101 protein-coding genes, 1 tRNA gene, 1 pseudogene and 1 riboswitch are annotated in these 112,692 nt (G+C 71.0%); of the genes and pseudogenes, 50 read left to right on the top strand and 53 right to left on the bottom strand.

Going from position 1 to position 112,692, the window contains the following annotated elements:
• Window positions 1-416 precede the first annotated feature (416 nt).
• Window positions 417-490 (top strand) — tRNA-Met (locus ACIHAR_RS34700).
• A 141-nt stretch (window positions 491-631) separates the two neighbouring features.
• Here ACIHAR_RS34700 and ACIHAR_RS34695 read toward each other — a convergent pair.
• On the bottom strand, window positions 632-1,048 hold the full coding sequence (locus tag ACIHAR_RS34695; RefSeq protein ID WP_365466151.1) for a Fur family transcriptional regulator: 417 nt from the start codon (window positions 1,046-1,048) through the stop codon (window positions 632-634).
• 248 nt (window positions 1,049-1,296) lie between these two features.
• Between ACIHAR_RS34695 and katG the strand changes: the two genes are divergently transcribed.
• Window positions 1,297-3,522, top strand: a complete 2,226-nt coding sequence (gene katG, locus ACIHAR_RS34690; protein ID WP_365466153.1) for a catalase/peroxidase HPI — start codon at window positions 1,297-1,299, stop codon at window positions 3,520-3,522.
• 87 nt (window positions 3,523-3,609) lie between these two features.
• Here katG and ACIHAR_RS34685 read toward each other — a convergent pair whose 3' ends face one another.
• Together ACIHAR_RS34685 and hisN are read right to left on the bottom strand one after the other, a co-directional pair.
• Window positions 3,610-4,002, bottom strand: a complete 393-nt coding sequence (locus ACIHAR_RS34685; RefSeq protein ID WP_400023199.1) for a cyclic nucleotide-binding/CBS domain-containing protein — start codon at window positions 4,000-4,002, stop codon at window positions 3,610-3,612.
• Between the two features lie 159 nt (window positions 4,003-4,161).
• Window positions 4,162-4,962, bottom strand: coding sequence for a histidinol-phosphatase (hisN, locus tag ACIHAR_RS34680; protein ID WP_400023197.1), 801 nt, complete (start codon window positions 4,960-4,962; stop codon window positions 4,162-4,164).
• A gap of 230 nt (window positions 4,963-5,192) precedes the next feature.
• Between hisN and ACIHAR_RS34675 the strand changes: the two genes are divergently transcribed.
• Window positions 5,193-5,801 (top strand): TetR/AcrR family transcriptional regulator, encoded by a 609-nt coding sequence (locus ACIHAR_RS34675; RefSeq protein WP_400023195.1) that lies wholly within the window; start codon window positions 5,193-5,195, stop codon window positions 5,799-5,801.
• Between the two features lie 82 nt (window positions 5,802-5,883).
• Here ACIHAR_RS34675 and ACIHAR_RS34670 read toward each other — a convergent pair whose 3' ends face one another.
• The 4 genes from ACIHAR_RS34670 to ACIHAR_RS34655 form a co-directional block, all read right to left on the bottom strand.
• Window positions 5,884-6,207, bottom strand: a complete 324-nt coding sequence (locus ACIHAR_RS34670) for a multidrug efflux SMR transporter (protein WP_365466161.1) — start codon at window positions 6,205-6,207, stop codon at window positions 5,884-5,886.
• A gap of 189 nt (window positions 6,208-6,396) precedes the next feature.
• Entirely contained in the window at window positions 6,397-7,407 is a 1,011-nt protein-coding gene (gene rsgA / locus ACIHAR_RS34665) for a ribosome small subunit-dependent GTPase A (RefSeq protein WP_365466163.1), read from the bottom strand.
• A 10-nt stretch (window positions 7,408-7,417) separates the two neighbouring features.
• Window positions 7,418-8,758, bottom strand: coding sequence for a 3-phosphoshikimate 1-carboxyvinyltransferase (gene aroA, locus ACIHAR_RS34660; RefSeq protein WP_365466165.1), 1,341 nt, complete (start codon window positions 8,756-8,758; stop codon window positions 7,418-7,420).
• Between the two features lie 127 nt (window positions 8,759-8,885).
• Entirely contained in the window at window positions 8,886-9,608 is a 723-nt protein-coding gene (locus tag ACIHAR_RS34655) for a M50 family metallopeptidase (protein ID WP_365466167.1), read from the bottom strand.
• A gap of 106 nt (window positions 9,609-9,714) precedes the next feature.
• Here ACIHAR_RS34655 and ACIHAR_RS34650 point away from each other — a divergent pair, with 106 nt between their 5' ends.
• The 10 genes from ACIHAR_RS34650 to ACIHAR_RS34605 all read left to right on the top strand — a co-directional run bounded on the left by ACIHAR_RS34650 (window position 9,715) and on the right by ACIHAR_RS34605 (window position 19,823).
• A complete protein-coding gene (locus ACIHAR_RS34650; protein WP_400023193.1) occupies window positions 9,715-10,530 on the top strand; it encodes an SOS response-associated peptidase in 816 nt (271 codons plus the stop codon).
• A gap of 1 nt (window position 10,531) precedes the next feature.
• The gene (locus ACIHAR_RS34645; RefSeq protein WP_400023191.1) at window positions 10,532-11,188 is read left to right on the top strand and encodes an alpha/beta family hydrolase; all 657 of its coding nucleotides are present in this window, start codon (window positions 10,532-10,534) and stop codon (window positions 11,186-11,188) included.
• A gap of 257 nt (window positions 11,189-11,445) precedes the next feature.
• Window positions 11,446-12,141, top strand: a complete 696-nt coding sequence (gene sigR / locus ACIHAR_RS34640) for an RNA polymerase sigma factor SigR (RefSeq protein WP_365466171.1) — start codon at window positions 11,446-11,448, stop codon at window positions 12,139-12,141.
• Window positions 12,138-12,452 carry a mycothiol system anti-sigma-R factor gene (gene rsrA, locus ACIHAR_RS34635; RefSeq protein WP_365466173.1) on the top strand — a complete coding sequence of 105 codons (315 nt, stop codon included), beginning with the start codon at window positions 12,138-12,140 and terminating at the stop codon, window positions 12,450-12,452. The genes sigR and rsrA overlap by 4 nt, the downstream gene beginning before the upstream one ends.
• Before the next feature lie 123 nt (window positions 12,453-12,575).
• Window positions 12,576-13,883, top strand: coding sequence for an HD-GYP domain-containing protein (locus ACIHAR_RS34630; protein ID WP_365466174.1), 1,308 nt, complete (start codon window positions 12,576-12,578; stop codon window positions 13,881-13,883).
• Complete coding sequence (locus ACIHAR_RS34625; protein ID WP_400023188.1) at window positions 13,880-15,142, top strand: HD-GYP domain-containing protein; 1,263 nt, start codon at window positions 13,880-13,882, stop codon at window positions 15,140-15,142. The genes ACIHAR_RS34630 and ACIHAR_RS34625 overlap by 4 nt, the downstream gene beginning before the upstream one ends.
• Window positions 15,143-15,313: 171 nt before the next feature.
• Window positions 15,314-16,294, top strand: a complete 981-nt coding sequence (locus ACIHAR_RS34620; RefSeq protein ID WP_365466178.1) for a hypothetical protein — start codon at window positions 15,314-15,316, stop codon at window positions 16,292-16,294.
• Window positions 16,295-16,423: 129 nt separating this feature from the next.
• Complete coding sequence (gene def / locus ACIHAR_RS34615; protein ID WP_365466180.1) at window positions 16,424-17,074, top strand: peptide deformylase; 651 nt, start codon at window positions 16,424-16,426, stop codon at window positions 17,072-17,074.
• A gap of 329 nt (window positions 17,075-17,403) precedes the next feature.
• Window positions 17,404-18,456 (top strand): epi-isozizaene synthase, encoded by a 1,053-nt coding sequence (cyc1, locus tag ACIHAR_RS34610; protein WP_400023186.1) that lies wholly within the window; start codon window positions 17,404-17,406, stop codon window positions 18,454-18,456.
• Window positions 18,453-19,823 carry a cytochrome P450 gene (locus tag ACIHAR_RS34605; protein ID WP_400023185.1) on the top strand — a complete coding sequence of 457 codons (1,371 nt, stop codon included), beginning with the start codon at window positions 18,453-18,455 and terminating at the stop codon, window positions 19,821-19,823. Before cyc1 ends, ACIHAR_RS34605 begins: the two co-directional genes overlap by 4 nt.
• A 22-nt stretch (window positions 19,824-19,845) precedes the next feature.
• Here ACIHAR_RS34605 and ACIHAR_RS34600 read toward each other — a convergent pair whose 3' ends face one another.
• From ACIHAR_RS34600 to ACIHAR_RS34570, 7 genes are all read right to left on the bottom strand, one after another.
• Entirely contained in the window at window positions 19,846-20,811 is a 966-nt protein-coding gene (locus ACIHAR_RS34600) for a helix-turn-helix domain-containing protein (RefSeq protein WP_365466186.1), read from the bottom strand.
• A 244-nt stretch (window positions 20,812-21,055) separates the two neighbouring features.
• Window positions 21,056-22,069 carry a ribonucleotide-diphosphate reductase subunit beta gene (locus ACIHAR_RS34595; protein WP_365466188.1) on the bottom strand — a complete coding sequence of 338 codons (1,014 nt, stop codon included), beginning with the start codon at window positions 22,067-22,069 and terminating at the stop codon, window positions 21,056-21,058.
• Complete coding sequence (locus ACIHAR_RS34590) at window positions 22,069-24,429, bottom strand: ribonucleoside-diphosphate reductase subunit alpha (RefSeq protein WP_400023182.1); 2,361 nt, start codon at window positions 24,427-24,429, stop codon at window positions 22,069-22,071. The genes ACIHAR_RS34595 and ACIHAR_RS34590 overlap by 1 nt, the downstream gene beginning before the upstream one ends.
• A gap of 124 nt (window positions 24,430-24,553) precedes the next feature.
• Window positions 24,554-24,686: riboswitch (cobalamin riboswitch) on the bottom strand.
• A gap of 45 nt (window positions 24,687-24,731) precedes the next feature.
• Complete coding sequence (locus ACIHAR_RS34585; protein ID WP_365466192.1) at window positions 24,732-25,238, bottom strand: GNAT family N-acetyltransferase; 507 nt, start codon at window positions 25,236-25,238, stop codon at window positions 24,732-24,734.
• 74 nt (window positions 25,239-25,312) lie between these two features.
• Window positions 25,313-26,941 (bottom strand): monocarboxylate uptake permease MctP, encoded by a 1,629-nt coding sequence (gene mctP, locus ACIHAR_RS34580; protein WP_365466194.1) that lies wholly within the window; start codon window positions 26,939-26,941, stop codon window positions 25,313-25,315.
• The gene (locus ACIHAR_RS34575; protein WP_365466196.1) at window positions 26,938-27,204 is read right to left on the bottom strand and encodes a DUF3311 domain-containing protein; all 267 of its coding nucleotides are present in this window, start codon (window positions 27,202-27,204) and stop codon (window positions 26,938-26,940) included. Before ACIHAR_RS34575 ends, mctP begins: the two co-directional genes overlap by 4 nt.
• Window positions 27,205-27,398: 194 nt before the next feature.
• Complete coding sequence (locus tag ACIHAR_RS34570; protein WP_365466198.1) at window positions 27,399-28,163, bottom strand: GntR family transcriptional regulator; 765 nt, start codon at window positions 28,161-28,163, stop codon at window positions 27,399-27,401.
• A gap of 421 nt (window positions 28,164-28,584) precedes the next feature.
• On the opposite strand from ACIHAR_RS34570, the gene ACIHAR_RS34565 reads away from it, so the two are divergent.
• The 4 genes from ACIHAR_RS34565 (at window position 28,585) to ACIHAR_RS34550 (ending at window position 33,311) form a co-directional block, all read left to right on the top strand.
• Complete coding sequence (locus tag ACIHAR_RS34565) at window positions 28,585-29,865, top strand: extracellular solute-binding protein (RefSeq protein WP_400023179.1); 1,281 nt, start codon at window positions 28,585-28,587, stop codon at window positions 29,863-29,865.
• A gap of 97 nt (window positions 29,866-29,962) precedes the next feature.
• Window positions 29,963-30,949: a sugar ABC transporter permease gene (locus tag ACIHAR_RS34560; RefSeq protein ID WP_365466202.1), complete on the top strand. Its 987-nt coding sequence runs from the start codon at window positions 29,963-29,965 to the stop codon at window positions 30,947-30,949.
• Window positions 30,946-31,812, top strand: coding sequence for a carbohydrate ABC transporter permease (locus tag ACIHAR_RS34555; RefSeq protein ID WP_365466204.1), 867 nt, complete (start codon window positions 30,946-30,948; stop codon window positions 31,810-31,812). Before ACIHAR_RS34560 ends, ACIHAR_RS34555 begins: the two co-directional genes overlap by 4 nt.
• An 8-nt stretch (window positions 31,813-31,820) precedes the next feature.
• Window positions 31,821-33,311: a glycoside hydrolase family 3 protein gene (locus tag ACIHAR_RS34550; RefSeq protein ID WP_365466206.1), complete on the top strand. Its 1,491-nt coding sequence runs from the start codon at window positions 31,821-31,823 to the stop codon at window positions 33,309-33,311.
• Between the two features lie 579 nt (window positions 33,312-33,890).
• Here the strand turns inward: ACIHAR_RS34550 and nagB are convergent.
• Complete coding sequence (nagB, locus tag ACIHAR_RS34545) at window positions 33,891-34,676, bottom strand: glucosamine-6-phosphate deaminase (RefSeq protein ID WP_365466207.1); 786 nt, start codon at window positions 34,674-34,676, stop codon at window positions 33,891-33,893.
• A 495-nt stretch (window positions 34,677-35,171) separates the two neighbouring features.
• Between nagB and ACIHAR_RS34540 the strand changes: the two genes are divergently transcribed.
• Window positions 35,172-36,638 carry a sensor histidine kinase gene (locus tag ACIHAR_RS34540; RefSeq protein WP_400023203.1) on the top strand — a complete coding sequence of 489 codons (1,467 nt, stop codon included), beginning with the start codon at window positions 35,172-35,174 and terminating at the stop codon, window positions 36,636-36,638.
• A 226-nt stretch (window positions 36,639-36,864) separates the two neighbouring features.
• Here the strand turns inward: ACIHAR_RS34540 and ACIHAR_RS34535 are convergent, their stop codons facing one another.
• Together ACIHAR_RS34535 and ACIHAR_RS34530 are read right to left on the bottom strand one after the other, a co-directional pair.
• Window positions 36,865-37,122 carry a WhiB family transcriptional regulator gene (locus tag ACIHAR_RS34535; protein ID WP_003992873.1) on the bottom strand — a complete coding sequence of 86 codons (258 nt, stop codon included), beginning with the start codon at window positions 37,120-37,122 and terminating at the stop codon, window positions 36,865-36,867.
• Between the two features lie 319 nt (window positions 37,123-37,441).
• Window positions 37,442-38,410 (bottom strand): diacylglycerol kinase family protein, encoded by a 969-nt coding sequence (locus ACIHAR_RS34530; protein ID WP_365466209.1) that lies wholly within the window; start codon window positions 38,408-38,410, stop codon window positions 37,442-37,444.
• 158 nt (window positions 38,411-38,568) lie between these two features.
• Here ACIHAR_RS34530 and ACIHAR_RS34525 point away from each other — a divergent pair, with 158 nt between their 5' ends.
• Window positions 38,569-39,021, top strand: coding sequence for a hypothetical protein (locus ACIHAR_RS34525; RefSeq protein WP_400023176.1), 453 nt, complete (start codon window positions 38,569-38,571; stop codon window positions 39,019-39,021).
• 43 nt (window positions 39,022-39,064) lie between these two features.
• Here ACIHAR_RS34525 and ACIHAR_RS34520 read toward each other — a convergent pair whose 3' ends face one another.
• The 3 genes from ACIHAR_RS34520 to ACIHAR_RS34510 all read right to left on the bottom strand — a co-directional run bounded on the left by ACIHAR_RS34520 (window position 39,065) and on the right by ACIHAR_RS34510 (window position 41,160).
• Window positions 39,065-40,198, bottom strand: coding sequence for an RNA polymerase sigma factor SigF (locus ACIHAR_RS34520; protein WP_400023175.1), 1,134 nt, complete (start codon window positions 40,196-40,198; stop codon window positions 39,065-39,067).
• Between the two features lie 17 nt (window positions 40,199-40,215).
• A complete protein-coding gene (locus ACIHAR_RS34515) occupies window positions 40,216-40,629 on the bottom strand; it encodes an anti-sigma regulatory factor (protein WP_004925829.1) in 414 nt (137 codons plus the stop codon).
• Window positions 40,630-40,899: 270 nt separating this feature from the next.
• The gene (locus ACIHAR_RS34510; protein WP_365466215.1) at window positions 40,900-41,160 is read right to left on the bottom strand and encodes a UBP-type zinc finger domain-containing protein; all 261 of its coding nucleotides are present in this window, start codon (window positions 41,158-41,160) and stop codon (window positions 40,900-40,902) included.
• 63 nt (window positions 41,161-41,223) lie between these two features.
• Between ACIHAR_RS34510 and ACIHAR_RS34505 the strand changes: the two genes are divergently transcribed.
• Complete coding sequence (locus ACIHAR_RS34505) at window positions 41,224-42,822, top strand: Na+/H+ antiporter (RefSeq protein WP_365466217.1); 1,599 nt, start codon at window positions 41,224-41,226, stop codon at window positions 42,820-42,822.
• A gap of 56 nt (window positions 42,823-42,878) precedes the next feature.
• Here ACIHAR_RS34505 and ACIHAR_RS34500 read toward each other — a convergent pair whose 3' ends face one another.
• Complete coding sequence (locus ACIHAR_RS34500; protein WP_400023172.1) at window positions 42,879-43,775, bottom strand: 1-aminocyclopropane-1-carboxylate deaminase/D-cysteine desulfhydrase; 897 nt, start codon at window positions 43,773-43,775, stop codon at window positions 42,879-42,881.
• Window positions 43,776-43,949: 174 nt separating this feature from the next.
• Here ACIHAR_RS34500 and ACIHAR_RS34495 point away from each other — a divergent pair, with 174 nt between their 5' ends.
• From ACIHAR_RS34495 to ACIHAR_RS34480, 4 genes are all read left to right on the top strand, one after another.
• A complete protein-coding gene (locus ACIHAR_RS34495) occupies window positions 43,950-45,356 on the top strand; it encodes a family 2B encapsulin nanocompartment shell protein (RefSeq protein WP_365466221.1) in 1,407 nt (468 codons plus the stop codon).
• A 112-nt stretch (window positions 45,357-45,468) separates the two neighbouring features.
• A complete protein-coding gene (locus ACIHAR_RS34490) occupies window positions 45,469-46,590 on the top strand; it encodes a family 2 encapsulin nanocompartment cargo protein polyprenyl transferase (protein ID WP_400023170.1) in 1,122 nt (373 codons plus the stop codon).
• A gap of 305 nt (window positions 46,591-46,895) precedes the next feature.
• Entirely contained in the window at window positions 46,896-47,483 is a 588-nt protein-coding gene (locus tag ACIHAR_RS34485) for a dihydrofolate reductase family protein (protein ID WP_365466223.1), read from the top strand.
• Between the two features lie 18 nt (window positions 47,484-47,501).
• Window positions 47,502-47,786, top strand: a complete 285-nt coding sequence (locus ACIHAR_RS34480; protein WP_400023168.1) for a hypothetical protein — start codon at window positions 47,502-47,504, stop codon at window positions 47,784-47,786.
• Window positions 47,787-47,883: 97 nt separating this feature from the next.
• Here ACIHAR_RS34480 and ACIHAR_RS34475 read toward each other — a convergent pair whose 3' ends face one another.
• Both ACIHAR_RS34475 and sodN read right to left on the bottom strand, forming a co-directional pair.
• The gene (locus tag ACIHAR_RS34475; RefSeq protein ID WP_400023201.1) at window positions 47,884-48,636 is read right to left on the bottom strand and encodes a VOC family protein; all 753 of its coding nucleotides are present in this window, start codon (window positions 48,634-48,636) and stop codon (window positions 47,884-47,886) included.
• A gap of 280 nt (window positions 48,637-48,916) precedes the next feature.
• Window positions 48,917-49,312, bottom strand: coding sequence for a superoxide dismutase, Ni (gene sodN / locus ACIHAR_RS34470; protein WP_365466227.1), 396 nt, complete (start codon window positions 49,310-49,312; stop codon window positions 48,917-48,919).
• A 146-nt stretch (window positions 49,313-49,458) separates the two neighbouring features.
• On the opposite strand from sodN, the gene sodX reads away from it, so the two are divergent.
• Complete coding sequence (sodX, locus tag ACIHAR_RS34465) at window positions 49,459-49,893, top strand: nickel-type superoxide dismutase maturation protease (RefSeq protein ID WP_400023167.1); 435 nt, start codon at window positions 49,459-49,461, stop codon at window positions 49,891-49,893.
• On the opposite strand, the gene ACIHAR_RS34460 is transcribed toward sodX, so the two are convergent.
• The gene (locus ACIHAR_RS34460) at window positions 49,797-50,426 is read right to left on the bottom strand and encodes a CGNR zinc finger domain-containing protein (protein WP_365466231.1); all 630 of its coding nucleotides are present in this window, start codon (window positions 50,424-50,426) and stop codon (window positions 49,797-49,799) included. The genes sodX and ACIHAR_RS34460 overlap by 97 nt on opposite strands.
• Before the next feature lie 118 nt (window positions 50,427-50,544).
• Here ACIHAR_RS34460 and ACIHAR_RS34455 point away from each other — a divergent pair, with 118 nt between their 5' ends.
• On the top strand, window positions 50,545-51,312 hold the full coding sequence (locus ACIHAR_RS34455; RefSeq protein ID WP_365466233.1) for a class I SAM-dependent methyltransferase: 768 nt from the start codon (window positions 50,545-50,547) through the stop codon (window positions 51,310-51,312).
• Window positions 51,313-51,408: 96 nt separating this feature from the next.
• Here ACIHAR_RS34455 and ACIHAR_RS34450 read toward each other — a convergent pair whose 3' ends face one another.
• The 3 genes from ACIHAR_RS34450 to ACIHAR_RS34440 are packed head-to-tail and all read right to left on the bottom strand — an operon-like array spanning window position 51,409 to window position 54,131.
• The gene (locus tag ACIHAR_RS34450) at window positions 51,409-52,170 is read right to left on the bottom strand and encodes an amino acid ABC transporter ATP-binding protein (protein ID WP_365466235.1); all 762 of its coding nucleotides are present in this window, start codon (window positions 52,168-52,170) and stop codon (window positions 51,409-51,411) included.
• On the bottom strand, window positions 52,167-53,135 hold the full coding sequence (locus tag ACIHAR_RS34445; protein WP_365466237.1) for an amino acid ABC transporter permease: 969 nt from the start codon (window positions 53,133-53,135) through the stop codon (window positions 52,167-52,169). Before ACIHAR_RS34445 ends, ACIHAR_RS34450 begins: the two co-directional genes overlap by 4 nt.
• Window positions 53,136-53,162: 27 nt before the next feature.
• Window positions 53,163-54,131 carry an ABC transporter substrate-binding protein gene (locus ACIHAR_RS34440; protein WP_365466239.1) on the bottom strand — a complete coding sequence of 323 codons (969 nt, stop codon included), beginning with the start codon at window positions 54,129-54,131 and terminating at the stop codon, window positions 53,163-53,165.
• Between the two features lie 604 nt (window positions 54,132-54,735).
• On the opposite strand from ACIHAR_RS34440, the gene ACIHAR_RS34435 reads away from it, so the two are divergent.
• The 4 genes from ACIHAR_RS34435 (at window position 54,736) to ACIHAR_RS34420 (ending at window position 58,135) form a co-directional block, all read left to right on the top strand.
• Window positions 54,736-55,968 carry an NADP-dependent malic enzyme gene (locus ACIHAR_RS34435; RefSeq protein ID WP_365466241.1) on the top strand — a complete coding sequence of 411 codons (1,233 nt, stop codon included), beginning with the start codon at window positions 54,736-54,738 and terminating at the stop codon, window positions 55,966-55,968.
• Between the two features lie 333 nt (window positions 55,969-56,301).
• Complete coding sequence (locus ACIHAR_RS34430) at window positions 56,302-57,267, top strand: zinc-binding dehydrogenase (protein ID WP_365466243.1); 966 nt, start codon at window positions 56,302-56,304, stop codon at window positions 57,265-57,267.
• 101 nt (window positions 57,268-57,368) lie between these two features.
• Complete coding sequence (locus ACIHAR_RS34425; protein ID WP_365466245.1) at window positions 57,369-57,578, top strand: helix-turn-helix domain-containing protein; 210 nt, start codon at window positions 57,369-57,371, stop codon at window positions 57,576-57,578.
• Entirely contained in the window at window positions 57,578-58,135 is a 558-nt protein-coding gene (locus ACIHAR_RS34420; protein WP_400023164.1) for a Clp protease N-terminal domain-containing protein, read from the top strand. Before ACIHAR_RS34425 ends, ACIHAR_RS34420 begins: the two co-directional genes overlap by 1 nt.
• A gap of 38 nt (window positions 58,136-58,173) precedes the next feature.
• On the opposite strand, the gene ACIHAR_RS34415 is transcribed toward ACIHAR_RS34420, so the two are convergent.
• The 7 genes and pseudogenes from ACIHAR_RS34415 to ACIHAR_RS34385 all read right to left on the bottom strand — a co-directional run bounded on the left by ACIHAR_RS34415 (window position 58,174) and on the right by ACIHAR_RS34385 (window position 67,489).
• Window positions 58,174-59,205: a helix-turn-helix transcriptional regulator gene (locus ACIHAR_RS34415; protein ID WP_388755290.1), complete on the bottom strand. Its 1,032-nt coding sequence runs from the start codon at window positions 59,203-59,205 to the stop codon at window positions 58,174-58,176.
• A 1-nt stretch (window position 59,206) separates the two neighbouring features.
• Window positions 59,207-60,153 (bottom strand): annotated as a pseudogene (locus ACIHAR_RS34410) (DUF4097 family beta strand repeat-containing protein).
• A 310-nt stretch (window positions 60,154-60,463) separates the two neighbouring features.
• Window positions 60,464-60,643 (bottom strand): DUF6104 family protein, encoded by a 180-nt coding sequence (locus ACIHAR_RS34405; RefSeq protein WP_023586593.1) that lies wholly within the window; start codon window positions 60,641-60,643, stop codon window positions 60,464-60,466.
• 89 nt (window positions 60,644-60,732) lie between these two features.
• Window positions 60,733-64,524 (bottom strand): multifunctional oxoglutarate decarboxylase/oxoglutarate dehydrogenase thiamine pyrophosphate-binding subunit/dihydrolipoyllysine-residue succinyltransferase subunit, encoded by a 3,792-nt coding sequence (locus tag ACIHAR_RS34400; RefSeq protein WP_400023162.1) that lies wholly within the window; start codon window positions 64,522-64,524, stop codon window positions 60,733-60,735.
• A gap of 313 nt (window positions 64,525-64,837) precedes the next feature.
• A complete protein-coding gene (locus ACIHAR_RS34395; protein ID WP_365466255.1) occupies window positions 64,838-65,941 on the bottom strand; it encodes an ATP-binding protein in 1,104 nt (367 codons plus the stop codon).
• A complete protein-coding gene (locus ACIHAR_RS34390; RefSeq protein ID WP_365466257.1) occupies window positions 65,938-66,678 on the bottom strand; it encodes a response regulator transcription factor in 741 nt (246 codons plus the stop codon). Before ACIHAR_RS34390 ends, ACIHAR_RS34395 begins: the two co-directional genes overlap by 4 nt.
• Window positions 66,679-66,802: 124 nt before the next feature.
• Complete coding sequence (locus ACIHAR_RS34385; RefSeq protein WP_388755277.1) at window positions 66,803-67,489, bottom strand: spermidine synthase; 687 nt, start codon at window positions 67,487-67,489, stop codon at window positions 66,803-66,805.
• Window positions 67,490-67,570: 81 nt separating this feature from the next.
• Between ACIHAR_RS34385 and ACIHAR_RS34380 the strand changes: the two genes are divergently transcribed.
• Complete coding sequence (locus ACIHAR_RS34380) at window positions 67,571-68,131, top strand: rhomboid-like protein (protein ID WP_400023159.1); 561 nt, start codon at window positions 67,571-67,573, stop codon at window positions 68,129-68,131.
• Here ACIHAR_RS34380 and ACIHAR_RS34375 read toward each other — a convergent pair.
• Window positions 68,091-68,765, bottom strand: coding sequence for a GNAT family N-acetyltransferase (locus ACIHAR_RS34375; RefSeq protein WP_400023158.1), 675 nt, complete (start codon window positions 68,763-68,765; stop codon window positions 68,091-68,093). The genes ACIHAR_RS34380 and ACIHAR_RS34375 overlap by 41 nt on opposite strands.
• A gap of 173 nt (window positions 68,766-68,938) precedes the next feature.
• Here ACIHAR_RS34375 and lon point away from each other — a divergent pair, with 173 nt between their 5' ends.
• Both lon and ACIHAR_RS34365 read left to right on the top strand, forming a co-directional pair.
• Window positions 68,939-71,362: an endopeptidase La gene (lon, locus tag ACIHAR_RS34370; protein WP_388755272.1), complete on the top strand. Its 2,424-nt coding sequence runs from the start codon at window positions 68,939-68,941 to the stop codon at window positions 71,360-71,362.
• A 219-nt stretch (window positions 71,363-71,581) separates the two neighbouring features.
• Window positions 71,582-72,073, top strand: a complete 492-nt coding sequence (locus ACIHAR_RS34365; RefSeq protein ID WP_365472096.1) for a MarR family transcriptional regulator — start codon at window positions 71,582-71,584, stop codon at window positions 72,071-72,073.
• 265 nt (window positions 72,074-72,338) lie between these two features.
• Here the strand turns inward: ACIHAR_RS34365 and ACIHAR_RS34360 are convergent, their stop codons facing one another.
• Window positions 72,339-73,124: a protein phosphatase 2C domain-containing protein gene (locus tag ACIHAR_RS34360; RefSeq protein ID WP_400023155.1), complete on the bottom strand. Its 786-nt coding sequence runs from the start codon at window positions 73,122-73,124 to the stop codon at window positions 72,339-72,341.
• A gap of 367 nt (window positions 73,125-73,491) precedes the next feature.
• Here ACIHAR_RS34360 and ACIHAR_RS34355 point away from each other — a divergent pair, with 367 nt between their 5' ends.
• The 5 genes from ACIHAR_RS34355 to ACIHAR_RS34335 are packed head-to-tail and all read left to right on the top strand — an operon-like array spanning window position 73,492 to window position 79,281.
• Entirely contained in the window at window positions 73,492-76,416 is a 2,925-nt protein-coding gene (locus ACIHAR_RS34355) for a nitrate- and nitrite sensing domain-containing protein (protein ID WP_365472090.1), read from the top strand.
• A complete protein-coding gene (locus ACIHAR_RS34350) occupies window positions 76,413-76,952 on the top strand; it encodes a roadblock/LC7 domain-containing protein (protein ID WP_365472088.1) in 540 nt (179 codons plus the stop codon). The genes ACIHAR_RS34355 and ACIHAR_RS34350 overlap by 4 nt, the downstream gene beginning before the upstream one ends.
• Entirely contained in the window at window positions 76,949-77,389 is a 441-nt protein-coding gene (locus ACIHAR_RS34345; protein WP_384660166.1) for a DUF742 domain-containing protein, read from the top strand. Before ACIHAR_RS34350 ends, ACIHAR_RS34345 begins: the two co-directional genes overlap by 4 nt.
• Window positions 77,370-78,014, top strand: coding sequence for an ATP/GTP-binding protein (locus tag ACIHAR_RS34340; RefSeq protein ID WP_365472082.1), 645 nt, complete (start codon window positions 77,370-77,372; stop codon window positions 78,012-78,014). Before ACIHAR_RS34345 ends, ACIHAR_RS34340 begins: the two co-directional genes overlap by 20 nt.
• 13 nt (window positions 78,015-78,027) lie before the next feature.
• Window positions 78,028-79,281, top strand: a complete 1,254-nt coding sequence (locus tag ACIHAR_RS34335) for a styrene monooxygenase/indole monooxygenase family protein (protein WP_400023152.1) — start codon at window positions 78,028-78,030, stop codon at window positions 79,279-79,281.
• On the opposite strand, the gene ACIHAR_RS34330 is transcribed toward ACIHAR_RS34335, so the two are convergent.
• The 4 genes from ACIHAR_RS34330 to ACIHAR_RS34315 all read right to left on the bottom strand — a co-directional run bounded on the left by ACIHAR_RS34330 (window position 79,278) and on the right by ACIHAR_RS34315 (window position 82,601).
• A complete protein-coding gene (locus tag ACIHAR_RS34330; protein ID WP_400023150.1) occupies window positions 79,278-80,558 on the bottom strand; it encodes an NlpC/P60 family protein in 1,281 nt (426 codons plus the stop codon). The genes ACIHAR_RS34335 and ACIHAR_RS34330 overlap by 4 nt on opposite strands.
• A gap of 102 nt (window positions 80,559-80,660) precedes the next feature.
• Window positions 80,661-80,963 carry a hypothetical protein gene (locus tag ACIHAR_RS34325; RefSeq protein ID WP_365472073.1) on the bottom strand — a complete coding sequence of 101 codons (303 nt, stop codon included), beginning with the start codon at window positions 80,961-80,963 and terminating at the stop codon, window positions 80,661-80,663.
• 14 nt (window positions 80,964-80,977) lie between these two features.
• The gene (locus ACIHAR_RS34320) at window positions 80,978-81,628 is read right to left on the bottom strand and encodes a TetR/AcrR family transcriptional regulator (protein ID WP_365472071.1); all 651 of its coding nucleotides are present in this window, start codon (window positions 81,626-81,628) and stop codon (window positions 80,978-80,980) included.
• A gap of 34 nt (window positions 81,629-81,662) precedes the next feature.
• Window positions 81,663-82,601 carry a diiron oxygenase gene (locus ACIHAR_RS34315; protein WP_365472068.1) on the bottom strand — a complete coding sequence of 313 codons (939 nt, stop codon included), beginning with the start codon at window positions 82,599-82,601 and terminating at the stop codon, window positions 81,663-81,665.
• Between the two features lie 133 nt (window positions 82,602-82,734).
• On the opposite strand from ACIHAR_RS34315, the gene ACIHAR_RS34310 reads away from it, so the two are divergent.
• Complete coding sequence (locus tag ACIHAR_RS34310; RefSeq protein WP_400023148.1) at window positions 82,735-83,355, top strand: Uma2 family endonuclease; 621 nt, start codon at window positions 82,735-82,737, stop codon at window positions 83,353-83,355.
• Here the strand turns inward: ACIHAR_RS34310 and ACIHAR_RS34305 are convergent.
• From ACIHAR_RS34305 to ACIHAR_RS34280, 6 genes are all read right to left on the bottom strand, one after another.
• Window positions 83,352-83,858 (bottom strand): DUF3291 domain-containing protein, encoded by a 507-nt coding sequence (locus ACIHAR_RS34305; RefSeq protein ID WP_400023146.1) that lies wholly within the window; start codon window positions 83,856-83,858, stop codon window positions 83,352-83,354. The two genes, ACIHAR_RS34310 and ACIHAR_RS34305, sit on opposite strands and share 4 nt — an antisense overlap.
• Window positions 83,859-83,902: 44 nt before the next feature.
• Window positions 83,903-85,360, bottom strand: coding sequence for a penicillin-binding transpeptidase domain-containing protein (locus ACIHAR_RS34300; RefSeq protein ID WP_365472060.1), 1,458 nt, complete (start codon window positions 85,358-85,360; stop codon window positions 83,903-83,905).
• Window positions 85,361-85,399: 39 nt separating this feature from the next.
• Window positions 85,400-86,767 carry an FtsW/RodA/SpoVE family cell cycle protein gene (locus ACIHAR_RS34295; protein WP_365472057.1) on the bottom strand — a complete coding sequence of 456 codons (1,368 nt, stop codon included), beginning with the start codon at window positions 86,765-86,767 and terminating at the stop codon, window positions 85,400-85,402.
• Between the two features lie 209 nt (window positions 86,768-86,976).
• Window positions 86,977-88,254, bottom strand: a complete 1,278-nt coding sequence (locus ACIHAR_RS34290) for an ATP-binding protein (RefSeq protein WP_400023143.1) — start codon at window positions 88,252-88,254, stop codon at window positions 86,977-86,979.
• Window positions 88,251-89,099 (bottom strand): hypothetical protein, encoded by an 849-nt coding sequence (locus ACIHAR_RS34285; protein WP_365472052.1) that lies wholly within the window; start codon window positions 89,097-89,099, stop codon window positions 88,251-88,253. Before ACIHAR_RS34285 ends, ACIHAR_RS34290 begins: the two co-directional genes overlap by 4 nt.
• Before the next feature lie 161 nt (window positions 89,100-89,260).
• Window positions 89,261-89,767, bottom strand: coding sequence for a dual specificity protein phosphatase family protein (locus tag ACIHAR_RS34280; protein WP_365472102.1), 507 nt, complete (start codon window positions 89,765-89,767; stop codon window positions 89,261-89,263).
• Between the two features lie 111 nt (window positions 89,768-89,878).
• Here ACIHAR_RS34280 and ACIHAR_RS34275 point away from each other — a divergent pair, with 111 nt between their 5' ends.
• Window positions 89,879-90,685, top strand: coding sequence for a nuclease-related domain-containing protein (locus ACIHAR_RS34275; RefSeq protein WP_365472050.1), 807 nt, complete (start codon window positions 89,879-89,881; stop codon window positions 90,683-90,685).
• A gap of 616 nt (window positions 90,686-91,301) precedes the next feature.
• Here the strand turns inward: ACIHAR_RS34275 and ligD are convergent.
• Complete coding sequence (ligD, locus tag ACIHAR_RS34270; protein ID WP_400023140.1) at window positions 91,302-92,183, bottom strand: non-homologous end-joining DNA ligase; 882 nt, start codon at window positions 92,181-92,183, stop codon at window positions 91,302-91,304.
• A 78-nt stretch (window positions 92,184-92,261) separates the two neighbouring features.
• Here ligD and ACIHAR_RS34265 point away from each other — a divergent pair, with 78 nt between their 5' ends.
• Window positions 92,262-93,320: a Ku protein gene (locus ACIHAR_RS34265; RefSeq protein ID WP_400023139.1), complete on the top strand. Its 1,059-nt coding sequence runs from the start codon at window positions 92,262-92,264 to the stop codon at window positions 93,318-93,320.
• Window positions 93,321-93,356: 36 nt separating this feature from the next.
• On the opposite strand, the gene ACIHAR_RS34260 is transcribed toward ACIHAR_RS34265, so the two are convergent.
• The gene (locus tag ACIHAR_RS34260; protein ID WP_400023137.1) at window positions 93,357-94,697 is read right to left on the bottom strand and encodes an acyltransferase; all 1,341 of its coding nucleotides are present in this window, start codon (window positions 94,695-94,697) and stop codon (window positions 93,357-93,359) included.
• Window positions 94,698-94,936: 239 nt separating this feature from the next.
• Between ACIHAR_RS34260 and ACIHAR_RS34255 the strand changes: the two genes are divergently transcribed.
• From ACIHAR_RS34255 to ACIHAR_RS34235, 5 genes are all read left to right on the top strand, one after another.
• Window positions 94,937-95,812: a helix-turn-helix transcriptional regulator gene (locus tag ACIHAR_RS34255; RefSeq protein ID WP_365464177.1), complete on the top strand. Its 876-nt coding sequence runs from the start codon at window positions 94,937-94,939 to the stop codon at window positions 95,810-95,812.
• Window positions 95,809-96,006, top strand: coding sequence for a DUF397 domain-containing protein (locus ACIHAR_RS34250; protein WP_365464174.1), 198 nt, complete (start codon window positions 95,809-95,811; stop codon window positions 96,004-96,006). The genes ACIHAR_RS34255 and ACIHAR_RS34250 overlap by 4 nt, the downstream gene beginning before the upstream one ends.
• A gap of 211 nt (window positions 96,007-96,217) precedes the next feature.
• The gene (locus ACIHAR_RS34245; protein ID WP_400023136.1) at window positions 96,218-97,414 is read left to right on the top strand and encodes an MFS transporter; all 1,197 of its coding nucleotides are present in this window, start codon (window positions 96,218-96,220) and stop codon (window positions 97,412-97,414) included.
• 575 nt (window positions 97,415-97,989) lie between these two features.
• The gene (locus ACIHAR_RS34240) at window positions 97,990-99,753 is read left to right on the top strand and encodes a beta-galactosidase (protein WP_400023135.1); all 1,764 of its coding nucleotides are present in this window, start codon (window positions 97,990-97,992) and stop codon (window positions 99,751-99,753) included.
• 201 nt (window positions 99,754-99,954) lie between these two features.
• A complete protein-coding gene (locus tag ACIHAR_RS34235; RefSeq protein ID WP_400023134.1) occupies window positions 99,955-101,052 on the top strand; it encodes a LacI family DNA-binding transcriptional regulator in 1,098 nt (365 codons plus the stop codon).
• Between the two features lie 65 nt (window positions 101,053-101,117).
• Here ACIHAR_RS34235 and ACIHAR_RS34230 read toward each other — a convergent pair whose 3' ends face one another.
• The 3 genes from ACIHAR_RS34230 to ACIHAR_RS34220 all read right to left on the bottom strand — a co-directional run bounded on the left by ACIHAR_RS34230 (window position 101,118) and on the right by ACIHAR_RS34220 (window position 104,366).
• Window positions 101,118-102,818, bottom strand: coding sequence for a multicopper oxidase family protein (locus ACIHAR_RS34230; protein WP_365464163.1), 1,701 nt, complete (start codon window positions 102,816-102,818; stop codon window positions 101,118-101,120).
• A 234-nt stretch (window positions 102,819-103,052) separates the two neighbouring features.
• Window positions 103,053-103,808 carry a hypothetical protein gene (locus ACIHAR_RS34225; RefSeq protein ID WP_400023133.1) on the bottom strand — a complete coding sequence of 252 codons (756 nt, stop codon included), beginning with the start codon at window positions 103,806-103,808 and terminating at the stop codon, window positions 103,053-103,055.
• Window positions 103,809-104,057: 249 nt separating this feature from the next.
• On the bottom strand, window positions 104,058-104,366 hold the full coding sequence (locus ACIHAR_RS34220) for a hypothetical protein (protein ID WP_400023131.1): 309 nt from the start codon (window positions 104,364-104,366) through the stop codon (window positions 104,058-104,060).
• A 1,000-nt stretch (window positions 104,367-105,366) separates the two neighbouring features.
• Here ACIHAR_RS34220 and ACIHAR_RS34215 point away from each other — a divergent pair.
• Window positions 105,367-106,254 carry a DUF5655 domain-containing protein gene (locus ACIHAR_RS34215; RefSeq protein ID WP_400023129.1) on the top strand — a complete coding sequence of 296 codons (888 nt, stop codon included), beginning with the start codon at window positions 105,367-105,369 and terminating at the stop codon, window positions 106,252-106,254.
• Between the two features lie 414 nt (window positions 106,255-106,668).
• Here the strand turns inward: ACIHAR_RS34215 and ACIHAR_RS34210 are convergent, their stop codons facing one another.
• Both ACIHAR_RS34210 and ACIHAR_RS34205 read right to left on the bottom strand, forming a co-directional pair.
• Window positions 106,669-108,405: a recombinase family protein gene (locus ACIHAR_RS34210; RefSeq protein ID WP_400023127.1), complete on the bottom strand. Its 1,737-nt coding sequence runs from the start codon at window positions 108,403-108,405 to the stop codon at window positions 106,669-106,671.
• Window positions 108,406-108,540: 135 nt separating this feature from the next.
• Window positions 108,541-108,822: a hypothetical protein gene (locus tag ACIHAR_RS34205; RefSeq protein WP_400023126.1), complete on the bottom strand. Its 282-nt coding sequence runs from the start codon at window positions 108,820-108,822 to the stop codon at window positions 108,541-108,543.
• Between the two features lie 489 nt (window positions 108,823-109,311).
• On the opposite strand from ACIHAR_RS34205, the gene ACIHAR_RS34200 reads away from it, so the two are divergent.
• The 3 genes from ACIHAR_RS34200 to ACIHAR_RS34190 all read left to right on the top strand — a co-directional run.
• Entirely contained in the window at window positions 109,312-110,151 is an 840-nt protein-coding gene (locus tag ACIHAR_RS34200) for a hypothetical protein (RefSeq protein ID WP_400023125.1), read from the top strand.
• An 839-nt stretch (window positions 110,152-110,990) separates the two neighbouring features.
• Complete coding sequence (locus tag ACIHAR_RS34195; protein WP_400023123.1) at window positions 110,991-112,064, top strand: hypothetical protein; 1,074 nt, start codon at window positions 110,991-110,993, stop codon at window positions 112,062-112,064.
• Window positions 112,065-112,445: 381 nt separating this feature from the next.
• The coding region (locus ACIHAR_RS34190; RefSeq protein WP_400023200.1) for a transposase at window positions 112,446-112,692 on the top strand (247 nt) is incomplete at its 3' end.

The following is a 112,692-nucleotide window of genomic DNA, read 5'->3' as shown; positions in this document are numbered from 1 at the left end:
CGGCCGCTATCTGGCACAACTGGACCACCGGCGCCAAGATCAAACGATCGCTGATCGCCTACGACCACTGAAGACATCGGACTCATTCATCTAGGTGCGCTTGCCCCACAGCTAGGTGCGCCTGCCCCGCTGGCTGTGTCCGGTGGTGCGCGGCGGGGTCCACTCACCGGCGTTCGCCGGGTGCCGCTGCGCCCACCCGTGCCGCCCCTAGCGGCACGACTGCCCGCAGCTGAGTGTGCTCGCCTGCGCCCGCCCCCTCGGCTAGGTGCGCTCGCCCCCCGGCGGTGCGCCCGCCCCCCCGCTAGGTGCGCCCGCCCCCGCCGGTGCCCCGCCCTCAGCTGCATGGCTGGACGAGGGCGCGGTCCGGAACTGATTTGCCTCTCTGCTCATCCTTGACGTAACGTTGCATTCACCGACGCGGGGTGGAGCAGCTCGGTAGCTCGCTGGGCTCATAACCCAGAGGTCGCAGGTTCAAATCCTGTCCCCGCTACTCAAGCCCGAAGGGCCCGGATCTCAGGATCCGGGCCCTTCGGCGTAGCCGCCGCGGATCATCGCGAGCGACGGCAAAAGGGACTACAGAAGGGCCCCGGCACTCATCCGTGCCGGGGCCCTTCTGTCGGAACCTGGTGCGTCACGCCGCCGCGCAGTTCGGGCAGACGCCGCGGTACGTCACCTCGACGTCCGAGACCGTGAAGCCGAAGCGCTCGGAGTCGGGGAGGTCCGCCAGCGGGTTGCCGTTCGGGTGGACGTCGCGGATCGCGCCGCACTGCGCGCAGACGAGGTGGTGGTGCGGGCGGTGGGCGTTCGGGTCGTACCGCTTGGCGCGCTTGTCGGTGGCGACCTCGATCACCTCGCCGAGCGACACGAGCTCACCCAGCGTGTTGTAGACGGTCGCCCGGGAGATCTCGGGCAGCTTGGCCACGGCCCGCGCGTGCACCTCGTCGGCCGTCAGGTGGACGTGATCGCCGTCGAGGACCTCGGCCACGACGCGCCGCTGCGCGGTCATCCGCCATCCGCGACCGCGCAGGCGCTCCAGAAGGTCACTCATACGAATCAGCCTAACAGCAGGGGGACCAGGTCCCGAACGGGTGTGACTTTGGAGTGTCACTTGACTTAGACATTGTCCATTGTAGGATCAGGCTCGGCTTCAGCCAAGCGACAGGAACAGGCAGAAACCAGGTCCAGGCAGAAGTGACGTCGGCACCATGGGTGGGATCGGCCGGGGCGTGCGCCCCGGCTTCGTCTCGCCCGTAGTTCCTGAGCCCGATCCGCCCAGCCCCCCAAAAGGATTCCCCCATGACCGAGAACCATGACGCGATCGTCACTGACGAGAAGCCGGCGGAGGCAGGTAAGTGCCCGGTCGCGCACGGGCGCGCCGCGCACCCCACCCAGGGCGGCGGCAACCGCCAGTGGTGGCCGGATCGCCTCAACCTGAAGATCCTCGCCAAGAACCCCGCCGTGGCGAACCCGCTGGGCGAGGAGTTCGACTACGCCGAGGCCTTCAAGTCGCTGGACCTCCCCGCCGTGAAGCGTGACATCGCGGAGGTTCTGACCACCTCGCAGGACTGGTGGCCGGCCGACTTCGGTCACTACGGCCCGCTGATCGTCCGTATGGCCTGGCACAGCGCGGGCACCTACCGCATCAGCGACGGCCGCGGCGGCGGTGGCGCCGGTCAGCAGCGCTTCGCCCCCCTGAACAGCTGGCCGGACAACGCCAACCTCGACAAGGCCCGCCGTCTGCTGTGGCCGGTCAAGAAGAAGTACGGCCAGAGCCTGTCCTGGGCCGACCTCATGATCCTCGCCGGCAACGTCGCCCTGGAGACGATGGGCTTCAAGACCTTCGGCTTCGCCGGTGGCCGCGCGGACGTGTGGGAGCCCGACGAGGACGTGTACTGGGGTCCCGAGACCACCTGGCTCGACGACCAGCGCTACTCCGGCGACCGTGAGCTGGAGGAGCCCCTCGGCGCCGTCCAGATGGGCCTCATCTACGTCAACCCGGAGGGCCCGAACGGCAACCCGGACCCGATCGCCGCGGCCCGCGACATCCGCGAGACCTTCCGCCGCATGGCGATGAACGACGAGGAGACGGTCGCCCTGATCGCGGGCGGTCACACCTTCGGCAAGACCCACGGCGCGGGCCCGGCGGACCACGTCGGCAACGACCCCGAGGCCGCCTCCCTCGAGGAGCAGGGCCTGGGCTGGAAGAGCACCTACGGCACCGGCAAGGGCGGCGACACGATCACCAGTGGCCTCGAGGTCACCTGGACCGCCACGCCGACCCAGTGGAGCAACGGCTTCTTCAAGAACCTGTTCGAGTTCGAGTACGAGCTGACCGAGTCCCCGGCCGGCGCCAAGCAGTGGGTGGCCAAGGACGCCGAGGCCATCATCCCCGACGCGCACGACCCGTCGAAGAAGCACCTCCCGACGATGCTCACCACCGACCTGTCGCTGCGCTTCGACCCGGTCTACGAGCAGATCTCTCGCCGCTTCTACGAGAACCCCGACGAGTTCGCGGACGCCTTCGCGCGGGCCTGGTTCAAGCTCACCCACCGTGACATGGGCCCGGTCGTGCGCTACCTCGGCCCGGAGGTCCCCTCCGAGACGCTGATCTGGCAGGACCCGCTGCCCGAGCGGACGTACGAGCTGATCGACGCCGCGGACGTCGCCGCCCTCAAGGGCAAGATCCTCGAGTCGGGCCTGTCGGTGTCCGAGCTGGTGTCCACCGCGTGGGCGTCGGCCGCCTCCTTCCGCGGCAGCGACAAGCGCGGCGGCGCCAACGGCGCCCGTATCCGCCTCGAGCCGCAGATCGGCTGGGAGGTCAACGAGCCGGACCGGCTGCGCTCGGTGCTGCGCACCCTGGAGGGCATCCAGGAGTCCTTCAACGCCGCCCAGACCGGTGGCAAGCAGGTCTCGCTGGCCGACCTGATCGTGCTCGCGGGTGCCGCGGGTGTCGAGAAGGCCGCCAAGGACGCCGGCTTCGACGTCGAGGTGCCCTTCACGCCGGGCCGCGTGGACGCCTCGCAGGAGCAGACGGACGTGGAGTCCTTCGCCGCGCTCGAGCCGAAGGCCGACGGCTTCCGCAACTACGTCGGCAAGGGCCAGCGCCTGCCCGCCGAGTACCTGCTGATCGACAAGGCGAACCTGCTGAACCTCAGCGCGCCGGAGATGACGGTCCTCGTCGGCGGCCTGCGCGTCCTGGGCGCCAACTACCAGCAGTCGAAGCACGGCGTCCTCACCGAGACGCCGGGCGTCCTGACGAACGACTTCTTCGTCAACCTGCTCGACCTGGGCACGACCTGGAAGTCGACGACCGAGGACCAGACCACGTTCGAGGGCCGCGACGCGGCCACGGGCGAGGTCAAGTGGACCGGCACCCGTGCCGACCTGGTCTTCGGCTCGAACTCCGAGCTGCGCGCCCTCGCGGAGGTCTACGCGAGCGACGACGCCAAGGAGAAGTTCGTGAACGACTTCGTCGCGGCGTGGGTCAAGGTCTCCGACCTGGACCGGTTCGACCTGGTCTGAGCATGAGGTGAGCGGCGGGCCGGATTCCCTTCGGGGAGTCCGGCCCGTTCGCGTGTGTGGTGGGGCTCGGTACCGGCGGTGGAGCGGTCAGGCCGGTACCTGCTGCCGGGCCGGGACCCAGCAGCGGATGATGTCGCGGACCGAGACGATGCCGGCCGGCTCGCCGCGCTCGAGGACGACGAGGTGACGGAAGCCGCCGTGGGTCATGGCGTGGGCCGCCTCCTCCAGCGTCCAGGTCGGGGCGGCGAAGACGACGTCGGTGGTGGTGTGGGCGTGGGCTCGCTCCGTGTCGGGGTCCTGGCCCAGACCGACGGAGTTGAGGATGTCGCGTTCGGTGAGGATGCCTATGCCGCCGGCGTCCGGGTCGTGGACCACGGCCGCGCCGACGCGGCGTGCGGACATCAGGGCTGCGGCCTGGCGGAGGGTGTGGGCGGGGCCGATGGTGAGGACCACCGTGCTCATGGCGTCGCGGACGAGCATGGGTTCCGGGTCACCTCCTGGGAAACGCTGGGACCACCGCGGTAGTTCAGCGATTCACAAGTTCACAAAATGAGGGTGGTCCCAGAGTCGCAGGTAAAGCGCGGGTCAACAAGAGGGCGCGCGCGGCCAATTGAGGGCGCGCGCGCTCATCTGTGTCGGTCAGTCCTGCCGGTTGAGATACGCCAGCAGCTCGTCGTGGAGCAGACCGTTGGAGGCGGCCGCGTCACCACTGTGCGGGCCCGGGCGGCCGTCGAGCCCGGTGAAGGCGCCCCCGGCCTCCGTCACGACGATCGCGGTGGCGGCCATGTCCCAGAGCGAGAGCTCCGGTTCGGCGCAGAGGTCCACCGAGCCCTCGGCTACCATCATGTACGGCCAGAAGTCGCCGTACGCGCGCGTGCGCCACACCTCCCGGGTGAGGTCGAGGAATTCGTCGAGCCGTCCCCGCTCCTCCCAGCCGCTCAGCGAGGAGTACGCGAAGGAGGCGTCGGAGAGCTTCGAGACACGGGAGACGTGCAGGCGGGTGGCCGAGGAGAGGCTGCGGCCGGTGTAGGCGCCGTGGCCCTTCGCGGCCCACCAGCGACGGCCCAGGGCGGGCGCGGAGACCACGCCGACGACGGGCTGGTAGCCGCCCTCCGCCGCCTCCATCAGCGCGATGAGGGTGGCCCAGACGGGGACGCCGCGTACGTAGTTCTTGGTGCCGTCGATCGGGTCGATCACCCAGCGGCGGGGGCCGGTGCCCTCGATGCCGTACTCCTCGCCGAGGATCGCGTCGCGGGGGCGGGCGCGCTGGAGCTGGCCGCGGATGAGTTCCTCGGCGGCCTTGTCCGCCTCGCTCACCGGGGTCATGTCCGGTTTGGTCTCGACCTTGAGGTCGAGGGCCTTGAAGCGGTCCATGGTGGCGGCGTCGGCGGCGTCCGCGAGGACGTGCGCGAGGCGGAGGTCGTCGAGGTAGTCCGGCATGGGACAAACGGTATCCGTCGAGGTGGGGGTGGAGCTACGGGGGTTCGGGGAGTGGACGGGGCCGGGGACCGGTGCCCGGCCCGGATCTCGCAGGAACCCTGCCGCCGTCGCACCCCTCACCGGACCCCACGCCGCATGGCCAACACCCGTCCCCCCTCCCCTCACGAACCCTTGACAGTGCCTGCGCGCGCGTCAAACCTGGGCGCAGAGTCGCTCACCCCAGGGAGGCGATGATGCCTGCAGCCCGGGAATCCCTACTGGATGCCGCCTTCACGGCGCTCGCGCGCCGGCCGTGGGCTGCGGTGCGGATGGTGGACGTCGCCGCGTCCGCCGGGGTGTCCCGGCAGACGTTGTACAACGAGTTCGGGAGCAAGGACGGGCTCGCGCGGGCGCTCGTCAGGCGGGAGGCCGACGGCTATCTCGCCGGGGTCGAGCGGGTGCTCGCCCAGCACGGGGACGCCCGGGAGAGGCTCACCGCCGCGGCCGAGTGGACGACGTCCGTCGCCCGGGGCAACGTGCTCGTACGGGCCATGCTCACCGGCTGCTGGAGCGAGCGCCTGCCGTCGCCCACGCTCTCGGCGGTGCCGTCCTCCACCTCCGTACCGGCGCAGCGGCGGGCGGACGGGCCGCTGCCCTCACCCGGCGACCTCGTGGCGACCGTCCGGGACCGGGCCGTGGCCGCGCTCGCCGGTCCCGGAGCGACGCCGGACACCGGCGAGCTGGCCCGCTCCTGCGAGATCGCCGTCCGGCTCGCGCTGTCCTGCGTGGCCGCGCCGCCCGAGGAGGGCGGGGTCGCGGACCTGGTGCGCGGCGTACTGCACCGGCAACTCGCCGCCTAGCGCTCCCCGGCGTCGGCGCGCCCAGCAGCACCGGGAAGATCGCCCATGACCGGGCGAGATCACCCCACGCAACGAAGCCGCACTAGTGCCCCGACCCGGACAACTGCAGCCCGATCACCCCGATGATCACCAGACTGATCGAGACGATCTTCAGGGTCGACACCAGGTCGCCCAGGAAGACCATCCCGTAGATCGCGGTGCCCGCCGCGCCGATGCCGGTCCACACGGCGTACGCCGGACCCACGTCGAGTTTCTTGAGCGACAGGGTCAGCAGGCCGAAGCTGCCGAGGGCGAACACGCAGAAGGCGATCGTCGGCCACAGCCGGGTGAAACCGTGCGACAGCTTCAGGCAGACGGCGAAGCCGGTCTCGAGCAGTCCCGCGACGATGACCAGCAGCCACGCCATGTGCTGTCCTCCCGTGTAGGCGGCTCGGTGCGATTATGCACTTACCGGACTCACGTGCCGACAAACAACGCGAAGGTCAGTAGCCCTGCGCCGGCCGCGTTTCCCCAGGGCCCCGCGCCCGGCGCCTCGCGGCGGCCCTCGGCGTCGGTCGCCTTCCCGGCGTCGCCCGGCCTGCGCCGGCCGTCGGCGTCAGTCGCCCTCCCTGCGCTCCCGGGTGGACAGCAGCCGCCGCAGTGAGTACAGCCGCGCCTGGTCGGCATGGCCCTCCGCCACCCAGGCGTCCAGGGCGCAGCTCGGCTCGTCGTGGCTGCACGCGCGCGGGCAGCCCACCGTGCCCGGTTCCAGGTCGGGGAAGGCGAGGATCACACGGGAGGGGTCGATGTGGGCGAGGCCGAAGGACCGGATGCCCGGGGTGTCGATGACCCAGTCCTCCGTGCCCTCCAGAGGGAGGGCGAGGGCGGAGGTCGTGGTGTGGCGGCCGCGGCCGGTCACCGCGTTGACGTGGCCCGTCAGACGGCGTCGCTCCTCCGGTACGAGCGCGTTGACCAGGGTCGTCTTGCCGACGCCCGAGTGGCCGACGAAAGCCGTGATCCGCCCGGTCAGGTGCTCGCGCACCCGGTCCGCCGCGTCGCCGTTCTCCAGCTCCTCACGGCTGGTGACGACGTAGGGGATGTCCAGGTCGCCGTAGAGCTCCAGCAGCTTGTCCGGTGAGGCCAGGTCCGACTTCGTCATGACCAGCAGGGGCTCCAGGCCGCCGTCGTAGGCGGCGACCAGGCAGCGGTCGATCAGGCGGGGGCGGGGCTCCGGGTCGGCCAGGGCCGTGACGATCGCCAACTGGTCGGCGTTGGCGACCACCACCCGCTCGTACGGGTCGTCGTCGTCCGCCGTGCGGCGCAGCACCGAGGTGCGATCCTCGATGCGGACGATCCGCGCGAGGGTGTCCTTCTTGCCGGACAGGTCCCCGACCAGGGCGACCCGGTCGCCCACGACGGCCGCCTTGCGGCCGAGTTCGCGGGCCTTCATCGCCAGGATGATCCGGTCGTCGACGAGGCACGTCAGACGGCCGCGGTCGACGGTGAGGACCATGCCCTCGGCGGCGTCCTCGTGCTTGGGCCGGATGTTCGTCCGCGGCCGGTTGCCCTTGCGGTTCGGGCGGGCGCGGATGTCGTCCTCGTCGGTGTGCTTGCCGTAGCGGCGCATGGCTGAGTCCCTAGATCCCGAGCATCCCGGTCCACAGCTCGGGGAAGTCCGGCAGGGTCTTCGCCGTCGTCGCCACGTTCTCGATCCGCACGCCCTCGACCGCGAGACCGATGACCGCGCCGGCCGTGGCCATGCGGTGGTCGTCATAGGTGTGGAAGATCCCGCCGTGCAGGGGGCGCGGACGGATGTGCAGGCCGTCGGCCGTCTCCGTCACGTCCCCGCCCAGCTCGTTGATCTCCTTGGTGAGCGCGGCCAGCCGGTCCGTCTCGTGCAGCCGCAGATGCGCCACGCCCCGCAGGGTGGAGGGGGAGTCCGCGAGGGCGGCGACCGCGGCGATGCCCGGGGTGAGCTCGCCGACGTCGCCGAGGTCGACGTCGATGCCGTGGATCGAGCCCGAACCGGTGAACGCCAGGCCGTACTCGGTCAGCTCGCAGGAGCCGCCCATCTCGGTGAAGATCTCGCGCAGCCGGTCGCCCGGCTGGGTGGTGCGGGCCGGCCAGTCGGGGACGACGACCCGGCCGCCGGTGACCAGCGCCGCCGCCAGGAAGGGCTGCGCGTTGGACAGGTCCGGCTCGATCGTCAGGTCCCGGCCGAGCAGGGCACCCGGCGTGACCCGCCAGACGTTCGGCTCGCCGCCCGACTCCGGGGTGTCCACCTGGGCGCCGACCGCCCGCAGCATGTCCACCGTCATGCGGATGTGCGGCAGGGAGGGGAGCGTCGAGCCGGTGTGGCGGACCTCCACGCCCTGGTTGAAGCGCGGACCGGACAGCAGCAGCGCCGAGACGAACTGGGACGACGAGGACGCGTCGACCTCCACCGGGCCGCCGTCCAGCGCGCCCCCGCCGTGCACCGTCATCGGCAGCGCGCCGCGGCCGTCGTCGTCGATCCGGGCGCCGAGAACCCGCAGCGCGTCGATGACCCCGTGCAGAGGACGCTCGTACGAGCGGGGGTCGCCGTCGAAACGGACCGGGCCGTCCGCGAGCGCCGCCACCGGGGGCAGGAACCGCATCACCGTGCCGGCGTTGCCCACGTCGACCGTGGCCGGACCGCTGAAGCCGGTCGGCAGCACCCGCCAGGCCTCGCCCGTGCCGTCCGGGCCACCCGCGACGGAGGAGCTCGAGGACACCGTCTCCTCGATGCCGACGCCCATGGCGCGCAGCGCGTCGGCCATCAGCAGGGTGTCGCGGGAGCGGAGCGGGCGGCGCAGCCAGCCCGGCTCGGAGGCCAGGGCGGCCAGCACGAGGGCGCGGTTGGTGACGGACTTCGACCCGGGCACGTGGACCGTCGCGTCGACGGCTCCGCTCGCGTGCGGGGCGGGCCAGAGGGCGGTGTGCGCGGGGGTTTCGGGCATGCGCCCACTTTAGTCTCCGACGGGGTGGGCCGACGTTCGGGCGGCGCCGTCGTGGACCGGTCGCCCCGCGGTCGAGTCGCACGCCGAAGCGGCCTCACGCCGCCCGGGAGGGCCGGGCTCCTCCTCATCACATCCCGAGCAGCCAGCGGCCCCCGCCCAGCAGCGAGCACAGCGACACCGAGTGGAACAGGAACAGCCACATCGCGGCCGGGGCGTGCGTCAGGCGCGCCAGCTGATCCGCGTCCGAATCCCCCGCACCGCCCCGCGCCCGCTTCGCCTGCAGCTCGAAAGCCGGGCGTACGCCCCCCAGCAGCAGGAACCACACCACCGCGTAGGCGAACGCCGCCTGCACCTGCGGGCCGGTCAGCCAGGACACCAGCAGGAACGTGCCGCCCGTGAGGATCACCGTCAGCGCGCCGTAGGCGTTGCGGATCATCACCAGCATCGCCACCAGCAGGGCCGTCGCCAGCCAGAGCAGCAGCGTGATGCGGCCGGCGCCGAGCAGCGCGGCACCGCCCAGGCCCAGCAGCGGGGGAGCGGTGTACCCGGCGGCCGCGGTGAGGATCATGCCGGGGCCGTGCGGCTTGCCGCGGCTGACGGTCAGGCCGCTGGTGTCGGAGTGCAGGCGTATGCCCGTCAGTGTGCGGCCGGTCAACAGCGCCACCAGGCCGTGGCCGCCCTCGTGGGCGATGGTGATGGCGTTGCGCGAGATGCGCCACAGGGTGTGAGGGGCGACTATGGCCAGCGCGGCGACCATGGTGGCCAGCACCACCCACAGATCGGGGTCCGGCTGGGTGCCGACGAGACGGTCCCAGAGATCGGGCAGCGCGGTGGAGGCGGTGCTGTCCATGGTGTGCGGGGGGCTCCCTCTCGTCTCGGTCGGCGGGGGTCGGGCGCGTGGCGCCGTGGTCGGGGGTGGTGGTCGGGTGACGGGTGGGCCTGGCAGTGTGGCACGTATGTGCGGACGGTATGCAGCGAGTCGCAGGCCCGAGGATCTCGCAGGAATCTTTGAAATCGACAAGTGGGAGCCCGAGGAGACCCTGGCGCCCGACTACAACGTGGCCCCGACCAAGGAGGTCTACGCCGTCCTCGACCGCCCCTTGAAGGACGCCGACGACAAGCGCCCGGTTCGGCAGCTGCGCAAGCTGAAGTGGGGGCTGGTGCCCTCCTGGGCCAAGTCGCCCGAGGGCGGCGCCCGCATGATCAACGCGCGATCCGAGACCGTGCACGAGAAGCCGTCGTACCGGCGCGCGTTCGCCGCACGGCGCTGCATCCTGCCCGCCGACGGCTACTACGAGTGGGTCACCGGCGAGCAGGAGCGGGACCTGGAGGTCGAGGGCAGGAAGAAGCGGCCCCGCAAGCAGCCCTACTTCGTGCTGCCGGCCGACGGCTCGGTCTTCGCCATGGCCGGTTTGTACGAGTTCTGGCGGGACCGGACGCTGCCGGACGACCACCCGCAGGCCTGGTGGGTGACCTGCTCGGTCATCACCACGGAGGCCGAGAGGACCCCGCTGGCCGTGGCCCCCGCCGACGGCCCGGGCTCGCTGGCCGACATCCACCCGCGGATGCCCCTCATGCTCACCCCGGACCGCTGGGACGCCTGGCTGGACCCGGCACGCACGGACGTCGACGACCTGCGCGCGCTGCTCGACCCGCCGCCGGCCGGACTCATGCGCGCCTACCCCGTCGCCACCGCCGTCAGCAACGTCCGCAACAACGGCCCGGAGCTGCTGAAGGAGCTGGAGGGGCCCGAGGAGGGCACACTCTTCTGACGTGACGAACGAGAGCAACCGGGCCACCGGGGTGACCGAGACGATCGCGACCGACGCGGGGGACGCCCGCGTCACCTGGCACCGGGCGAAGGAGCCAAGACTCGTCCTCGCCGTCAGCCACGGCGCCGGCGGCGGCATCGAGGCCCGCGACCTCCAGGCCCTCGCCGCCGTCCTCCCCGGGCACGGCGTGAGCGTCGCGCTCGTCGAGCAGCCCTGGCGGGTGGCCGGGAAGAAGGTGGCGCCCGCGCCGAAGACGCTCGACGTCGGCTGGCGCGGGATCTGGCCGGCCGTCGCGAGGTCCGGGCTGCCGGTGATCTCCGGCGGACGGTCCGCGGGCGCCCGCGTGGCGTGCCGTACCGCCACCGAGCTGGGCGCCCGTGCCGTGCTCGCGCTCGGCTTCCCCCTCCACCCGCCGGGCAAGCCGGAGAAGTCCCGCGCCGCCGAGCTGCTCGGCGCGGGGGTGCCCACGCTCGTCGTCCAGGGCGGGAACGACCCGTTCGGCAGGCCGGAGGAGTTCCCCGAGGGCGACTACGACCTCGTTCGGGTGCCGTACGGTGATCACGGCCTCGCCGTGCCCAAGAGGGCGGAGCTCACCCAGGAGCAGGCCCTGGCGGTCGTCACCGACGCGGTCCTGAGGTGGACGGGGTCACTGGGGTGAAGGTTCGGGAATGCCGTGGGGCGGTCCACTGTTGAGGCCGACAGAAGTGCTGAGGACACAGCACCGATGTCGTGCGAGAGGAAGTCCGCCGCATGGGTTCGACTATTTGCCCGAGCCGCAGCAGCCGCGTTGACCTGGACTGGACGGTGCTGCACGCGGCCAAGACCGCTCCCGTTCGGGCGGCGGCAGGCGCGGGTAGTCGTCTATCCTCCGATTCGAGTGGGATCGGTTTCGGTCCCACCCGAGATCTTGAGGAGGTGGGTCCGGTCACCGGTACCGACGCAGGGACCGACAACGGCCAGGCGGAGCTGCCCGAGGGCCAGGGCATGGGCGTGGGGACGGGCGGCGAGTCCTCCGCGGAGCGCAGTGCGCGCTTCGAGCGGGACGCGCTCGAGTTCCTCGACCAGATGTACTCGGCCGCGCTGCGCATGACGCGCAACCCGGCCGACGCCGAGGACCTGGTGCAGGAGACGTACGCCAAGGCGTACGCGTCCTTCCACCAGTTCCGCGAGGGCACCAACCTCAAGGCCTGGCTGTACCGGATCCTCACGAACACTTTCATCAACTCGTACCGCAAGAAGCAGCGCGAACCCCAGCGCAGCGCGGCCGAGGAGATCGAGGACTGGCAGCTGGCGCGCGCCGAGTCGCACATGTCGACCGGTCTGCGCTCGGCCGAGTCGCAGGCGCTCGACCACCTGCCCGACTCGGACGTGAAGGAAGCACTTCAGGCGATCCCCGAGGAATTCCGCATCGCCGTGTACCTCGCCGACGTCGAGGGCTTTGCGTACAAGGAGATCGCGGACATCATGGGGACACCCATCGGTACGGTGATGTCCCGGCTGCACCGGGGCCGCCGGCAACTGCGCGGCATGCTCGAGGACTACGCCCGTGAGCGCGGGCTGGTCCCGGCCGGCGCCGGAGAGTCGGACGAAGCGAAAGGCTCGGGCTCATGAGCTGCGGAGAGCCGCACGAGACGGACTGCAGTGAGGTCCTCGGTCATCTCTACGAGTTCCTCGACAGTGAGATGCCGGACGTCGATCGCGACAAGTTCAAGCAGCACTTCAGCGAGTGCTCGCCGTGCCTGGAGAAGTACGGGCTCGAAGAGGCCGTGAAGAAGCTCGTCAAGCGCTGTTGCGGCCATGACGACGTGCCCACCGACCTGCGCTCCAAGGTCATGGGCCGGATCGAGCTCATCCGCTCCGGCCAGGCCGTGCCCGAGCACGACGTGACGGCCACGTCCCAGGCCACCTCGCAGGAGTCCTGAGAGCACCGCCGTCACCCGAATGTGCTAATCCGCGGGTGATACGCCCACAGTGCCACCCCCCGCCACCCTAGGCTCCGGAGCCTGAACCGGAGCCTGACAAGGCGTGGTCGGGGGGAGAGCGAGATGGAGGCGGTCCCGGCGCGGGCGCGTGCCCACGTCTGCTGCGTCGCCCTCGGGGCGCCGCTCTGCCTGGTGCCGCTGCCGTCGGTGCCCGCCTCCTGGTGGGCGGTTCCCCTGCTCGCCGCGCTGTACGCGGGCGGTGAGCGGGTCGCCCGCCGCCGCTTCGCCGGAACCTTCTACCCCGTGCTGCTGGCCGGGGTCTTCCTGCTGCCGCCGTACGCCGCCGCGCTCGTCCCGCTGCCCGGCGCGTTGTTCTCCGCCGTCGAGCAGCGGCCCTTCCTGCTGCGGCGCGTCTGCCGCGCCGCCCATCTGGTGATCGCCGTGTGGGCCGCGGCCCGCGTGCACGGGGCGCTGGACACGCGGGACGCCGTCGGGGCCTCCGACTTCCCCTACGTGCTCGTGCCGGCCGGGGCCGCCGTGCTGGTGTTCTGCCTGGTGCTCGCCGCGCTCGACGGCGCGATCCTCGCGCTGGCCGAGGCGCTGCCGCTGCGGCGGGTCTGTCACGGACTGTTCCTGCGGTCGCTCGCCCCCGTAGGGGTGCACGGGCTCGCCGGGCTGATGATGGCCGTCCTGTGGCGCAGCCCCTACGGGCCGGTGGCCGCGCTGCTCGTGCTGTTCCCGATGGCCGTCTCCTGGTGGGTGTTCGCGCAGTACCACCGCGAGCGGGCCGCCCACCAGGCGACGATCCGCGCGCTCGTGCAGGCCGTCGACATCAAGGACGGCTACACCCGCGGGCACAGCGAGCGGGTCGGACAGGCCTCGATGATGATCGCGCGCGAGCTGGGCATGGACGAGGGGCGCGTCGAGGTGCTGCGCTTCGCGGGGATCCTGCACGACGTCGGCAAGCTCGGCGTGCCCACCCGGCTGCTGCGCAAGGACGGACCGCTGACGCCGGACGAACGGCGGGTGATCGAACTGCACCCCGAGTACGGGCACGAGATCACCCGGGGCATCTCCTTCCTCGGCGAGGCCCGCTCGGCGATCCTCCACCACCACGAGCGGATCGACGGCAGCGGCTACCCCTACGGGCTGATGGGGTGTCAGATCCCTGAGTGCGCACGGGTGGTGGCGGTCGCGGACGCCTTCGACGCGATGACCTCCACACGCTCCTACAGCAGGGCCCGCCCGGTGCGGGTGGCCCTCGAGGAGCTCCAGCGGTGCGCGGGCACCCAGTTCGACCCCCGGATGGTCACCGCGCTGGTCCGGGTGATCGCGCGGGACGGATGGCACCCGGTGGTGACGGCGGACGAGACGCGGCCCATGCTGCCGTCCCCGGCCCGCGCAGACGACCGGCCGGGGGCGCGACGATGACCTGCCGCCGCCCCCTGGTCGCCCTGCACGCCACCGCGGCCCTCGTCGTCGGCGTCTCCCTTTTCGCCACCCTCCGCGCGGGTGTCCAGGAGCGGCCCGTCGCCCTCGCCTTCGGCGTGCTGATCGCCGTGGGGGAGCTGACCCTCCCGCATGCCCGCCCCCGACCGGGCGGGGGAACCGCCGTGGGCGGTTCCGGGCTGCGCGACACCGCGCCGCTCGGGGCCGCCGGATCGCTGTCGTACGCCCTCCTCGGGGAGCACGCCGGGCAGGCCTCGCACCACGGCGTCGCCCAGGTCGTCTCGGTCGTGGTCGCCGCCTCCCTGCTGGGCAGCGTGCCGCACCTCGCGCGCGGGCAGGGGCCCGTCCTGGACCACCTGGTCCGGCGGGTCCTGGCCGTCGGCTTCGCCGCGGTCTGCTTCCAACCGCTGTACCACCTCGGGGTGTTCGACCGCTGGAGCGGCCCCGCGTACGCGCTGCTGGTGCTCGCGCTGCTCGTCCTCACCGTGCTGTGCGACGCCGTGCTCGCCGCCGCGCTCGCGCACTCCCGCACCTGCTGGCCGTTCGCTCCGCTGCTCCGCGACGAGCTGCGGTCGGTGCCCGGGATCGGGTCGGCCGTGTGCGCCACGGGCGCGGTGATGGCGCTCGCGGTGGCCGTCGTCGGCCTGTGGGCGTTGCCGGTGTTCTCGGTGCCGCTGCTGCTCACCCAGTACTCCCTGCGCCGCTACGCGGCCGTCCGCGCCACCTACCGGCAGACCATCGCCTCCCTCGCCCGCGCCACCGAGATCGCCGGGTACACCCCGGCCGGGCACGCCCGCCGGGTCGCCGCCCTCAGCCAGGCCGTGGGCCGGGACCTGGGGCTGACGGAGCCCGAGCTGACCGTGCTGGAGTACGCGGCCCTGATGCACGACATCGGGCAGCTCAGCCTCGTGGACCCGGTGCCGGCCGGGGCCACGGCCGACCTGCCGGTCGCCGAGCAGCGGCGGATCGCGCTGCTCGGCGGGGCCGTCGTCCGGCAGACCGGGGCGAGCGCCCAGGTCGCCACGGTCGTGGAGCGGCAGGCCGATCCCTATCCCGAGCAGCCGGTGGCCGCCCGGATCGTGCGGGTGGTCAACGCCTACGAGGAGAAGGCGCGCGACGCCGGTCCCGGCGGGCCGCTGACCGCACTGGAGGAACTGCGGCTGGGCACGGGCGGGGAGTACGCGCCGGAAGTGGTGGAGGCGCTGGCCCGGGTGCTGTGGAACGAGAGGGGCGGCGCGTGAGCGTCTCGTGCGAGGGTGGTGGCGGGCGGCGTGCGGGGCTGTCTGACCCTCCCCGCCGATGGGTAACCCATGGGTAATGAGCGACCTTCCAGCCACACGTGGTTGGATGCGAGGGAGAGGGTGTCCGGGGGCACCGGCCAGCCCACACCACGGAACTGGCAGGCGGGAATCGTGAGGATCTTCGGCAAAGGACGGCACCGGCCCTCCGCCTCCTGGCGGCAGGCGACCGACCGTGCGTTCACGCTGATCGGCGACGGCCGGTACGAGGACGCGGGCGCGCTGCTGACACGTGCCGCCGATCTGGAGCCCTGGCTGTCGGAGTCCTGGTTCAACCTCGCCCTGCTGCACAAGTTCCGGCACGACTGGGAGCAGGCCCGCTCCGCCGGTCTGCGGGCGGTCGCCCTGCTGGACCGGGAGACCGGGGCCCCGGACTGGTGGAACGTCGGCATCGCGGCCACCGCCCTCCAGGACTGGCCGCTGGCCCGCCGCGCCTGGCAGGCCTACGGGCTGCGCGTGCCGGGCGGCGCCGCCGTCGCCGGCGAGCCACTCGGCATGGCGCTGGGCAGTGCGGCCGTACGGCTGTCGCCCGAGGGGGAGGCCGAGGTGGTGTGGGGGCGGCGGCTGGACCCCGCCCGGATAGAGGTGCTGTCGATCCCGCTGCCGTCCTCCGGGCGACGCTGGGGCGAGGTCGTCCTGCACGACGGCGTGCCGCACGGTGAGCGGACCACGTCCACCGGGCACGCCTACCCGGTCTTCGACGAGATCGAGCTGTGGGCGCCCTCCCCGGTCCCGACCTGGGTGGTCCTGCTGGAGGCGGCCACGGAGTCCGACCGGGACGCCCTGGAGCAGCTCGCCGCCGACGCCGGCTTCGCCGCCGAGGACTGGTCGTCGTCCGTGCGGCTGCTGTGCCGGATGTGCTCCGAGTCCCGGATGCCCTCCGACGAGGGCGACGGTGAGCACCTCGACCCGCACGACCACAGCGAGCCGGGTCATCCGGGGCCGCTCGGCCACCGCACCGACGGGCAGCTGTGGGTGCCGGAGCGGGAGTGCGGGGTGGCCGCCCCGGCCTCGCTGGTGAGGGGGCTGCTGGACGGTTGGGTCGCGGACAGCCCGGATTCCAGGGACTGGCGGGATCTGGAAGAGGTCTGCTAGGGCCCGCCGCTTCGCGCCCGCGCGGCGAAGCCGTAGGTCGGACACGGTCCCGCGCCCCCTCAGGGCGCGTCCCCGTACCCTGTATCGAGCATTCACCCCCTGTTTTTCTGAGGAAGGCGTACGTCGGTCATGGCCCAGCAGGACACCGATCAGCAGCACGCGGGCGTGCTCCCCGTGGACGACGAGGGCTTCGTCATCGACACCGAGGAGACGGAGGAGCGCGAGCAGGCCTGGCGGGAGGCCGGGACCTCGCGGCCGATCACGGTCGTCGGCAACCCGGTCCTGCACAAGGAGTGCAAGGACGTCACCGAGTTCGGCGAGGAGCTCCAGCAGCTGGTCGCGGACATGTTCGCCTCGCAGCGCACCGCCGAGGGCGTGGGCCTGGCCGCCAACCAGATCGGCGTCGACCTGAAGGTCTTCGTCTACGACTGCCCCGACGACGAGGGCGTACGGCACGTCGGCGTGGTCTGCAACCCCAAGCTCGTCGAGCTGCCCGCCGACCGGCGCCGGCTGGACGACAGCAACGAGGGCTGCCTGTCGGTGCCGACCGCCTACGCGCCGCTCGCGCGGCCGGACTACGCCGAGGTGACCGGTCAGGACGAGAAGGGCAACCCGATCAAGGTGCGCGGCACCGGCTACTTCGCACGGTGTTTGCAGCACGAGACGGATCACCTGTACGGGTACCTCTACATCGACCGGCTCTCCAAGCGTGAACGCAAGGACGCGCTGCGGCAGATGGCCGAGAACGAGCCCCGCTACCCCGTGGTCGCCAACGACTGAAGCACGCCCCCACGCACACGACGCCTGGCCGGGATCCCTCCCGGTCAGGCGTCGTTCGTGTGTCCGACGCATGTTCGATCGCTTTTGCACATCTGCTGATGCATAACCAGTCATGCGGGGAGGTTTCTCAGCATGTTGGGGTAGTGAATGAAGCAAATCCGTTCCCAGAGCGGTCAGTTGTAGTGCTGAATGGGATGTACGGGGATACGCAACGGCGCACGCCCGGCACGGCGGGAGGGGTGTGCGTCACTGGCGGCTGAGAGGGGTTGTTCGTGCCAGCTTTCCCACACAGCACCACATACAGCACCGCACACAGCACCACGGCGACGGTGACCGCGGCCGCGGTACCGCCCTCGCTCTCTCTCCCAATCATCGAGGCGGCCTTTCCCCGGCAACTGCATCCTTATTGGCCGAAGTTGCAGGAGAAGACCCGCTCGTGGCTGCTGGAAAAGCGGCTGATGCCGGCGGACAAGGTCGCGGAATATGCCGACGGCCTGTGCTACACCGACCTGATGGCGGGTTACTACCTCGGCGCCTCCGAGGAGGTGCTCCAGGCCATCGCCGACTACAGCGCCTGGTTCTTCGTCTGGGACGACCGGCACGACCGCGACGTCGTGCACGGCCGGGCCGGCGCCTGGCGGCAGTTGAGGTTCCGCTTGCACGCGGCCCTGGACGCGCCCACCGCCCACCTGCACCACCCGGACCCGCTGGTCGCCGGACTCGCGGACAGCGTGGGCCGGCTGTTCTCCTTCCTTCCCGGCACGTGGAACGCGCGGTTCACCCGGCATTTCCACGCCGTGATCGAGGCGTACGACCGGGAATTCCGCAATCGCGTCCAAGGGCGCATTCCGACCGTCGAGGAATATCTGGCGCTGCGGCGGCTGACGTTCGCGCACTGGATATGGACGGACCTGCTGGAACCGAGCGCCGGATGTGAACTCCCGGAAGCCGTGAGGAAACACCCGAGCTATCGGCGTGCGGCCCTTCTGAGTCAGGAATTCGCCGCCTGGTACAACGACCTCTGCTCGCTTCCCAAGGAAATCGCGGGCGACGAGGTGCACAATCTCGGAATCAGTCTCATCACCCATGAGGGGCTGACCCTCGAAGAAGCCGTCGACGAAGTCAGGCGGCGCGTCGAGGAATGCATATCCGAGTTCCTGGCCGTGGAGAAGGACGTCCTGCTGCTGGCCGACCGGCTCGACGACGGGACGGTCCAGGGAAAGCAGGTGAGCGCCGCCGTGCAGTCCTGTCTCGCGAACATGCGGAACTGGTTCAGCTCCGTCTACTGGTTCCACCACGAGTCGGGCCGCTACATGGTCGACAGCTGGGACGACCGGTCCACCCCTCCGTACGTCAACAACGAAGCGGCAGGTGAGAAATGACCCTCGAGTCGGTGAAGCCGGCGACCCCCGAGGCACCGGACCTGCGTCAGCCGCCGCTGGCCGGAGGCGGGATTCCGCTTCTCGGTCACGGCTGGCGGCTCGCCCGAGATCCACTGGCTTTCATGAGTCGGCTGCGTGAACACGGGGACGTCGTCCGCCTCAAGCTCGGCCCCAAGACGGTGTACGCCGTCACGGACCCGGACCTCACCGGGGCGCTGGCCCTCAGCCCCGACTACATCATCGCCGGACCCCTGTGGGAGTCCCTGGAAGGCCTGCTCGGCAAGGAGGGCGTGGCCACCGCCAACGGGCCGCTGCACCGCCGCCAGCGACGCACCATCCAGCCCGCGTTCCGGCTCGACGCCATCCCGGCCTACGGGCCGATCATGGAGGAGGAGACCCACGCACTCGCCGAGCGCTGGACGTCCGGCGAGACGATCGACTGCACCTCGGAGTCGTTCCGCATCGCGGTGCGGGTGGCCGCCCGCTGCCTGCTGCGCGGGCGGTTCATGGACGAGCGCGCCGAGCGGCTGTGCATCGCGCTCGCCAGCGTCTTCCAAGGTATGTACCACCGCATGGTGGTGCCGCTCGGGCCGCTGTACAAGCTGCCGCTTCCGGCCAACCTCGAATTCAACCGCGCCCTGGCCGATTTGCACCTCCTGGTCGACGAGATCATCGCCGAACGCCGGGCATCCGGTCAAAAGCCGGACGATTTGCTGACGGCATTGCTGCAAGCGAAGGACGACAATGGCGACCCCATCGGCGAACAGGAGATCCACGACCAGGTCGTCGCCATACTCACCCCTGGCAGCGAAACCATAGCGTCCACGATCATGTCGCTGCTGCTGGTCCTCGCCGACCATCCGGAGCAGGCGGACAAAGTGTGCGCCGAGGTCCAGTCCGTAACCGGCGGCAACCCCGTCGCATTCGAGGACGTACGCAAGTTGACGCACACCAACAACGTCGTCGTCGAAGCGATGCGGTTGCGGCCCGCCGTATGGATATTGACGCGGCGGGCGGTCACCGACACGGAACTCGGCGGGTATCGCATTCCGGCCGGTGCCGACATCGTGTACAGCCCGTACGCGATCCAGCGTGATCCGCGTTCCTACGAACGGCATCTGGAGTTCGACCCGGACCGATGGCATCCGGATCGTTCGAAGGACGTGCCGAAGTACGCCATGCGCCCGTTCGGCGTGGGCAACCGCAAGTGTCCCAGCGACCACTTCTCGATGGCCCTGCTCACACTGGTCACGGCGACGCTCGCGCGGACGTTCCGCTTCGAGCAGGTCGCGGGCTCCGACGACGCGACCCGGGTGGGCATCACCCTGCGTCCCCAGCGGCTGCGACTGAAGCCGATACCCCGGTGACAGCTCCGCTTCCGGCGTGCGTTCAGGCGGCCTGCGGCCCCCGGAACGTACGCCGGTAGGCGTTCGGGGTCGTCCCCAGCGCCCGTACGAACTGGTGGCGCAGTGCGGCCGCCGTGCCGAACCCCGTTCGACCGGCGATCGCATCCACCGTCTCGTCCGTCGCCTCCAGCAGGTCCTGCGCCAGCAGCACCCGTTGGCGCAGGATCCAGCGGTAGGGGGTCGTGCCGGTCTCCTGCTGGAAGCGGCGGGCGAAGGTGCGCGGGGACATGTGCGCACGCTCGGCGAGCTGCTCGACGGTGACCTCCTCGTCGAGGTGCCGCTCCATCCACGCCAGCACCTCGCCGACCGTGTCGCAGTGGGAGCGGGGCAGCGGGCGCTCGATGTACTGGGCCTGCCCGCCGTCCCGGTGCGGCGGTACGACCATCCGCCGGGCGATCTTGTTGGCGACTTCGGGCCCCTGCTCCTGCCGCACGATGTGCAGACAGGCGTCGATGCCGGCGGCGGTGCCGGCGCTGGTGATCACGGGCCCTTCGTCGACGTAGAGCACGTCGGGCTCGATGATCGCCTCCGGGTTGCGTCGGGCCAGCTCGTCCGCCTGCCGCCAGTGCACACTGCACCGCCGCCCGTCGAGCAGTCCGGCCGCGCCGAGCACGAAGACGCCGGAGCACACGCTGAGCACCCTCGCGCCCCGGTCGACGGCCCTGACCAGGGCTTTCAGCAGCTCGGCCGGATAGTCGCGGGTGACGTAGTCGCTCCCGGCCGGTACGGCGATCAGGTCGGCCTCGTCCAGCCGCTCGAGGCCGTACGGCGTGGAGACGGTGAGCCCGCCGACATGCGTGTCCAGCGTCGGCCCCTCCGCCGAGACGACGGCGAAGTCGTAGTCGGGCAGTCCGTCGTCACTGCGGTCGATGCCGAACACCTCGCAGACGACGCCCAGCTCAAAGGGGTGCACGCCGTCGAGGAGGACGGCGGCGACGTTCTTCAGCATGCTGCCAGTGTGCCTCGAAGGTGGCAGTAAATCGAGGGTCTACGGCAGTCCTGCCACTGTTCGTCAGGAGTGTCCGGGGCGACAGTGGTGTCATGACTACAGCACAGACAGCAGGACTGATCGCAATGCTCGCCGTGCTCGGCATGTTCGTCCTCCTGGTCCTCCCGTCAGTGATCGGGATCGTGCACGACCGGCGCATCGACCGTCAGATCAGGGAGGCCCAGGAACGCGACAAGACCGGGACTCAGAAGTCCTCGTCCAGGTCGACGGTGCCCTCCACCGCCACCTGGTACGCCGACGGACGCCGCTCGAAGAAGTTGGTCAGCTCCTGAACGCCCTGCAGCTCCATGAAGGAGAAGGGGTTCTCCGAGCCGTACACCGGGGCGAAGCCGAGACGCGTGAGGCGCTGATCGGCGACGCACTCCAGGTACTGCCGCATCGAGTCGGTGTTCATGCCCGGGAGGCCGTCACCGCACAGGTCGCGCGCGAACTGCAGCTCGGCCTCGACGGCCTCCCGCAGCATGTCGGTGACCTGCTGCTGCAGTGCGTCGTCGAAGAGGTCCGGCTCCTCCTTGCGGACGGTGTCGACGACGTCGAACGCGAAGGACATGTGCATGGTCTCGTCGCGGAACACCCAGTTGGTGCCGGTGGCGAGACCGTGCAGCAGACCCCGGCTGCGGAACCAGTAGACGTAGGCGAAGGCGCCGTAGAAGAACAGGCCCTCGATGCACGCGGCGAAGCAGATGAGGTTGAGCAGGAAGCGGCGGCGGTCCGCCGTGGACTCCAGGCGGTCCAGTTTCTCCACCGAGTCCATCCACCTGAAGCAGAACTCGGCCTTCTCCCGGATCGAGGGGATGTTCTCGACGGCGGCGAAGGCGGCCGCGCGGTCGTCCGGGTCGGGGAGATAGGTGTCCAGGAGCGTCAGGTAGAACTGGACGTGGACGGCCTCCTCGAAGAGCTGGCGCGACAGGTACAGGCGCGCCTCCGGGGAGTTGATGTGCTTGTACAGCGTCAGCACCAGGTTGTTCGCCACGATCGAGTCGCCCGTCGCGAAGAAGGCGACCAGGCGGCCGATGAGGTGCTGCTCGGCGGGAGTGAGCTTGGCGAGGTCGGCGACGTCCGAGTGGAGGTCGACCTCCTCCACGGTCCAGGTGTTCTTGATGGCGTCCCGGTAGCGCTCGTAGAAGTCCGGGTAACGCATCGGGCGGAGAGTCAGCTCGAAGCCGGGGTCGAGAAGGTTCTGGGGGCGGGGGGACATCACTGGCAGGCCTCGCAGGACTCGGGGTTCTCAAGGGAGCAGGCGACGGCCTCTTCGGAGGTCGCCTGCTGGACGGGGACGGTGGCCTGCGCCTGGGCGGCGCGGGCGATGCGCGTCGCGGGGCGCGAGCGCAGGTAGTACGTCGTCTTCAGGCCCGACTTCCAGGCGTAGGCGTACATCGAGGAGAGCTTGCCGATGGTCGGCGTCTCCAGGAACAGGTTCAGGGACTGGGCCTGGTCGAGGTACGGGGTGCGGGCGGCGGCCATGTCGATCAGGCCGCGCTGCGGGATTTCCCACGCCGTGCGGTACAGGGCCCGTACGTCCGCGGGGATCCAGGCGAAGTCCTGCACCGAGCCGTTGGAGTCGCGCAGCGCCTCACGGGTGCGCGCGTCCCAGACGCCGAGCTCCTTGAGGTCCTGCACCAGGTAGGAGTTGACCTGGAGGAACTCTCCGGACAGCGTCTCGCGCTTGAACAGGTTGGACACCTGCGGCTCGATGCACTCGTACACCCCGGCGATCGATGCGATGGTGGCGGTCGGCGCGATGGCGAGGAGCAGGGAGTTGCGCAGGCCGACGGCCGCGATGCGCTCGCGCAGCGCCGCCCAGCGCTCCGGCCAGGTGAACTCGACGTCGTAGTGGTCGGGGTGCAGGACGCCCCGGGCGGTACGGGTCCTGTCCCAGGCCGGCAGCGGGCCGTTGCGCTCGGCGAGGTCGGCGGAGGCCTCGTACGCGGCGAGCATGACGCGCTCGGCGATCCGGGTGGAGAGCGCCTTGGCCTCGGGGGAGTCGAAGGGCAGGCGCAGCTTGAAGAAGACGTCCTGGAGGCCCATCGCGCCGAGGCCGACCGGGCGCCAGCGGGCGTTGGAGCGGCCCGCCTGTTCGGTCGGGTAGAAGTTGATGTCGACGACGCGGTCGAGGAAGGTCACGGCGGTGCGGACGGTCTCGTCGAGCCGTTCCCAGTCGAGGTCGCCGGCCGCCGGGTCGACGAAGGCGCCCAGGTTGACCGAACCGAGGTTGCAGACCGCCGTCTCCCCGTCGTCCGTGACCTCGAGGATCTCCGTGCAGAGGTTGGAGGAGTGGATGACGTGGCCGGGCTCGGCCGTCTGGTTGGCGGTGCGGTTGGCGGCGTCCTTGAAGGTCATCCAGCCGTTGCCGGTCTGCGCGAGGGTGCGCATCATGCGGCCGTACAGTTCGCGCGCGGGGAGGGTCTTCTTCGCGAGGCCCGCCGCCTCGGCCCGGCGGTAGGCCGCGTCGAACTCCTCGCCCCACAGGTCGACCAGCTCGGGCACGTCGGAGGGGGAGAAGAGGGACCACTGCTCGTCGGCGTTCACGCGGCGCATGAACTCGTCCGGGACCCAGTGCGCGAGGTTGAGGTTGTGCGTGCGGCGGGCGTCCTCGCCGGTGTTGTCGCGCAGCTCCAGGAACTCCTCGATGTCGGAGTGCCAGGTCTCCAGGTAGACCGCGGCCGCGCCCTTGCGCCGGCCGCCCTGGTTCACCGCGGCGACCGAGGCGTCGAGGGTCTTCAGGAACGGGACGATGCCGTTGGAGTGCCCGTTCGTGCCGCGGATGAGGCTGCCGCGGGAGCGGATCCGGGAGTAGGACAGACCGATGCCGCCGGCGTGCTTCGAGAGGCGGGCCACCTGGTGGTAGCGGTCGTAGATGGAGTCCAGCTCGTCCTTGGGAGAGTCGAGGAGGTAGCAGGACGACATCTGAGGGTGCCGGGTGCCGGAGTTGAAGAGCGTGGGGGAGGAGGGGAGGTAGTCGAGGCGGCTCATGAGCCCGTAGAGCGCGGCGACTTCGTCGACGGACCGCGGTGTGTCGTCCTCGGCGAGACCGGCGGCGACCCGCAGCAGGAAGTGCTGGGGCGTCTCGACGACCTTGCGGGTGATCGGGTGCCGGAGCAGGTAGCGGCTGTGCAGGGTGCGCAGCCCGAAGTAGCCGAAGCGGTCGTCGGCCCGAGGGTCCGTCAGCGCATCGAGGCGCCGGCCGTGCAGTCGTACGAACTCGGCGGTCCGGTCGGCGATCAGCCCCTCGCGGTGCCCCACCGCGACGGACTCCGTGAAGGAGGTGACGCCCTGGGAGGCGGCCTCGGCGCGGATGCCGATCGTCAGCAGACGGGCGGCCAGCCGGGAGTAGGCGGGGTCCTCGGAGATGAGGCCGGCGGCCGCCTCCGTGGCCAGTTCGCGCAACTCCCTCTCGTCCGCCCGCGCGGACCGGCCCCGCAGGGCGGCGGCGGCGACCCGGCCGGGGTCGGCGTCGGGCAGGTCGGCGGTCAGCTCGGTCAGGGTGCGCAGCAGCGCGGTGCCGGGACCGTCGGTCTCCAGGGCTGCTGAAGCCGGGTCGGCTGGCGCGATGGTCACGTGGGGCTCTCCCTCGCTCGGCGGGGGCCTGGCGGAGGGCAGGGGGCAGCACACGAGCGCGCACGGCGTCGCGGTCCACCGGCCCACTCCACGAGGCCCGGACGGCAAAGCACCCGGGCCGGGACGGCCGGGGCGCACTGTCGGCAGGTCCTCGGACTGACTCCTGTGCACAGACATGCACAAGTACACCGTTGCGGGACAGTTCCGGATTCGCACCGGATTCCCCTGCGGCGACAGCGAGCATGAGCATACATCTTGTGCTCGCTCGTCGCGCCACCCCCAGATGTTGTGTCGAGGTGGTTTCAGAGCGTCAACTGATAAGTGAGGAGGGTGATGTCGTCCAGCTCCGGCACGGGATTCCAGTCCCGCTCGGGTGTGCGGACGAAGCCCAGGCGTTCGTAGAGGCGGTGGGCGGAGTGCATGGCCCGCTGGCTCGACAGCACGACGGCGGTGCAGCCCTCCGTGGCCCGGGCGCGGTCGAGGCAGACCCGTACGAGCGCCTCGCCGGCGCCACGGCCGCGGGCCTCGTGCGCGACCGCGAGCGCCCGGATCTCGGCCTCGCCCGGGCGGGCGACGTCGGCCAGGGGGCCGCCCGCGGGGACGAAGGTGACCCCTCCGAGGAGTCTGTCGCCCTCCACGGCGACGAGGACCTCGGCGACGGCCGCGCGCCCGGCCACGTCCTTCAGCACGGGCAGGTACGGGTCGCTCTCGCCGAAGTCGAGGAGACCGTCCGCGAGGTAGGCCCGCGCGGTGATCTCGCCGAGCGCGGCGTGTTCGGTGGGCTTCGCTTCCCGGATCCGGATGTCCATGCGGCGCAGTGTGCCCCACCCGCACGACGGCGGGCCGCCGGATTTCTCCGACGGCCCGCCCGTTGCCGTACCGGCTAGTGCGAGGAGCCCGCGGTGGCCGGGGGCAGTTCCACCTGCACGCCGGGGTCGCCCGCGTCCGCCGTGTAGTCCTCCGGGCTGGTCTCGTCGACGCCCTCGGGGGCCTTCACGGCCTTCAGGACGAAGGTGAGGACCACCGTCACCACCAGGTTCAGCACGAACGCCGTGAGGCCGATGTAGCCGATCTCGCCGATGCCGGGGATTTCCTTCGACGAGCCGCCGAAGTGCTTCTGGGTGGGCGAGGCGACGCCGTACGCGGCGACCGTGCCGTACACCATGCCGACCGCCCAGCCGGCGAGCAGCGCCCAGCGGTGGAACCATCGGGTGAACAGACCGCCGACCAGGGCCGGGAAGGTCTGCAGGATCCAGATGCCGCCGAGGAGCTGGAAGTTGATGGCGACCGTCTTGTCCATCGTGAGGACGAAGGCCAGGGCGCCCACCTTCACCAGCAGCGAGACCAGCTTGGAGACGCGCGTCTCCTCCTTGGGCGTCGCGTCCGGCTTGATGAAGTCCTTGTAGATGTTGCGCGTGAAGAGGTTCGCGGCCGCGATCGACATGATCGCCGCGGGGACCAGGGCGCCGATGCCGATCGCCGCGAAGGCCACGCCCGCGAACCAGTCCGGGAACATGTTCTCGAACAGCTGCGGGATGGCCAGCTGGCCGTTGCTGACCTTGACCCCGGCCGCGATCGCCATGAAGCCCAGCAGGGCCAGCAGGCCGAGCATGAGGGAGTACAGCGGCAGGATCGTGGTGTTGCGGCGGATCACCTCACGGCTGCGCGAGGACAGCGTCGCCGTGATCGAGTGCGGGTACATGAAGAGCGCCAGCGCCGAGCCCAGCGCCAGGGTGGCGTACGTCCACTGCCCCGCCTCGGCCGGCACCAGAGCGCCGCGCGGCTTGTCCGTCGCCGGGTTCACCTGGGCGAAGGCGTCACCCGCCTTGGCGAAGACGTCGTCGAAACCGCCCAGCTTGATCGGGATGTAGATGATCGCCACCGCGATCACGATGTAGATCAGCGTGTCCTTCACGAACGCGATCAGCGCGGGGGCGCGCAGGCCCGACGAGTACGTGTACGCGGCCAGCACGCCGAAGGCGATCAGCAGCGGCAGGTCCTTGATGAACCAGTTGGTGTCCTCGCCGCCGCCGACGCCCATCACGTCCAGCACGGCCTGGATGCCGACGAGCTGGAGCGCGATGTACGGCATGGTCGCGAGGATGCCGGTGAGGGCGACCGCCAGGGACAGGCCCTTGGAGCCGAAGCGACCGCGCACGAAGTCCGAGGTCGTCACGTACCCGTGCTTGTGCGAGACCGACCACAGGCGCGGCAGGAACGTGAAGATCAGCGGGTAGACCAGGATCGTGTACGGCACCGCGAAGAAGCCGGCCGCGCCGGCCGCGTAGATCGCCGCCGGGACCGCCACGAAGGTGTAGGCGGTGTAGAGGTCGCCGCCCAGCAGGAACCAGGTGACCCAGGTGCCGAACGAGCGGCCGCCCAGCCCCCACTCGTCGAGGCTGTGCTCGTTCTCGGCCTTGCGCCATCGCGCGGCCAGGAAGCCCATGACCGTGACGGCCAGGAAGAAGAAGATGAAGACGGCGAGTGCGACGCCGTTCACGCCGTCCTTCACTCCGACGCACCCCCGTCCGAGGCCGTGCGGGCGCGCTGGTCACGCTGCCACAGCTTGTACGCGACCATCGTCAGCGCGGTCGAGATCAGCACCCACGCCATCTGGTACCAGTAGAAGAAGGGGATGCCGATGAACTCGGGGTCCACCTTCGCGTACGAACCCACCCACAGCATCGCCACGAAGGGCGCGAACAGGCAGAGGGCGATGACGACGCGCACAGGCGTCACCAGCGGCCCCCTCGACACTTCCGATGGTTCCGACATCCGGCGGCTCCGTCCCCTTGTTGATCACGGGTGCAACGCACGCGAAATGTAGGTGACGGATAAAGCTCAGCGGAAGACCTCGTCCGAATATCGGTCCTCAGATGTTGCTCAGTCCTGCGGACATCGTTGCTCAGTCCGGCGGAAGCCGTCGCTCAGTCCGGCGGAAGCCGTTGCTCACATGCGGACCTCGTCGCTCAGTCCTGAGGACGCTTGAGCCGTGCGACGAACTTGTACCGGTCGCCGCGGTAGACCGACCGCACCCACTCCACCGGCTTGCCGTCCTTGTCCAGGGAGTGCCGCGAGAGCATCAGCATCGGCAGACCCACGTCGGTGCCGAGCAGGCCCGCCTCGCGCGGGGTGGCCAGGGAGGTCTCGATGGTCTCCTCGGCCTCGGCGAGGTGGACGTCGTAGACCTCGGCGAGGGCGGTGTAGAGGGAGGTGTACTTGACCAGCGACCTGCGCAGCGCGGGGAAACGCTTGGCGGAGAGGTGGGTGGTCTCGATGGCCATGGGCTCGCCGTTGGCCATGCGCAGCCGCTCGATGCGCAGCACGCGCCCGCCGGCGGTGATGTCGAGCAGGCCGGCGAGGGTGTCGTCGGCGGTGATGTAGCCGATGTCGAGGAGCTGCGAGGTGGGCTCCAGGCCCTGGGCGCGCATGTCCTCGGTGTACGAGGTGAGTTGGAGCGCCTGCGAGACCTTCGGCTTGGCGACGAAGGTGCCCTTGCCCTGGATGCGTTCGAGTCGGCCCTCGACGACCAGCTCCTGCAGCGCCTGGCGCACGGTGGTGCGCGAGGTGTCGAACTCGGCCGCCAGCGTCCGCTCGGGCGGCACCGGCGTTCCGGGCGCCTGGGTCCGCGTCATGTCGAGCAGGTGCTTCTTCAGGCGGTAGTACTTGGGCACGCGCGCGGTACGGACGGTCGCCCCACCCTCGTTCTCCGCACTGCTGACGTCGGTGCTCATGGCCTGCCTTCCCGGCTCCGGGTGCCAAGCGGCCGACGTACCCATCGGCCGCGGCTCACATCGTGGCACGGGTTCGTGGGCGGGGTGACCGGTGCGGGTGACCTCGCGCTCTCCGTGATCCCCTCTGTATACCTTCGGGACCCTGCTTGGTCTAGTCCAGCACGCCGCGCGGGGGTGGTGGTACATCCCCCGAGCGAGGGTCCGATCGGGCGTCAGAAATTGAAAAGTCCCTGCATATCGCGGTCGCGTAACGGACGTCCGAACCCCGGTGGCACACCCTTGACAGCCCTATTGGTCTGAGCCAAGCTCTCCGCACTGGTCTACACCATTGGTCCAGGTCCCGGCCCCACGGACGGTACGCGTTGACGCTCGACCGCAGCGGGGAGGCAGGGGGGTTTGTGGCATCCCTGAGGAGGGTGGCGTGAAGCGCAAGCTGACAGCCGCGATCGGTATCGCGGGCATGATGATCTCCATCGCGGCGTGCGGGGACAGTGACAACGGGGGCTCGGACAAGGGCACCGAGGCCAAGGAACTGACGGTCTGGCTCACGGTCGACGCGCAGAACAACTGGCCGGACCTGGTGAAGGCCGCCGACGCGGCGGTGCAGAAGAAGCACCCCGGACTCAAGATCAACCACGAGTACTACGGCTGGCCCGACAAGAACGCCAAGCTCGACGCGGTCCTCGCCACCGACAAGGCCCCCGACGTCGTCGAGATGGGCAACACCGAGATGCTCGGCTACATGGTCAAGGGCGCCTTCGCCCCCCTCGACGCCGGCAAGTTCGACAACTCCTCCGCCTGGCTGGACGGCCTGAAGGCCTCGGTGACCTACGAGGGCAAGACCTACGGCGTCCCGTACTACGCCGGCGGCCGTGTCGGCAACTGGCGCAAGGACCTCTTCGCCTCCGCCGGCGTCAAGACCGCCCCCAAGACCTACGCCGAGCTGACCGCCGCCCTGGACAAGGTCCAGAAGAAGGAGGGCGACAAGTTCAGCGCCTGGTACCAGCCGACCCGCGACTGGTACGCGGCCATGTCCTTCGTCTACGACGCCGGCGGCTCCATCGCGGTCGAGTCGGGCGGCGAGTGGAAGGCCAACCTCTCCTCCCCGGAGTCCCTCAAGGGCCTCAACGAGTTCAAAACCGTCGTCGACAAGTACATGCACGGCGACAAGACCAAGGACGAGTCCGACCGCTACATCGTCTACGGCCAGGGCAAGTCCGGCATGATCTTCGGCGCCGCCTGGGAGGGCGCGACCTCCGAGGCCCCCGAGAACGACAAGACCGGCAAGCTCAAGGGCAACCTCGAGAACTTCGTGATGCCCGGCCCGTCCGGCAAGAACCTCCCCGTCTTCCTGGGCGGCTCCGACCTCGCCGTGCCGGTGAAGTCGGACGCGCAGGACCTCGCCGCCGAGTGGATCAACGCGTTCACCGGCCCCTCCGGTCAGAAGGGCCTCATGGCCAAGGGCAACCTGCCCAACAACAAGACCGACCTCGCGACCCTGAAGAACGACCCCAAGACGGCCGTCCCGGCCACCGCGGCCGAGTCCAACTGGTTCGTCCCCATGGCCCCCGGCTGGGGCCAGGTCGAGAAGGCCCAGGTCCTGCAGACCATGCTGCAGAGCATCGGCACCGGAAAGAAGACGGTCGAGGAAGCCGCGAAGGAAGCGGACGCCGCCATCGACAAGGTCATCAACACCAAGTGACGAGAGGCGGGGCTCCGCTGCGGCGGAGCCCCGCCGTCCGTTCCGACCTACGGGTCTTTGCCTCCGTACGACCTGAGGGACCGCTGAGGAGCGCGCGATGAGTGCCGCAGACACGACCACCCCTGCCAAGGTGCCGCCGCCGCGGTCGGCGCCGCCACCGCCCCCGCAGCAGCGGCCCCGCGCCAAGCGCCCCACCGGCTCCGCCGGCGCCCCCTGGCTGCTGCTGGCGCCCTGCCTGCTGATCCTCGCGCTGGTGATGGGCTATCCGCTGGTCCGCCTGGTCACCCTCTCCTTCCAGAAGTTCGGGCAGTCCCAGCTCTGGGGCTTCCAGCCGGCCGAGTCGGCCGGGTTCGACAACTTCACCAAGGTGCTCGGCGACGGCGAGTTCTGGGCGGTCGTCGTGCGCACGATCGTCTTCGCGGCCGGCTGCGTGATCTTCACGATGGTCATCGGCATGCTGATCGCACTGCTGCTCCAGCGGGTCTCCGGCTGGGTGAAGACCCTGGTCAACATCGCGCTGGTGGCCAGCTGGGGCATGCCGATCATCGTCGCCACCACGGTCTTCAAGTGGCTGTTCGACGCCGACTACGGCATCCTCAACGCGGTCCTGAGCAAACTGCCCGGCGTCGAGCTGATCGGTCACAACTGGTTCGCGAGCGGGCCCCAGGGCCTCGCCGTGATCATGCTCCTGGTGGTCTGGGGAGCCGTCCCGTTCGTCGTGATCACCCTCAGCGCCGGCCTCACCCAGGTCCCCAAGGAACTGGAAGAGGCGGCCCGCCTGGACGGCGCCGGAGCCTGGGGCGTCTTCCGGTACGTCACCCTGCCCATCCTCAAGCCGATCATCGTGATGCTCACGACCCTGTCGGTCATCTGGGACATGGGCGTCTTCCCGCAGGTCTTCGTCATGCGCAACGGCCACCCCGAGGCCGAGTTCCAGCTCCTGACGACGTACTCCTACGACCGCGCCTTCGTCGTCAACGACTACGCGCAGGGCTCGGCGATCGCTCTGATCACCGTGCTGCTCCTGCTCGGCGTGGTCGCCGTCTACATGCGCCAGATGCTGAAGATCGGAGAGGTCGAATGAGCGCCGTCGCCACCACGGGAAGCGGCCCCGAGGCCGGCTCCAAGCCCAGGAAGTCCAAGCTCGGCTGGAACCTCCTCGGCCTCCTCGTCTTCGTCACCGCCGGCTTCCCCGTCTACTGGATGCTCAACACGGCGTTCAAGCCGGCCAAGGACGCCATCGACCCGGACCCGAGCCTGCTGCCCACCGGCCTCACCCTGTCCAACTTCAGCCGCGCGCTGAACATCGCCGACTTCTGGGGACCGGTCGGCCGCAGCCTGGTCGTCTCCCTCGCGGTCGTCGCGATCGGCATCGTCGTCGGCATGCTGGCCGCCCTCGCCATCTCCCGGTTCGCCTTCCGCGGCCGCAAGATCGTGATCGTCGGCATCCTCGCCGTCCAGATGGTCCCGCTGGTCGCCATGATCATCCCGGTCTTCCTGCTCCTGAACGACCTGGGCCAGTACGACCGGCTGACCGGCCTGATCATCACCTACCTGACCTTCATCCTCCCCTTCACGGTGTGGACGCTGCGCGGCTTCATCGTCAACATCCCGAAGGAGCTGGAGGAGGCCGCGATGGTCGACGGCTGCTCCCGCACCGGCGCCTTCCTGCGCGTGGTCTTCCCGCTGCTCGCCCCGGGCATGGTCGCCACCTCGGTCTACGGCTTCATCCAGGCCTGGAACGAGTACCTCTACGCCCTGATGCTCCTGAGCCAGAAGAACCAGACCGCGACCGTGTGGCTCAGCAACTTCTCCACCAAGCACGGCACCGAGTACGCCCCCATGATGGCCGGCGCCACCATGATGGCCGTACCGATCGTCGTCCTCTTCCTCCTCGTCCAGCGCAAGATGGCCGCGGGTCTGACCGCAGGCGCCGTGAAGGGATAACGCCCCCGATGACGACACTCGCCAGCGGCACCGACACTCTGACGCGCGACGCCCTGACGGTCCTCCAGCCCGGCTTCCCCGGCACCACCGCCCCCGACTGGCTGCTGCGCCGCCTCGGCGAAGGCCTCGCCTCCGTCGGCCTGTTCGGCCGTAACATCGCCTCGCCCGAGCAACTCGCCGCCCTGACCGCCCAGTTGCGCGCCGAGCGCGACGACGTGCTCGTCGCGATCGACGAGGAGGGCGGTGACGTGACCCGCCTGGAGGTGCGGACCGGCTCCAGCTTCCCCGGCAACCACGCGCTCGGCGCGGTGGACGACGTGGAGCTGACCAGGGAGGTCGCCCGGGAACTGGGCCGGCGCCTGGCCGCCTGCGGGGTCAACTTCAACTGGGCCCCTTCGGCGGACGTGAACTCCAACCCGGACAACCCGGTGATCGGCGTCCGCTCCTTCGGCGCCGACCCCGCCCTGGTCGCCCGGCACACCGCCGCCTACGTCACCGGCCTGCAGTCGGCGGGCGTAGCCGCCTGCACCAAGCACTTTCCCGGCCACGGCGACACGGCCGTCGACTCCCACCTCGCCCTGCCCCGCATCGACGCCGACCCCGCGGTGCTGACCGAGCGCGAGCTGGCCCCCTTCCGCACCGCGATCGCCGCCGGCACGCGCGCGGTGATGAGCGCCCACATCCTCGTCCCCGCCCTCGACCCCGGCCGCCCGGCAACGTTGTCCCACCGCATCCTCACCGACCTCCTGCGCGGCGACCTCGGCTACGACGGCCTGATCGTCACCGACGGCATGGAGATGCAGGCCGTCGCCGGGACGTACGGCATCGAGCGGGGCAGCGTCCTCGCGATCGCCGCCGGCGCCGACGCCATCTGCGTGGGCGGCGGACTCGCCGACGACGAGACGGTACGGCGGCTGCGCGACGCCCTCGTCACGGCCGTCCGCACGGGCGAGCTGCCCGAGGAGCGCCTGGCGGACGCGGCGGAACGCGTCCGGGCCCTGGCCCGCTGGACCGCTTCCGCCGCGCCGTCCACCGGGGGCGACGCGCCCCGCACCGACGTCGGCCTCCTCGCCGCCCGCCGCGCCCTGCGCCTCACCGGCGCGGACCGCTTCACCCCGCTCACCGAGGCCCCGTACGTCGCCGCCCTCACCCCGGTCGCCAACATCGCGGTCGGCGACGAGACCCCGTGGGGCGTGGCCGCGGAACTCGCCCGGCTCCTCCCCGGCACCGAGACGGGCAGCTTCGCCGGTGAGGACGCGGGGCGGGCGGTGCTGTCGGCGGCCGGAGACCGCCGCATCGTCGCCGTGGTCCGCGACGAACACCGTCACCCCTGGATGACGACGGCCCTCGACACCCTCCTCGCCGCGCGCCCCGACACGATCGTCGTCGAGATGGGTGTCCCCCAGGCCCCTCCCCGCGGCGCCCTCCACCTCGCCACCCACGGCGCGGCCCGCGTCTGCGGCCGAGCAGCAGCAGAAGCCCTCACGGGCACCCTCTAGCCCGCCCCGGCCCCGACGTCTGCGGGGTGCCTACGGCGCGCGGGGCCGACAGGCCCGCCCGTCCTGCGACACGGGGGCCTGCGGTGCGCGGGGCCTGCGACACGGGAGCCTGCGGCGCGGGGGCCGGGCGGCGCGCGGGGCCTGCGACACGCAGGGCCGACGGCACGCGGGGTCGGCCCGCACACTGAGGGCTTGTATGTCGGCCCGTTCCGTACGTCGGCCTGACGGTGGACCGGGCGTCGGTCGCGGAGTCGGCGACGGGCTGCCGAGGGACCCCGGACAGCAGGGTGAGGGGCCGCGCGCCGCCCGGCCCCGCACGGCCTGGCCCGCCCGGACCGGCTCGCCCACCCCGTGTGCCCGGCAGCACCCCGTGTGCCCGCCGGCACTGTGGGTGCCGGTCCGTACCTACGTGCCGTCCGCGCCTCCGTGCCGTCCGTACCGTACGTGCGCCCGTCCGCACCGCCTGTAGTCGACCCCCGGTCGCACCGCCCGCCGCGCAGCCGTATGTACGCCGAAGGCGCCGCGCTCCCCTCGGGGAACCCGGCGCCTTCGGCGTGCCCGTACCGGTGCGTCCCGGTCTCAGAGGCCTTGCCACTCCGGCTTGTTGGCGTAGGTGTGGCGGAAGTAGTCCGCGAGCTTCAGTTTGGACGCGGCGGCCTCGTCGGCGACCACCGTCGCGTGCGGGTGCAGTTGCAGCGCGGAGGCCGGGCAGACCGCGGCGACCGGCCCCTCGACGGTCGCCGCGACGGCGTCCGCCTTGCCCTCGCCGGTCGCGAGCAGCACCAGGTGCCGCGCCTCCAGGATGGTGCCGATGCCCTGGGTGATGACGTGCTGCGGGACCTGCTCGATGTCACCGTCGAAGAAGCGCGCGTTGTCGATCCGGGTCTGCTCGGTCAGCGTCTTGATCCGCGTCCGCGAGGCCAGCGAGGAGCACGGCTCGTTGAACCCGATGTGCCCGTCGGTGCCGATCCCCAGCAGCTGCAGGTCCACGCCGCCGGCCTCGGCCAGGGCCCGGTCGTAGGCCTCGCACGCGGCGGGCACGTCCTCGGCCGTGCCGTCCGGGCCGAGGAAGGCGCCCATGCCGATGCCGAGCGGCTCCAGCACCTCGCGCCGGAGCACGGAACGGTAGGACTCCGGGTGCTCGGCGGGCAGCCCCACGTACTCGTCGAGCTGGGCGATCCGCGCCCGCGAGGTGTCCACGGCACCGGAGCGCACCTTGGCGGTCAGCGCCCGGTAGACGGGCAGCGGGGTGGACCCGGTGGCCACGCCGAGCAGGGCGTCGGGCTTGCGCCGCAGCAGTTGCGCCATGGCCTCGGCGATGAGCTCGCCGCCCGACCTGGCGTCCGGAACGATGACAACTTCCACGCTGGCCTGCCGTTCTGGGGAGGGACGGAGTGGACGGTAGTGGTTTAGACCAATCTAACAGGCGGTCGCGGAAATTGCCTCGCCCATCTGCCTCCGCACAAGAACCCGCACAGGCTAGGCTGCGTTGTGGATGCCAGGGCGTCCGACCAGTTGGCCCGGCCCGGGTCGCCGGCTCGTGAAGCTGACAACAACGAACATGCTCCGACGCATGGACACGCGCAAGTGGTCTAGTCCACAATCGTGCCGTAAGCCGTGCGACGGAGCACCACCAGACTTCCGTCTTCCCCGCACAGGAAGGCGGACCGAGGATCCGGAGCTCTCTGCCCTGACTGCCCCGGCTCCTCACCTTCGGCCGACCGGGACCGCACACCCCACGGCCGATATTGCTCCGGGCTGCGGTGCCGGGAGGGTTGAGGGTCCCTCTCAGGCGCCGCGGCCCGCGGGTGTTTTTCGGACAGGTCCAAACCGCCGGGTACGCTCGCACACGTGCCCTCCATGAACGAACTCGTACGCCAGCACACCTCACTCGGCGACTCCGACCTCGAGTGGCTCCACCTGCTGGTCTCGGAGTGGCAGCTGCTCTCCGACCTCTCCTTCGCCGACCTGGTCCTGTGGGTTCCCACCCGTGACGGCACCCGCTACGTCTCCGTCGCCCAGATGCGCCCCAACACCGGCCCCACCTCCTACCAGGACGACATGGTCGGCCACCTCGTCCCCCGGGGCCGACGCCCCCTGCTGGACGCCGCCCTCGACGAGGGCCGGATCGTGCGCGAGGGCGACCCGGAGTGGCGCGAGGAGGTCCCCGTCCGGGTCGAGTCGATCCCCGTACGGCGTGAGGGCCAGGTCCTCGGCGTCATCGCCCGCAACACCAATCTGCTCACCGTGCGCACCCCCAGCCGGCTGGAGCTGACCTACCTCCAGAGCGCCTCCGACCTCGCGCAGATGATCGCGGCCGGCGCCTTCCCCTTCCCGGACCAGCAGATGGACATGGACGCGGCCCCGCGCGTCGGCGACGGCCTGATCCGCCTCGACGCCGACGGCATCGTCCAGTACGCCTCCCCGAACGCGCTGTCCGCCTACCACCGCATGGGCCTCGCCTCCGACCTCGTGGGCCAGCACCTCGGCCAGACCACCGCCGAACTCGCCCCGACCCGCGGCCCGGTGGACGAGGCGCTCGCCAAGGTGGCCAGCGGCTGGGCGCCCCGCGAGTTCGAGATCGAGGCGAACGACGGGGTCATCCAGTTCCGCGCGATCCCGCTCAAGCCCAAGGGCACCCGCATCGGTTCGCTCGTCCTGCTCCGGGACGTCACGGAACTGCGCCGCCGCGAACGCGAGTTGATCACCAAGGACGCGACCATCCGGGAGATCCACCACCGGGTGAAGAACAACCTCCAGACGGTCGCGGCCCTGCTCCGCCTCCAGGCCCGCCGTATCGAGTCCGAGCGGGGGAGGGAGGCCCTGGAGGAGGCGGTCCGCCGCGTCGGCTCGATCGCCATCGTCCATGAGACGCTGTCCCAGAACCTGGACGAGCGGGTGGAGTTCGACGAGATCGCGGACCGGGTCCTCGCGATGGTCGCGGAGATCTCCCCGGGCAAGGTCACCGGCCGGCGCACCGGACGCTTCGGCATCCTGGACGCGGAGGTCGCCACCCCGCTGTCCATGGTGCTCACCGAGATCCTGCAGAACGCCCTGGAGCACGGCTTCCGCGAGGGCGACACCGGCACGGTCGAGGTGTCCGCGGTCCGCGGCGGCACCACCAAGGAGGCCCGTCTGCTGGTCACCGTCCAGGACGACGGCGTCGGCCTGCCCGCCGGCTTCGACCCGCACACCTCCGGCAACCTCGGCCTGCAGATCGTACGGACGCTGGTCGAAGGGGAGTTGGGCGGGAGCTTCGACATGGTGCCGGCGCCGGAGCGCGGCACGCAGGTGATCCTGGACATCCCGGTGCGGGCGCAGAAGTAGCGCCCGGGGCGAGGCGGTCGGCTTCCGTCGGCTGCCGCTGTGCACGGCTGCCGACGGCTGCCGTGCACAGCAAGAAGCCCCGGACCGTTCAGGGGTCCGGGGCTCAACATGCTCGTTGCCAGCGATTGCTGCGCATCGGGGGTACTGCGCGCTGCGGCTCGGGGGCGGGAGTTGCGTACTCGCTGTACGCGCCGCCAAGCTCAGGCTGTGTGCGGGGCGGGTGTTGTCAGGCGGAGGCCTGACGGGCCCGGTTGCGGGCGGCGCGGCGCTTCATGGCGCGGCGCTCGTCCTCGCTGAGACCACCCCAGACGCCGGAGTCCTGGCCGGACTCGAGCGCCCACTGCAGACACTGCTCGATAACGGGGCAGCGACGGCAGACGGCCTTGGCTTCCTCGATCTGCAGCAGCGCAGGACCGGTGTTGCCGATGGGGAAGAAGAGCTCGGGGTCTTCCTCGCGGCAAACGGCGTTGTGACGCCAGTCCATGGCTGCTACCTCTCCTTGGTATTACGTGCAGGTTGCTTGTGAATGTGAACGCTTTCACGAATCCCTCAACAAGTGAAGGGCCACCAGCCAGGTTCCCTGCCGTGGTCCTGATGTTTGTAGAGGGGTTCCGGTGATCAGTGGATGCCGGTGTTGCGGGCTGTCCCGATCGCCACGTAGAGACTCGCAAACCTCAGCGGCGGATACAACCCCTTCTGGAAAGTTTTTTTTGATTCCTCGGTGTCGACTAGGTCACAGCCGTACTTCCATGGGGTGGATCCTGGCCTAAACGTTCGAGTGAAAGGACTTTCGCCTCTTCTGCTCACACAATCACACGCAGTGCACGGCGTACGCCTGTGAACGTCACGCTGGTACGCAGCCCCAGGTGGTCACCGTCCATCTGGAGGGGCAGCGGGACCTTCGAATGCAAGGTGAACTGGTCCAGGTCGTGCAGTGAGACAGCATGCTTCCCATGGGGGCCCCGCTCGGGGGACGAAGTAAGCAACTGGGTTCCATACCGGACAACCGAGGCGGTGGACAGGCGGCTGAGACCGAATACGTCGAGCCCGGTATCGAACGAGGCCTTAGGCGACGCGTATACCGGGCGATTGCCCAAATAGGTCCACGGAGCCGTGTTGCAGACGATGGACAGCACCAGATCGGTCACCGGCTCCGCGTCCGGACGCTCCAACGTGATCGACCCGTGCCGGCGCTGGGTCTCGCCGAGGAGCTGACGCGCCGCCTGGCGGAGATAGAGGGCGTGGGTGGACTTCCGGCCGCGCTCGCGCTGCTGTTCCACCCTGCCCACGACTCCCGCGTCGAAGCCGAGCCCCGCGTTGAAGGTGAACCAGCGCGACGGCACCGCTTCGTCCTCCGTGCCCGGGGTGCCCGAGGTGAGCCCGAGCCCGACGGTGCGCTCCCTGCCCTCGCGCAGGGCGTCCAGCAGGGCGCCGGTGGCCTCCACGGGGTCGTTGAGCAGACCGAGGGCGCGGGCGAAGACGTTGGTGGAACCGCCGGGGACCACGGCCAGGCCGGGCAGGTGCTCGGGGTCGGGGCCGTCGTGCAGGAGGCCGTTGACCACCTCGTTGATCGTGCCGTCGCCGCCCAGGGCCACGACCATGTCTATGTCGTCGCTCTGCGCCGCCTGCCGCCCCAGGTCACGCGCGTGCCCGCGGTACTCCGTGGTGACCGCCTCGAGCTTCATCTCGCTCGCGAGCGCGTGGATGAGGACGTCGCGCGTCCGTGCACTCGTAGTGGTTGCTGCTGGGTTGACCACGAGAAGTGCACGCATGGATGGCAGCGTACCTACTGGGGGGTACCAGGGCACAGGCCGAGTGAAGATCGGGTAAGAGATCCAGCCGTGAGCCTCGCCACGGCCCTGAGCGCACGTGACGCGCACGCTCCCACGGCGCCGGAGGGCGCGGTCGGCGTGCGGGCTACCCTTCAGGGGTGAGCAGCGAGCAGAACCCCGACGCCCCGGAAACCGCAGGCCCCCGCCCGCGCCGCCTGACGTACGCCGCCGGGCTCACCGCCCTGGAGGGGCTGGCGCTGCTCGTCGGTGGGGTGTGGGTGCTCGTCCTCGGGATCACCGGGGACCCGGACGACCGGCAGCAGGCCGTCACCGGCGGGGTGACGCTGATGGTGCTCGCGCTGCTGCCGCTCCTCGCCGCACGAGGACTGCTGGGCCGCCGCAGTTGGAGCCGGGGGCCGGCCGTCATCACGCAGATCATGGCGCTGCCCGTCGCCTACAACCTTCTGCAGGCCGACAGCATGGCGATCCCGGCCGGTATCGCGCTCGCGGTCGTGGCCGTCGCGGCGCTGGTCCTGCTCGTCAACGGTGAAACCACCCGGGCCCTCGGAATCAAGGGGCCCGGCAACACCGAGAAGGGCGCCCGTAAGTAGCGCGGTCGCCCCTCCGTCAGGCGTCACCGACCGGTCGTAGCGGTCACTCCTCGACCAGCAGCTTCTCCCGAAGCTGCGCCAGGGTGCGCGCCAGCAGGCGCGAGACGTGCATCTGGGAGATGCCGACCTCCTGCGCGATCTGCGACTGGGTCATGTTGCCGAAGAAGCGCAGCAGCAGGATCCGCTTCTCCCGGGGCGGCAGATCCTCCAGCAGCGGCTTGAGCGACTCCCGGTACTCCACGCCCTCCAGCGCCTCGTCCTCCGCGCCCAGCGTGTCCGCCACGGCCGGCGACTCGTCGTCGGTGTCGGGGACGTCCAGGGACAGCGTGGAGTACGCGTTGGCGGACTCCAGGCCCTCCAGGACCTCCTCCTCCGAGATCGCCAGCTTCTCCGCGAGCTCGTGGACGGTGGGGGAGCGGCCGTGCAGCTGCGACAGCTCGGCGGTGGCCGTCGTCAGCGCCAGCCGCAGTTCCTGGAGCCTGCGCGGAACCCGCACCGCCCAGCCCTTGTCGCGGAAGTGCCGCTTGATCTCGCCGACGACCGTCGGCGTCGCGTACGTGGAGAACTCCACGCCGCGGTCCGGGTCGAAGCGGTCGACGGACTTGATCAGACCGATGGTGGCGACCTGGGTGAGGTCGTCCAGCGGCTCACCACGGTTGCGGAAGCGGCGTGCGAGGTGCTCGACGAGCGGCAGGTGCATCCGGACCAGCTGGTTGCGCAGCTCCGCGTACTCCGCGCTGCCCTCCTGCAGCGCGCGCAGCTCGACGAACATGGCGCGCGCCCCGGTCCGGTCCTGAGGCTCGCGGTGGTCCTGGGACACACGGTTCAGAAGCTCGCGGTCCTGGGGCGCACCGTTCCGGGGCTCGTGCTGTGCGCCCGGCACGCCCTGATCGTCGTCTCGCTCGTGCTCGCTCATCGTCCCGCCCGTCGCCCTCTGTCGAGCCCTCGCCTCAGCCCGGCCGGGGGATCCCCCGATCCGCCTCTCCCGAGGCGCGCCCTGCACGGCAGTGTCCGGGCCCCCGGCTTCCACGGAGGTCACGTCGTCCTCCGGGTGCGGCCGGGCCTGCTCGGGAATGCCGTCGATGCCGTCCGTCGTGCGTCGGGACCCGCCCGGAGAGACGGGGTTCCCGGCGCTCTCGGCCGGCAGTTCCCGTGTGCCGCGTTCTTCGTCCCGCACCGGCCCGTCCCCGTTCCTCACGCCGGCCCGGGTCCCGCGCCGCGCTGTTTGTAGAGGCTGATCGAAACGGTTTTGTCCTCGTCTACGGCGGAGGAGACCTTGCCCGCGAGGGCGGACAGCACGGTCCAGGCGAAGGTGTCCCGCGAGGGCGCGTGGCCGTCCGTGGTCGGCGCCGAGACGGTGACCTCCAACGAGTCGTCGACCAGGCGGAAGACACAGCTGAGCACCGAGCCGGGCACGGCCTGCTGGAGCAGGATCGCGCAGGCCTCGTCCACCGCGATGCGCAGGTCCTCGATCTCGTCCAGGGTGAAGTCCAAACGGGCCGCGAGGCCGGCCGTGGCCGTCCGCAGCACCGACAGGTAGGCACCCGCAGCCGGCAGCCGGACTTCCACGAAGTCCTGGGTCGCGGGCTCGCCTGCGATCTGGGACACCCTCACCTCCAAGGTGGTACAAGCTCTTCGGGGCCGAGGGTCGCCCCCCGGGGTAACGCGTGTGTGGTGCAGCGGTGACGCTATCGCGCTCTCAAGTGTCCTGTCCCCGGGACCCCAACCCCCTGGCGTCACTCACAGTAAATCTGTGAACACGCTCCGTGTCTAGGGGTCTGCGGGCCCGAAAGGGAAGAGGGCGCGCCGGGTTGACGTACCCAGGCGTCAGATGCTCGAACCGTACCCGCTGAACGGCCGGGCCGTCGTCGGGCCGGCTCATGCGAGGACGTGGTCCACGAAGCACCAGCGCCAGTTCTCGCCGGGTTCGAAGGTCCGCATGACCGGGTGGCCGGACTCCTTGTGGTGTTCCGTCGCGTGCCGGCCCGGCGAGGAGTCGCAGCAGCCGACGTGGCCGCACGACAGGCACAGCCGCAACTGCACCGGGTGATGGCCCTCCCGCAGGCACTCCACACAGGTCTCGCTGAGCGGTTCGGGCTCGGGGTGCGGCAGCGCGTCGGCGTGCGTGCACTGTTTCATGATGGCCAGGTTACGACGGGCGTGCGGACGCCTGCGCAGAAAAAAAGCGAGGGTGGGCAGGACATGGACGTGATGCCACTGCTGTTGCTGGTGGCGGGCAGTGCGGCGATCGCCGCGGCGGCCCGGCGCACCCCGGTGCCCGCCCCGCTTCTCCTGGTCGCCGTGGGACTGGCGGTCTCCTACGTCCCCGGCGTCCCCGACTACACCCTGGACCCCGACATCGTCCTGCCCCTCCTGCTGCCCCCGCTGCTGCACACCTCGGCCACCGACAGCTCCTACCTCGACCTGCGCGCGCAGGCGCGGCCCGTGGCGCTGCTGTCGGTCGGGTACGTGCTCTTCGCGACGGTCGTCGTCGGCTACGCCGCCTACCTGCTCGTCCCCGGTCTGCCGCTGGCCGCGGCGCTGGTGCTGGGCGCGGTGGTGGCGCCGCCGGACGCGGTCGCGGCGACGGCGGTCGCACGCCGGCTCGGGCTGCCGTCCAGGATCACCACGATCCTCCAGGGCGAGTCCCTCCTGAACGACGCCACCGCGATCACCGCCTACAAGGTGGCCCTCGCCGTCGTCATCGGCGAAGGCGCGTCCTGGGCCGGCGGGATCGAGGAGTTCCTGGTGGCGGCGGTCGGCGGCACCGCGGTCGGTCTGATCCTCATGGCTCCGCTGCACTGGCTGCGCACCCACGTCAAGGAGCCGCTGCTCCAGAACACGCTCTCCCTGCTGATCCCCTTCGTGGCCTACGCGACCGCCGAGCAGTTCCACGCCTCCGGTGTGATCGCCGTGGTCGTCGTCGCCCTCTACCTGGGCCACCGCGCGTGGGAGGTCGACTTCGCCACGCGGCTCCAGGAGGACGCGGTGTGGAAGATGGTCGCCTTCGTCCTGGAGTCGGCGGTCTTCGCGCTGATCGGCCTGCAACTGCCGGTCGTCCTGAGGGGCCTCGGCGCGTACGAGGGCGTGGAAGCCGTCTGGTACGCCGTCGTCCTGTTCCTCGTGGTCGTCGCGTGCCGCTTCGCGTGGGTGTACCCGGCGACGTTCGTCCCCCGGCTGCTGTCGAGACGCATCCGCGAGCGCGAGGAGAATCCGACCTGGCGGGGGCCGGTCGTCATCGCCTGGGCCGGCATGCGGGGCGTGGTCTCGCTCGCCATCGCCTTCTCCATCCCCCTCACCGCCGACCACGGCGAGGAGCCCTTCCCGCACCGCAACCTCATCCTCTTCCTGACCTTCACCACGGTCATCGGCACCCTGGTCGTCCAGGGCCTGACCCTGCCCCCGCTGATCCGGCTGCTGAAGTTCCCCGAGCCCGACCCGCAGGCGGCGACGCTCGCCGAGGCCAACGCGCAGGCGCAGGCCTCGCGGGCCGCCGAGGAGCGACTCGACGCCCTCCTCGCCGACGAGCGCAACGCCCTGCCGCCGCCTCTCGCCAACCGCCTCCGCGCGGTCCTCGAACGCCGCCGCAACGCGGTCTGGGAACGTCTCGGCCAGGTCAACCCCATCACCGGCGAGACCGTCGACGACACCTACCGCCGGCTGTCCCGGAAGATGATCAGCGCCGAGCGGGAGGTCTTCGTCCGCCTCCGCGACGGCCGCTACATCGACGACGAGATGCTGCGGACCTTGCTGCGCAGGCTGGACCTGGAGGAGGCGGCGGCCTACCGGGAGGCGGGGTAGGAGCCACCTTCTCCTGAGGGCGGGGCGCTGTTCCCGAGTGGCGGGGCGAAGGCCCCTCAGGCTTCGAACGGCGCCCCGGTCACCACGGCCGCGAGCCGCGTGCCCGGCGGGAACGCGCCCTCCTCGGTGAGGGTGAAAAGTGCGTAGAGCAACTTGGCGACATAGAGACGTTCCAGCGGAAGGCCGTGGCGTCGCTCGAAGTCCTCGGCGAAGGCGTCGAGGGCGGGGGTGGTGCGGGCGTAGCCGCCGAAGTGGAAGCGTTCCTCGAGGCGCCAGTCGCCCCGGGGCGAGCCGAATGCCTCCGTCTGCAGGGTCCGTATGCCGGCGTCCAGGAAGCCGCCCTTGAGCACGGGTATGCCCAGGGCGAGGGCGCCGGGGGCCAGGCCGGCGGCGAGGCCCGCGAGGGTGCCGCCGGTGCCGCAGGCCACGGCGGCCACGTCGGCACGGCCGCGCAGCTCCGCGCCGAGCGCCCGGCAACCGAGGACGGCCGCCGCGTTGCTGCCGCCCTCCGGGACGACGTACGCGTCCTCGGCGCCGGCTTCGCGCAGGACGGCGGCGAGGGTGTCGGGGTCGGTCTTGCGGCGGTAGGTCGTCCGGTCGACGAAGTGCAGCCGCATCCCGTCGGCCGCGCACCGTGCCAGGGACGGGTTCAGCGGCCGTCCTGCGAGCTCGTCGCCGCGCACCACCCCGACGGTGGGCAGGTCCAGCAGGCGGCCGGCGGCGGCCGTGGCCCGCAGGTGGTTGGAGTAGGCGCCGCCGAAGGTGACGATCGGCCGGCCGGCCGCCGCCTCCAGGTTCGGCGCGAGCTTGCGCCACTTGTTGCCGACCAGCTCCGGATGGATCAGGTCGTCCCGCTTGAGGAGCAGCCGTACGCCGTGCCGGGCGAACCGGTCGTCGGACACCTCGTGCAGAGGGGAGGGGAGCCGCGGTCGCAGGTCGGCGGGGTCGGTCACCCCGCCATTGTCGAACACCTCTCGCCTCGAAAACCCGCTCTACCCCGTCACGGGATGATCCATTCACGCTCTTTCGGGTAATGGTACGACCACCCTGCGTGAGGGAGGCTTGCTCGCGTGAACAGTGCATCGGCGCAGTACGGCGCCCGTGCATGACTGGGAGGGCGTTTCCATATGTCGGTAGGCGAAGAGGTCCGTACGGAGCAGGGCAAGCCGCAGCAGAGCCTCGGCACCGCGGCCGCGCGGAACCTGGCCACCACGACCAAGTCCGCACCGCAGATGCAGGAGATCAGCTCCCGCTGGCTGCTGCGGATGCTGCCCTGGGTGGACGTGCAGGGCGGCACGTACCGGGTGAACCGGCGGCTGACATACGCGGTCGGCGACGGCCGCATCACGTTCGTCAAGACCGGCGACCGCGTCGAGGTCATCCCCGCCGAGCTGGGTGAACTGCCCGTGCTGCGCTCGTACGAGGACGACGAGGTGCTCTCGGAGCTGGCCGCCCGCTGCCGGCAGCGGGAGTACGCCCCGGGCGAGGTCATCGCCTCCTTCGGCAGCCAGACCGACGAGGTCTACCTGCTGGCGCACGGCAGGGTGGAGAAGGTCGGCACCGGCCCCTACGGCGACGACCAGGTCCTCGGGGTCCTCGCCGACGGCGCCTACTTCGGCGACCAGGCACTGATCGACGGCGACGCCATCTGGGAGTACACCGCGCGCGCCCACACCGCCAGCACGGTGCTGATCCTGGCCCGCGAGGACTTCGAGCAGGTGGCGGAGCGCGCGGACTCCCTGCGCGAGCACGTCCGGCGGCAGCGCGCGATCCCCCAGCAGCGGACCAACAAGTACGGCGAGAAGGCCGTCGACCTCGCCGCGGGCCACTCCGGCGAGCCGGACATCCCGCACACGTTCGTGGACTACGAGGCCCGGCCGCGCGAGTACGAGCTGAGCATCGCCCAGACCGTGCTGCGCATCCACACGCGCGTGGCGGACCTGTACAACCAGCCGATGAACCAGACCGAGCAGCAGTTGCGGCTGACGGTCGAGGCGCTGAAGGAGCGTCAGGAGCACGAGCTCGTCAACAACCGGACCTTCGGTCTCCTCCACAACTGCGAGTACGACCAGCGGATCCAGCCGCACGACGGCGTGCCCGGCCCCGACGACCTGGACGAACTGCTCAGCAGGCGGCGCGGGACCAAGATGCTTCTCGCCCACCCGCGCGCGATCGCCGCGATCGGACGCGAGCTGAACAAGCGCGGGCTCGTCCCGGAGACGATCGACGTCGGCGGCAACCGGATCCCCACCTGGCGCGGGGTGCCGATCTACCCGTGCAACAAGATCCCGGTCACCGAGGCCCGGACCAGCTCCATCATCGCGATGCGTCTCGGCGAGCAGGACCAGGGCGTCATCGGGCTGCGCCAGTCCGGCATCCCGGACGAGATCGAGCCGAGCCTGTCCGTGCGGTTCATGGGCATCAACGAACAGGCCATCATCAAGTACCTGGTCACGGCCTACTACTCGGCCGCGGTGCTGGTGCCGGACGCGCTGGGCGTGCTGGAGAACGTCGAGATCGGCCGCTGGCGGTGAGCTCGCCCGTGCGAACGCCGTGTCCCCGCCCTTCGGGGCGGGTACACCCAGGGCGTACGCGCCGGGTGGCAGCGCAACCGCCACCGTCCGCGGACCCTGTGAGGGGGACTCCATGACCGACTTCGTGACGGAGACCAGGCCGCACCTCGGCGAGACGCGTGAAAGGCGGATGCCCATCGGGAGTCGGAGCGACGGTGGGGCGGGCGCGTTCGACGGACAGGAGGCGACGACGATCCTGGAGGACGCCCGGGCGTCCGTCGACCCGGCACTGCGGGCGGCCCTCGACTCGCTGCCCCGTTCGATGCGCAGGATCGCGCTCTACCACTTCGGCTGGGAGCACGCGGACGGCACACCGGCCGCGGGCAACGCCGGAAAGGCGATCCGCCCCGCGCTCGTGCTCACCGCGGCCGCGGCCCTCGGCGGGACCACGGCCCGCAGGGCGGCCGTACGGGCTGCCGCGGCGGTGGAACTGGTGCACAACTTCACGCTGTTGCACGACGACGTGATGGACCGGGACACCACCCGCCGGCATCGTCCCACCGCCTGGACCGTGTTCGGCGACGCCGAGGCGATCCTCGCCGGGGACGCCCTTCAGGCGCTGTCCCTCGGCCTGCTGGCGGAGGACCCGCACCCCGCGTCCGCGGCCGCCGCCGCCCGCCTCGCGGCCTGCGTGGTCGAGCTGTGCGCCGGGCAGCAGGCGGACACGGCGATGGAGAAGCTGGGCCCCGCCGAGGTCACCCTCGACGAGGTGCTCGCCATGGCCGAGGCCAAGACGGGCGCGCTCCTCGGCTGTGCGTGCGCCGTCGGCGCGCTGTACGCCGGGGCGCCCGAGGAGGACGTCGAGGCGCTGGACGGGTTCGGCCGTGAGGCAGGGCTCGCGTTCCAGCTCATCGACGACGTGATCGGCATATGGGGCGACCCCCGGCACACCGGCAAGCCGGCCGGCGCGGACCTGGCCGCCCGCAAGAAGTCCCTGCCGGTGGTGGCCGCGTTGGCCTCCGGCACCCCGGCCGCCGCGGAACTGGCCGAGCTGTACGCGGCGCCGTACGACCGGGGCGACCTGGAGCGCACCGTTCTCGCCGTCGAGCAGGCCGGCGGGCGCGCGTGGGCGCAGGAACAGGCGGCCGACCGGATGGGCCGGGCGATGTCCGAACTGGCACGGGCGATCCCGGACCCCGCGTCGGCGGGCGGCCTGCTGTCGCTGGCGGAGTTCGTGACGCGGAGGACCACGTGACGACGCCCTCCGCGGCCCGTCCCGTGACGGCAACCTGAAGGAAGGACCCCGGGTCCCCGGGGCCGTGCGGCTCCTGACTCCGCACGGCCACCCGGGGGCCCGGCCCGGCGGGTCCCGCACAACCCCACGGTGTGCGGGACCCGCCGCTACGCGTCTCCACGGTGGCGTCGGCCCGTAGCCGCCATGCGGAACCTCTTCTCCCACTTGACTCGATCTCAGGGAAACCGCGGAAAAGACCTTGCAGCCACTATGAGTGAAGTACTACAAACAGAGTGGTTCAGAGACAGTCTGCGGAAAGAGACCCCTTGCGAAAGCTCACCTACTTCGTCGCCTGCTCCCTCGACGGCTTCATCGGAGACCCCGACGGCGACGCCTCGTCGATGTTCACCTTCCTGGACGAGGAGTACATCGGCTTCATCGCCTCGACGTACCCCGAGACCCTCCCCACGCCCGTCCGGGAGCAGATGGGCATCAAGGACGCCGAGAACCTGCACTTCGACACCGTCATCCAGGGGCGCGGCAGCTACCAGCTCGGCCTCGACGCCGGCCTCACCAGTCCGTACGCCCATCTCCGCGAGCTCGTCGCCTCGCGCACCCTCGGCGCCTCGCCCGACCCGAACGTGGAGGTGATCGACGGCGACCTGGTCGCCCGGGTCCGCGAACTGAAGGCCGAGGACGGCAAGCTCGGCATCTGGCTGTGCGGCGGCGCGCAGGTCGCGGGCGCACTGCTGGACGAGATCGACGAACTCGTCATCAAGAGCTACCCGCAGGTCTACGGCTCGGGCATGCCGATGTTCGGCGGCACCGGGTTCTCCGTGGCCGACTTCACGCTGGAGTCGGTGCGCAGCTTCTCCAACGGAGTGGTGGTGCGTGTCTACGCAAGGAAGCCGTGACCGGCCTACCCTGGTGACATGGACAGGGAACACCACGTCTGTCCCGCCTGCGGGCAGCCCGTAGATACCGTCGTCCGGCGTCACAAGACGCTGGGCGCCTGGGTCCCGCGCTGGGTCGCGGGCCCCTGCCACAACCCCGACTGCGAGGCGTTCGTCGAGCCCGGCGTCCAGCACCACGGCCACGCCGAACACCACGCCCCCACCGAGCAGCACGCCCCCACCGAGCAGGACCGGCAGGGGGAGCAGCAGCCCGACCGTCCCGGCCCGGCGGAGGCCGGAACCCCCGCCGCCCCGACCTCGTGACGCGCGGTGGCCGGGGCGGTCCGTCGTTCGGATCACGCCGCAGACGCGGGGCTGAGAAGCACTGTCGCTGCCCTGCGAGCTGATCGGAGCGACAGGCCTAGTCGCCGGCCGCCGTCCGCGACGGCCCGCCCGTCTCCGGGTCGCGTCCGGTCAGGCAGTACACGCCTCCCGCCGGGTCGCGCATGACCGTCCACCGGGAGTGGGCGGCGACGAGGGTCGCGCCGAGCCGCTCGTGACGGGCGCGGACGGCGTCGACGTCCGCGCCGCAGGCCAGGTCGAGGTGGGCGGAGAGGGGCCGTTCGGCGTCCAGCCGCTGGAGAAGGATGCGGATCGGCAGTCCGTGCGGCGGCGCGACCGAGTGGAACTCCGGCAGGGAACCCGGCCGCGAGGTCCAGTCGGGCAGCAGACCGCTCCAGAAGGCGACTTCCGCGTCGTACGCAGAGGGAGGCACATCCACGCAGACCTGGTCCAGCCGGCTGCCGGACACCACCGGCGGGCGGACCGACTCGCCGTGCCAGGGCACCGCGCAGAACAACTGCCCGGCCGGAGAGCGCAGGACCGCCCAGCCGTCGTGCGGGGCGACCGTCTCCGCCCCGAGGTCCCGCGCGGTCCGTACGAACCCGGGTACGTCCTCGACGCAGAAGTCCAGGTGCGCTCCTCCCTCGCCCTCGGTGACGCCCTGCCCCTTCACGCACGCGTCGGCGCCGTCGGGCAGCAGTGTGACGAACTCGCCCTCGTCACCCCGTGGGGCGGACGGACGCGTGTCCGTGACGGCGGTCCAGAACGAGCGGGCCGGCTCGAAGCGTTCGGCGGGCCGGTCGACGAAGGCGTACGTCCAGCGGATGCGGATGCTCATGGGGCGATCGTAGGCCGGTCGTCGCCGCGCGCGGCGGGGCCATCGGCGACGGGCGCAGCACGTCGAGCACGCCGGTCAGGAGGGCCTGTTCGGCCTGCCGGGCGAGGGCGCCGGTCTGCCGGCGGGGGTGTTGGGCGGGGGTGTTGTACGACGTCGTGCGGCGACCCGGGAACGCCGAAGGGGCCCGGCCGTGGTGACGGCCGGGCCCCTTCGGAATGTCCCTCGGCCCGCGGTGGTGCACCGACCGCAGGTCACGGGAACGGCCTGGACGGTGTCAGGCCTTCTTCGTCTCCCAGAAGATCTTGTCGATCTCGGCGATCAGCTCCAGGGCCTTCTCGCCCGTCTTCGGGTCCGTGGAGGCCTTGGCGGTCGACAGGGCCTTCAGGGTGTCGTTGACCAGCTGGTGCAGCTGCGGGTACTTCTCGAAGTGCGGGGGCTTGAAGTAGTCGCTCCACAGCACGGAGACGTGGTGCTTCGCGAGCTCGGCGCGCTGCTCCTTGATGACGGTGGCGCGCGTCTGGAAGTGCGGGTCGTCGTTGGCGGCCATCTTCTCCTGCACGGCCTTCACCGACTCCGCCTCGATGCGGGCCTGGGCCGGGTCGTACACACCGCAGGGAAGGTCGCAGTGCGCACTGACCTTGACCTTGGGGGCAAACAGGCGGGAAAGCATGGAGCGTTCCTTCCTCGTGATCGTCTTCTCAGGTGGGACATTACTCCCTGCACGACGGGATTTGGCGAGTGCCCCCATGGGCTTAGGACAAAAGTCCGGGGTCAGACTGAGACTGGTGGAGGAACGGACCAGGGGAGGTGCCGGCGATGCCGGAGCCGTCGCACGAGAGCGAGCCGCGGAGGGCGGCCGCGCCCTTCGGACTGGCGGAGGTGACCGGGCCGTCCATGGTGCCCACGCTGCACCACGGGGACCAGCTGGTGGTGCAGTACGGAGCCCGGGTCAGGCCCGGTGACGTCGTCGTGCTGCGGCATCCGTTCCAGCAGGACCTGCTGGTCGTCAAGCGGGCCGCGGAGCGCCGCGACGGCGGCTGGTGGGTGCTCGGGGACAACGCCTACGCCGGTGGCGACAGCACGGACTACGGCACTGTGCCCGACGAACTGATCCTCGGCACCGTGCGGTTCCGCTACCGGCCGCTGAAGCCGGATCAGCGCTCGCCGCTGGCGGTGCTGCGCTGGGCGGTCTCGGCGGCCAGGCCGGTGCTTGCGGACCGGTCCGCCTCCAGGCGTTTGCGGGCGCGGTAGGCGGCCACGTTGGCGCGGGTGGCGCAGCGGTCGGAGCAGTAGCGCCGGGAACGGTTGGTGGAGGTGTCCAGGTAGGCGTTGCGGCAGGGATCCGCCTCGCACACGCCCAGCCGGTCCACGCCGTACTCGGTCAGGTGGAAGGCCAGGCCCATGGCGGCGATCGCCGCGTAGCCCGCGGTCGCGTTCGAGGGGTGATCGGCCAGGTGCATGTGCCACAGCGGGCGGCCGTCGTCGTCGCGGAAGTCGTGGCCGGAGATCTGCGGGCTCACGGGGAACTCCAGCAGCAGGGAGTTCAGCAGGTCCACGGCGAGGGTCTCGTCCCCGCCGTCGGCCGCCTCGAACACCGCGCGCAGCCGGGACCGCACCGAGCGGAACCGGGTGACGTCCGCGTCGGTGGCGCGGCGGGCCGCCGACTGGTTCCCCCCGAACAGGTCGCGGACGGCCTCCACCGAGGTCAACGTGTCCTTGCCCCGGGCCGGTTCCTCGGTGTTGACGAGGCGTACGGCGTAGTCCGAGTAATAGGCCAGTTCCACTTGTAGTCCTTACGGAGGGGCTCTATGGTCGTCAATGCGCTCGGGTAACGGCTGGTCGTGCATCCAGGGTATTACGCGGGCGCTCGAAGAGCGGGTGACGGAAGAAGAGGGGGGTCCCATGACCACCGGCAGTGTGGGCACCGGAACCGACTGGCAGGCCTGGCAGGAGAGCTGGGACCGGCAGCAGGAGTGGTACCTGCCCGACCGGGAGGACCGCTTCCGGGTCATGCTCGACATGGTGGAGGCCCTCGTCGGCACCGCACCGCGCGTCCTCGACCTCGCCTGCGGCACCGGCAGCATCACCGCCCGGCTGCTGCGCAGATTCCCCGAGGCCACCAGCACCGGCGTCGACCTCGACCCGGCGCTGCTCGCCATCGCCGAGGGCACCTTCGCGGGGGACGACCGCGTCACCCTGGTCACCGCCGACCTCAAGGACCCGGACTGGCCGGCCAGGCTGCCGTACGGCTCCTACGACGCCGTCCTCACCGCCACGGCCCTGCACTGGCTGCACAGCGAACCCCTCGCGGCCCTCTACGGTCAGGTCGCGGGACTCGTCCGCGACGGCGGTGTCTTCATGAACGCGGACCACATGATTGACGAGAGCACGCCCCGGATCAACGCGGCGGAGCGCGCCCGGCGTCACGACCGCATGGATCAGGCCAAGGCGGCCGGAGCCGTCGACTGGGCCGAGTGGTGGCGGCTGGCGGCCGCCGACCCCGTCCTCGCCGAGCCCACCGCCCGCCGCTTCGAGATCTACGGCGAGCACGCCGAAGGCGAGACGCCCTCGCCCGCCTGGCACACGCGCGTACTGCGCGAGCAGGGCTTCGGCGAGGTCCGCCCGGTGTGGGCCTCGCCGTCGGACACGCTGCTGCTCGCGCTGAAGTAACCCCGCCGGTTCCCGCGGGGACCGGGCACGCGGAAGGGGCGGTACGGGTTGCCCGTACCGCCCCTTCCGGGTACCGCCGTCCGTGACAGTGGCCTGTTACAGCACCTTGGACAGGAACGCCTGCGTCCGCTCGTGCTGCGGGTCCGTCAGGACGTCGCGCGGATTGCCGGACTCGACGACCACGCCACCGTCCATGAAGACCAGGCTGTCGCCCACCTCACGGGCGAAACCCATCTCGTGGGTGACGACGACCATCGTCATGCCGGACTCGGCCAGGTCGCGCATGACGTCCAGCACGTCGCCGACCAGCTCCGGGTCGAGGGCCGAGGTCGGCTCGTCGAACAGCATCAGCTTCGGGTCCATGGCCAGGGCCCGGGCGATGGCGACGCGCTGCTGCTGGCCGCCGGAGAGCTGCGAGGGGTAGTTCCCGGCCTTGTCGGCCAGGCCCACCCGCTCCAGGAGCTGCATCGCGCGCTCCTTGGCCTGGGCCTTGTTCGCGCCCTTGACCTGGACCGGGGCCTCGATGACGTTCTCCACCGCCGTCATGTGCGGGAAGAGGTTGAACCGCTGGAACACCATGCCGATGTCCCGGCGCTGCAGCGCGACCTCGCTGTCCTTGAGCTCGTACAGCTTGTCGCCCTTCTGGCGGTAGCCCACCAGATGGCCGTCGACGTACAGGCGCCCGGCGTTGATCTTCTCCAGGTGGTTGATGCAGCGGAGGAAGGTCGACTTGCCGGAGCCGGACGGGCCGATCAGGCAGAACACCTCGCCGGACTGGACCTCCAGGTCGATGCCCTTGAGGACCTCGACCGCGCCGAAGGACTTGTGGACGCCCTCGGCCTTCACCATCGCGGTCACGGCCTGCCCCTCTCACGGCTCAGCGAAAGCACGTTCGCCTTGATCTTCTGGAAGACGGTCGGCGGCAGGGTCCGGCTGGAGCCCCGCGCGTAGTACCGCTCCAGGTAGTACTGGAAGACGCTGAACACGCTGGTCATGACCAGGTACCAGATCGAGGCGACGAAGAGCATCTCCATCACGGCGTACGACTGGGAACCGATCACCGAGGTGGAGCGCAGCAGCTCGTTGTACGTCACCGCGTACACCAGCGCCGAGGTCTTCAGCATGTTGATGAACTCGTTGCCGGTCGGCGGCACGATCACCCGCATCGCCTGCGGGATCACGATCCGGCGCAGCGTCTTGCCGTGGCTCATGCCCAGCGCGTGGGCCGCCTCCGTCTGCCCCTCGTCGACGGCCAGCAGGCCGGCGCGGCAGATCTCCGCCATGTACGCGGCCTCGTTCAGGCCGAGGCCGAGGAGGGCGCACATGAACGGCGTCATGACGTCCGTCATCTCGTCCTTGTAGATCGGACCGAGGTTCAGGACGGGGAAGATCAGCGCGAGGTTGAACCACATCAGCAGCTGGACGTAGACCGGCGTACCGCGGAAGAACCAGATGTACATCCAGGCCACGCTGTTGGTCACCGGGTTCTTCGACAGCCGCATCACGGCCAGGACGACACCCAGGACCACGCCGAGCACCATGGCCAGGAGGCTGATCAGCAGCGTCCGGCCGGCACCCGCGATGACGGTCGAGTCGAACAGCTTGTCGCCCACCGCCTGCCAACGGATGTCACCGTTGGCGAACGCCTGGACGAGCAGCACGAGGAGCGCGAGGACGACGACGGCGCTGACCCAGCGGCCGTAGTGGCGCACCGGGATGGCCTTGATGGCCTCCGGCGGGCCGGAGAACGACGTGTCGTTCGCCACCGGCGGCTGGTCCGCCGGTGGAGCGCCCTCGGCGGACTTGTGGAGCTTGTCAGTCATGGGACTGCCCTTCGGTGGTGCGGGGGATCACTTGCCGCCGTTGATCTGGGCAGCGTCGATCGCGCCGCTCTGGGCGCCCCACTTCTCCAGCACCTTCTGGTACGAGCCGTCCTTGATGATCGCGTCGACGGCCTCCTTGAGGGCGTCGCGCAGCTGGGTGTTCTGCTTGTCGACCACGATGCCGAACGGGCCGGCGTCGTACTGCTCGCCGATGACCTCGAAGGCGTTGCCGCCGTCGGCCTTGCGGGCCATGTCCACGGCGACCGGGTAGTCGTTGACACCGGCCACGGCGCCGCCGGACTTCACGCGGGTCTGGGCCTCGGTGTCGTTCTCGAAGGACTCGATCTTGATGGCCTTCTTGCCACCGTCCGTGCACTTCTTGGACTGGTCCTTCAGGGCCTCCTCGTAGGTGGTGCCCCGCTGCACGGCGGCCGTCTGGCCGCAGAGGTCCTCGATGGACTTGATGCCCTTGGGGTTGCCCTTCTTGACGTAGACGGCGGTGCCGGCCGTGAAGTAGTCGACGAAGTCGACGCCCTCGCCCAGCTTCTTGCCGCTCTCGTCCAGGCCCTCCTGGCGCTGCTTGTTGTCGGTGATCGACGACATGGCGATGTCGTAGCGGCCGGTGTTGACCGCAGTGATCAGACCGTCGAAGGAGCCGGAGGTGAACTTGAACTCGACGCCGAGCTGCTTGCCGAGCGCCGCGGCGATGTCGGGGTCGACGCCCACGATCTTGCCGCCCTCGACGTACTCCATGGGGGCGTACTCGGCGTTGGTGCCGACCTGGATGACGCCCGCGTCCTGGATCTTCTTCGGCAGCTTGGAGAAGAGGGGGGCGGCGTTGGCCTTGCCCGTCGCCTCGGAGGTGCTGCTTCCGCTGCCACTGTCGGTCTGGTCACCGCAGGCGGTGAGCAGCAGGGCGCCCGCGACCGCGAGGGAACCGACCGCGGCTAGCCGGGTGCGCGCGGCGGTGGTACGGCGGATGGAGCGTGCGGTCATGGTGAGTGCCTCCGGCGGATGGATGGAGATGCCGATGGGTCGACGAGAACACACACCTTCGGGTGTCGCGACCTCGTGTGATTACCGCATCTTGCCATTCGGACTGCGCCATTCAGGGGGCCAGCCATGTCAAAATCGGATAACGGGCGACCCCCGAACCGCACCAGTCCGGTACAACACGGCCGGACCGGACCGCACCATCTGCGGGAATCTCTCCTTCCGGCCGGAAGATCTTCGGTTCATCTCACGATGTGGTCGGTACTAATGCGGTCCGTACGGTGACTTGAGTCCGTGTCAAGGGTTTGCCCGGTAGTTGTTCTCCGCCACGCGCATGAGTCATGTCACTGGCATATGACGGCGTGCGTGGGCTGTAGAAGCTCTGCAAGATGCGGCGTGTGACCTTGCACGGATTGGACTCGTCGTCGGTGGTGTCCGTCCGGTAAGAAGGTTCTTTACACCCCTCATCCGGGGCTCAGGGCGCGTGTGCGGCGCGCCCGCCGCGCAGTGCCCGTACGGGACACCACTGGGCCCTGCGCGATGCCCGCCCACTTCTCAACCAGGAGTGGCCACCCTCAAACCATGAACACCTAAGGGGTAAGACACAGTGGCAGCGGAGATCGTCAATCCTCGCAGCGAGAGCGAAACGGACCATACGGGCCAGGAGGGCGGTGCGGAGCCCCTCGACTCGTTCGACCCGGCGTTCGCGTTGCACCGTGGCGGAAAGATGGCCGTGCAGGCCACCGTCCCGGTCCGCGACAAGGACGACCTGTCCCTCGCCTACACGCCCGGCGTCGCTCGCGTGTGCACCGCGATCGCGGAACAGCCGGAGCTGGTGAACGACTACACCTGGAAGTCCTCCGTCGTCGCCGTCGTCACCGACGGCACGGCCGTCCTCGGGCTCGGCGACATCGGGCCGGAGGCGTCCCTTCCGGTCATGGAAGGCAAAGCGATCCTCTTCAAGCAGTTCGGCGGCGTGGACGCGGTTCCGATCGCGCTCGCCTGCACGGACGTGGACGAGATCGTCGAGACCGTGGTGCGCCTCGCGCCCTCGTTCGGCGGAGTGAACCTGGAGGACATCTCGGCGCCCCGGTGCTTCGAGATCGAGCGCCGGCTCCAGGAGGCGCTGGACATCCCGGTCTTCCACGACGACCAGCACGGTACGGCCGTCGTGACGCTGGCGGCGCTGCGGAACGCGGCGCGGCTGAGCGGGCGGGCCATCGGCGACCTGCGGGCCGTCATCTCGGGCGCCGGCGCGGCCGGTGTCGCCATCGCCAAGATGCTGGTCGAGGCCGGTATCGGGGACGTCGCGGTCACCGACCGCAAGGGCATCGTCTCCGCGGACCGGGAGGACCTCACCGACGTCAAGCGCGAGCTGGCCGGGTTCACCAACAAGGCCGGGCTGACCGGGTCCCTGGAGGACGCGCTGGCCGGCGCCGACGTCTTCATCGGCGTCTCCGGCGGTACGGTCCCGGAGGCGGCGGTGGCCTCCATGGCGGAGGGCGCGTTCGTCTTCGCCATGGCCAACCCGAACCCGGAGGTCCACCCGGACGTCGCCCACAAGTACGCGGCGGTCGTCGCCACCGGGCGGTCGGACTTCCCGAACCAGATCAACAACGTGCTGGCGTTCCCGGGGATCTTCGCGGGTGCGCTGCAGGTGCGGGCGTCCCGGATCACCGAGGGCATGAAGATCGCGGCGGCGGAGGCGCTGGCGGGGGTCGTCGGGGACGATCTCGCGGCCGACTACGTCATTCCCTCGCCCTTCGACGAGAGGGTGGCTCCGGCGGTCACGGCGGCTGTCGCCGCGGCGGCCCGGGCTGAGGGGGTTGCTCGTCGCTGACGTGCACCTGTGATGGCCCCGTCCGTTCGGACGGGGCCATCTCCTTGCCCACCCGCCCGTTCGGTTGGCGAAGAGGTCACCGTCCTCGGGGACTCCGCCCCCGGACCCCCGTGTCGGCCCTGAACAGGCCTCGTCCTGAAGCGCCGGACGGGCTGAGAATGACGGGCCGGACTGAAGGTGCCGGCCGGTGGGGGCGGGCGTCTGCCGGTGTTGAACGGCGCCGACCGGCTTGAAGGACGCCGACCGATATGGATAGGCGCCGGCCCGCAAGAGGGCATGTCTCACAGGCACCCCCGGTTTCCCCGTCCCCTCCCGGCCCCTATCGTCGGCTTCATGTTCGCCGTCTACGCCGCTCGAATCGACCGTGACCAGCCGCTCAACGGCCTGGAGTTGGGGGAGCGTCCGGCTCCTGAGGCCCGGCCCGGCTGGAGCACCGTCAACGTTCGCGCCGCCTCCCTCAATCACCACGATCTCTGGTCCTTGCGGGGCGTGGGCCTCGCTGAGGACAAGCTGCCGATGATCCTCGGATGTGACGCCGCCGGCGTCGACGAGGACGGCAACGAGGTCGTCCTGCACTCCGTGATCGGTCAGAGCGGGCACGGGGTCGGGCCCGACGAGCCCCGTTCCATCCTGACCGAGCGCTACCAGGGCACCTTCGCCGAGCAGGTCGCCGTGCCGACCTGGAACGTCCTGCCCAAGCCCAAGGAGCTCTCCTTCGAGGAGGCCGCCTGTCTGCCCACCGCCTGGCTCACCGCGTACCGCATGCTCTTCACCAACGCCGGCGTGCGGCCGGGTGACTCTGTTCTCGTGCAGGGCGCCGGTGGCGGGGTCGCCACCGCTGCGATCGTGCTCGGGAAGGCGGCGGGGCTGCGGGTCTTCGCGACCAGCCGGGACGAGGCCAAGCGGAAGCGGGCGCTCGAGCTCGGTGCCGTCGAGGCGGTCGAGCCGGGAGCGCGGCTGCCCCAGCGGGTCGACGCCGTCATCGAGACGGTCGGTGCCGCCACCTGGTCCCACTCCGTGAAGTCGCTGCGGCCCGGCGGGACGCTCGTCATCTCGGGTGCCACGAGCGGTGACCGGCCCTCGCACGCCGAGCTGACCCGCATCTTCTTCCTGGAGCTCAAGGTCGTCGGCTCCACGATGGGGACCAAGGACGAGCTGGAGGACCTGCTCGCCTTCTGCGCCGCCACCGGGGTCCGCCCGGTCGTCGACGAGGTGCTTCCGCTCGACCGGGCCCGCGAGGGCTTCGAGCGGCTCGCGTCCGGTGACCAGTTCGGCAAGATCGTGCTGACGCACTCCTGACGTCGGGGGAGCGGGAGCGTGGCGGGCTCGAATCCTTCGGGCCCGCCCTTCGTGTGTCAACCGTGGTTGACATCGGATGGGTGTCAACGTAAGTTGACGTCATGACTGAGGCAACCGATCTCGCCGCGCGTGCCGGCGACCGTGATCCGCGGGTCGGGCTGCGTGCCGTCGCCGCCTTGCGTCGGCTGCTGGAACAGCTGGAGGCGGTGCAGGTGCGCAGTGCGCGCCATCAGGGATGGTCGTGGCAGGAGATCGCCGCGGAACTCGGAGTCAGCAGGCAGGCCGTGCACAAGAAGTACGGGAGGCAGTGATGTTCGAGCGGTTCACGAAGGACGCCCGCGACGTGGTGCGCGGCGCGGTCGAGCGGTGCGAGAGCTCGGGGGCCCGGACCGTGGGGCCCGAGCATCTGCTGCTCGCCCTGCTGGACCGTGAAGCGAGCCGCGGATCCTTCGCGCTCAGCGCCCTCGGCCTCCCGGCGGAGCGCAGGGAGCCGGTGCGGCAGGCGCTGGGCGAGGTGCGCCGGCGCGCGGGTCTGTCCCGTGCCGACGCCGACGCCCTCGCCGGTCTCGGGATCGACGTGTCCGAGATCGTCTCCCGGGTCGAGGAGGTGCACGGCGTCGGGGCGATGTCGGACGACCGGCGGCGCAAGGGCGGGCGGACCGGTTTCGGGCGGGACGCCAAGGACGTCCTGGAGAAGTCCCTCCGCATCGCCCTGGCCCACCGGGACCGGCACATCGGCGACGAGCACATCCTCCTCGCCCTGACCGCCCGCCCCGGCCCACCCGCCGAGACCCTCGCCGACCACGGCGTCACCCACTCGTCCCTCACCCGGGTGCTCTACGGCGGGGGAGAGGCGCAGGCGGGCTGAAGCGGACGGTGCCGCCGGCCCTCGGCGGCACGGGACCGTCACGCCCTGGGCGCCCGCAGTATCGCCCCGATGTGCGCCGCGGCCGATGACAGGTGCCGACGGGCGTCGCGGAGCTGGTCCGCCGTCACCCCGTGGTCGCGGGCCGCGTCGCGAATGTCGTCGCGGAAGCGGTCCAGCAGGCGGTCCAGGTCGCGGGCCGGGTCGCCGCTGGGGTCCTCATGGGCCCAGGCCGGCTCGTAGTCGGCGGGGAAGTCCTCCGGGGTTCGGGAGTACACCGGCCCCGAGGTCGCCGTACCGCTGTCGCGGCCGAAGCCGAAGTCCTTGCCGAACTCCTTCCCGAAGTCCTTGCCGAACTCCCCGAACTCCTTGGCCAGTTCGGTCAGGCCCTCCCGCACGCCCGTCGGCCAGTCACCGCGGGCGAAGTGGTCCTGGACCTGTTCCTGCACGCGCCGCGCTATGCGCTGCATCTCCTCCTGGGCCTGGGCGCGGGCCCGGTCCTGGGCCTCCTTCGCCTGGCGGCGGGCCTGTTGGGCCTCCTCGCGGGCCCGGCGGCTCTCGTCCTTGGCCCGGCGCGCCTGCTCCTTCCACTCCTGCTTGACGCGGCGCATCTCCTCCTTGGCGGCGCGCCACGCCTCCTTGTCGCCGAACTCCCCGTTCTCGCCGGGGCCCGGCTTCGTGCCCTGACGCGCCTGTGAGGCCGCTGCCCGCATCTCGCGGCGCAGGTCGCCCGCGGCGCCGCGCACGTCGGCACGGATCTCGGCGGCGAGTTCCGCGACCGACTCGTGGATCTCCAGCTCCAGGTCGGCCAGCTCGCCGCTGCGCTCGGCCAGTTCGGCCCGGCCGGCGTCGGTGATGGCGTACACCTTGCGGCCGCCCTCGGTGGTGTGCCTGACCAGGCCCTCGGCCTCCAGCTTGGCCAGCCGCGGGTACACCGTGCCCGCCGACGGCGCGTACAGCCCCTGGAAACGCTCCTCCAGGAGCCGGATCACCTCGTAGCCGTGGCGCGGGGCCTCGTCCAGGAGCTTCAGCAGGTAGAGGCGGAGGCGGCCGTGGGCGAAGACGGGGGGCATGTCAGAGCACCTTCTTGTCGGTCGTACTGTCGGCCGGGCCGTCGGGGGATGCCGCGTCGGTCGTGCCGGAAGAGGCATTGTCCCCCGGGCCGGCGGTCGCGCCGTCGGCCGGAGGGGTCGCTTCCGGCTCCCACGGTTCCTCCTCCGTCGGAGGCCGGCGCAGCAGGGCGATCGAGCCCGAGACCGTCGTCGCCTTCAGGCTGCCGTTGCCCGCGCCGAGCCGGCCGGTGATGCGCTTCGCGCCCCACTGGCCGCCTACCCGGAGGTCCTCGAAGGCGTTCGAGACCGAGCCGCTCGCGGTGTTCGCCTCGACCTCCGCGTCCGCCGGGTGGGGGATCCGGATGGCGATCTCACCGGAGACGCTGGTCAGGCTGATGGCGGTGGGGCGGCTCGTCGGGTCGAGGTCGACGATCATGGACCCGCTCACCGAGTCGGCCTTCACGGAGGAACCCGCCTCGACCACGGTCAGGTCCCCCGACACCGAGTTGAACCGCAGGTCGCCGGTGAGCGCCTGGGCCTCCACGCTCCCCGAGACGGTGTCCGCGCGGACCGGGCCCGTGAGCCGCACCAGGGTCGTGTCCCCGGACACCCCCTTCACCTCGGCGTGCCCGTCGATGCCCGAGACGACCGCCCCAGCGCTCACCACCCCCACCTCCACGCGCGTGTGCGCCGGAACGGCCAGCGAGACGACGGCACTGCGCCGCCACCCCTTGCGGTCGAGCCACTTGAGGAAACCCTTCCAGGGCAGGTCCTCGTACGCCACCGTCAGCGTCCCGTCGCGATGGGTCACCACCAGGGGTGGTCCCTCCAGGTGGGAGACCTCCAGGCGGGCGGACCCTCGTCGGTCCCCACCACGTTCACCGTGCCGGCGACGATGCGTACCTGCAGGTCGCTCACCGGCTCGTCGAAGGAGAGCTTGCTCGGCTCGGCGACGGACCACTCGGACATGGTGCGGACCTCCTCGTACGCTCGACACGTCATATCGTGTCTTCCGTCATTCACGATATATCGCGGTCACGGAAAGTCAAGACACCTGATCCGGGGACAAGGCCCCGCTCGAAGGTGACGGGCCGACGGGAGCGCCACGGAAGACCGGGAGCGCGCACAAGAGGCCCGGGAGCGCACACCAGAACCCGGGAGCACGCACAAAAAAACGGGCGCCCACCAGGGCGCCCTTCCCGCGCGGCCGACGCGACCGGCACAGGTACCGCAGGACCGCAGGACCGCAGGACCGCAGAATCGCGGAACCGCCGAGGACCTACTCCTCGTCCTCGTCGTCCAGCCGGGCCAGCCACGTCGCCAGCCGCTCCACCGGCACCTCGAAGTCCGGGTTCAGGTCGACGAACGTCCTCAGCTGCTCGGCGAGCCACTCGAAGGTGACCTCCTCCTCGCCGCGCCGCTTCTCCAGCTCTTCGATGCCACGGTCCGTGAAGTACATGTGGTCAAGGATAAGTGCGCGGAAAACGGCCGGGCCGCACCCCCGGGAAGGGAGTGCGGCCCGGCCGCGTACGGCGTGCGCGCGAGCGGTTACGCCTCGAACACCTCGCGCACCAGCTGCTCCTGCTCGGCCTGGTGGCGCTTGGCCGAACCGACCGCTGGGGACGAGCTGTGCGGGCGCGAGATGCGGCGCAGACGCTCGCCGTGGGGCACGTCGGCACCGACGGCCAGGTCCAGGTGGTCGATCAGGTTCAGGGCGATGAACGGCCAGGCGCCCTGGTTGGCCGGCTCCTCCTGGGCCCACAGGTACTTCTCGGCGTTCGGGTACTTGGCGATCTCCGCCTGGAGCTCGGCACCCGGCAGCGGGTACAGGCGCTCGATGCGGATGATCGCGGTGTCCGTGACGCCGCGCTTCTGACGCTCGGCCTCGAGGTCGTAGTAGACCTTGCCGGCGCAGAAGACGACCTTGCGGACCGCGGCCGGGTCGACGGAGCCGTCGCCGATGACCGGGCGGAACTGGCCCGTGGTGAACTCCTCCGCCTTCGACGCCGCGGCCTTCAGGCGCAGCATCGACTTCGGGGTGAAGACGACCAGCGGCTTGTGGTGCGGGTTGTGCACCTGCCACCGCAGGAGGTGGAAGTAGTTCGACGGCGAGGTCGGCATGGCGACCGTCATGTTGTTCTGGGCGCAGAGCTGCAGGAAGCGCTCCGGGCGGGCGGACGAGTGGTCCGGGCCCTGGCCCTCGTAGCCGTGGGGGAGGAGGAGCGTGACACCGCTCGTCTGCCCCCACTTCTGCTCCGCCGACGAGATGAACTCGTCCACGACCGTCTGGGCGCCGTTGACGAAGTCGCCGAACTGCGCCTCCCACATCACGAGCGCGTCGGGGCGGGCCAGCGAGTAGCCGTACTCGAAGCCCATCGCCGCGTACTCGGAGAGGAGGGAGTTGTAGACGTTCAGGCGCGCCTGCTCCTCGGAGAGGTACATCAGCGGCGTGAACTCCTCGCCCGTCTCACGGTCGATGATCACCGCGTGACGCTGGCCGAAGGTGCCGCGCTGCGAGTCCTGGCCGGCCAGGCGGACCGGGACGCCCTCCAGGAGGAGGGAGCCGACGGCGAGCGTCTCGCCCATGCCCCAGTCGATGGTGCCGTCCTCGACCATCGCCGCACGGCGCTGCAGCTGCGGCAGCAGACGCGGATGGACGGTGATGTGGTCGGGGATGTTGACCTGGGACTCGGCGATGCGCTTGACGATCTCCGTGGAGACGGCCGTGGGGACCGCGACCGGGAAGCCGTCCTGCGGGTCGTAGGAGCTGCTCGGAGCCGGCTGCGCGGTGGCCTCGCGGACCTCCGTGAAGACCTTCTCCAACTGGCCCTGGTAGTCCTGCAGCGCCTGCTCGGCCTCTTCCAGGGTGATGTCGCCGCGACCGATGAGGGACTCGGTGTACAGCTTGCGCACCGAGCGCTTCTTGTCGATCAGGTCGTACATCAGCGGCTGGGTGAAGGCCGGGTTGTCCGACTCGTTGTGACCGCGGCGGCGGTAGCAGATGAGGTCGATCACCACGTCCTTGTTGAACGCCTGGCGGAACTCGAAGGCCAGCCGGGCGACGCGGACGACGGCCTCGGGGTCGTCGCCGTTCACGTGGAAGATCGGGGCCTCGATCATGCGGGCCACGTCCGTCGCGTACATGGAGGAACGCGAGGACTCGGGGGCCGCGGTGAAGCCGACCTGGTTGTTGATGACGATGTGGACCGTGCCGCCGGTGCGGTAGCCGCGCAGCTGCGACATGTTCAGGGTCTCGGCCACGACGCCCTGGCCCGCGAAGGCCGCGTCGCCGTGGATCGCCACCGGCAGGACGGTGAAGTCCGTGCCGCCCTTGTTGATGATGTCCTGCTTGGCGCGGGCGACGCCCTCCAGGACCGGGTCCACCGCCTCCAGGTGCGAGGGGTTGGCGACCAGCGACACCTTGATCTGCTCGCCGTCCAGGCCCGTGAAGGTGCCCTCGGCGCCCAGGTGGTACTTCACGTCGCCGGAGCCGTGCATCGACTTCGGGTCGAGGTTGCCCTCGAACTCGCGGAAGATCTGCGCGTACGACTTGCCGACGATGTTGGCCAGGACGTTCAGGCGGCCGCGGTGGGCCATGCCGATGACGACCTCGTCCAGGCGGGACTCGGCGGCCGAGTCCAGCACCGCGTCCAGCAGCGGGATGACGGACTCGCCGCCCTCCAGGGAGAAGCGCTTCTGGCCGACGTACTTCGTCTGCAGGAAGGTCTCGAAGGCCTCCGCCGCGTTCAGGCGGCGCAGGATGCGCAGCTGCTCCTCGCGCTCCGGCTTGGAGTGCCCGCGCTCGACACGGTCCTGGATCCACTTGCGCTGCTTGGGGTCCTGGATGTGCATGAACTCGATGCCGGTGGTGCGGCAGTACGAGTCGCGCAGGACGCCGAGGATGTCGCGCAGCTTCATCATCGACTTGCCGGCGAAGCCGCCGACGGCGAACTCGCGCTCCAGGTCCCACAGGGTGAGGCCGTGCTCGGTGATGTCCAGGTCGGGGTGCTTGCGCTGCTGGTACTCCAGCGGGTCGGTGTCGGCCATGACGTGGCCGCGGACCCGGTAGGAGTGGATCAGCTCGAAGACGCGGGCGGCCTTGGTGACGTCGTCGTCGTGGCTGGCGTCGATGTCCTTGAGCCAGCGGACCGGCTCGTAGGGGATGCGCAGCGCCTCGAAGATGTCGTCGTAGAAGCCGTTCTCGCCCAGCAGCAGGTTGGCGACGGCCCGCAGGAACTCGCCGGAGGCGGCGCCCTGGATGACCCGGTGGTCGTAGGTCGACGTGAGCGTCATGACCTTGGAGATGCCGAGCTTGTTCAGGGTGTCCTGGCTGGTGCCCTGGAACTCCGCCGGGTAGTCCATGGAGCCGACGCCCATGATCACCGACTGGCCGGGCATCAGGCGCGGCACGGAGTGGACGGTGCCGAGGCCGCCGGGGTTGGTCAGGGAGACCGTGACGCCGGTGAAGTCGTCCATCGTCAGCTTGTTGTCGCGGGCGCGACGGACGATGTCCTCGTAGGCCTGCCAGAACTCGAAGAAGTTCAGCGTCTCGGCCTTCTTGATGGCGGCGACGACGAGCTGGCGGTCGCCGTTGGGCTTCACCAGGTCGATGGCCAGGCCGAGGTTGACGTGCGGCGGCTTGACGAGGGTCGGCTTGCCGTCCTTCTCGCCGAACGACCAGTTCATCGACGGCATGGCCTTGATGGCCTGCACCATCGCGAAGCCGATCAGGTGCGTGAAGGAGATCTTCCCGCCCCGGGCGCGCTTCAGGTGGTTGTTGATGACGATGCGGTTGTCGAACAGCAGCTTCACCGGGACGGCGCGGACCGAGGTGGCGGTCGGCAGTTCCAGCGACGCGTTCATGTTCTTGGCGACCGCGGCGGACGGGCCGCGCAGCGTCACGTACTCGGGGCCGTCGGGGGCCTCGGAGGCGGGCTGGGCCTTCGCGGCCGGCTTGGCGGCCGGGGCGGGCTTCGCGGGAGCCGGAGCGGCGGCCGCGGGCCGGGGGGCGGCCGGGGCGGGCGCGGGAGCCGGGGCCGCGGGGGCGGCCTGGGCCGGAGCGGCCGGAGCGGCCGGCGCGGCGGGTGCCGCGGGCGTGGTGGTCCCTGCGGCCCCCGCGGCCGCAGTACCCGCCGGAGCCGGAGCGCTGGCGGCCCCCGGCTTGTAGTCGGCGAAGAAGTCCCACCAGGCACGGTCTACCGAATTCGGGTCCTGGAGGTACTGCTGATAGATCTCGTCGACGAGCCACTCGTTCGGACCGAACGCGGCAGCGGGATTCTTGCCCGCTTGGTCGGCGTCGGTCGAGATGCTCGATGCGTTACTGGGGGACTGTGGCGACACGGCGGCAACCGCCCTCTTCCGCTTCACAAGGTGATGGACAGCGGGAATAAAGGCTACGCCTCCCGGAGGGTGAAGGTCAGGCCGGGCCGCTCCATCGTCGCGTATGTCACATCAAAAAGCGTGTTTCGGGGGTTGAAATGGCGGGAAACAAGCGCGGTTGCCCTCGGAAACGGGTGCGTTGATGCAGGTCGCGCACGCCGAGCGTGCGGACCCGGGCCGGCCTGCGCCGGTGCTCTGCCTGATCACACGTGTCCATCAGCTGTTCGTCAGCGCGGACGCACGTGGATCTTGTGGCTCCGGCTCGAACTTTACGTCAACTTGGCAAAGATGGCTCTCCCGGGAGAGTGACAAGAATCCGGCAACCCCGCTCGGATTCGGCCACTCCGATCCGGCCGCCGTGCAGATCGACCGCCCAGCGGGCGATCGCGAGCCCCAGCCCCGTGCCGCCGTCGCTGCCCGGACCGTGCGGCCGGCGGACGGCTCCCCGGTTGAACCGCTCGAAGACGCGGTGCCACTCCGAGCGCGGAATGCCGGGGCCCTCGTCCAGGACCTCCAGCTCCAGCGACTCCGGCAGCGGACCGCGCCGCGCCTTCACCGTCACCCGGCCGTGCGGCGGGCTGTGCTTGACGGCGTTGTCGATGAGGTTGGCGACGACCTGGTGGATGCGTTCCGGGTCCGCGTGCGCGGTCAGTTCCGGCGGGGAGACGTCCAGGTGCAGATGGACGTCCGTCCGCGTGTGGCTGCCGCCGGAACCCATGGTCGCGCGCGCGGAGGCCACCATGTTGGCCTCCTTCAGCACGCCGGACAGGTACGGCCACACCTCGAAACGCCGCTTGCGCAGCGGTACCACGCCGTTGTCCAGGCGGGACAGGTCCAGCAGCGTCTCCACGAGGCGCCCGAGCCGCTCCGTCTGCTTCAGGGCCGTGCGCATGGTCTCGGGGTCGGCCTCGGCGATGCCGTCGACCACGTTCTCCAGGACCGCGCGCAAACCCGCGATGGGTGTGCGCAGTTCGTGCGAGACGTTGGCCACCAGCTCCTTGCGCTGACGGTCCTGCGCCTCCAGCTCGTCGGCCATGACGTTGATCGTCTGGGCGAGGTTGCCCAGCTCGTCACGGCGGTTCTCGGACACCCGGCGCGTGTAGTCCCCGTGCGAGATCGACCGGGCCACCGTGTTCATCTCGTCCAGCGGCGCGGTGAGCGAATGAGCCACGAACTGCGTGATGAGCAGTGTGGCGATCATCGAGAAGACCGTGATGAAGCGCAGCTCGGTCTCGGTGCGCATGGCGATCATCATCAGCCCGGTGGTGATCAGCACCGAGATGACGACCAGCGCCCCCAGCTTGGTCTTGATCGAGAACGGGCGTACCCCGCCCCAGGGCTCCCCGGGGCCTCTCGGTGCGTCCGGCCCGCCGCTCATGGCGTCGGGGTCTCCAGCGCGTACCCCACGCCGTGCACCGTGCGGATCCGCTCGGCGCCGATCTTCCGGCGCAGCGCCTTGATGTGGCTGTCGACGGTCCGGGTGCCGGAGGCGTCCGCCCAGTCCCACACCTCCGCCAGGAGCTGCTCGCGGGAGAGCACCGCGCGCGGGGTGTTCGCCAGGCAGACCAGCAGGTCGAACTCGGTGGGCGTGAGGTGCACGTCCTCGCTGCGCACCCGTACCCGGCGCTGCGCGTGGTCGATCTCCAGCTCGCCGAGGCGCAGGATGCCGGAGCGCGGGGTGGCCGCCGCGATGGCGGCCCGCTCCACGCGGCGCAGCAGCACGTGCACGCGTGCCGCCAGCTCCCGCATGGAGAACGGCTTGGTCATGTAGTCGTCGGCGCCCACGCCGAGCCCGACCAGCATGTCGGTCTCGTCGTCGCGCGCGGTGAGCATCAGCACCGGTACCGGGCGGGCGGCCTGCACACGGCGGCAGACCTCCAGACCGTCGAAGCCGGGCAGCATGATGTCGAGGATCAGCAGGTCGGGCTGCCAGGCCTCCGCGGTGTCGACGGCCGCCGGGCCGTCTCCCGCCGTTTGCACGAGGAATCCCTCGGCGCGCAGGCGGGCCGCGATGGCGTCGACGATCGTCGCATCGTCCTCGACCACCAGAACGCGTCGCTGCGCGCCCGGGGTCGCCGTCGTCGTGCCGTTGTGCGAGGTGTGTGTCTGCTCCATCGCCCGCCCCTGAGGTGTGCTTTTCCGGGACCAGTGGGGTGATCCCTTGTGTGCGCATGACTGCGGTTGACGCGTAAATGACCGGCGTCAGGCATGAAACGTACCCGGAGTCACCTCGGCTTTGCTATCCAGGTCGGACGGCGAGGTGCACGACGTCCGGCACTCCTCGGGCAACCGGGATCTCTTCGGTACGCACCTGTTGGAACCCGGCATTCCCCAAGGTTCCCTCGAATTCCGGAGACGGCCGTGCGGACCATACGGCGAGGACACCGCCGGGTCTCAACACCCTTGCGCAGCTTGCGAGTCCGGCCGGCGAGTAGAGCCCGCCGTTGCCCTCCGTGACGGTCCAGTCGGGCCCGTTGTCGATGTCGAGGCACAGCGCGTCGAACGTGGCGGATGTCTCATTGACGTAATCCACCAGATCCGCTTCCACGATCTCCGTGCGCGCATCGGCGAGGGCGGGGCCGGAGAAGGCGGACAGCGGGCCGCGGCGGTGCCAGTCGACGACCGCCGGTTCGCGCTCCACGACGGTGATGCGGCCCCAGCGGGGATCGGCGGCGGCATGCGCGAGCGAGAACCCGACGCCCAGGCCGCCGATCAGCACGTCGGGGGAGGGTCGGTCGTCCAGCGCGGTCAGGGCGGCGTCGACGAGCAGCCTTTCCGAGCGGCCGTCGGAGGTGTCCATCAGGAAGCAGCCGTTGGCGATGATCTGGAGCAGCTCCCCGTGCCGGCGCAGCACGACCTCGCCGTAAGGGCCCTCGCGACGGTCCAGGACTTCGGGGGCTTCGTGGAAGTCGTGGGAGACGGGCATCCTTCCATCCTTGCACCGGCCCTGACGCGGGGTCGGGGATTTTCCTGTGGGCCGTTCGTACGGGGTGAGCGGGGAGCTGCGTTGACGCCGGGGACCAGGGGCACGGCCTGCGTCTTCCTGCTCGGGCACGTCCTCGCCACGCTCGCGACCGAGGTCCCCGTCGGCGTCGCCGTCCTCGTGGGCCACCTTCCCGACAACTCCCTGCACCGCCTCGACCACGGCGTCAGCTTCGGCGTCGCCGCGAGTGCCGGCGCGTCGGCGGGGCTGCTGACGCCGTGGGCGCGGTGGCCGCTGCTCGCGGTGCTCGGCGTGATGCTCCTCCAGGACCTGGTCGCCCTCGCGGACCCGGTCGCCCTCACGGACCAGCCGACCGACTGCGGGCATCCGATCGCGCCGGGGATCGGGGTGGGGCGTGGCCCTGGGGGCGGCGGTGGGGGAGCCGGGGGCCGGGGTTGCGTGATCCCGGGCGGGGACACAGGCGGTCGCGGGGCCGGGTGCGGGAGCCTGGGCGGGGGGTGCGGCGCCGGCGGGCGGCCCCCGGTCGTGCGCCGCGGCCGGACCCGCGGCCGGACCCGCGGCCGGACCCGCGGCCGGACCCGCGTCAGGTCCCGGCGTCCTCGGTCCCGCCGTCCGCCCCCGTGAACCTCGCGCTCGTCATCGGCGCCACCACCCGCCACCCCAGCGACTCGTACAGCGCGCGCCCCGGCGGGGTCCCGGCCAGGACTCCGGTCCGCGCGCCCTCGGCCGCCGCCACGGCCTCCAGGGTCCGCACGACGACGCTGCCCAGCCCGCGGCGTCGCTGCCCCGGAGCGGTCTGTATCCGGTCGAGCACGGCGGTCGCGCCGGTCGGGGCGACCTGGCCCCGCGCGGCGAAGGATCCGTCGGGCGCGGCGACCAGTACGTGGGTGACGCCACCACGCGTCCAGATGCGCAGCCGGTAGCCCTCCGGGGCCTCCACCGGGTCCGCCGCCGACCGCAGCGGCACGCTCATCAGCCAGCCGGGGTCGGGGTCCACCCACCAGCCCCGGCCCAGCCATCCTCCGACCGCCGCCGGGTGCCGGAACACCTTGAGCCACACCCCGGCCCCGGTCACGCCGGCCGCGACCTCGCGCACCTTCGCCTCGTCGACGTCGTCGCCGACCGAGGCGAAGACGTGCCGGGACACCTGCTCCGGCTGTCCGACGTCGACGGTGAACCCCCAGGGTTCCGGAGTGGGCGGAGCGGCCCCGCGCGACACGACCCACCCGTCCACCCAGGCCCGTACGATCCCGCCCACAGCAACTCCGTAAGAGGTGATTCGGCTGTTCAGGTATTACTTGCAGGACGATATGCCGCCGTAGGGCCGCTTCGGCAGACGTGATCGCTGACAGCGAACGGCGTCCCGGGAACATCGGAAGGCTCCTGTGCATTGAGTCGGCATAACTCAACTTGACTGCCTAAGGGGAGATCATGGCTGCTGAGTCCGCAGCGTTCACACCGCTCACCCTGCCTGTGCTGCCGCTCGACGACGAGGTCGTGCTGCCCGGGATGGTGGTTCCGCTGGACCTCAACGACGCCGACGTACGCGCCGCCGTGGAGGCCGCCCAGGCCGCCGCCCGGTCGGAGCCCGGGAAGCCCAAGGTCCTCCTGGTGCCGCGCGTCGACGGCACGTACGCGAGCACCGGTGTGCTCGGCACGGTCGAGCAGGTCGGCCGGCTGGCCGACGGTGACCCCGGCGCCCTGATCCGCGGCCGTGGCCGCGTGAAGATCGGCGCCGGCACCACGGGGCCCGGTGCGGCGCTGTGGGTCGAGGGCACGCGGATCGACGAGAAGACCCCGGAGCCGCTGCCCGGCCACGTCACCGAACTGGTCAAGGAGTACAAGGCGCTGGCCACCGCCTGGCTGCGCAAGCGCGGCGCCTGGCAGGTCGTCGACCGCGTCCAGGCCATCGACGACGTCTCGGCGCTCGCCGACAACTCGGGCTACTCGCCCTTCCTGACCACCGAGCAGAAGGTGGAGCTGCTGGAGACCGCCGACCCGGTCGCCCGCCTCCGGCTCGCCACCCAGCAGCTGCGCGACCACCTCGCCGAGCAGGACGTCGCCGAGACCATCGCCAAGGACGTCCAGGAGGGCGTCGACAAGCAGCAGCGCGAGTTCCTGCTGCGCCGTCAGCTGGAAGCCGTCCGCAAGGAACTGCGCGAGCTCAACGGCGAGAAGGACGGCGAGGAGTCCGACGACTACCGCGCCCGCGTCGAGGCCGCCGACCTGCCCGAGAAGGTCCGCGAGGCCGCCCTCAAGGAGGTCGACAAGCTGGAACGGGCGAGCGACCAGTCGCCCGAGGGTTCCTGGATCCGCACCTGGCTCGACACCGTCCTCGAACTGCCGTGGAACGAGCGGACCGAGGACGCCTACGACATCCAGGGCGCCAAGGCGGTCCTCGACGCCGAGCACGCGGGCCTGGAGGACGTGAAGGAGCGGATCACCGAGTACCTGGCGGTGCGCAAGCGCCGCAGCGAGCGGGGCCTGGGCGTCGTCGGCGGCCGGCGCGGCGGCGCCGTCCTGGCCCTGGTCGGGCCGCCCGGCGTCGGAAAGACCAGCCTCGGCGAGAGCGTCGCCCACGCCATGGGCCGCAAGTTCGTCCGGGTCGCCCTCGGCGGTGTCCGCGACGAGGCGGAGATCCGCGGTCACCGGCGCACCTACGTCGGCGCGCTCCCCGGCCGGATCGTCCGTGCCATCAAGGAGGCCGGCTCGATGAACCCGGTCGTCCTGCTCGACGAGATCGACAAGGTGGGCTCCGACTTCCGGGGCGACCCGGCGGCGGCCCTGCTGGAGGTCCTGGACCCGGCGCAGAACCACACCTTCCGCGACCACTACCTGGAGGTCGAGCTCGACCTGTCGGACGTCGTCTTCCTCGCCACCGCCAACGTCCTGGAGGCCATCCCCGAGGCCCTGCTCGACCGTATGGAGCTGGTCCGGCTCGACGGCTACACCGAGGACGAGAAGATCGTCATCGCCCGCGACCACCTGCTCCCGCGCCAGCTGGAGCGGGCGGGCCTGGACAAGGACGAGGTCACCCTCGACGAGGGCGCGCTGCGCAAGCTGGCCGGCGAGTACACCCGCGAGGCCGGTGTGCGCAACCTGGAGCGGTCCGTCGCCCGGCTGCTGCGCAAGATCGCGGCCCAGCACGAACTGGGCGAGCGGGAGCTGCCGTTCACCGTCACCGACGGCGACCTGCGCGGGCTGATCGGCCGGCCGCACCACGTCCCCGAGTCCGCCCAGGACCCGGCCGAGCGGCGCACCTCGGTGCCCGGTGTGGCGACGGGCCTGGCGGTCACGGGCGCGGGCGGCGACGTCCTCTACGTCGAGGCGTCGCTGGCCGACCCGGAGACGGGTGCGGCGGGCCTGACCCTGACCGGCCAGCTGGGCGACGTGATGAAGGAGTCGGCGCAGATCGCGCTGAGCTTCCTGCGCAGCCACGGAGCCGAGCTGGAACTCCCCGTCGGCGACCTCAAGGACCGGGGCGTGCACATCCACTTCCCGGCGGGCGCGGTGCCCAAGGACGGGCCGAGCGCCGGCATCACGATGACGACGGCCCTGGCGTCCCTCCTGTCGGGCCGCCTGGTCCGCACGGACGTGGCGATGACCGGCGAGGTCTCCCTGACCGGCCGGGTCCTCCCCATCGGCGGCGTGAAGCAGAAGCTGCTCGCCGCCCACCGCGCCGGCGTCACGACGGTCGTCATCCCCAAGCGCAACGAACCCGATCTGGACGACGTCCCCGCGGAGGTCCTGGACAAGCTCGACGTCCACGCCGTCACCGACGTCCGCCAGGTCCTGGAACTGGCCCTCGCGCCGGCCACGAACGGCGCGACGCCGGAGGTTCCGGTGGCGGCGTGACGGACGCCATCGGACAGCGGAGGCCCGGGTCCCGTGTGGGAGGCCCGGGCCCCCGCCCCTGCGGACGGGACACGAGCCGGCGCACGGTTCCCGCGCGGGCCGCCGCCGCTCGTCCCCGCGGGTCAGCCGCTCGCACCCCGCGGGTCCGCCGCCGCTCCTGCCCGGCCCGAGCAGCTACGCACGTAGAATCGTCGTGGGAACCGGATCAGGAGCGCTGACGTGCACGAGGACGGAAACGGCGACGAGCACGGGGCTGCCCCCGAGATGCCGCCGCGAGGTGTGGACCAGGAGTTCCTGTCCCTGGAGCGGGAGCTGACGGTGCTGCTGCGCCGCGCCCGCGCCAACCAGGGGGAGATGGCCCGCGAGGTCCATCCCGACCTGGAGCCCGCGGCGTACGGACTGCTCGTGCGGCTGGAGGAGTGCGGCCGCCAGCGCGCCACCGAGCTCGCCGCCTACATCGGCGTCGGCAAGGCCACCATGTCCCGCCAGCTCCGTGCACTGGAGGAGCTCGGCCTGATCGCCCGCGAGCCGGACCCGGCGGACGGACGCGCCTGGCTGGTCGACCTGACGGAGGAGGGCCGCACCCGCGTCAGCCGGGTCCGCGAGGCCCGCCGCGCGCGCTACGTCAGCCAGCTCGCGCACTGGGACCGCGGCGAGGTCGCGGAGCTGGCGCGGCTGCTCCAGCAGTTGAACCAGGGCATGGCCAAGTAGGCCGTCCGACAAGGCCTCCGCGAAGGCCCAGCAGGCCGGGCTCATGCGGCGGGGGCCACAGAGCCGAAGGTTCACACGGCCGGCCACAGAGCCGAGGGTTCGCGCGGCGGGGCTGCAGAACCAGGGGGGATCAGCTGCCGGGCCTCATGGCCGAGGTTTATGCGGCCGGGCCTCAACGGCCCAGGGGTCTAAATGGCCAAGGGTGCTCAACGGCCAAGGGTTCTCAACGGCCCAGGGTGCTAGAGGGCCTCGCAGGACGACGGGCTCACAGCTCCACGAAGATCGCCGTCGCGTCGTCGTGTCTCTTGCTGCGGCCCAGGAACGCCCGCCCGGCGTCCGCCCGTTCCAGCTCCCGTACGCGCTCCACCAGGGACCGGGGGCCCTCCTTGCGGACGTAGGTGAACAGGTCCGTCCAGTCGCCCTCGCGGAACTTCTCCACCCAGCGCGTCGCCCCGTCCGTGAGGGCGGCCAGGGCGGTCACCGCCGTGCGCGGGACGGCGCCGGTGACCGCGCGGGCGGCGACCGTCGGATCCGCGGCGGCCGTGAAGAAGCCGCCCTCCTTGTTGCGGGCACGCGCGTCGCAGATCTCCTCGCTCGCCAGCAGGCCGGGCGGGAGGAGGCCGAGGCGGTCGTCGAGGACGGGGGTGACCGCGCCGTCGGGGGCCGCCAGCAGGAGAGCCGAGTCGGACAGCACCAGATACTCGACCGTCTCCGGGGACCAGCGGGCGAGGACCACCGTTGCCTGAGGGGTGCGCGGGTGAGAAAGGTCACAAGTCTCCGCGTGCGCCTCACCAGTACGCGCGATGGCGCGGGCGAGCGCCTCGGCCAGGGGAACATCCGGCGACGAAACGGTCAGTTCGGTCAGGGCGCCGCCCAGGTGTGCGGTGTACCAGGGGACCGAATGCAGACAGCCCGTGCCGCCTCGCGGCGGCGTCACCCCGTCCAGCAGGACGAGCGAACCGCCCTGTCCGGAGGCGGGAAGTCCGATACTCGCGAAGTCCTCGTTGGGGCGGGCGCGATCGCCGGGCTCCGAGACAAGTTCCGTACGCATCCAGCCAGTCTGCACGACCCCTCCACACCCTTCGCGAAAGGCTGGCAACGCTCCCCGGCTGGGCGCACCCTCCCAGGTCAGACGCCTGTTTTGGGAGAGAATGAAGCACTCCGGGAAGGCGTGGCGGCGAATACTGCCAAAGCCCGCCGCCCACGTCCAACCGGCGCTCCGCGCAAGGCCGTCGCACGCGCCAGAGGAACTTGCCCGCCAACTCCCTCCCGAGGTTCACTCCTTCGGGTGGCGGGGCAGGCGTTGCGCGAACCCTGCCCACCGGCACTGGGAGGGTCGGGGACCGTACCGGACGTACGCACCAGTTGACGGGGCGTCATCCGGCCCATGGGTACACGAGTCAGGAATGCGAGCACCGGTGCAGAAGACGCGGCCTCGGCGCACAGGCAGGCAGACGGCCTCCGAGGGGGGCGCGGAGCGCACCCCTGTCGGCAAGGGCCGTCCGACCCACGTACGCAACCGGCTGATCGTTGCGGTCGCCGTGGTGGCAGCCGCCATCGCCGGTGCCGGGGCTCCCTCCATCCTCGCGGCCTCCGGGCAGTTGAAGGACTCGCAGGACCTGGTGACGCTGGCCGAGCGGACCCAGGACGCCCTCGTCCTCGCCCAGGCCATCGCCGACGAGCGCGACGAGGTCACCACCTACGTCGCGGCCGGCCGCACCAAGTCCGAGGCGCCCTCGGCGCAGAGCAGCGCCCGGGTGGACCGGCAGGTGCGCGAGCTGACCGCCGACACCGACACGCCCGCCGCGCTCCGCGAGGAACTCGACGCCATCGCCTCGGTTCGCCAGGCGGCCCTCACCGGCAAGAGCACGCCGCTCGAGGCGCACCAGGCGTACTCGGCCGCGATCACCGCGCTGCACGGGCTCGCCGAGCGGCTCGCCGAGCAGATGCCGCCCCGCGCGGGCTCCGGCGCCCACGCCCTCGCCGAGCTCGACACCGCCGTCCAGCAGGCCGCCGCGGCCCGCGGGCTGCTGCTCGCGGCGCTGAACGTCCCGACGTCCACGGAGGACGTCTACGACCCCGTCACCGGCGAGTCGTCCACCGTGACCGTCTCCTCCGACGCCGACACCGAGAAGCGCGACGCCCTCACCGCCGCCGCGCAGCAGTCCCGGCTGCGCTCCGACGCGGCCTTGGCCGCCTTCCGCGAGAGCGCCCCGCAGCAGGCCGTCGACTCCTACGACTCCACGGTCACCGGCGGCGACGTCGAGACCGCCGAGAAGTACCTGACGCGCCTGACCGACCAGCCCGAACTGAGCGACGACGAGCTCGACACCGGCACCAAGAAGCTGGACGCCGCGCTCTCCGCCCGCGTCGACCTGATGCGGGGCGTCGAGTCCTCCCTCTACGACCGCCGCACCAAGGACCTCGCCCAGCTGCGCGACGACGACGTCACCGCGCTGGAGATCCGCATCGCCGTCCTCGGCGCCCTGATGCTGGTCGCCGTCGGTATCGCCACCGCCATGGCCCGCAGCCTCACCCGCCCGCTGGCGGTGCTGCGGCTCGGCTCCGCCCGGCTGGCCGGCGCCGAGAACCCGGCCGCCGAGGAACCGGTGCGGTTCACCGGCCGCAACGACGAGTTCGCCCAGGTCGTCCGCTCCGTCAACGCCCTGCACGAGCACGCCGTCGCCCTCCACGAGCGCGTCGCCACCCTGGAGTCCGACCGCAAGCACCTCGTGGGGCAGCGCCAGAAGATGGCCGACGCCCGTGAGGAACTGCGCGCCGAACTCGCCGACGCCGCCGCCCGCCTGGACGCGCTGCGCTCCAGCATCACCGGCACCTTCGTCAACCTCTCCCTGCGCACCCTCGGCCTGGTCGAACGCCAGCTGGCCGTCATCGAGGGCCTGGAGGAGCGCGAGCAGGACCCCGACCGCCTGGCCACCCTCTTCAAGCTCGACCACTTCGCCACGGTCATGCGCCGGCACAGCGAGAACCTGCTGGTGCTCGCGGGCACCGAGCACGTCCAGCAGCACGCGGGCCCGATCCCGCTGGTGGACGTGGTCCGGGCGGCGGTCAGCGAGATCGAACGCTACGAACGCGTCCGTATCTCCGCCCTCCCCCCGCACGCGCACGTGGCCGGCTTCGCCGCCGACGACCTGAGCCACCTCCTCGCCGAACTCATGGAGAACGCCACCTCGTTCTCCCCACCGGACACGCCCGTCGAGATCTCCGGCTGGCTCCTGGAGAACGGCGAGGTCATGCTCTCCGTCCAGGACGAGGGCATCGGCATGACCGAGGAGCGCCTGACCCGCCTCAACGGCCGCCTCACCGAATTCGACCCGGAGACGCCCTACGACCAGGAGGGCGAGGAAGGGCTCGGGCTCGGCCTGTACGTCGTGGCCCGCCTCGCCCACCGGCACGGGGTACGGGTGCAGTTGCGCGACCAGAAGCAGGGCGGGATCGCCGCGGTCGTCGTCCTCCCGGCCCCGCTGCTCGCCACCGCCCCGGGGGCCGCCGTCCCGACGTCCGCACCGGCGTCCGCCGGCGCCCAGGCCTTCTCCCTGCCCGGCGCGGACGCGGAGGCCAACTCCAACGTCCTCCCGGGCCGCGCCGAGGGAACCGGCGACCCGCTGGTCGCCCTCGCCGAGAAGGCCGTACGCGAGGCGGAGCCGGAAACCCCGGCCGAGACGACGATGGAACTCCTGATCCCGACGCCGCAGGGGGAAGCGGACGGAGCGGGAGACGAGCGGGCACCCGGCGCCGAGCCGACGCACGGGGACGGCACGGCGGCCGACACGGCAGCCACGGACCGGACGGCCACCGGCCCTGAGGCTGAGGACCACACGACCACCGGCTCGATGGCCGAGGGCCTCGCCGCGGGTGAAGCCGCGGCCGCCGACGGAGGGGACGCCCCACAAGGGTCGCCCGCACCCGAGGGCGGGCGCCGCACGGGTGGTGCCGGTGACGACTACGCCGACGGCGACGCCGAGGCGGAACACACCCGCACCCCGGACGCCACGGAAGCACCGGACACCCCGAACACCGGGGACCCGGACCTCGGGGACCCGAACCCTGCGGAGGACGTCCTCACCGACAAGGGCCTCCCCAAGCGCACACCCAAGATCACCACTCCCGCCCCGGCTCCACACCGTCGGCCCGGATCCGTGGACGCGGAAGCCCTCCGCCGCCGCCTGGGAGGCTTCCGCCGGGGGGCGGTCGCCGGCTACCGCGACGTGGAGGCGGAGATCGCCGAACAGACGGCACAGACCAAGACACCGTCACCTCAAGAAGCACACGCACACGCCGAAGAAGACACGGGGGGCACAGTCGAGGAGGCAAGTAGTTGACCGCGCCCAGTACCTTCGGACTGAGCAGTGAAGCCCGTAACCTGCACTGGCTGTTGACCAACCTCGTGGAGGAGGTGCCGGGCATCCAGTCCGTCGCGGTCGTCTCCTCCGACGGCCTGCTCCTCCTCTCCTCGGACCCGGGTCTCGCCCACGCTCGGACCGGCTCGCGCGGGGACACCACCGTCGACGCGGCCCGCCCGGCCCGCGGAGCGAAACCCGCCGGCCCGCGCGGCTCCTCCGCGGACCTCGCCACCATCGTCTCCGGCATCGGCAGCCTCACCATCGGCGCCGCCAAGCTGATGGACTTCGGCGGGGTGAAGCACACCATGGTCGCCATGGACGAGGGCAGCCTCTTCGTCATGTCGATCAGCGACGGCTCGCTGCTCGGCGTGCACGGCTCCGCCGACTGCGACATGAGCGTGGTGGCCTACCACATGGCGCTCTTCGTGGGCCGGGCCGGACACGTCCTCACCCCCGAACTCCGCAGCGAGCTGCGGAAATCACTGGAGTCGGAGTCGGCGGGGAGTGCCCGATGAGCGACGCCCCGAAGAGGCAGCAGAGCCGGAAGCAGCATCTGCCCGTGCGCGGCGGCGACCGCAGGCCGGCCCGCGTGCGCCCCTACTCGCTCACCGGCGGCCGTACCCGCTTCGGGCACGTCCTCCTCGTCGAGACGTTCGTGGCGACCACGGCCGAACTCGAGGCGCCCGATGAGCGCAAGGAACTGACGAACGGGTCCCTGACCACCCGGGTGATGCCGGAGTTGCGGGCCATCGTCGAACTGTGCCGCCGCATGCGTACGGTGGCCGAGATCGCCGCGCTGCTGAAGATGCCGCTCGGCGTGGTCCGGGTGCTCCTCAGCGACCTCGCGGACCAGGGAAAGATCCGTGTGTACGGCACCGGGACCGGTCACGGTACGGGCCGTCCCGACCGCGCTCTGCTGGAAAGGGTGCTGAGTGGACTCCGTCGTCTCTGACGCCGCTCGTGGCGTCTCCCCCGTCGTCGAGCCCGAACCCGACGAGACGTTGCAGCCCTGGCAGACGGACCGCACGCGTGCCCCCATCGCCACGAAGATCGTGGTCGCCGGCGGGTTCGGCGTCGGCAAGACCACCCTGGTCGGCACCGTCTCGGAGATCACGCCCCTCCAGACGGAGGCGCTGATGACCGAGGCCAGCGAGGAGACCGACGACCTCACCGGCACGCCGGAGAAGGTCACCACCACGGTCGCCATGGACTACGGCCGCATCACGCTCGACGACGACCTGGTGCTCTACCTGTTCGGCACGCCGGGCCAGCAGCGGTTCTGGTTCATGTGGGACGACCTGGTGCGAGGCGCGATCGGCGCCGTCGTCATGGCCGACACGCGGCGCCTGAAGGACTGCTTCCCGGCGCTGGACTACTTCGAGAGCTGCGGGCTGCCGTACGTCGTCGCGGTCAACCACTTCGACGGCAGTGAGCTGTTCGAACCGGAGGACGTCCGGGAGGCGCTGACGATCCCCGCGCACATACCTGTCATGATCATGGATGCGCGTCGCCGGATCTCCGTGATCGAGACCCTCCTGGCCCTGGTGGGCCACGCGCTCGACGAAACCCCCGAGTAGGAGACACCCCCGCATGCGGAAGATACTCGTCGTCGGAGCCGGCCAGTCCGGCCTCCAGCTCGCCCTCGGACTCCAGTCGCACGGGTACGAGGTCACCCTGATGTCCAACCGGACCGCGGACGAGATCCGCTCCGGCCGGGTGATGTCGACGCAGTGCATGTTCCACACGGCCCTCCAGCACGAGCGTGATCTCCAGCTGAACTTCTGGGAGTCCCAGGCCCCGAAGATCGAAGGACTCGGCGTCTCGGTGGCCGCCCCCGGCTCGCACGACCCGGGCCCGACCCAGCGCGCGATCGACTGGCTGGGCCGGCTCGACGGGTTCGCCCAGTCGGTCGACCAGCGGGTGAAGATGGCCGGCTGGATGGAGATCTTCGCGCAGCGCGGCGGCCAGCTGGTAATCCACGGCGCCGCGGTCTCCGACCTCGACTACTTCTCCCGCGCCTACGACCTCGTCCTGGTCTCGGCCGGCAAGGGTGAGCTCGTGCAGATGTTCACCCGGGACCCGGAGCGGTCCCCCTACAGCGAGCCGCAGCGTGCCCTGGCCGTGTCGTACGTCCACGGACTGGGCCCGCGCCCGGAGCACCCGGACACCGAGGCGGTCCGCTGCAACCTCGTCCCCGGGGTCGGCGAGCTGTTCGTCATGCCGACGCTGACCACCTCCGGCCGCGCCGACATCCTCTTCTGGGAGGGCATACCCGGCGGCCCGCTCGACGTCTTCAAGGGCGTCAAGGACCCGGCGGAGCACCTCTCCCTGACCCTGGAACTCATGGAGAAGTTCACGCCCTGGGAGTACGCGCGGGCCACCAAGGTGGAACTGACCGACGCCGGCGGCACGCTGGCCGGCCGTTACGCGCCCACCGTCCGCAACCCCATCGGCCGTCTCCCCGGCGGCGGTCTGGTCCTCGGCGTCGCCGACGTGGTCGTCGCCAACGACCCGATCACCGGGCAGGGCTCCAACTCGGCCTCCAAGTGCGCGGCCGCCTACCTCGCCTCGATCCTCGAACGGGGCGAGAAGGAGTTCGACGAGGAGTGGATGCAGGCGACGTTCGACCGGTACTGGGAGACGGCCCGCCACGTCACCAAGTGGACCAACGCGATGCTGGCTCCGCCGCCGGAGCACATCCTGAACCTCATCGGCGCGGCCGGCCAGCTCCAGCCTGTGGCTGATCGTTTCGCCAACGGGTTCAACGACCCCGCGGACTTCGAGAACTTCTTCTACGAGCCGGAGAAGACGGGCGCCTACCTGGCGGAGGTGGCGGGAGCCTAGCCACCGCGCGGTTCGCGGGGCGCGGACGGCTGCGCGGGGTGTGCGGCCGGTCGCGCCCGCGCGGCCGAGCCGGACGGTGTCCCGGCCCCGCGCCCCTGGGGAGCCGCCTTCGGGGGAACCGCCTTCGGGAGGGCCGCCTTCGGGGGAGTCGGCAGCTTCGAAGGAACCGGCAGCTTCGGGGGAACCGGCAGCTTCGGGGGCTTGTACTGCCGTAGGGGCGCGTCCTTCGGGTCCGGGCGCACCGCCCCCAGGACCGGGTGCGACGCGATCGGGGAGATCTTGATCTCCTCACCGGTGCGCGGGGCCTGGACCACCCTGCCGTCCCCGAGGTACATCGCCACGTGCGTGGCCTCGGGGTAGTAGACGACCAGGTCGCCGGGGCGCAGCTCGGTCAGCGGGACGCGCTTCAGCCGGGCCCACTGCTGCTGGCTGGTGCGGGGGATGGGCGTCCCGGCGTGGGCCCACGCCTGGGAGGTCAGGCCCGAGCAGTCGTAGGACTTCGGCCCCTCCGCGCCCCACTCGTACGGCTTGCCCAGCTGCCGCAGGGCGTAGCGCAGGGCCCGGTCGCCGCCGGCCGACGGGGGACGGGTGCCGCTGAGCGCGCCCGACGCCACGAGCTGCTTCTGGGCCTTGGCGACGCCGTCGCGTTCGTACGCGGCGAGGGCGGTGAGCTGGTCGGCGGTGAGGGAGGCGAGAAGTGCCTCCACGGCGTCGAGGCGGTGCCGTACGGCGTCGCGTTCCTTCTTCCTGCGTTCGGTGAGGGTGAGCTGGGCGTCGAGGGCGGCGCGGGCCCGGCGGGCGAGCCGGTCGGCCTTGCGTTCGCTGCCCTCCAGGCGGCCCACCGTCTCGGCCCGCTCCCGTGCCAGCTGGCCGATCACATGGCCCTGGTCGAGGGCGTGCTGCGGGTCGCGGGCCAGCAGCAACCGTACGTAGGGGGAGATGTCGGTGCTGGTCTGGTACTGCTGCCGGGCCAGGCGTCCGGCGGCGCCGCGGCTCTCCTGCAGCGACAGACGGGTCTTCGTCAGTTCGGCGTCGATCCGGTCGGTCTCGGCCCGCCGTTCCTTCAGTTCCTCCTCGGTGGCGTTGTATGCCTCGCTGGCCTGCTCGGCCTGCCGGTACAGCTTCTGAAGGTCCGTCAGCAACTCGGCGACCGACCGCTCACCGGACTCCGGGGGTTCCGGTACGGCCACGGCGACGGCCGGGACCAGCACGGCCTGTGCGGCCAGCATCGTCGTCGCGCAGGCCGTGCACACCCGACGCAGCAACCTTTCTGACACGTCATCACCTCCGCCGGGGGGTGGCCGCTCCACCCCGCACGGCGAGCATCAGGGCGCGTGTCCCCGGGGCGTGTCAGGCCTGCGCGGTTCGGCGCAACGAGATCACCCGTCGGCGTCATCCCGTCGGCCGCCCGGCGTGGCGTCGGGCTTCGACCACGGCCACTTCAGCCGGCCGCCCGACCGCCCTTCCGGGTCGTACTCGTACTTCCAGCCCCGGGAGAGCCCGAGCTTCCCGCCGTGCCCGCGGGGCACACGGCGGTAGACCAGGACGGCCGGCGGGCCGCCCTGCGCGTCGGGGACGGGGATGCGGTACGTCTTCGGCGGATGTCCCGTCGGACCGAGCAGCACGGGCAGGACGCGGCCGTCCATGGGGCCGCCCTCGAAAGGGGTGTCTTCGCTCTTCACGCCACCAGTGTCGATCAGGTCTCCGCGGCGAGCGCACCGTGCACCACGTCCGCGGTCTGCGGATCGCGCGCGGCGGTCACCGTGAGGACGGCGACGAACTGGTCCACCAGCCAGTCCCGCAGCTCCTCGGCGGGCGGCTGCTTGTCCTCGTCGAGCCAGATGAGCGAGGCCGCCTCCACGGCGGTGATCCACATCCGGACCGTCATCCGCAGCCGGGGGCCGGGTGCGGCCACGCCGAGGTGGCTGTAGATGTGCTCGGCCGCGGCCCGGCGCACGCCGTCCACGATGGCGGTCGTACGGGAGGTCTCGACGACGCTGCCGCCCTGGAGGAGGGCGCTGAAGCCGGCGTCGTGCCGGCCCACGAAGGCCAGGTAGCGGTCCAGGGCGCGGCCGAGGCGGGGCAGCAGGGGGCCGTCGTGCGGTTCGTCGAAGCAGTGCCGGAGGTCCTCGGCGGCGGAGCGGAGCGCGGCCTCGTAGAGCTGCTGCTTGCCGCCGGGGAAGTACCGGTACACCAGGGGCCGGGAAACCCCGGCGGCTTCCGCCACGTCGTCGAGCGAGATGTCCTCCGGTGCGCGGTGCGCGAAGAGGGAGAGCGCGGCGTCGAGCAGCTGACTACGACGCTCCTCGACGCTGAGACGGCGGTAGGCGGGGGCGGCGGGGGTCATGACGTGCAGCGTAATCACCGCCCCCGCGGTGTGCCTACGCCAGCAGCCCGGACGACCGCCACAACCGCCGCCCCACCCCCCGCAGCACCCCGATGTCGTCCAGGAAGTCGGTCAGCCGCTTGGATCCCGTCTGCATGACCTCCCGGCGGTGGGCGCTGGCCTTCACCTGGGCCATCGCCTCCCGCTTGTCCAGGCCGACGTTCGTGTAGACGTCGGGGTTGACGAAGGCGACGGAGAACACGCGGGCGAACTCCCCGGAGGTCACGCGCGTGAACTCCTGCGACCACCTCGGCGCGGTCACCATCTGGCGGCGCAGCTCCTCACGGGCGTACCGCACGTGCCGGGCCTCCTCCACCACGTGGATGCGGGTGACGCCCCGGATCAGGGGCTGGACCCGCTCGTCGGGGAAGGTCAGCCGCTGCATCCAGTCGAGGACCTCCTCGCCGAGCAGGGTCGCCGTGAAGGACCCGGGGGTGGTGGAGATCGTCTTGAAGAGGCGGCCGAGGTTCTGGTGCACGCGGCTCACCGGGTACCAGGGCGTGCCGCCGTGCGCGATCAGCCGGGCGAACATCTTCGAGTGGCGGCACTCGTCCTCGATCTCGGTGAGCGCGTACCGCACATGGGCGCTCGTCGCCGCCTTGTCGTAGATGTGCCGGACGAGCAGCTGCATCAGGATGATCTCGAACCAGATGCCGAGGGAGGCCAGCGCCGCCGCCTCGTGCTGCGACAGCAGGATCCGCTGCTCCTCGCTCATCCGCTTCCACATCGGCGTGTCGTACAGCGACACCAGCTCCGGCGGCCAGAACCACTTGCCCTCCTCGTAGGGCGCGTCCCAGTCGAGCTCCTTGTCCGGGTCGAAGGAGTGCTTGGCGGAGGAGGCGAGCAGCCGCTCGGCCACCTGCTCCCGGTCCTTGAGCAGCCCGAGCGCATCGCGCAGTCCGTCGAGCGCGTCGGCTTCCGTGAGGGTCGTCATGGCTCTTATGAGACTGCTTGTCAGCAAGGCGCGTCAATCCCTCGTGCGGTGATCACTCCGTGGAGCGGCGAATCGGGAGATCCCCCTGGGTAGGCTGGTCGTGTCCGCCAGGCTCCGGCACATGGGAGTGATCATGAGCGCCGCACGCGAGTACGGGCTGGACGAGGACTACGAGTGGGCCCGTCCGCCGGCCGAGGGCTGGACGGCGGACGACCTCGACCGGCTCCCGAACCTGCCTCCGCACACGGAGCTGATCGACGGGAGCCTCGTCTTCGTGAGTCCGCAGACCGAGTTTCACATGTTCACGTTGCGTCTGTTCGAGAACAGCCTGCTGGATCAGGCACCGGTGGAGTTCGAGGTCTTCCGCGAGTTCACCGTGAAGCTCGACAAGCGCAACCGCCCGGAGCCCGACATCCTGGTGATCCGGGCCGGCGCGGACACAGGGCCGCGCCGGACGTGCGTAAAGCCCGAGGACCTCGTGCTCGCCGTCGAGATCGTCTCGGAGGACTCCGAGGATCGTGACCGGAAGGTCAAGCCCTGGAAGTATGCGAACGCAGGCATTCGTCACTACTGGCGGGTGGAGGAGAACAACGGTTCGCCCGTCGTGTACGTATATGAACTCGATCCCGCCACCAGCAAGTACGTTCCCACGGGCGTCCACCACGACCGGCTCAAGGTCGGCGAGCCGTTCCTCATCGACATCGACCTCACCGCGGGCAACCGTCGGCGCCGGATGACCGCCGAGAGCAACTAGGCCGAGCAGCCCAGCCCTTCCGGCACCTCGAACGCCACCGGCTCCGCTCCCTGCGCGGGGAACGACGTGCGCAGGGTGAAGGCGTACGGCGTCGGGCCGTGCGTCCGCAGGTGGAGCAGCCGGGCCTCCGCCTCCGCGACCGTCGGACGGTGGCCGGACGGAACCCACCACAGGGCCGTCATCGCCTCCTGGACCCGCTCGAACCACTCGCGCCGGCGGGACAGCATCTCGCGGTGGCGCCCCTGGTACATGTACGCGGTCAGAGCGTCGGCGTCCCGCCACACCGACATGTTGACGATCAGCCACGCGTCGCCGAAGACCTGGATGTCGGTGGCGTCGCCGTTCTCCGACTGCAGTCGCCACACGAAGCCGTTCGCCGCGTCCGCGTCGGCGTTGACCGGGTCGAGGGCGTCCACGAAATCCTTCAACTGCGGTGAGTCCAGCGGGAACCTGAGGCGCGCGAGATTGACCTGGGCGAGTTGGAAAGCGGCGGCGTCAGTCATGAGCGCACGGTAGGACGGACCTGACCCGCCCGGAAGTCCCCGTCTCACGAGGTGAGCACCGCCTCCATCACCGCCTTCGCGATCGGCGCCGCGAGACCGCCCCCGGTGATGTCCCGCCGGTTCGCCGCCGAGTCCTCCACCACCACCGCGACCGCCACCTTCGGCTCCGGGTCCCGGTCCCCCTGCGCCCATGAGACGAACCACGCGTACGGCGTCCCGGCGTTGCCGATGCCGTGCTGCGCGGTGCCGGTCTTGCCGCCGACGGTCGCGCCGGGGATCGCGGCGTTCCGGCCGGTGCCCTCCCGCACCACGTCCGTCATCAGCTGCCGCAGCCGCCGCGCGGTCGACGGGTGGATCGCCTGCCGCGCCGGGCGCGGGCCGGCCGCGGCGACCGTCGCGCCGTTCCGCCGGGTCGTGCGCTCCACCAGGTACGGCGGGCGCACCTGACCTCCGTTGGCGACGGCCGCCGCGACCATCGCCATCTGCAGGGGGGTGGCCCGCGTGTTGTACTGCCCGATCGAGGACAGCGCCAACTGCGCCCTGTCCAGCGAGGTGTCGAAGGTGCTCTGCGACACGGAGAAGGGGATGCGCAGGTCCGTCGCGTTGAACCCGAACGCCTCCGCCGTGGTCACCATGTCCGTCAGCCCCACGTCCACGCCGAGCTTCGCGAACACCGTGTTGCACGACAACATGAAGGCGTCCCGCAGTGAGGCGTCCTCGCACCCCCTGGACGGGTTCGTCAGGCGGGTCCTCGTCCCGGGGAGGGTGTAGGGGTCGGGGGAGTCGGTCGGTGCGTCCAGGTCCCTGGCCACCCCCGCGTCCAGCGCCGCCGCCGCGGTCACCACCTTGAAGGTCGACCCCGGCGGATACGTCTGCCGCACCGCCCGGTTCAGCATCGGCCGGTCCGGATCGGCGTTCAGCCGCACCCACGCCTCCTCGGCCGCCGGCCCGTTGCCGGACAGGGCGGTGGGGTCGTACGACGGCGCCGAGAAGAGCGCCAGGACCCGCCCGGTCGACGGCTCCACCGCCGCCACCGCGCCCTTGCGCCCGGCCAGCCCCTGGTACGCCGCCCGCTGCGCCCCCGGGTCGAGGGTCGTCACGACGTTCCCGCCGGAGGGCCGGGCGCGGGTGACGTCGCTCAGCAGCGGGAACGGCGCCAGCAGCGGGTCGGTGCCGGACAGGACGCCGTCCTCCGTGTGCTCCAGGAGCGTCGTCCCGTACACCTGCGAGGCGAAGCCGGTCACCGGCGCGTACAACGGCCCGTCGACGTAGGAACGTTCGTAGCGCAGCTGCTCCCCGGTGTCCCGGGAGCCGGTCACCGGCTCGCCGGCGATCAGGATGTCGCCCCGGGGCTGGCCGTACCGGGCGATGTCGGCCCGCCGGTTGGCCGGGTTGTCGTCGTAGGAGGCGGAGCGGACGACCTGGACGCGGGTGGCGTTGACCAGGAGGGCCACCAGCAGCAGGGCGCAGAAGACGGCGGCGTGCCGGATGTGACGGCTCATCACGGGGTCACCTCGCGTCCCCACGGAGCACCTCGTGTCTCACGGGGCCGCCTTCCCGTCGTACTGCCGCCGCGCCGAGTCGCTCACCCGGATCAGCAGCGCCACGATCGCCCAGTTGGTGACGACCGACGAGCCCCCCTGGGCCAGGAACGGCATCGCCATCCCGGTCAGCGGGATCAGACCGGTCACCCCGCCCGCGATCACGAACACCTGCAGCGCCACGATCGAGGCGAGGCCGATCGCCAGGAGACGGCCGAAGGGGTCGCGCAGGGCGAGGCCGGCCCGGTAGCCCCGCTCCACCAGGAGCCCGTACAGGAGGAAGAGGGCGGAGAGCCCGGCCAGGCCCAGTTCCTCCCCGGCCGTCGCCAGGATGAAGTCCGACTTCACGGCGAAACCGATCAGGACGGAGTGGCCGAGGCCCAGGCCGGTGCCGAGCACGTCGCCGGCCGCGAAGGAGAACAGGGACTGCGCCAGCTGATTGGGGCCCCGGCCCGCCTCGATCGAGGCGAACGGGTGCAGCCAGTCCTCGACCCGGCTGTGCACGTGCGGCTCCAGCCAGCCGACGGCGACCGCGCCGAGCGAGGCCAGCACCAGGCCGACCGTGATCCAGCCGGTGCGGCCGGTGGCCACGTACAGCATGACGACGAACAGGCCGAAGAAGAGCAGTGAGGTGCCCAGGTCGCGTTCGAGGACGAGGACGCCGACGCTCAGCAGCCAGATCGCGACGATCGGGCCGAGGACGCGCCCGGTGGGCAGCTGCATCCACCAGATCTTCCGGCCCGCGTACGCCAGCGCCGTGCGGTTGGCCGCCAGGTACGCGGCGAAGAACACCGCGAGCAGCACCTTCGCGAACTCGCCCGGCTGGATGGAGAACCCCGCGATCCGGACCCAGATACGGGCGCCGTTGACCGACGGGAACAGGACCGGCAGCGTCAGCAGGGCGAGGGCGGCGACCACGGACACGTACGCGTACCGCTGGAGCACCCGGTGGTCGCGCAGCGCGGCCACCACGAAGATGAACAGGGCCACGCCCAGCGTCGACCACACCAGTTGGGTGGGCGCCGCCCGGTCGCCGGGCGTCTCCAGGTCCAGCCGGTAGATCAGCACCAGGCCGATCCCGTTGAGCAGCACGGCGATGGGCAGCAGGAGAGGGTCGGCGTAGGGGGCGCGCAGCCGTACCGCCAGGTGCGCCAGCAGCGCGAGCACACCGAGGCCGGCGCCGTAGCCCGCGGCGCCCGGTGGGACCGTGCCGCTCCTGGCGACGCCGACGGCGCAGTAGCCGTACACCGACAGCAGGACGGCCAGGAGGATGAGGGCGAGCTCGACGCCGCGGCGCCGGGGGAGGTGGACCGCGGGGGTCGGCGCGTCGACCGCCCGGTCGATGGTTTCGGCTCCGGCTCGCGTCATGTCCGGAACTTACCCAAATGTGGCTCCTTATGAGCCTTGGACGGATTTTCGGATCGGTGTCACCGGGTGGACGGCCCGGCGGCGCAGGGCATGCCCGCAGCGGTTATGGCGAGGCGGGCGAGGTCGGGGCACAGGCGCATGGCCACCTCCACGCGGGGGGACGAAACTGACTGTTCGCCACATTAGGGGCGACCGGCGTCCGGTGCCCGTCACACTGCGCCGTCGGGGACACCGTCCCCGGTGGGAGGCGTCCCGGGCAGCGCCAGCGTGGCCACCGCGCCGCCGTCCGGAGCGTTGGCGAACGTCAGCCGCGCACCGAGCACCTCCGCCTGGCCGACCGCGATCGTCAGCCCGAGCCCGTGCCCCTTCGACCCGCCCTCGGTGCGGAACCGCTGCGGCCCGTGCGCCACGAGGTACCCCGGATAGCCGTCCCCGTGGTCCCGTACGGTCACCACCGGCCCGTCCACGGTCAGCACCACCGGCGCCCGCCCGTGCCGGTGCGCGTTGGAGACGAGGTTGCCCAGCACCCGCTCCAGCCGCCGCCGGTCCGTCTCCACACGGGCGTCCCGCACGACCCGGACCTCCGTCTCCGTCCCCGCCGCCCGCACCACCCGCCCGGCCAGCGCGCCCAGCTCCTCGCTGTCCAGCTCCAGCCGCTCCCGCCCGGTGTCCAGGCGGGAGATCTCCAGCAGGTCCTCGGTGAGGGTGCGCAGCGCCGCCACCCGGTCGCGCACCAGCTCCGTCGGCCGGCCCGGCGGCAGCAACTCGGCCGCGGCGTGCAGCCCGGTCAGCGGGGTGCGCAGCTCGTGCGCCACGTCGGCGGTGAAGCGCTGCTCGCTCAGCAGCTTGCCCTGCAGCGAGGACGCCATCGTGTCCAGGGCCGCCGCGACCGCCGCCACCTCGTCCTGGAGGCGCGCCGGCTCCTTCGTCCGCGGATCGTCCACCCGCGCGTCCAGATCCCCGGCGCTGATCCGCCGGGCCACCCGCGCCGTGGTGTGCAGCCGCCGGGTCACCCGGGTCACCGCGAACGCGCCGACCACCAGCGTCGCGCCGATCGCCAGAACCGACGACCACAGGATCGCGCTGTCCAGCGCCTCGATGGTGCGCGCCTGCTGCCCGTAGTCGACCGCCACGGCCAGCACCCGCCCGCCGTCGGCCGGGCCCGCCGCCCACATCACGGGCCGCCCGCGGTGGTCGGCGACCATCGTGCCGCGCTCCCCGCCCGCCGCGAGCTCCCGCAGCGCCGCGGGCAGCCCCTCGGAGTCCACCCCGGCCCACGGCATCAGCCGGTTCCCGGCCTCGTACGCCTCCGTCGCGTCCGTCAGCCGGGACAGCGCGAGGTCCCGGGCCTGGCCGACGGTCTGGTCGGTCACCTGGACGTGCACCAGCACACCGAGCAGGGCGGCGAGGGCGCAGCACATCACCGTGATGAACACGGCCGCCTTCACCGCCAGCGTGCCGGCACACCGGGGGAGGGCGGGTCTCATCGTCCGCTCGCCGAGGAGGACGGCAGGGGCTTCCCAGGGGTGTTCCCGGGAGCGCCCGTGGTGCCCGGGCCGTGCCTGCGGCCGTCGGAGCGCAGCATCTCGTCGTGGGTGAGCAGCATCGCCTTCCGCTCGGGGTCCCAGGTCCACTGGAGCCGGTACTCGTACTCGGCGAGGTCGGAGGGCGAACGGATGATCACCGACCGCCCGGCCAGCTCGACCGCGCTCACCGCGTCCTCCCAGGCCATCACCCGCAGCAGCCGGTGCTGGTCCACGGTGTAGACGCGGATGGCGGTCAGGTCGCCGGGCAGCATCCGGAAGCCCAGGGTCAGGTCGGCACGCCCGTCGCCGGTGAGGTCCCGGTAGTAGGGCTGCAGGACGGGGCACCGGCTCGCGGAGGCGCCGCCGCTGTTTGTGGCGCCCGGGCTGTCGGGCGCGCCCGTGCCGTCCGTGGCGCCCGGGCTGTCGGGTGCGCCGGTGCCGTCCGCGGCGTCCGTGCCCTCCTCGGCGCAGTGGGCCATCCCGCGGGCGGTGTCGCGGTAGGGCGCCTCGTCCCCCTCGTAGTCGTCGGGGTTCGCGTCGATCTCGGCGCGGACGATCGCCGTCGGGTCGACCTCGCGGATGTCGTCCCCGGGGACCGCCACGCCCTTGATCGTCTCGGTGTCCGCCTCCTCGATGTCCCAGGCCGGGCTGGAGGCCGGTGTCAGCTGCGGCCAGAGCCGGGCCGGGCTGATCGCGGTGGGAGTCGCTCCCGCGCCGCGCAGCCCGCCGGCGTCGCCGCAGCCCGCGACGGCCGACGCCAGCAGGGCGACGGACGCGACGGCGAGGAGGCGGCGGCTGGGGGACACGGGGCTCCTGTGATCATGGCGGCGGTCGGCCGCGTACACCTTATTCGCGGGGAAGTCCCATTTGCGTACCGGGAGGTGCGGGGACCGGTCGGTGGGGCGGTGCGGGGACCGGTGGGGGAGGGGCGGGGTCGTACCAGGAGGGGGTCGGGCTGGAGAAACGATTACTCGGCCAGCTCCTCCAATAGCCGGGCCGTCGACAGGCCCGCCCGCAGGTACTCCACGAACAGCTCGTTGTGCAGGGCCCAGGGCGAGCGCCGCGACCGTATCAGCCGGATCGCGTCCTCCGCCGCGTGACCCCGGCGCACCAGCGCGTGCGCGACCACCAGCCCCGAACGGTTGTAGCCGTGCCGGCAGCGGACCAGGACCGTGAGCCCCTCGTCCAGCGCCTCGCCCGCCGCCTGCGCCAGACGCATCACCCCGGCGAGCTGGGTGCCGTCCAGGGGGCCGTCGGGGATCGGCCACACCTGGTGCCGCACGCCCCGGTCCGGCCCGTGCCCGGGCAGCCGCAACAGGGTCTGGACGAGATCGAACTCGCCCCGCACCACCGCGTACTCCCGCTGCCCGGCGCCGCCGCGGAACTCGAGCCCGCCCATCCACAGGCCGGGCACGATCTCGTTCCACGCGGCGTCCGGAGCCGGTACGCCGGATTGTCCACTGCGGGTCCGCAACGACGCCACCCCCACCGCGCACGTCCCTGGCCTGCTCGACTCCTCCCACGGTAGCCGCCTTCTTGCCCCTGGAGCACCCCACCTGTTCCCATGGTCATGGGGTGATGGTGCATGAGCGGACTGCGCGTCATACCGACCTGGCGACACGGCCAGGAGCGGCTCTACGTCTGCCTGACGGACGGCAGGAACATCGCCTGGTACGACCGCGAGGCCGGCCGGGTCAACGTGCTCGCCGACGAGCGCAAAGAGGACGTCCTGGAGGCGCTCGGCCCCTTCCTGACCGGCCCGGTCACGGTCGGCCCGCCCCCGGTCCCCACCCCCGCCGAGCTGGCCCGCCTCGCCCTCCACCCGGACGACGACCTGGCTCCCAACCGACCCGGCGAGGCCCTGCTGGTCGCCCTGGAGCGCGACCCCGGCCCCGCCCACCGGCTGCGTCCCGACCCGCGCCGCCGCGCCCTCGAGGCCGAGCAGACGGTCGGTGAGGCCCTGGACCTGCTCGACGGCTACGGCTGGCACACCCTGCACTCCGTCCCGCTGCCCGGCGGCGACCGCATCCACCACCTGGCCATCGGCCCCGGCGGCCTGTTCGCCGTCCACGCCCTGTACGCGCGCAAGCAGAAGGTCCTGGTCGCCGACCCGACGGTCGGCCTGGGCCGCCACGACCCGTATCCGCTGCTGCGCCGCATCCGGGCCGACGCCGACCGGGCGTCCCACGCCCTGACGGCCGAGGTCCGCCCGGTGCTCGCCCTGGTGAGCCCGGCCGACGTACGGATGGCCACGCCCCCGCGCGAGGTCCGCGTCCTGCGCGACACGGAACTGCCCGCGCTGGCCAGGACGGGCGGGGTCCTGAAGCCGGCGGACGTGGAGGGCCTGCACGCGATGGCCCGGGACAGGGGGACGTGGGCCTCCGGCGGTTGAGCCGGCGCAGTGCGGGCCGTCGGCGGTGACCGCCTCGGGGCTGCCGCGATCTCGGGGCCCGTTGTGGACGGTTCACGTGCGCGGGGCCCGGCAGGGGGCGCGGAGACGGGGTGGAGGCGCGAGGCCGGACACGGGACGTGAGGCCGGACACGGGACGTGAGGCCGGACGTGGGATGTGAGGCCGGACGTGGGACGTGAGGCCTCGTCGGAGGCGTGAGCCGGGGCGGAGTCGCGGTTCAGGCCGGGGCACGGACCGGCAGGGGCGCGGAGCCGAACAGCGAGGGCGAGGCCGGACACGGGGTGGAGGCGCGAGGCCGGACACGGGACATGAGGCCGGACGTGGGACGTGAAGCCTCGTCGGAGGCGTGAGCCGGGGCGGAGTCGCGGTCCAGGCCGGGGCACGGACCGGCAGGGGCGCGGAGCCGAACAGCGAGGGCGAGGCCGGACACGGGGGTCTCGGGCTGGGTCGGAGTCGCGGTCCGGGGGAGTGAGACAGGGCAGAGGACCCGAGGCCGGAACAGGAGGCCCGAGGCCCGGCACGGGGCGCGGGGCCGGGCACGGGGCGCAGGGCCGGGCGCGAGCCCGGGGCCGGGCCGGCCGCCCGCCCCTGCACCGCTCAGGGCAGCCGTCCGGCGCCCCCGGTGTCGAACAAGGGGGCGAGCAGGTCGCCGTGGTCCCGGACCCGGGACATGACGTCCTCCGCCCGGAACTCCAGTTGCTCCGGCGTCCCGCACTCCTCGACCTCCTCCCAGGTCACGGGCGCCGACACGGTGGGCTCCGGACGCGCCCGCAGGGTGTAGGGCGTGGCGGTGGTCTTGCGCGCCGCGTTCTGGCTCCAGTCGACGAAGACCTTGCCCGGGCGGAGACTGCGCGTCATCCGGTGGAGGGCCAGCCGGGGCATCGTCCGCTCCGCCTCCACCGCGAGCCGCTTGGCGTAGTCCGTGACCTGTTCGGACGACGAGCCCCGCACCGCCGCCAGCAGGTGCAGGCCCTTCGACCCGGACGTCTTCGCGTACGCCTCGATCCCGTCCGCCGCCAGCCGGTCCCGCAGCCACAGCGCGACCTCGCAGCACTCGACGACGGTCGCGGGCGCGCCGGGGTCGAGGTCGAAGACGATCCGGTCGGCCTCCTCGGGGTCCTGGACCACCCACTGGGGCGTATGGAACTCGGTGACCAGGTTCGCCGACCACATCAGGCTGGCGAGGTCCTGGACGAGCACCATCCGGGCGGGCCCCTCCGCCCGCGGCACCTCGGCGGTGGTGACCCACTCGGGGGTGCCCGGGGGCACGTTCTTGGCGAAGAACTGCTGCCCGCCGGGCCCGTCCGGGTAGCGCAGAAAGGACAGCGGCCGGTCCCGCAGATGGGGCAGCAGGGCCTCGGCGACCGTCGCGTAGTAGTGCAGCACCTCGCCCTTGGTGAAGCCGGTCGCCGGATACAGCACCTTCTCCAGATTGCTCAGCGCGAGCCGTCGCCCCTCCACCTCTGTAATCGGCGTCATACGATGAGAATCACATAATTCGCGAAGATTATTTACCTACGTCGCTTTTGTCAGCTCACGCCCCGAAAGGTGCTGCACGTGCGATCCATCTGGAACGGCGCCATCTCCTTCGGCCTCGTCAGCATCCCGATCAAGCTGGTGAACGCCACCGAGAGCCACTCGATCTCCTTCCGACAGATCCACACCGAGGACGGCGGCCGCATCCGCTACCGCAAGGTGTGCGAGCTGGAGGACCGCGAGGTGACGCAGGGGGAGATCGGCAAGGGGTACGAGGACGCCGACGGCACGATCATCCCGATCACCGACGAGGACCTGTCCCACCTGCCGATCCCGACCGCGAAGACCATCGAGATCGTCGCCTTCGTGCCGGCCGAACGGATCGACCCGCTCCAGATGGACGCCGCTTACTACCTCCAGGCGGGCGGCGCCCCGGCCGCCAAGCCGTACACCCTGCTGCGGGAGGCACTCAAACGCAGCAACAAGGTCGCCATCGCGAAGTACGCGCTGCGCGGCCGCGAACGCCTCGGCATGCTCCGCGTGGTGGGCGACGCGATCGCCATGCACGGCCTGCTCTGGCCCGACGAGGTCCGCGCCCCGGAGGGCGTCGCCCCGGACACCTCCGTCACCGTCCGCGACAAGGAGCTCGACCTCGCGGACGCCCTGATGGACACCCTCGGCGAGGTCGACATGGAGGACCTCCACGATGAGTACCGTGAGGCCCTCGAGGAGGTCGTCGCCGCGAAGGCGGCCGGCGAGATCCCGCCGGAGGCTCCCGCCCCCGCGGCCGGCGGCAAGGTGCTCGACCTGATGGCCGCCCTGGAGAAGAGCGTGCGCGCGGCGAGGGAGTCGCGCGGCGAGGCACCGGCGGAACCGGCGGAACCGGAGAAGTCCGAGGTCAGAGACCTGCCGCAGCGGAAGTCGGCCCGCACGGCGCCGAAGCGGACGGGCGGGAAGAAGTCGACGTCGACGGCGAAGAAGACGGCCGCCTCCGGCACGGCGAGGAAGTCGACGGCGAAGTCGGCGCAGGGCGCGAAGAAGGCGGCGGCGTCGAAGAGCACGGCGAAGAGCACCGCCAAGAAGACGGCGGCGAAGAAGACGCCCGCAAAGAAGACGGCAGCCCGGAAACGCACGGCGTGACCGACCCGGCCCCGCGGACCCGCCGCGAGCCCCGGGTCAGACGGCTTCCTCCAGGGCCCCGGAGGCCCGCGCCTGCGCTCCCGCCGCGGGTTCCCCGGCCGGCCGCCGAGGCGCCCGGCGGGGGAGTGCGACCAGCACCGTCCCCACCCCCAGCCCCAGCGCGGCCCACACCGGGAACCTCCCCCCGTACGCGAACCCGTGCCCGGCGAAGTACGCCAGCGCCCAGACGCTCAGACCCAGGCCGGCCCACATCCGCCAGGCTTCCCGCGGCCCGGCGTCGGGACGGACGCCCACGTCCAGCGAGGCCAGCCGACGCTCAAGGGGCAGCAGCACCCGTACGACCCCCAGCAGGACGCCCCCGAGCACCACCAGCCACGGCACCCGCCACGCCCACCACGCCGGTGAGCCGAAGTCGGGCTGAGGGGCGAGCCCGGTCAGATAGAAGGCGGCGGCGACCACCAGCACCGGCAGCATGTGCCACAGGTACAGGGTCATGCTGACGGCCCCCGTCCCGCGCACCGCCCACCACACCCGCTCCCGCTCCAGCATCCGCCGCACCACGGGGGCCACGAGCAGGCACAGCCCGACCTGGGATAGGGCCCACGCCAGCATGGCCGCCGAGGGCGGGTCGGTGTTGCTGGGATCCTGCCCCGTCACCAGGATCAGACTGACCGGAAACGGCCCGGCCCCGACGAGCGCGGCGAACCCCACCCCACCCCCCACGGCCAGAGCGGCCGGCAGTGTCCTTCTGCCCCCCACCAGACCGTCCCGCCAGCAGAAGCCGAACTGGTAGACGACGCCCCACACGAGCACGTAGTTGAGCCCTCCGACGTACGGCAGACCCGCCGAGAGGTCCAGGACCCCGACGAGGAGGGCGAGGCAGCCCCACCCCGTCGGAACGAGCAGCCCCCACCGCCGGTGCAGGGCGTGCAGGGCCGGAGTCAGCGCGCTGAGCAGCAGGTACACCGGCAGGAACCAGAACTGCATGGCCATGGCCCACCCCACCAGCGCCAGCGTGGACGGATCCACGCCGACAGCCGAGGACACCCCGACGGCCACCAGTACGAGCCCGCTGTAGACGCCCGCCGGCAACAGCAGCCGTACCGCCCGCTGCCCCACCCACCCGGCGGCCGTCCCGCCCGCCTCCCGCGCCCGCGTCCAGGACCCGCCCGCCGCGTACCCCCCGGCGAGGAAGAACAGCGGCATGATCTGGAACCCCAGCGTCAGCCACTGCGTCCAGGGCACCGTCGCCAGCAGCTCCGGCGCCTCGATCGCCCCGTCCGGATGCCGCACCAGACCGGTGATGAGCCAGTGCCCGAGCAAGACCAGCAGGATGGCCCACGCCCGAAGAAAGTCGACATACCGGTCCCGTCCCATACCCGCCATGCTCCCGCACCCCTCAACTCCCCCACCCCACAACGCCCTTGTCGCAACCAAGCCGTGGCCGACGCGACACAGTCAAGGCTCCCGACCTTTCTGCGCTCACCGTGGGACCGCGTCCGCGCCGGCCTCCACTCCAAGGTGGAGATTTCCCGACTCTCGTCACGGAGCGTGTTCGAGCGGTTCTACTCTGCTTTCGGCGTGTGGATGCTTCGGACGGAGAGTGAGGGCCGCGGATGACCGTGTCGGGGCGGGTGGACGGTACGGAGACGGAAGAGGCCTACGACGAGGTCGAGCAGCTGAACGACCTGAACCGCGCGGTCGGTAAGCAGCTGAGGCTGCTGCGGGAGCGGGCCGGGCTCATGCAGCGGGACGTCGGGGACCGGCTGGGGTACGGCCCGGATCTGATCTCCGCGCTGGAGAGGGGCGTACGCACGCCACAGCGTGAGTTCCTCCAGGCCGTGGACGAACTCCTCGACGCGGGCGGGCTGCTGAAGGCGCTGGCCGAGGACGTGGAGCGGGCCAAGTCGAAGGCTCGGGTCCGGCATCCGGCATGGTTCAAGGACTATGCGCGGCTGGAGAAGAGCGCGGTCGAGATCAACTTCTACAACAACCATGATGTGCCCGGTCTCTTGCAGACCGAGCGGCGGACCCGTGCGCTGTACGTGATGCGCAAACCGGTGCTGGACCCGGACACCGTCGAGCAGCGCGTGGCATCTCGGGTGGACCGGCAGGACATCCTGACTCGCCGGCCCCTTCCGGTGGTGACGGCAGTGATCGAGGAGGTGGTGCTGCGCCGTCCTCTCGGCGGCTGGGACATTCACCAGGAACAGTTGCGGCATCTGCTCAAGCTCGGGCGGTTGCCCAATGTGGAGCTTCAGGTGATGCCTTCGGTGTGCAGTGAACACGCCGGAATGGGCGGGCCGTTCGTGCTGCTGGCACCCAAAGGGAAGCCGCAGGTCGGATACACGGAGACGCAGAGCAACAGCAACCTCATCACGGAGCCGGAGGAGGTGCGGATGCTCGCCGCACGGTACGGGAGCATCAGAGCACAGGCGCTTACGATGCAGGAGTCCCTTGCCCTGATCGAGAGCTTGCTGGGAGAGCGATGAGTACCGCTGAGTCCGTCCCCCGCGCCTGGTTCAAGAGCAGCTACAGCGGCAACGAGGGCGGCGAATGCCTGGAGGCCGCCATCACGCCCGGCACCATCCACATCCGCGACTCCAAGGCCCCCGCCCGCGCCCAACTGGCCTTCCGCCCTGCGGAGTGGAGCGCGTTCGTGCGGCACGCGGCCCACCGTAGCTGACCGCTCGACCTTCTTGCGGGTCGTGAGACCCACGTACCGCACCCGTTGCCGGAGCCCTCGCCGCCGTCTCGGCCGTGCCCCACGGTCGAGACGGCGGTGTCCTCGTCGCGTCCGCAGGGACTGCTTGACGCCACTGATGTTACCGGTAACATCGACGCTCGTCGGAGTTACTGGCCGCCCACGCCGCAGTGGGCCGTCCCTTGGAGCCCGCGTGACCGACCACCGCACGGCGCGCCGCGCCCCCCTCCCACCCGCCCCGGCCCCCGTCTTCACCCCCACCGCCGTGGTCGCGTCCTGCGTCGGCTTCGTCCTGATCGGCGCTCTCCAGGCCCTGTACGGACCGGCGATCCCGGCCCTGCGGGAGGAGTTCGCCCTCTCACCCTCGGCCGCCGGCCTCGCCCTGAGCGCCCACTTCATCGGCGGCGTCGCCGGCGTCCTCCTCTTCGACCGGCTGTACGGCCGCACCGGCAACCGCCGGATCCTCGGCACCTCGTACCTGCTGATGGCCCTCGGCGCAGCAGGCTTCGCGCTGGCACCGAACTGGCCCGCCGCACTGGCCGCCGCCCTCCTCGCCGGCCTCGGCTTCGGCGGCATCGACTACGGCCTCAACCAGCTCTTCGCCGTCGGCTTCGGCCACCGTTCCGCCGCACTGCTGAACATCCTCAACGCCCACTTCGGCGTCGGCGCGATCCTCGGCCCCGCCCTGATCGGGGCGGCCGGCGCCGACCACTACCCGGCGATCTTCCTCGGCTTCGCCCTGGCCAACCTGCCGCTCCTCCTGTGCCTGAAGGGTGTGCGCGACCGCGCCCCGCAGCCGACGACCCCCCAGACCGCCGCCACAACAGGCGCGCTGGGCCGCAGCCTGACCTCCGTCCTGACCGTCTTCGTCACCCTCTACGTCCTGCACGTCGGCATCGAGGCCGGCGTCGGCGGCTGGGAACCGACCCACCTGGAGACCGTCGGCTACGGCGCCGGCATCGCCGCCACCGCCACCTCCGTCTACTGGCTGATGATGACCGTCGGCCGCTTCCTGGTGGCCCCGCTCGCCCTGCGCTTCTCGGCCCCGGCCATCATCACCGTCTCCTGCGCCGGCATGACCGCCTGCCTGCTGCTGGCCGCCGTACCCGCCCTCGCGCCGTACGCCTACGCCGGCGTCGGCCTGTTCATCGCGCCCATCTTCCCCACCGGCCTGCCCTGGCTGCACCGTCTGGCTCCCCGGGCCCGACGGGCCGGCGCGGTGGTCATCGCCGCGTCGATGGTGGGCGGCGTGGCCGCCGGCCCGGCCCTCGGCAAGGTCATCGAGTGGTCCGGCATCCGCGCCGTACCCCTTCTCCTGGCCGCCGTCTCCGCCGTCTGCCTGGCAGCGACCACCTGGCTGATCCGAACGACCCGCCAGACAGCCACCTGACAGAAGCCCAACCCACCCACACCCGCCCTCGCACCGGCCCGAACCACGGAACCGCAGCGCACCCGGCACGCTCCCGAACCCACCAACGGACCGGGCCGATCCACGGGACCGCAGCGCACCCGGCACGCTCCCGAACCCACCAACGGACCGGGCCGATCCACGGAACCGCAGCGCACCCGGCACGCTCCCGCACCCGCCAACAACGCACCGGAGCGGGTCGTGGCGGTGCGGCGCAGCCCGTCGCGTAGCGCTGCACAGCCAAGGTGTCCGCTGGTACCAGCAGGCGGCCGTATGCCCAACCGGCGACGGGCTCGCCGCACCGCCACGACCCCGACCCACCCACCGGCGAGAAGCGAGACGTTCACCGACGGCGAGCCGATCGCCCCGTCACGACCGCGACCCCGACCCACCCACCGGCGAGAAGCGAGACGTTCACCGACGGCGAGCCGATCGCCCCGTCACGACCGCGACCCACCCACGGGCGAGAAGCGAGGAACCCCCGACGGCGAACCGATCACCCCGCACCCGTCACGAGAACACGCGAACACGCCCACCACAGAAGGGACCCGACCTCCATGCCAGCCCTGACCACCACCCCCACCGGCTTCCTCCTCCACGGCCGACCGTTCAGGATCATCTCCGGCGCCCTGCACTACTTCCGCGTCCACCCCGCCCAATGGCCCGACCGCCTCCGCAAAGCCCGCCTGATGGGCCTCAACACCGTCGAGACCTACATCCCCTGGAACCTCCACCAGCCCGAACCCGACAGCCCCCTGGTCCTCGACGGCCTGCTCGACCTGCCCCGCTTCCTGCGGCTGGCGCAGGCGGAAGGCCTGCACGTCCTCCTGCGGCCGGGGCCCTACATCTGCGCCGAGTGGGACGGCGGCGGCCTGCCCGCTTGGCTCGTCGCAGACCACGACATCCGCCTCCGCACCAGCGACCCCCGCTTCACCGACGCCCTCGACCGCTACCTCGACCGCCTCCTCCCCCCGCTCCTCCCGCACCTCGCCGCCAACGGCGGCCCGGTGATCGCCGTACAGGTGGAGAACGAGTACGGCGCGTACGGCGACGACACCGCCTACCTGGAGCACGTCGAGCGGGCCCTTCGCTCCCGCGGAGTGGAGGAACTGCTGTTCACCTGCGACCAGGCCAACGCCAAGCACCTCACCGCGGGCAGTCCCCCCGGCACGCTCACCACCGGCACCTTCGGCAGCCGAATCGACGACCACCTGGCCGCACTGCGCGCCCACCGGCCCGAAGGGCCGCTGATGTGCGCGGAGTTCTGGATCGGATGGTTCGACCACTGGGGCGGCCCGCACCACACGCGGTCGGCGGAGGACACGGCGGCCGACCTCGACCGTCTGCTGTCGGCGGGCGCCTCCGTCAACATCTACATGTTCCACGGCGGCACCAACTTCGGCTTCACCAACGGCGCCAACCACCACCACACCTACGCCCCCACCGTCACGTCGTACGACTACGACGCCCCGCTCACCGAGAGCGGCGACCCCGGCCCCAAGTACCACGCCTTCCGCGACGTCATCGCCCGCCACGCACCGGTCCCCGACGAGCCGGTCCCGGCCCCGGGCCCCAAACTCCCGGTCACGACCGTCGACCTGGACCGCCGGGCTCCCCTCCTGCCGTACCTCCGCACGCTGGACGCGGCCGTACGCACCGAGGACCCGGTGACCATGGACGAACTCGGGGTGCGCAGCGGGTACGTGCTCTACCGCACGACCGTTCCGGGCGCGGGCGACGGCCTGTTGCACTTCGCGGGCGGGGTGGGGGACCGGGCGCAGGTCTTCGTGAACGGCGCCTCCGTCGGCGTACTGGAGCGCGAACGCCACGACGAGACACTGCCGGTACGGGTGCCGCAGCCCGGCGCCGTCCTCGAGGTCCTCGTGGAGAACCAGGGCGGGGTCAACTACGGGCCGCGCATCGGCGCCCCCAAGGGCCTGCTCGGACCGGTGTCCTTCCAGGGTGCGGCCCTGCGCGGCTGGGAGTGCCGACCCGTCCCGCTGGGAGACCTGGACGGGCTGCCGTTCGTGCCGTCGGACGCGGACACGGACGCCGTGCCCGCCTTCCACCAGGGGACGTTCGACGTGGACACCCCGGCCGACACGTTCCTGGCCCTGCCGGGGTGGACGAAGGGGCAGGCGTGGGTCAACGGCTTCCACCTCGGCCGCTACTGGAGCAGGGGCCCGCAGCACACCCTGTACGTCCCCGGCCCGGTCCTCCGCGAGGGCGCCAACGAACTGGTCCTGTTGGAGCTGCACGCCACCACCGGCACCCGCGCCCGGCTCATCGACACCCCCGACCTCGGCCCCGAAAACCACTGACGCCCCCACCACCCCCCCACCGCACCCACCACCCACCACACCCCCACCGCCATCACTGACCTCCGCCCGCCCAGCCCGCCCAGCCCGCCCCGCCCCATCCCGGCCTATCCTGTGGATCCGCCGGGACCGGGGCGGCCAGCGGCCCCCGGAACCACGCCGGACGACCGGAGCAGGCCGAGGAAAGAAGAGCGAACACCCACCATGACCACGCCAAGCGCCGCCGACGGCCCGGCGACCAGGGGACGCAGCCGGCGCAACTTCGCGGGCGCGCGTCCCGTGATGGACGACGTGGCGAAGCTGGCCGGTGTGTCGAAGCAGACGGTCTCCCGGGTGCTGAACGACCACCCCGCCGTCCGCCCCGAGACCCGCGAGGCGGTCCTCACCGCGATGCGCACCCTCGGCTACCGCCCCAGCCGCAGTGCACGCTCGCTGGCCAGCGGGCGGACCCGGATGCTCGGCGTGATCTCGTTCGACGCGGCCCGCTTCGGCCCGGCCTCCACCCTGACCGCGATCAACACGGCGGCGCAGGAGGCCGGCTATCTGATCAGCTCGATCGCCCTGGACACGGCCGACCGCGACACGGTCGTCCGGGCCGCGGACCGGCTGTCGGCGGAGGGCGCGGACGGCGTGATCGCGATCGCCCCGCAGCTGTGGGTGGCCAGGGCCCTCGCGGAGGCCCGCCTGGACACCCCGCTGGTCGTCCTGGACAACGACCTCGGCGACGGCACCCCCGTGGTCACCTCGGACGCCCGCGGCGGCGCCCGCAAGGCCACCGAACACCTCCTCGCCCTCGGCCACCCCACCGTCCGGCATGTGGCGGGCCCGTCCGGATGGACGTCGGCGGAGCGCCGGGCGGACAGCTGGCGGGCCACCCTGAAGGCGGCCGGCGCCCCTGTCGCCACCCCGCTCCGGGGAGACTGGAGCGCCGACTCCGGCTACGACCTTGGCCGCGAACTGGCGAAGAACCCCGAGGTCACCGCCGTCTTCGTGTCGAACGACCAGATGGCCCTGGGCGTCCTGCGCGCCCTGCACGAGGCCGGCCGACGCGTCCCGGAGGACGTCAGCGTGGTCGGCTACGACGACATCCCGGAGGCCGCCCACTTCCTCCCGCCCCTGACCACGGTCCGGACGGACTTCTCCGACATCGGCATCAGGGCCCTGCGCGTCCTCCTCGACCGCATCGACACCCCCACGACGCCCCCGGCGCCGCTGACGGTCGTCCCCGCGGAACTACGGGTCCGCGCCAGCACGGCACCGGCGCCGGCACGGCCCCAGGCACAGGCCCGGGCGCCGCACTGACCCCACAACCCGGACCGGGACCGCGACCGCGACCGCTCCCACGCCCGATGCCGGCACCCCGTCCGTCACTTCCGGTAACCGAGGATGCTCATCATGCCGGACTCGGAGTGGTACTGGTTGTGGCAGTGCACCATCCACAGCCCCGGGTTGTCGGCGTTGAAGTCGACCACGAGCTTGCGGTGCGGCAGCACCAGGGCGGTGTCCTTGCGGGCACCGACCGCGTCGATGCCGGTCATGGCGAAGGTGTGGCCGTGCAGGTGCATGGGGTGCCACATGTCGGTGGCGTTGATGAAGGTCAGCCGGACCCGTTCCCCCTCACGGACCGGATGGCGCTGCTCGATGGAGTAGGGCTGACGGTCGAAGCTCCAGTTGAACTGGTGCATGTTGCCGGTCAGTCTGAAGCGCATCTCTCGGTCCGGCTCGCGGTCGCAGAGGGCGACGGACTCGTGCGGCACGAGCCGCCTGGCCGGCACGACCCGCCCGTCGAGCTCGTCCGGATGCACGGAGGGCCGTGGCAGCCTCCCGCTGCCGGTGCGCAGGATCCCCAGGGCCCTCGCCTTCTTGCCCTCGGCGAGCGCGACCAGCGGGAACACCCCGTCCTTGGCGGTGACCAGCACGTCGTAACGTTCGGACATGCCCAGCAGCAGCGCGTCCGTCCTCCGGTGCTCGACCGGGTAGCCGTCGGTGTGCGTCACGGTCATCTCGTGGCCGCCCAGGGCGACCCGGAAGGCCGTGTCGCCTCCGGCGTTGATGATTCGCAGCCGGATCCGGTCCCCGGGACGGGCCCGGAAGACCGAAGGCGCGTGTGGCAGACGGCCGTTGACCAGGTAGTACGGATAGTCGACGTGGCCGCCCTCGCTGCGCAGCATCCTGCTGCGTGAGCCGTGCAGGACGCGGGAGGGGCCGTGTCTGCCGGATCCCGACCCGTGCCCGCCGCCGGACCCGCCGTGGCCGGAGTGCTCGTGGCCGAGGTCCTCCCCCATGTCCATCGGCGCCTTCTTGCCCTTGCGCAACTCGTCGAGCACGCCGTCAGGGGTGGAGCCCCGCACGCCGTCGAGCCAGTCGTCCAGGACGACGACCCACTCCTTGTCGTAGGACAGCGGCTCCTTGGGGTCCTCGACGATCAGCGGGGCGTACAGACCGCGGTCGAGCTGCATCCCGGAGTGGGAGTGCAGCCAGTACGTGCCCGGGTGGGCGACGGCGAAGCGGTAGGTGAAGTCCGCGCCGGGCCGGATGGAGTACTGGGTCAGGCCGGGCACGCCGTCCATGTCGCAGCGCAGACGGACACCGTGCGAGTGCAGGGTCGTCGACTCCGGCAGATGGTTGGCGAGCGTGATCTGGAGGATGTCGCCCGCCGTGACCCGCACTTCCTTGCCGGGCAGGGTGTCCCCGTACGCCCATGACCTGACGGTCGGTCCTCCCAGGTCCAGCTTGGTCTCCATGGCGACCATCCGGAACTTGCGGAGCGGCCCGGAACCACGTGCCTTCTCGGCGGCCTCGACCTCGGGATCCGACGGGTTCACGTACCCCTTGGGCCCCTTGGGGACGAAGGCGCCTCTGTGTCCGGACCAGCCGCCTGCCGTCTCCCGACCGGCCTCGGTACGCGACCCCGCCGCCGGGCGGAGCCCGGACTCCGGCTGCGCCCCAGTGGCTGACGGGAGGTCAGCGCCGGTTTGCGAGCCGGGACGAGAACAGGAGGCCAGGGCTCCCGAGCCGACGGCCACGATCGAGGCACCTAGCACGGTGCGCCGCGTATGTGAGTGCATGACTAAATAACACCCGTCTTATGGTCATATCGATATGAACCGGGACGGCGCGTCTCAGAATCCCCTACGCTACTGAATGAACCTCTGGCCAGAACCTGGCGGCGCGAAGCCGAAACGTGAAGCCGAGACGGAGGACGCCGGGGACGCCGGTGGGACGCCGGCGACCACCCGAGGAAACCGGCCCCATGACCCCTGCCGGCGACGTAAGCCCCGGCCCTGCCCCAGGACCGTCCTTCACCTCACGTCGGACCGAGGGCGGCTCGCCCGCGCGACCTGGGACAGCCCGATCGCCGAGAAGACGACGAACGCCGCGCCGCACAGGAGCAGATAAGCCCGCTCGGTCGCGAGAAGATCGGCCTCGACCTCGACGTCGCCGTACGTGCAGGTGACGGCCGGCGGAAAAACGGTCCTTTCGATGTCACGGATTTCGATCCGCATCAGCTTGGTGTCCGGCGGGACCGTTCTCCAGTGCAGGCACTCGTCGCGCAGTTCGGTCCGCGACAGTTCCAGCTGAGGATCCACACCGAAGACCCAGACCATGGCGGCGAGCACAAACGACCCGATCGCACCGGCCCGCGCCCAGCCGGCGGCCCGCGACGTCCGCCCGACCAGCAGGACCGAGAGGGCCACGATGAAAACCCCGAGGCCTGCCCACATCACCCACGTCCCCAGGGCGGCGGGGTGCGACGGCCCGTAGCTCCCCGAGTCGGTCCAGTGGCAGGCGACGTCGGGCGGGAAGGCGTCGACGGTCACGCGCACGAGCGGGAAGTCGTCGTCAAGGGTCCTTTGGCCGCACACCGCCGCGGGATCCGTGAAGGCCAGCCCGTACACCACGGCCCCCGCGTACCCGACCACCGCCGTGAACGCCCCGATCACAGCCCAACGGGCCGGCGCGGAGGGACGACGTCCGACGCTCCACATCCGATACGGAACGAATCCGGCCCCGAACAGGAAGAAGCTGATCAACGGTACGCCGAAAAACGCCAGCATGCTCATGACCTCCGCGTGCGCTCGACCGCACTTCTTCGGACACGCCCGACGCGGCCCGCCTCACTGCCCCCGACGAAAGCCGACACCGGATGCTCCTTTCCGCGGGCAGGCCCTCTCTGCGGCCCCTCCCGCCGGACTGCGCCCGTGCCGGGCTCACTGTGGCGGTACCCCGGGGCCAGGGACGATCAAGGGGCGCCCGACGGTTGCACGGTCAGCCGTGTCGCCAACGCCCGGCAACAAGGCAGCCCTTCAAGGGCCGGAGACGGCCAGGGCATGCCCCCCGAGCACCACGGCGACGACCAGGCAGGCGACGGTGACCCCGGCGGCGACGCGCCGTCCCTGAGAAAAACGGCGCGGCAGGCAGAGCACCAGCACCGCACTGGTCCACGCGGCGGACACCAGCCGCGGGAGCCATGCCTCCGCCCGGTCGTTGACGACATAACAGCGCTCCGCCCGCGGTCCGGCCGCTCCGAAGTAGAACAGGCAGTCGCCCCCGAAGTTCTCGGACACCAGCGCGGTGAGCCCCCACCACACGGTGGTGAGGAGGGCCGCGGTCACCGCAACACCGAAGAGCGCACAGCCTCCAACGCCACGCGGCGTGGCTTCATCCATACCCTGACTCCCCCGGCACAAGATCGAGACCTGTCGCGTGAGTGCGACTGCGGGTAATCGAGACGCACCGCGCTGTCGACGCCATCCTCTACACCACGCCCGGCACGCGTGCGCGTCGGCTCCATGGCACGAGATGACGGCGGCTGCTCACCCACCAGTGGACGTACGCTCGCGGGTCCGGCCGGAGTCCCTGGTGCGACTCAAGGGTGACCAGGCTCTTTCCTGTTCACGCGACTTCCGCCGGCCGGACGGGGCCAAGACGCAGCCCTCCGGCACCGATCTGGTCGTCATGCTGCAAGCGGTGCCGAGGACGGGCGGACGCCACGGCAGGCGACGATAAAGGGTGCGCGGCTATGCGGCGGTTGGCGGCACCCTGAACTCATGAGTCGCTGGAAGCTCTACGACAACTGGTACGCCGATCTCGCCGGCCTCACGGTCGAGCAACTGGCGAGCGCAGAGCTTTCGCCACCCAGCGCGCTCAGGAGGCTGCGGCGCGCGGTATGGGCCGCAACTCCAAGGCCGCCCGGGACTGGCGCGCGAGGCTGCGCGCTATCGATGACGGACTCGTGGGGCGGGATATTCAGAAGGCGTAGGCGCCCGGCGGCGCACGCCTGCACGAACGCGAAGACCCCGCACTCAGCGTTTCCGCTGGTGACGGGGTCTTTGGGCACCTCATGCTGGGTGCCCCCGGCAGGATTCGAACCTGCGCACACGGCTCCGGAGGCCGGACAGTTCCCAGACGTTTTCGCTGGTCAACAGCCTATCTGACTATGTATTAGCTGTTCGGTCCCGCGCATGTCCCGCGATTTTTATATGTCCTACTCTGAGCCGTTTGTATCGTTGTGGGGATCTCGGAGATCCGCGGGCCTAGGCCGCGAAGTGCCCGGAAATATATTCGGCGGCTCCGGTGGTTGAGTGTGGGCCACACTGGCTGCACGAAGGGGCGGTGGCGGACCTGAAGCTCTACAACACGAAAGGCGGCGTGACAGAGCTCATGCCGCGTCTTGCTGATGCCGAGGCCGATGTGCAGAGCATCGTCGAGGGCAACATGGAGAAGCTGCTCGGGGTCCGGTTCCTGGCGAGCGAGTACAGCACCGGTCCAATCCACGGCGGCCGGATCGATTCGCTCGGCATCGACGAGAACGGGGCGCCCGTGATCGTCGAGTACAAGCGCGGCACTGATGCAGGCGTCATCAACCAGGGACTCTTCTACCTGTCCTGGTTGATGGATCACCGGGCGGAGTTCCGGCACGTGGTCCGCGACCGACTCGGGGCTGCGGTCGCGGCCCAGGTGCTGTGGAGCGCGCCCAGGCTAATCTGCGTGGCTGGCGGCTTCACCCGCTATGACGTGCATGCCGTGCGCGAGCACCGGCGCAGCATCGATCTGGTTCGCTACCGCTTTTTCGGCAATGAGCACATTGGCCTTGAGACCGTGGCCTCAGTCACCGGGCATGCGCCTGCCACCAGCGCGGCCTGTCGACGCGCGTCCGCGATGGCGAGCGGCCGAAGGCGAGACAGTGCAATGAAGGAGCTGGCCGCAGCGGTCGAGGAGGTCCTGCTCGGCCTAGGGGACGGCATCACCCGGGTTCAGCGCAAGACTTACTGCGCCTACCAGCGGCTGCGGAACTTCGCGTGTGTCTGTCCGCCGCAGCAGGCCAAGCTGCTCGTCTACCTCAAGGCCGATCCGCAGGAGGTCGACCTCGTTCCCGGCTTCACCCGGGACGTGACGGTACTCGGCCACCATGGCACAGGCGACCTTGAGGTGCAGCTTCGTACGGAGCGGGACCTGGAGCGTGCCCAGGACCTGTTCCGCCTCAGCTACACCGGGGTGTAGCCGGCTCGGCTGGTCGTGAAAATTTGGAGTCGTGGGCTGTCGTCGTTGCGGTGCCTCTCGACGTGGGGGCCAGGACGTGGCGGTGGACCATTAATGGTGCGGAGAATCCCCGGTTTGGCCAACCGGCGATCTGCGGCTATGTTCCGCGCTCCTTCGGCAGTAGCACCCCGGCTTCAGCGCGAATCGCGATCCGGAACCCAGTTTGACCAGGGCGTCGCAGGAGAGCCTTGTAGACACTGGCCAGCATCCCCACCGATCCCGATGGCCTCGATCTTGTTAGCGCGACTGGTTCTCGGCAGGGCTGGCGGTGTGGCCGTCGGCGCCATCACGGTCAGACGGTACGGACGTGCTCGTCTGTAGCTGCCGCTCCGTGCTTCGGGAACGGAAATACGTTGAGGGTGCCCGATTTCTGCTTCATGGCTCCAGCTCGTGGGCGGCCAACATCAGTCCGTCAAGCAGGTAGTCCGGGATCGTCACCCGCAGGGTCAGCTCTTCGTGGGGCCGGCTGTAGCGGACCTCCAGCCCGAAGGCGCTGTAGAGCTGGCGTTGGATCTCCTCCGGGACCAGGGCGAGATCCACATCGAGGTGCGGGAGCACATCCGGTACAGCCGCGTTGTCGGCGGCGCTCACAGCCTGCTTCGGCGCTCGCAGGTGAGCCAGCTGCTCGGTGAGCTGTTCACGCTGGGCGCCCAGCGGGGCGTGCTCCCGGTGGATGGCGTCACGCAACTGCTTCTCCTGATCCAGGTGGGGATCGTTGGCCTCGTCGCCGCCGAGGCCGTCAGGGAGGGTGCGGATGAGACGGGCCTGGCGCTGGCCGATAGTGCGCTCCAGTGTGGCCCGCTCCTTGGCGATGCGGTCGCCGGCGCCATCCGCGGACCGCGCGGCTTCCAGTGCGGCTGTGAGATGGCAACGCCGATTGGGTCGGAAGATCCTGGTGGCGAAGAAGCGGGAGATAGGGGTGATCAGGATCTGCTCGCGGATCCACAAGCTCTTGGGGTGATCAGGAAACCACGGCTGATCACGATGTTCGTTGGGGTCGGGCTGGCAGGCGTAGTAGGAGATCTGGTGGCGGGTCTTGCCGAACATACGGCGGTCACAGATGTCGCAGTAGACGTACGACCGCAGGACGTAGGAGCGCTTGGTGGCCGGGTGCGCGTTGGCTCCGTGGGTGGTGCGGGATCCCTGGCGTTTGCGGCCCACGGTGGAGACGGCGTCGAACAGTTCCTTGGTGATAAGAGGCTCATGGACGGGCCGGGGCGACCAAACCCAGTCCTTCGGGTCGTTGTAGCGGCCGCCCTTCTTCATCGCGCGCCGGTTCCAGACCTGGTAGCCCGTGTACTTGGGATTGCGCAGGATCTCTCGCACGGCGGAACCGCTCCAGCGCCCCAGGGCAACATCGGGGCGGGTCGGCTCCGGAGGCGGGTAAGCCGCTAGGTCCAGATTCAGACGGTCGGCGATGGCGTCGTAGCCGAGCTTCTCCAGGCCGCGAAGCTGGAAGATATAGGTGACCGCTGAGGCTCGCGTCGGGTCGGGGATGAGCCTGTGCTTGGTACGGCCCTCAGCTCGGCGAGCCGGAACGGGGTGAGGCACCTTCTCTGCCAGGTAGCCGTAGGGAGGCTTCCCCACGTTCCAGCCCTGGGAGATGTGCTCGATGAAGCCGTCCCAGGACAGCTCGAGCATTTGGAGCACGTACCACTCGGAGACGGCCTGCTTGATGCGCCGGGTGAGGGTCGGTGTGGCGAGCTTGACCCTTGGGCCGGTGACGATCGGCTCGTCGGCGGCGCACAGGGCGACTCCAGCTTGCTCCAGCTGGTACTCGATCTTCGTGCCGAAGTAGGTGCGGCGGGCGACGCGTTCGATCGACTCGCAGATGACGGCAGCGAAGCGGCGGTTGGGGCGCTGGGCTTCTTCGAGGAGGTCGGTGACGCTGCCGTCGCGGGGGATGGGGATCTTGAAGTTCTGGTGGGCCAGGGAGTTGCCTCGCTCGTGCAGTTCCTTGCGGCCGGACTCGACGTCGTAGAAGTGGGCGACGATCACCCAGCCGGGAGGCAGGGCGGCTCTGGCGTTGCGCAGCTGCCGGGGCAGCGACAGCGTGGGGTCCTGGGTGTCCTCCGTGGAGGTCCGGCCGAGCCAGGCCACCGGGACGGTCACTGGAGGCGCTGCGGCGTCCGGGATGCAGTCGGTGGCCCAGGGGCGGCCGGGAACGGGAGGTCCCCAGGGCGACCGGGGGGCTGGTGGGGTGACGGGCATGTGGTGTCCCTCTCCCATGGTTATGTGCGGGAAGGCTCAGGGCTGGCCGGTTTCGGCCTGGCCGCCTTCCGGTGTGGCGCTGTGGCGGGCGTAGAGCCACGTCAGCACCTCGCGGATCGCGGCATCTTGGCGCTGGGCCAGCGCCTGAGCGTCCTCGCCGTCGACAACGACGTACTCCACGAGCACCCGCAAACCCCCGGCCGCGCAGGGCCGTTCCGGGGCGACGCTGGCGGTCGCCGTCGATGGAGGCTCCGCCTCGGCTGTGTCGTCAAGGCTGCCGTCCGGCGTGTCGGTTAGAGGGCGCGAGAGGTGGTTCACGGTCGCTCCGGTGACTACAGGGGCCAGCCCTATTCTGATGGTGACCAGATAGTAGAAATTCCACGCGGCACATTGTCACCGTCTCAACGGCCCGCAAGAACTCCCCTGAGAACAATTCCGCGCCCCCGTCAGAGATAATCCCGGAACCTCAAATGTGTCGTCTCGGCTCTTGCCAGATAGGGCAGGGGAACGGTGTCGGGCCTGAGGCTGTGCAGCGCCGTGGCGGCGCGACCGACGTTACGCCGGCCTGGTGTTCGTGCATCGAGGGTATGGCCGCGGTCGGCGGGGGCGCACGGGAGGCCAGCGGGGCTCGCGGGGTTGAGCGCGATACGGGCAGTTGGCATTGCCCGTGCCACGAAGGCGGTTGACCTGGTCCCCCAGGGGAACGCACTCCGGACGTGGCGCCGTCCTCATGATGGCTGTCTATCGCCCAAGCGGGGCCTGATGGCAGTGCGGCAAGATACACGCGAGGACATAGAGGGGGGTCTCATGGACGGAAAGCTCTGTGATGGCTGGGTCTACTCGCTCAGCGGGCAGACGCTCTGTTTCACGGGCAAAGTACTCATAGATGGCGAATGGGTAATCCGAAAGGACTGCGCGGGCATTGCCCGACAGCTCGGCGCGAGCTGGAAGCCCGACTTTTCCCGCAAGATCACAGTCTTCGTGCACGGCGATCTCGCTAGCCAGGCCGTGACCGACGCTCACCGCGAGTACAGCAAGAAGCTCGTGCGCGCCGCATGGGAACGCGACCGGGGATACCACGTATGCGTCGTGGATGGGGATGGCTTCGCAGACCTGATCGGCGGCCACCCCGCGCGTTGCCGAGAGCTACAGAGGGCACGAGGCACAGACGATCACGTCCTCGTCCTGCCGCAGGCTGGGGATGGGATCTTGGGCGGCCCGCTTCAGCGACGCGCGGTCGGGCACCACGATTCTGGTGCGCTGACCCTCGACCTTGCCCACCTCGACAAGGGCACTGAGGCACACGAGTCGACGATCGCGGCACTCATCGAGCACCTGTCCCGCCAGCACATCGAACTCCGCGCGCACGCTCGCAACGCTCCTCGATTCGACGCGGGATGGTCGCGCAATGATGACGTCTTCATCGCCGAGGTAAAGAGCTTGACTGGCGCAAGTGAGGATCAGCAGATTCGACTGGGGATCGGACAGGTTCTCGATTACGCCCATCAGCTCCAACTGGCAAGGACATACGGTCGAATACGTCCCGTCTTGGTGCTGGAGAAGCAGCCAACCGACCCCAGGTGGACGTCACTCGCTGAGGCCAGCGGGATTCTCCTGACATGGGCCCCGGATTTCGCAGGGTGCTGAAGCCTAGAGATCCTCCCGCTGGAAGAGTGGCAGGGCCGGGGCCAGCGGGTGACTGATGCACATCCGGAAAGAGACCGCGTGAGTTCAGAGAAGGCGTGATCAACCAGGGCCTCCGCTACATGTCCTGGCTCCTGGACCACAGAGACGTCTTCCACCGGCTGGTCCGCGAGCGGCTCGGACGTGCCGTCGCGAACCAGGTCGTGTGGAGCGCCACGGCTGATCTGCGTGGCAGGCAACTTCACCCGCTACGACATTCATGCCGAGCCCGAGCACCGGCGCACTATCGACTCTTGCCCGCTACCGCTTCTACGGCGCCGAGCACCTCGGCCTGGAGACCGCGGCTTCCACCACCAGACAGCCCCTGGGCGCCCGGGCGGAAAGCCCCATGACGGGAGCCCCGCGTGCTCGGCGGAAGGGGCTTGCTCAGGTTCAGGTACCGCGGCCACCTCTACGGCGCCGTGCCGGGGATTCTGGTGGCCGCATGAGTGGGCGCCGGAGGAGGATTTCCCGGGCCTCGCGCCGACGGCCGCTGCTCCGGTGGTACAGGGCGACCACGACGGTCAGCACGTGCGTGAGCGCCAGCGCAAGTCGTGGCAAGCAACTCAGTCCCAGGACGGCGAGGCCGAACCAAAACCCGCCGCGGGCGGCCACCTGGCCGGCAAGCGAGACGAGCGAGGGGGTGGTGACCACCACAGAGCACCTCCATGAACCTTCGGCGACCGGGCCCGCTGCCTGGTGCCAGTGCCCAGGAAAGCGCCCACTTCGGCTCGGGCTCCAACGAAGGTGGGCAGGCTGTAAATCTGTAATTGCGGCCGCCCCGTGGGGGCTACCGTGGGGCGGTGTCCCTGCCTGATGCACCTAGCCCCGCGGACCAAGAGCTGGTTGACTATGCGGCGGCCCACGACGTGCGCAGTCTCGGCCGGGGCCGCGGCACCACCTCCCGGCCGGCCGAAGGCGCGAAGGAGATGGTGCTCTGGCTGGCCCAGCACGCCAAGCCCGGCGGGCGGCCGGACGACCTGGCTCTGCTGGCGTTCGCGGATTGCATGCCCGTGCCGGAAGCCACCGTACGCGCCCCGTTCCTCGCGGCCATCGACCGCATCGCCTCGAAGGCGGAGTACTCTGACGCGTTCACCGGGGTCGACGACCCGCAGCAGCAAGCCGAGGCCATCGCACAGGGCATTGCCTCGGCCGGCTACTCCGGGACGCTGGTGCCCGCCCGCATCCGCCGACTTGACGAGGCGATCCGGGACCTGGGCATGGACCTGGCCACACCGGACCTCGCCAAGCTGGACCACGGATCTGTTGCGCCGGAGCCAGCGCAAGCCGCCGACCTGCTGATGATGGCCGTGGAGGTGATCCGGCTCGGCGCGAGCGCGGTCCACAACCAGGGAATCGCAGATTTCTTCCGCGCCGTGTCTCCCGCCAAAGCCGCGAATCCGATCGCTTCCTTCATCGAGCACTTGGACCTGGACGACGAGGGCCCCGCCGTGCAGGACGTTAAAGGCGTGCTTCCTGACGGGGACCTGCGCGACCGGCTGCGTTCCGTGGTGGTCTCGGCACCGCTGCCGCTCCTGCGGCGCGCCTGGCAGTGCGTCGACCAAATCCACGACTGGGCCCACGAGTTCTGTCTAGCGGCCGAGACCGAGGTCGCCTCCCGACAGGTCGGCCCGTCGGTACTGGCCTGGTGCCGTGCTTCGCTCATGCCAGCGCGGATGTTTCTCATCACGGCACTCAAACTGGGACGGCGCAGCCCGGCCGACCATGCACAGGTGTCCGCCGAACTGCTCATGATCCGGGACATGTTGTGCCGCCTGACAAGTAGGATTCCCGTCCTTCAGTGGGAGACCCTCGACATTCCCGACCTCATGCCGGAGTGCGTGCGCGCCTTCCTCGTCCCTGCAACGGAAGTTTGATCGCCTTCTGGGCCCGGCACGAGGAAGCGATCAATACGCGACCCAAGCAGAACAGAGCCTGAATATGTCTGGGCGGCCGCAGCTCCGCGGCAGCGGCCCACAGGGCCCGCCATGCCGGTTGCCTCAGTAGGTCGGCAGATCCCTGAGATGACGAAGCAGCTGGCGGCCAAGCGGCAAGCTCCGTGAGCAGGAAGGCTCCCTTCGTCTTCGGTCAAGCCGCTTGAACCACTGGCGTCATGCGGGGGCGAGACGGAGCTCATGAGGACGAGGTGAAGGCCCTTCCGGACGGTGACAAGCAAGGCGAAGGATGGGAGATCAACGAGGAGTGAAGCTCTAAGACGTCGTCTCATTTGGAGTACTGGGTAGTCTGCTCGTGTGGTGATGGTCGAGCGCATGGTGCCGGACGAGTTGTGGGAGCTGTTCGAGCGGGTGGTCCCGCCTGCTCCAGCGCGGCCGCAGGGCGGCGGTCGACGCCGGTACGGGGATCGCGAGGTGCTGGCCGCGATCATCTTCGTGGCCACGACAGGGTGCACGTGGCGGCAGCTGCCGCCGGTCTTCGGCCCGTCGGGGCCGACCGCGCACCGGCGCTTCACCGAGTGGACCGCCGCCCGGGTCTGGGCGAAGCTGC

Origin of the sequence: Streptomyces sp. NPDC052016 (assembly GCF_044548445.1) — a bacterium.
Lineage (GTDB): Bacteria > Actinomycetota > Actinomycetes > Streptomycetales > Streptomycetaceae > Streptomyces.
Note: the sequence above shows the minus strand (reverse complement) of the source record. Positions and strands in the feature narration are given on the sequence as shown.

Excerpts from the sequence above, each read along its gene's own strand:
- ACIHAR_RS34695 (WP_365466151.1), bottom strand. The coding sequence starts at position 1,048 with ATGAGTGACCTTCTGGAGCGCCTGCGCGGTCGCGGATGGCGGATGACC.
- katG (WP_365466153.1), top strand. The coding sequence starts at position 1,297 with ATGACCGAGAACCATGACGCGATCGTCACTGACGAGAAGCCGGCGGAG.
- ACIHAR_RS34685 (WP_400023199.1), bottom strand. The coding sequence starts at position 4,002 with ATGCTCGTCCGCGACGCCATGAGCACGGTGGTCCTCACCATCGGCCCC.
- hisN (WP_400023197.1), bottom strand. The coding sequence starts at position 4,962 with ATGCCGGACTACCTCGACGACCTCCGCCTCGCGCACGTCCTCGCGGAC.
- ACIHAR_RS34675 (WP_400023195.1), top strand. The coding sequence starts at position 5,193 with ATGATGCCTGCAGCCCGGGAATCCCTACTGGATGCCGCCTTCACGGCG.
- ACIHAR_RS34670 (WP_365466161.1), bottom strand. The coding sequence starts at position 6,207 with ATGGCGTGGCTGCTGGTCATCGTCGCGGGACTGCTCGAGACCGGCTTC.
- rsgA (WP_365466163.1), bottom strand. The coding sequence starts at position 7,407 with ATGCGCCGCTACGGCAAGCACACCGACGAGGACGACATCCGCGCCCGC.
- aroA (WP_365466165.1), bottom strand. The coding sequence starts at position 8,758 with ATGCCCGAAACCCCCGCGCACACCGCCCTCTGGCCCGCCCCGCACGCG.
- ACIHAR_RS34655 (WP_365466167.1), bottom strand. The coding sequence starts at position 9,608 with ATGGACAGCACCGCCTCCACCGCGCTGCCCGATCTCTGGGACCGTCTC.
- ACIHAR_RS34650 (WP_400023193.1), top strand. The coding sequence starts at position 9,715 with ATGTGCGGACGGTATGCAGCGAGTCGCAGGCCCGAGGATCTCGCAGGA.
- rsrA (WP_365466173.1), top strand. The coding sequence starts at position 12,138 with ATGAGCTGCGGAGAGCCGCACGAGACGGACTGCAGTGAGGTCCTCGGT.
- ACIHAR_RS34630 (WP_365466174.1), top strand. The coding sequence starts at position 12,576 with ATGGAGGCGGTCCCGGCGCGGGCGCGTGCCCACGTCTGCTGCGTCGCC.
- ACIHAR_RS34625 (WP_400023188.1), top strand. The coding sequence starts at position 13,880 with ATGACCTGCCGCCGCCCCCTGGTCGCCCTGCACGCCACCGCGGCCCTC.
- def (WP_365466180.1), top strand. The coding sequence starts at position 16,424 with ATGGCCCAGCAGGACACCGATCAGCAGCACGCGGGCGTGCTCCCCGTG.
- ACIHAR_RS34605 (WP_400023185.1), top strand. The coding sequence starts at position 18,453 with ATGACCCTCGAGTCGGTGAAGCCGGCGACCCCCGAGGCACCGGACCTG.
- ACIHAR_RS34600 (WP_365466186.1), bottom strand. The coding sequence starts at position 20,811 with ATGCTGAAGAACGTCGCCGCCGTCCTCCTCGACGGCGTGCACCCCTTT.
- ACIHAR_RS34595 (WP_365466188.1), bottom strand. The coding sequence starts at position 22,069 with ATGTCCCCCCGCCCCCAGAACCTTCTCGACCCCGGCTTCGAGCTGACT.
- ACIHAR_RS34585 (WP_365466192.1), bottom strand. The coding sequence starts at position 25,238 with ATGGACATCCGGATCCGGGAAGCGAAGCCCACCGAACACGCCGCGCTC.
- ACIHAR_RS34575 (WP_365466196.1), bottom strand. The coding sequence starts at position 27,204 with ATGTCGGAACCATCGGAAGTGTCGAGGGGGCCGCTGGTGACGCCTGTG.
- ACIHAR_RS34570 (WP_365466198.1), bottom strand. The coding sequence starts at position 28,163 with ATGAGCACCGACGTCAGCAGTGCGGAGAACGAGGGTGGGGCGACCGTC.
- ACIHAR_RS34560 (WP_365466202.1), top strand. The coding sequence starts at position 29,963 with ATGAGTGCCGCAGACACGACCACCCCTGCCAAGGTGCCGCCGCCGCGG.
- ACIHAR_RS34555 (WP_365466204.1), top strand. The coding sequence starts at position 30,946 with ATGAGCGCCGTCGCCACCACGGGAAGCGGCCCCGAGGCCGGCTCCAAG.
- ACIHAR_RS34550 (WP_365466206.1), top strand. The coding sequence starts at position 31,821 with ATGACGACACTCGCCAGCGGCACCGACACTCTGACGCGCGACGCCCTG.
- ACIHAR_RS34540 (WP_400023203.1), top strand. The coding sequence starts at position 35,172 with ATGAACGAACTCGTACGCCAGCACACCTCACTCGGCGACTCCGACCTC.
- ACIHAR_RS34535 (WP_003992873.1), bottom strand. The coding sequence starts at position 37,122 with ATGGACTGGCGTCACAACGCCGTTTGCCGCGAGGAAGACCCCGAGCTC.
- ACIHAR_RS34530 (WP_365466209.1), bottom strand. The coding sequence starts at position 38,410 with ATGCGTGCACTTCTCGTGGTCAACCCAGCAGCAACCACTACGAGTGCA.
- ACIHAR_RS34510 (WP_365466215.1), bottom strand. The coding sequence starts at position 41,160 with ATGAAACAGTGCACGCACGCCGACGCGCTGCCGCACCCCGAGCCCGAA.
- ACIHAR_RS34505 (WP_365466217.1), top strand. The coding sequence starts at position 41,224 with ATGGACGTGATGCCACTGCTGTTGCTGGTGGCGGGCAGTGCGGCGATC.
- ACIHAR_RS34495 (WP_365466221.1), top strand. The coding sequence starts at position 43,950 with ATGTCGGTAGGCGAAGAGGTCCGTACGGAGCAGGGCAAGCCGCAGCAG.
- ACIHAR_RS34490 (WP_400023170.1), top strand. The coding sequence starts at position 45,469 with ATGACCGACTTCGTGACGGAGACCAGGCCGCACCTCGGCGAGACGCGT.
- ACIHAR_RS34480 (WP_400023168.1), top strand. The coding sequence starts at position 47,502 with ATGGACAGGGAACACCACGTCTGTCCCGCCTGCGGGCAGCCCGTAGAT.
- sodN (WP_365466227.1), bottom strand. The coding sequence starts at position 49,312 with ATGCTTTCCCGCCTGTTTGCCCCCAAGGTCAAGGTCAGTGCGCACTGC.
- sodX (WP_400023167.1), top strand. The coding sequence starts at position 49,459 with ATGCCGGAGCCGTCGCACGAGAGCGAGCCGCGGAGGGCGGCCGCGCCC.
- ACIHAR_RS34455 (WP_365466233.1), top strand. The coding sequence starts at position 50,545 with ATGACCACCGGCAGTGTGGGCACCGGAACCGACTGGCAGGCCTGGCAG.
- ACIHAR_RS34445 (WP_365466237.1), bottom strand. The coding sequence starts at position 53,135 with ATGACTGACAAGCTCCACAAGTCCGCCGAGGGCGCTCCACCGGCGGAC.
- ACIHAR_RS34440 (WP_365466239.1), bottom strand. The coding sequence starts at position 54,131 with ATGACCGCACGCTCCATCCGCCGTACCACCGCCGCGCGCACCCGGCTA.
- ACIHAR_RS34430 (WP_365466243.1), top strand. The coding sequence starts at position 56,302 with ATGTTCGCCGTCTACGCCGCTCGAATCGACCGTGACCAGCCGCTCAAC.
- ACIHAR_RS34425 (WP_365466245.1), top strand. The coding sequence starts at position 57,369 with ATGACTGAGGCAACCGATCTCGCCGCGCGTGCCGGCGACCGTGATCCG.
- ACIHAR_RS34420 (WP_400023164.1), top strand. The coding sequence starts at position 57,578 with ATGTTCGAGCGGTTCACGAAGGACGCCCGCGACGTGGTGCGCGGCGCG.
- ACIHAR_RS34415 (WP_388755290.1), bottom strand. The coding sequence starts at position 59,205 with ATGCCCCCCGTCTTCGCCCACGGCCGCCTCCGCCTCTACCTGCTGAAG.
- ACIHAR_RS34405 (WP_023586593.1), bottom strand. The coding sequence starts at position 60,643 with ATGTACTTCACGGACCGTGGCATCGAAGAGCTGGAGAAGCGGCGCGGC.
- ACIHAR_RS34395 (WP_365466255.1), bottom strand. The coding sequence starts at position 65,941 with ATGAGCGGCGGGCCGGACGCACCGAGAGGCCCCGGGGAGCCCTGGGGC.
- ACIHAR_RS34390 (WP_365466257.1), bottom strand. The coding sequence starts at position 66,678 with ATGGAGCAGACACACACCTCGCACAACGGCACGACGACGGCGACCCCG.
- ACIHAR_RS34385 (WP_388755277.1), bottom strand. The coding sequence starts at position 67,489 with ATGCCCGTCTCCCACGACTTCCACGAAGCCCCCGAAGTCCTGGACCGT.
- lon (WP_388755272.1), top strand. The coding sequence starts at position 68,939 with ATGGCTGCTGAGTCCGCAGCGTTCACACCGCTCACCCTGCCTGTGCTG.
- ACIHAR_RS34360 (WP_400023155.1), bottom strand. The coding sequence starts at position 73,124 with ATGCGTACGGAACTTGTCTCGGAGCCCGGCGATCGCGCCCGCCCCAAC.
- ACIHAR_RS34345 (WP_384660166.1), top strand. The coding sequence starts at position 76,949 with ATGAGCGACGCCCCGAAGAGGCAGCAGAGCCGGAAGCAGCATCTGCCC.
- ACIHAR_RS34335 (WP_400023152.1), top strand. The coding sequence starts at position 78,028 with ATGCGGAAGATACTCGTCGTCGGAGCCGGCCAGTCCGGCCTCCAGCTC.
- ACIHAR_RS34320 (WP_365472071.1), bottom strand. The coding sequence starts at position 81,628 with ATGACCCCCGCCGCCCCCGCCTACCGCCGTCTCAGCGTCGAGGAGCGT.
- ACIHAR_RS34315 (WP_365472068.1), bottom strand. The coding sequence starts at position 82,601 with ATGACGACCCTCACGGAAGCCGACGCGCTCGACGGACTGCGCGATGCG.
- ACIHAR_RS34310 (WP_400023148.1), top strand. The coding sequence starts at position 82,735 with ATGAGCGCCGCACGCGAGTACGGGCTGGACGAGGACTACGAGTGGGCC.
- ACIHAR_RS34305 (WP_400023146.1), bottom strand. The coding sequence starts at position 83,858 with ATGACTGACGCCGCCGCTTTCCAACTCGCCCAGGTCAATCTCGCGCGC.
- ACIHAR_RS34300 (WP_365472060.1), bottom strand. The coding sequence starts at position 85,360 with ATGAGCCGTCACATCCGGCACGCCGCCGTCTTCTGCGCCCTGCTGCTG.
- ACIHAR_RS34295 (WP_365472057.1), bottom strand. The coding sequence starts at position 86,767 with ATGACGCGAGCCGGAGCCGAAACCATCGACCGGGCGGTCGACGCGCCG.
- ACIHAR_RS34290 (WP_400023143.1), bottom strand. The coding sequence starts at position 88,254 with ATGAGACCCGCCCTCCCCCGGTGTGCCGGCACGCTGGCGGTGAAGGCG.
- ACIHAR_RS34275 (WP_365472050.1), top strand. The coding sequence starts at position 89,879 with ATGAGCGGACTGCGCGTCATACCGACCTGGCGACACGGCCAGGAGCGG.
- ligD (WP_400023140.1), bottom strand. The coding sequence starts at position 92,183 with ATGACGCCGATTACAGAGGTGGAGGGGCGACGGCTCGCGCTGAGCAAT.
- ACIHAR_RS34260 (WP_400023137.1), bottom strand. The coding sequence starts at position 94,697 with ATGGGACGGGACCGGTATGTCGACTTTCTTCGGGCGTGGGCCATCCTG.
- ACIHAR_RS34255 (WP_365464177.1), top strand. The coding sequence starts at position 94,937 with ATGACCGTGTCGGGGCGGGTGGACGGTACGGAGACGGAAGAGGCCTAC.
- ACIHAR_RS34250 (WP_365464174.1), top strand. The coding sequence starts at position 95,809 with ATGAGTACCGCTGAGTCCGTCCCCCGCGCCTGGTTCAAGAGCAGCTAC.
- ACIHAR_RS34240 (WP_400023135.1), top strand. The coding sequence starts at position 97,990 with ATGCCAGCCCTGACCACCACCCCCACCGGCTTCCTCCTCCACGGCCGA.
- ACIHAR_RS34235 (WP_400023134.1), top strand. The coding sequence starts at position 99,955 with ATGACCACGCCAAGCGCCGCCGACGGCCCGGCGACCAGGGGACGCAGC.
- ACIHAR_RS34230 (WP_365464163.1), bottom strand. The coding sequence starts at position 102,818 with ATGCACTCACATACGCGGCGCACCGTGCTAGGTGCCTCGATCGTGGCC.
- ACIHAR_RS34225 (WP_400023133.1), bottom strand. The coding sequence starts at position 103,808 with ATGCTGGCGTTTTTCGGCGTACCGTTGATCAGCTTCTTCCTGTTCGGG.
- ACIHAR_RS34200 (WP_400023125.1), top strand. The coding sequence starts at position 109,312 with ATGGACGGAAAGCTCTGTGATGGCTGGGTCTACTCGCTCAGCGGGCAG.